This window comes from Klebsiella sp. D-Nf1, from assembly GCF_002810515.1.
Lineage (GTDB): Bacteria > Pseudomonadota > Gammaproteobacteria > Enterobacterales > Enterobacteriaceae > Klebsiella > Klebsiella variicola.
The window spans coordinates 340,769-454,458 of the sequence record NZ_PIOK01000003.1; the positions used below are offsets into that span (position 1 = coordinate 340,769).

99 protein-coding genes and 2 pseudogenes (2 of these 101 running past the window's edge) are annotated in these 113,690 nt (G+C 61.0%); 50 read left to right on the forward strand and 51 right to left on the reverse strand.

Translation table 11 applies throughout. The features are described 5' to 3' along the window. The 3 genes and pseudogenes from CWM54_RS15430 to CWM54_RS15440 form a co-directional block, all read left to right on the forward strand. Positions 1-1,021: the 3' portion of a sugar ABC transporter ATP-binding protein gene (locus CWM54_RS15430; protein ID WP_004202401.1), read on the forward strand. The gene continues 464 nt to the left of window position 1, outside the view; only the last 1,021 of its 1,485 coding nucleotides appear in the window; the start codon falls outside the window, past its left edge; the stop codon is at positions 1,019-1,021. A 19-nt stretch (positions 1,022-1,040) separates the two neighbouring features. Next, complete coding sequence (locus CWM54_RS15435; protein WP_004152946.1) at positions 1,041-2,063, forward strand: ABC transporter permease; 1,023 nt, start codon at positions 1,041-1,043, stop codon at positions 2,061-2,063. A gap of 185 nt (positions 2,064-2,248) precedes the next feature. Continuing rightward, a pseudogene (locus CWM54_RS15440) lies at positions 2,249-2,858 on the forward strand (hypothetical protein). A 47-nt stretch (positions 2,859-2,905) separates the two neighbouring features. Here CWM54_RS15440 and CWM54_RS15445 read toward each other — a convergent pair. From CWM54_RS15445 to CWM54_RS15465, 5 genes are all read right to left on the reverse strand, one after another. Continuing rightward, positions 2,906-3,916, reverse strand: coding sequence for a LacI family DNA-binding transcriptional regulator (locus CWM54_RS15445; protein ID WP_162677900.1), 1,011 nt, complete (start codon positions 3,914-3,916; stop codon positions 2,906-2,908). Positions 3,917-3,939: 23 nt separating this feature from the next. Beyond that, positions 3,940-5,340: a sucrose-6-phosphate hydrolase gene (locus tag CWM54_RS15450; protein WP_100631520.1), complete on the reverse strand. Its 1,401-nt coding sequence runs from the start codon at positions 5,338-5,340 to the stop codon at positions 3,940-3,942. Then, on the reverse strand, positions 5,340-6,710 hold the full coding sequence (locus tag CWM54_RS15455; protein WP_100681966.1) for a sucrose-specific PTS transporter subunit IIBC: 1,371 nt from the start codon (positions 6,708-6,710) through the stop codon (positions 5,340-5,342). The genes CWM54_RS15450 and CWM54_RS15455 overlap by 1 nt, the downstream gene beginning before the upstream one ends. A gap of 104 nt (positions 6,711-6,814) precedes the next feature. Next, a complete protein-coding gene (locus CWM54_RS15460) occupies positions 6,815-8,332 on the reverse strand; it encodes a carbohydrate porin (RefSeq protein ID WP_100697700.1) in 1,518 nt (505 codons plus the stop codon). Positions 8,333-8,499: 167 nt separating this feature from the next. Continuing rightward, positions 8,500-9,423, reverse strand: coding sequence for an aminoimidazole riboside kinase (locus CWM54_RS15465; RefSeq protein WP_100697702.1), 924 nt, complete (start codon positions 9,421-9,423; stop codon positions 8,500-8,502). A gap of 238 nt (positions 9,424-9,661) precedes the next feature. Between CWM54_RS15465 and CWM54_RS15470 the strand changes: the two genes are divergently transcribed. The 3 genes from CWM54_RS15470 (at position 9,662) to CWM54_RS15480 (ending at position 11,924) form a co-directional block, all read left to right on the forward strand. Continuing rightward, positions 9,662-10,303, forward strand: a complete 642-nt coding sequence (locus tag CWM54_RS15470; protein ID WP_165785933.1) for a helix-turn-helix domain-containing protein — start codon at positions 9,662-9,664, stop codon at positions 10,301-10,303. Positions 10,304-10,437: 134 nt separating this feature from the next. Next, positions 10,438-10,782 (forward strand): DUF3302 domain-containing protein, encoded by a 345-nt coding sequence (locus CWM54_RS15475; protein WP_008805501.1) that lies wholly within the window; start codon positions 10,438-10,440, stop codon positions 10,780-10,782. After that, complete coding sequence (locus tag CWM54_RS15480; protein ID WP_100681970.1) at positions 10,782-11,924, forward strand: HlyD family secretion protein; 1,143 nt, start codon at positions 10,782-10,784, stop codon at positions 11,922-11,924. Before CWM54_RS15475 ends, CWM54_RS15480 begins: the two co-directional genes overlap by 1 nt. 40 nt (positions 11,925-11,964) lie before the next feature. Here the strand turns inward: CWM54_RS15480 and CWM54_RS15485 are convergent, their stop codons facing one another. Genes CWM54_RS15485 through CWM54_RS15495 form a run of 3 tightly spaced genes read right to left on the reverse strand, consistent with a single transcriptional unit; the run spans position 11,965 to position 14,966 of the window. After that, positions 11,965-12,762 (reverse strand): ABC transporter ATP-binding protein, encoded by a 798-nt coding sequence (locus tag CWM54_RS15485; RefSeq protein WP_008805503.1) that lies wholly within the window; start codon positions 12,760-12,762, stop codon positions 11,965-11,967. Continuing rightward, positions 12,759-13,787, reverse strand: a complete 1,029-nt coding sequence (locus CWM54_RS15490; protein ID WP_162494475.1) for a FecCD family ABC transporter permease — start codon at positions 13,785-13,787, stop codon at positions 12,759-12,761. The genes CWM54_RS15485 and CWM54_RS15490 overlap by 4 nt, the downstream gene beginning before the upstream one ends. A gap of 60 nt (positions 13,788-13,847) precedes the next feature. Continuing rightward, the gene (locus CWM54_RS15495) at positions 13,848-14,966 is read right to left on the reverse strand and encodes an ABC transporter substrate-binding protein (protein WP_100697706.1); all 1,119 of its coding nucleotides are present in this window, start codon (positions 14,964-14,966) and stop codon (positions 13,848-13,850) included. A 271-nt stretch (positions 14,967-15,237) separates the two neighbouring features. Here CWM54_RS15495 and CWM54_RS15505 point away from each other — a divergent pair, with 271 nt between their 5' ends. Both CWM54_RS15505 and CWM54_RS15510 read left to right on the forward strand, forming a co-directional pair. Beyond that, on the forward strand, positions 15,238-15,627 hold the full coding sequence (locus tag CWM54_RS15505; RefSeq protein WP_100697708.1) for a hypothetical protein: 390 nt from the start codon (positions 15,238-15,240) through the stop codon (positions 15,625-15,627). A 177-nt stretch (positions 15,628-15,804) separates the two neighbouring features. Then, positions 15,805-16,260 carry an RcnB family protein gene (locus tag CWM54_RS15510; RefSeq protein ID WP_061155450.1) on the forward strand — a complete coding sequence of 152 codons (456 nt, stop codon included), beginning with the start codon at positions 15,805-15,807 and terminating at the stop codon, positions 16,258-16,260. Positions 16,261-16,324: 64 nt separating this feature from the next. On the opposite strand, the gene CWM54_RS29450 is transcribed toward CWM54_RS15510, so the two are convergent. After that, positions 16,325-16,912, reverse strand: a complete 588-nt coding sequence (locus tag CWM54_RS29450) for a YSC84-related protein (protein WP_061155447.1) — start codon at positions 16,910-16,912, stop codon at positions 16,325-16,327. 234 nt (positions 16,913-17,146) lie between these two features. Here CWM54_RS29450 and CWM54_RS15520 point away from each other — a divergent pair, with 234 nt between their 5' ends. The 3 genes from CWM54_RS15520 (at position 17,147) to CWM54_RS15530 (ending at position 20,202) form a co-directional block, all read left to right on the forward strand. After that, entirely contained in the window at positions 17,147-18,325 is a 1,179-nt protein-coding gene (locus tag CWM54_RS15520; protein ID WP_100697710.1) for a M20 aminoacylase family protein, read from the forward strand. Between the two features lie 19 nt (positions 18,326-18,344). Beyond that, the gene (locus CWM54_RS15525) at positions 18,345-19,121 is read left to right on the forward strand and encodes an ABC transporter substrate-binding protein (protein ID WP_074386652.1); all 777 of its coding nucleotides are present in this window, start codon (positions 18,345-18,347) and stop codon (positions 19,119-19,121) included. 127 nt (positions 19,122-19,248) lie between these two features. Continuing rightward, a complete protein-coding gene (locus CWM54_RS15530) occupies positions 19,249-20,202 on the forward strand; it encodes an aldo/keto reductase (RefSeq protein ID WP_074386651.1) in 954 nt (317 codons plus the stop codon). Between the two features lie 666 nt (positions 20,203-20,868). Here CWM54_RS15530 and CWM54_RS15540 read toward each other — a convergent pair. Then, positions 20,869-21,660, reverse strand: a complete 792-nt coding sequence (locus CWM54_RS15540; RefSeq protein ID WP_100697712.1) for a MoaF C-terminal domain-containing protein — start codon at positions 21,658-21,660, stop codon at positions 20,869-20,871. A 25-nt stretch (positions 21,661-21,685) separates the two neighbouring features. Continuing rightward, positions 21,686-22,462: an SDR family NAD(P)-dependent oxidoreductase gene (locus CWM54_RS15545; protein WP_100697713.1), complete on the reverse strand. Its 777-nt coding sequence runs from the start codon at positions 22,460-22,462 to the stop codon at positions 21,686-21,688. Positions 22,463-22,971: 509 nt separating this feature from the next. Here CWM54_RS15545 and CWM54_RS15550 point away from each other — a divergent pair. Continuing rightward, a complete protein-coding gene (locus CWM54_RS15550; RefSeq protein WP_100697715.1) occupies positions 22,972-23,655 on the forward strand; it encodes a response regulator transcription factor in 684 nt (227 codons plus the stop codon). A gap of 121 nt (positions 23,656-23,776) precedes the next feature. Continuing rightward, the gene (locus CWM54_RS15555; protein ID WP_100681976.1) at positions 23,777-23,950 is read left to right on the forward strand and encodes a type II toxin-antitoxin system HigB family toxin; all 174 of its coding nucleotides are present in this window, start codon (positions 23,777-23,779) and stop codon (positions 23,948-23,950) included. Positions 23,951-24,035: 85 nt separating this feature from the next. On the opposite strand, the gene CWM54_RS15560 is transcribed toward CWM54_RS15555, so the two are convergent. From CWM54_RS15560 to CWM54_RS15575, 4 genes are all read right to left on the reverse strand, one after another. Next, on the reverse strand, positions 24,036-24,578 hold the full coding sequence (locus CWM54_RS15560) for a DUF3156 family protein (RefSeq protein WP_100681977.1): 543 nt from the start codon (positions 24,576-24,578) through the stop codon (positions 24,036-24,038). Next, positions 24,556-26,055, reverse strand: a complete 1,500-nt coding sequence (locus CWM54_RS15565) for an APC family permease (protein ID WP_100681978.1) — start codon at positions 26,053-26,055, stop codon at positions 24,556-24,558. The genes CWM54_RS15560 and CWM54_RS15565 overlap by 23 nt, the downstream gene beginning before the upstream one ends. A gap of 306 nt (positions 26,056-26,361) precedes the next feature. Beyond that, positions 26,362-26,727: a cupin domain-containing protein gene (locus tag CWM54_RS15570; protein WP_100681979.1), complete on the reverse strand. Its 366-nt coding sequence runs from the start codon at positions 26,725-26,727 to the stop codon at positions 26,362-26,364. A gap of 13 nt (positions 26,728-26,740) precedes the next feature. After that, positions 26,741-28,042 carry an NAD(P)/FAD-dependent oxidoreductase gene (locus tag CWM54_RS15575; RefSeq protein ID WP_100681980.1) on the reverse strand — a complete coding sequence of 434 codons (1,302 nt, stop codon included), beginning with the start codon at positions 28,040-28,042 and terminating at the stop codon, positions 26,741-26,743. A 159-nt stretch (positions 28,043-28,201) separates the two neighbouring features. On the opposite strand from CWM54_RS15575, the gene CWM54_RS15580 reads away from it, so the two are divergent. The 5 genes from CWM54_RS15580 (at position 28,202) to CWM54_RS15600 (ending at position 34,824) form a co-directional block, all read left to right on the forward strand. Further along, positions 28,202-29,686: an aldehyde dehydrogenase family protein gene (locus tag CWM54_RS15580; protein ID WP_061155436.1), complete on the forward strand. Its 1,485-nt coding sequence runs from the start codon at positions 28,202-28,204 to the stop codon at positions 29,684-29,686. Between the two features lie 176 nt (positions 29,687-29,862). Continuing rightward, the gene (gene pheP, locus CWM54_RS15585; RefSeq protein ID WP_016160431.1) at positions 29,863-31,239 is read left to right on the forward strand and encodes a phenylalanine transporter; all 1,377 of its coding nucleotides are present in this window, start codon (positions 29,863-29,865) and stop codon (positions 31,237-31,239) included. A gap of 186 nt (positions 31,240-31,425) precedes the next feature. Further along, complete coding sequence (locus CWM54_RS15590) at positions 31,426-32,631, forward strand: MFS transporter (protein ID WP_162678332.1); 1,206 nt, start codon at positions 31,426-31,428, stop codon at positions 32,629-32,631. A 17-nt stretch (positions 32,632-32,648) separates the two neighbouring features. Continuing rightward, a complete protein-coding gene (locus CWM54_RS15595; protein WP_100697717.1) occupies positions 32,649-33,671 on the forward strand; it encodes a sugar phosphate isomerase/epimerase family protein in 1,023 nt (340 codons plus the stop codon). A 1-nt stretch (position 33,672) separates the two neighbouring features. Next, entirely contained in the window at positions 33,673-34,824 is a 1,152-nt protein-coding gene (locus tag CWM54_RS15600; protein ID WP_100697719.1) for a Gfo/Idh/MocA family protein, read from the forward strand. 19 nt (positions 34,825-34,843) lie between these two features. Here the strand turns inward: CWM54_RS15600 and CWM54_RS15605 are convergent, their stop codons facing one another. Then, positions 34,844-35,260, reverse strand: a complete 417-nt coding sequence (locus tag CWM54_RS15605; RefSeq protein ID WP_004183289.1) for an Exc2 family lipoprotein — start codon at positions 35,258-35,260, stop codon at positions 34,844-34,846. A 232-nt stretch (positions 35,261-35,492) separates the two neighbouring features. Here CWM54_RS15605 and CWM54_RS15610 point away from each other — a divergent pair, with 232 nt between their 5' ends. Then, the gene (locus tag CWM54_RS15610; protein ID WP_061155433.1) at positions 35,493-36,473 is read left to right on the forward strand and encodes a LacI family DNA-binding transcriptional regulator; all 981 of its coding nucleotides are present in this window, start codon (positions 35,493-35,495) and stop codon (positions 36,471-36,473) included. A 2-nt stretch (positions 36,474-36,475) separates the two neighbouring features. Here the strand turns inward: CWM54_RS15610 and CWM54_RS15615 are convergent, their stop codons facing one another. Next, on the reverse strand, positions 36,476-37,720 hold the full coding sequence (locus CWM54_RS15615; RefSeq protein ID WP_004202471.1) for a mechanosensitive ion channel family protein: 1,245 nt from the start codon (positions 37,718-37,720) through the stop codon (positions 36,476-36,478). Between the two features lie 70 nt (positions 37,721-37,790). After that, complete coding sequence (locus CWM54_RS15620) at positions 37,791-39,218, reverse strand: MFS transporter (RefSeq protein ID WP_100697721.1); 1,428 nt, start codon at positions 39,216-39,218, stop codon at positions 37,791-37,793. A 108-nt stretch (positions 39,219-39,326) separates the two neighbouring features. Here CWM54_RS15620 and CWM54_RS15625 point away from each other — a divergent pair, with 108 nt between their 5' ends. The 4 genes and pseudogenes from CWM54_RS15625 to CWM54_RS15645 all read left to right on the forward strand — a co-directional run bounded on the left by CWM54_RS15625 (position 39,327) and on the right by CWM54_RS15645 (position 42,404). Continuing rightward, positions 39,327-40,193, forward strand: coding sequence for a helix-turn-helix transcriptional regulator (locus CWM54_RS15625; protein WP_100681986.1), 867 nt, complete (start codon positions 39,327-39,329; stop codon positions 40,191-40,193). A 385-nt stretch (positions 40,194-40,578) separates the two neighbouring features. Then, the gene (locus tag CWM54_RS15635; RefSeq protein ID WP_100697722.1) at positions 40,579-41,622 is read left to right on the forward strand and encodes a DUF2157 domain-containing protein; all 1,044 of its coding nucleotides are present in this window, start codon (positions 40,579-40,581) and stop codon (positions 41,620-41,622) included. Positions 41,623-41,806: 184 nt separating this feature from the next. Next, positions 41,807-42,124: pseudogene (locus CWM54_RS15640) on the forward strand (type II toxin-antitoxin system RelE/ParE family toxin). After that, positions 42,117-42,404 carry a helix-turn-helix domain-containing protein gene (locus CWM54_RS15645; RefSeq protein WP_023322192.1) on the forward strand — a complete coding sequence of 96 codons (288 nt, stop codon included), beginning with the start codon at positions 42,117-42,119 and terminating at the stop codon, positions 42,402-42,404. Before CWM54_RS15640 ends, CWM54_RS15645 begins: the two are co-directional and overlap by 8 nt. Positions 42,405-42,844: 440 nt before the next feature. Here CWM54_RS15645 and nfsB read toward each other — a convergent pair whose 3' ends face one another. The 3 genes from nfsB to CWM54_RS15665 form a co-directional block, all read right to left on the reverse strand. Beyond that, positions 42,845-43,498 carry an oxygen-insensitive NAD(P)H nitroreductase gene (gene nfsB / locus CWM54_RS15655; RefSeq protein WP_004178896.1) on the reverse strand — a complete coding sequence of 218 codons (654 nt, stop codon included), beginning with the start codon at positions 43,496-43,498 and terminating at the stop codon, positions 42,845-42,847. A gap of 119 nt (positions 43,499-43,617) precedes the next feature. Continuing rightward, entirely contained in the window at positions 43,618-43,986 is a 369-nt protein-coding gene (locus CWM54_RS15660; protein WP_008805536.1) for an MmcQ/YjbR family DNA-binding protein, read from the reverse strand. Continuing rightward, the gene (locus CWM54_RS15665; RefSeq protein ID WP_100681990.1) at positions 43,983-44,567 is read right to left on the reverse strand and encodes a TetR/AcrR family transcriptional regulator; all 585 of its coding nucleotides are present in this window, start codon (positions 44,565-44,567) and stop codon (positions 43,983-43,985) included. The genes CWM54_RS15660 and CWM54_RS15665 overlap by 4 nt, the downstream gene beginning before the upstream one ends. 179 nt (positions 44,568-44,746) lie before the next feature. Here CWM54_RS15665 and CWM54_RS15670 point away from each other — a divergent pair, with 179 nt between their 5' ends. Further along, complete coding sequence (locus tag CWM54_RS15670; protein WP_162493283.1) at positions 44,747-45,862, forward strand: MBL fold metallo-hydrolase; 1,116 nt, start codon at positions 44,747-44,749, stop codon at positions 45,860-45,862. Between the two features lie 30 nt (positions 45,863-45,892). Then, positions 45,893-46,234, forward strand: coding sequence for a RamA family antibiotic efflux transcriptional regulator (locus tag CWM54_RS15675; protein ID WP_002893035.1), 342 nt, complete (start codon positions 45,893-45,895; stop codon positions 46,232-46,234). Between the two features lie 16 nt (positions 46,235-46,250). On the opposite strand, the gene CWM54_RS15680 is transcribed toward CWM54_RS15675, so the two are convergent. Then, positions 46,251-46,499 carry a DUF1158 domain-containing protein gene (locus tag CWM54_RS15680; RefSeq protein ID WP_008805539.1) on the reverse strand — a complete coding sequence of 83 codons (249 nt, stop codon included), beginning with the start codon at positions 46,497-46,499 and terminating at the stop codon, positions 46,251-46,253. 501 nt (positions 46,500-47,000) lie between these two features. Here CWM54_RS15680 and CWM54_RS15690 point away from each other — a divergent pair. The 3 genes from CWM54_RS15690 to CWM54_RS15700 are packed head-to-tail and all read left to right on the forward strand — an operon-like array spanning position 47,001 to position 53,963. Then, positions 47,001-49,724 carry a cation-transporting P-type ATPase gene (locus CWM54_RS15690; protein WP_165785934.1) on the forward strand — a complete coding sequence of 908 codons (2,724 nt, stop codon included), beginning with the start codon at positions 47,001-47,003 and terminating at the stop codon, positions 49,722-49,724. A 53-nt stretch (positions 49,725-49,777) separates the two neighbouring features. Continuing rightward, positions 49,778-50,857: an efflux RND transporter periplasmic adaptor subunit gene (locus CWM54_RS15695; RefSeq protein WP_100681992.1), complete on the forward strand. Its 1,080-nt coding sequence runs from the start codon at positions 49,778-49,780 to the stop codon at positions 50,855-50,857. Positions 50,858-50,870: 13 nt separating this feature from the next. Then, positions 50,871-53,963, forward strand: coding sequence for an efflux RND transporter permease subunit (locus CWM54_RS15700; RefSeq protein ID WP_061155425.1), 3,093 nt, complete (start codon positions 50,871-50,873; stop codon positions 53,961-53,963). Positions 53,964-54,320: 357 nt separating this feature from the next. Here CWM54_RS15700 and CWM54_RS15705 read toward each other — a convergent pair whose 3' ends face one another. Beyond that, positions 54,321-55,040: a phosphodiester glycosidase family protein gene (locus tag CWM54_RS15705; protein WP_100697726.1), complete on the reverse strand. Its 720-nt coding sequence runs from the start codon at positions 55,038-55,040 to the stop codon at positions 54,321-54,323. Between the two features lie 47 nt (positions 55,041-55,087). Next, complete coding sequence (locus tag CWM54_RS15710; RefSeq protein ID WP_061155423.1) at positions 55,088-56,203, reverse strand: YbdK family carboxylate-amine ligase; 1,116 nt, start codon at positions 56,201-56,203, stop codon at positions 55,088-55,090. A 325-nt stretch (positions 56,204-56,528) separates the two neighbouring features. Here CWM54_RS15710 and CWM54_RS15715 point away from each other — a divergent pair, with 325 nt between their 5' ends. From CWM54_RS15715 to CWM54_RS15740, 6 genes are all read left to right on the forward strand, one after another. After that, positions 56,529-58,196 carry an ABC transporter substrate-binding protein gene (locus CWM54_RS15715; protein WP_012542518.1) on the forward strand — a complete coding sequence of 556 codons (1,668 nt, stop codon included), beginning with the start codon at positions 56,529-56,531 and terminating at the stop codon, positions 58,194-58,196. An 18-nt stretch (positions 58,197-58,214) separates the two neighbouring features. Beyond that, positions 58,215-59,168, forward strand: coding sequence for an ABC transporter permease (locus CWM54_RS15720; protein ID WP_004178910.1), 954 nt, complete (start codon positions 58,215-58,217; stop codon positions 59,166-59,168). A gap of 2 nt (positions 59,169-59,170) precedes the next feature. Beyond that, a complete protein-coding gene (locus CWM54_RS15725; RefSeq protein WP_094917804.1) occupies positions 59,171-60,064 on the forward strand; it encodes an ABC transporter permease in 894 nt (297 codons plus the stop codon). 3 nt (positions 60,065-60,067) lie between these two features. Then, a complete protein-coding gene (locus tag CWM54_RS15730) occupies positions 60,068-61,105 on the forward strand; it encodes an ABC transporter ATP-binding protein (RefSeq protein WP_004223507.1) in 1,038 nt (345 codons plus the stop codon). After that, a complete protein-coding gene (locus CWM54_RS15735; RefSeq protein ID WP_008805548.1) occupies positions 61,095-62,105 on the forward strand; it encodes an ABC transporter ATP-binding protein in 1,011 nt (336 codons plus the stop codon). Before CWM54_RS15730 ends, CWM54_RS15735 begins: the two co-directional genes overlap by 11 nt. Positions 62,106-62,202: 97 nt before the next feature. Further along, on the forward strand, positions 62,203-63,471 hold the full coding sequence (locus CWM54_RS15740) for a Zn-dependent hydrolase (RefSeq protein ID WP_100681993.1): 1,269 nt from the start codon (positions 62,203-62,205) through the stop codon (positions 63,469-63,471). A gap of 103 nt (positions 63,472-63,574) precedes the next feature. On the opposite strand, the gene CWM54_RS15745 is transcribed toward CWM54_RS15740, so the two are convergent. After that, the gene (locus CWM54_RS15745) at positions 63,575-64,483 is read right to left on the reverse strand and encodes a DMT family transporter (RefSeq protein ID WP_100681994.1); all 909 of its coding nucleotides are present in this window, start codon (positions 64,481-64,483) and stop codon (positions 63,575-63,577) included. 123 nt (positions 64,484-64,606) lie between these two features. Between CWM54_RS15745 and CWM54_RS15750 the strand changes: the two genes are divergently transcribed. Beyond that, positions 64,607-65,941: a PLP-dependent aminotransferase family protein gene (locus CWM54_RS15750; protein ID WP_100697729.1), complete on the forward strand. Its 1,335-nt coding sequence runs from the start codon at positions 64,607-64,609 to the stop codon at positions 65,939-65,941. Here the strand turns inward: CWM54_RS15750 and CWM54_RS15755 are convergent. Then, positions 65,938-67,401, reverse strand: coding sequence for a PLP-dependent aminotransferase family protein (locus CWM54_RS15755; RefSeq protein ID WP_100697731.1), 1,464 nt, complete (start codon positions 67,399-67,401; stop codon positions 65,938-65,940). The genes CWM54_RS15750 and CWM54_RS15755 overlap by 4 nt on opposite strands. A gap of 242 nt (positions 67,402-67,643) precedes the next feature. Between CWM54_RS15755 and CWM54_RS15760 the strand changes: the two genes are divergently transcribed. From CWM54_RS15760 to CWM54_RS15775, 4 genes are read left to right on the forward strand one after another with little or no spacing between them, the layout of a single operon-like run. Continuing rightward, positions 67,644-68,495 (forward strand): transporter substrate-binding domain-containing protein, encoded by an 852-nt coding sequence (locus CWM54_RS15760; RefSeq protein ID WP_002893184.1) that lies wholly within the window; start codon positions 67,644-67,646, stop codon positions 68,493-68,495. 47 nt (positions 68,496-68,542) lie between these two features. Then, the gene (locus CWM54_RS15765; protein ID WP_004142522.1) at positions 68,543-69,184 is read left to right on the forward strand and encodes an amino acid ABC transporter permease; all 642 of its coding nucleotides are present in this window, start codon (positions 68,543-68,545) and stop codon (positions 69,182-69,184) included. Positions 69,185-69,198: 14 nt separating this feature from the next. Then, positions 69,199-69,864, forward strand: coding sequence for an amino acid ABC transporter permease (locus CWM54_RS15770; RefSeq protein ID WP_002893189.1), 666 nt, complete (start codon positions 69,199-69,201; stop codon positions 69,862-69,864). Then, positions 69,857-70,618, forward strand: coding sequence for an amino acid ABC transporter ATP-binding protein (locus CWM54_RS15775; RefSeq protein ID WP_061155415.1), 762 nt, complete (start codon positions 69,857-69,859; stop codon positions 70,616-70,618). Before CWM54_RS15770 ends, CWM54_RS15775 begins: the two co-directional genes overlap by 8 nt. Before the next feature lie 54 nt (positions 70,619-70,672). On the opposite strand, the gene CWM54_RS15780 is transcribed toward CWM54_RS15775, so the two are convergent. Next, positions 70,673-71,437: an SDR family NAD(P)-dependent oxidoreductase gene (locus CWM54_RS15780; RefSeq protein WP_008805554.1), complete on the reverse strand. Its 765-nt coding sequence runs from the start codon at positions 71,435-71,437 to the stop codon at positions 70,673-70,675. Between the two features lie 180 nt (positions 71,438-71,617). Between CWM54_RS15780 and CWM54_RS15785 the strand changes: the two genes are divergently transcribed. Then, positions 71,618-72,955, forward strand: a complete 1,338-nt coding sequence (locus CWM54_RS15785; protein ID WP_100697732.1) for an aspartate aminotransferase family protein — start codon at positions 71,618-71,620, stop codon at positions 72,953-72,955. Positions 72,956-73,463: 508 nt separating this feature from the next. Here CWM54_RS15785 and CWM54_RS15795 read toward each other — a convergent pair. From CWM54_RS15795 to CWM54_RS15815, 5 genes are all read right to left on the reverse strand, one after another. Continuing rightward, positions 73,464-74,168 (reverse strand): ABC transporter ATP-binding protein, encoded by a 705-nt coding sequence (locus CWM54_RS15795; RefSeq protein WP_008805556.1) that lies wholly within the window; start codon positions 74,166-74,168, stop codon positions 73,464-73,466. Continuing rightward, positions 74,155-74,991: an ABC transporter ATP-binding protein gene (locus CWM54_RS15800; RefSeq protein ID WP_023297191.1), complete on the reverse strand. Its 837-nt coding sequence runs from the start codon at positions 74,989-74,991 to the stop codon at positions 74,155-74,157. Before CWM54_RS15800 ends, CWM54_RS15795 begins: the two co-directional genes overlap by 14 nt. Next, positions 74,984-75,817: an ABC transporter permease gene (locus CWM54_RS15805; protein WP_100697734.1), complete on the reverse strand. Its 834-nt coding sequence runs from the start codon at positions 75,815-75,817 to the stop codon at positions 74,984-74,986. The genes CWM54_RS15800 and CWM54_RS15805 overlap by 8 nt, the downstream gene beginning before the upstream one ends. Further along, complete coding sequence (locus CWM54_RS15810; protein ID WP_100697736.1) at positions 75,817-76,839, reverse strand: ABC transporter permease; 1,023 nt, start codon at positions 76,837-76,839, stop codon at positions 75,817-75,819. The genes CWM54_RS15805 and CWM54_RS15810 overlap by 1 nt, the downstream gene beginning before the upstream one ends. Before the next feature lie 120 nt (positions 76,840-76,959). Further along, positions 76,960-78,528, reverse strand: coding sequence for an ABC transporter substrate-binding protein (locus CWM54_RS15815; protein WP_046882442.1), 1,569 nt, complete (start codon positions 78,526-78,528; stop codon positions 76,960-76,962). A 205-nt stretch (positions 78,529-78,733) separates the two neighbouring features. Between CWM54_RS15815 and CWM54_RS15820 the strand changes: the two genes are divergently transcribed. After that, positions 78,734-79,429 carry a GNAT family N-acetyltransferase gene (locus CWM54_RS15820; RefSeq protein WP_100697738.1) on the forward strand — a complete coding sequence of 232 codons (696 nt, stop codon included), beginning with the start codon at positions 78,734-78,736 and terminating at the stop codon, positions 79,427-79,429. Between the two features lie 120 nt (positions 79,430-79,549). Here CWM54_RS15820 and betA read toward each other — a convergent pair whose 3' ends face one another. From betA to betI, 3 genes are read right to left on the reverse strand one after another with little or no spacing between them, the layout of a single operon-like run. Then, entirely contained in the window at positions 79,550-81,214 is a 1,665-nt protein-coding gene (gene betA / locus CWM54_RS15825) for a choline dehydrogenase (RefSeq protein WP_100697740.1), read from the reverse strand. A gap of 13 nt (positions 81,215-81,227) precedes the next feature. Next, positions 81,228-82,700 carry a betaine-aldehyde dehydrogenase gene (gene betB, locus CWM54_RS15830; RefSeq protein WP_100697742.1) on the reverse strand — a complete coding sequence of 491 codons (1,473 nt, stop codon included), beginning with the start codon at positions 82,698-82,700 and terminating at the stop codon, positions 81,228-81,230. A 13-nt stretch (positions 82,701-82,713) separates the two neighbouring features. Beyond that, the gene (gene betI / locus CWM54_RS15835; protein ID WP_004151671.1) at positions 82,714-83,301 is read right to left on the reverse strand and encodes a transcriptional regulator BetI; all 588 of its coding nucleotides are present in this window, start codon (positions 83,299-83,301) and stop codon (positions 82,714-82,716) included. Positions 83,302-83,429: 128 nt separating this feature from the next. On the opposite strand from betI, the gene betT reads away from it, so the two are divergent. After that, the gene (gene betT / locus CWM54_RS15845; RefSeq protein WP_016160452.1) at positions 83,430-85,463 is read left to right on the forward strand and encodes a choline BCCT transporter BetT; all 2,034 of its coding nucleotides are present in this window, start codon (positions 83,430-83,432) and stop codon (positions 85,461-85,463) included. A gap of 46 nt (positions 85,464-85,509) precedes the next feature. Here betT and ivy read toward each other — a convergent pair whose 3' ends face one another. Next, the gene (gene ivy / locus CWM54_RS15850) at positions 85,510-85,956 is read right to left on the reverse strand and encodes an Ivy family C-type lysozyme inhibitor (protein WP_008805565.1); all 447 of its coding nucleotides are present in this window, start codon (positions 85,954-85,956) and stop codon (positions 85,510-85,512) included. 224 nt (positions 85,957-86,180) lie between these two features. Here ivy and CWM54_RS29510 point away from each other — a divergent pair, with 224 nt between their 5' ends. Beyond that, positions 86,181-87,437: a mechanosensitive ion channel family protein gene (locus CWM54_RS29510; RefSeq protein ID WP_046882446.1), complete on the forward strand. Its 1,257-nt coding sequence runs from the start codon at positions 86,181-86,183 to the stop codon at positions 87,435-87,437. On the opposite strand, the gene CWM54_RS15860 is transcribed toward CWM54_RS29510, so the two are convergent. Continuing rightward, positions 87,434-88,327 carry a LysR substrate-binding domain-containing protein gene (locus tag CWM54_RS15860; RefSeq protein ID WP_100697744.1) on the reverse strand — a complete coding sequence of 298 codons (894 nt, stop codon included), beginning with the start codon at positions 88,325-88,327 and terminating at the stop codon, positions 87,434-87,436. The two genes, CWM54_RS29510 and CWM54_RS15860, sit on opposite strands and share 4 nt — an antisense overlap. 253 nt (positions 88,328-88,580) lie before the next feature. Here CWM54_RS15860 and CWM54_RS15865 point away from each other — a divergent pair, with 253 nt between their 5' ends. Then, positions 88,581-89,186 (forward strand): glutathione S-transferase, encoded by a 606-nt coding sequence (locus CWM54_RS15865; protein ID WP_100681424.1) that lies wholly within the window; start codon positions 88,581-88,583, stop codon positions 89,184-89,186. A 52-nt stretch (positions 89,187-89,238) separates the two neighbouring features. Here CWM54_RS15865 and CWM54_RS15870 read toward each other — a convergent pair whose 3' ends face one another. From CWM54_RS15870 to CWM54_RS15905, 8 genes are all read right to left on the reverse strand, one after another. Then, a complete protein-coding gene (locus tag CWM54_RS15870; protein ID WP_100681425.1) occupies positions 89,239-90,024 on the reverse strand; it encodes an SDR family oxidoreductase in 786 nt (261 codons plus the stop codon). Between the two features lie 198 nt (positions 90,025-90,222). Next, on the reverse strand, positions 90,223-91,020 hold the full coding sequence (locus CWM54_RS15875) for an SDR family oxidoreductase (RefSeq protein WP_100697746.1): 798 nt from the start codon (positions 91,018-91,020) through the stop codon (positions 90,223-90,225). Positions 91,021-91,080: 60 nt separating this feature from the next. Next, a complete protein-coding gene (locus CWM54_RS15880) occupies positions 91,081-92,148 on the reverse strand; it encodes an ABC transporter permease (RefSeq protein ID WP_044649621.1) in 1,068 nt (355 codons plus the stop codon). A 17-nt stretch (positions 92,149-92,165) separates the two neighbouring features. Beyond that, complete coding sequence (locus CWM54_RS15885; RefSeq protein ID WP_100697870.1) at positions 92,166-93,710, reverse strand: sugar ABC transporter ATP-binding protein; 1,545 nt, start codon at positions 93,708-93,710, stop codon at positions 92,166-92,168. A gap of 1 nt (position 93,711) precedes the next feature. Next, positions 93,712-94,332 (reverse strand): DUF2291 family protein, encoded by a 621-nt coding sequence (locus tag CWM54_RS15890; RefSeq protein ID WP_061155399.1) that lies wholly within the window; start codon positions 94,330-94,332, stop codon positions 93,712-93,714. Positions 94,333-94,375: 43 nt separating this feature from the next. Continuing rightward, positions 94,376-95,311 carry a D-ribose ABC transporter substrate-binding protein gene (locus CWM54_RS15895; RefSeq protein ID WP_004176926.1) on the reverse strand — a complete coding sequence of 312 codons (936 nt, stop codon included), beginning with the start codon at positions 95,309-95,311 and terminating at the stop codon, positions 94,376-94,378. A gap of 159 nt (positions 95,312-95,470) precedes the next feature. Beyond that, positions 95,471-96,991 (reverse strand): FGGY family carbohydrate kinase, encoded by a 1,521-nt coding sequence (locus tag CWM54_RS15900; RefSeq protein ID WP_100697748.1) that lies wholly within the window; start codon positions 96,989-96,991, stop codon positions 95,471-95,473. 349 nt (positions 96,992-97,340) lie between these two features. Further along, complete coding sequence (locus CWM54_RS15905; RefSeq protein ID WP_002893602.1) at positions 97,341-98,291, reverse strand: sugar-binding transcriptional regulator; 951 nt, start codon at positions 98,289-98,291, stop codon at positions 97,341-97,343. Positions 98,292-98,665: 374 nt separating this feature from the next. Between CWM54_RS15905 and CWM54_RS15915 the strand changes: the two genes are divergently transcribed. Next, complete coding sequence (locus CWM54_RS15915) at positions 98,666-99,496, forward strand: transketolase (RefSeq protein ID WP_008805574.1); 831 nt, start codon at positions 98,666-98,668, stop codon at positions 99,494-99,496. Beyond that, positions 99,489-100,424 carry a transketolase family protein gene (locus tag CWM54_RS15920; protein WP_046622438.1) on the forward strand — a complete coding sequence of 312 codons (936 nt, stop codon included), beginning with the start codon at positions 99,489-99,491 and terminating at the stop codon, positions 100,422-100,424. Before CWM54_RS15915 ends, CWM54_RS15920 begins: the two co-directional genes overlap by 8 nt. Before the next feature lie 34 nt (positions 100,425-100,458). Here the strand turns inward: CWM54_RS15920 and entD are convergent, their stop codons facing one another. Next, on the reverse strand, positions 100,459-101,088 hold the full coding sequence (entD, locus tag CWM54_RS15925; protein WP_100681429.1) for an enterobactin synthase subunit EntD: 630 nt from the start codon (positions 101,086-101,088) through the stop codon (positions 100,459-100,461). Between the two features lie 66 nt (positions 101,089-101,154). Then, a complete protein-coding gene (fepA, locus tag CWM54_RS15930) occupies positions 101,155-103,383 on the reverse strand; it encodes a siderophore enterobactin receptor FepA (RefSeq protein WP_032729591.1) in 2,229 nt (742 codons plus the stop codon). Between the two features lie 259 nt (positions 103,384-103,642). Between fepA and fes the strand changes: the two genes are divergently transcribed. Genes fes through entF form a run of 3 tightly spaced genes read left to right on the forward strand, consistent with a single transcriptional unit; the run spans position 103,643 to position 108,974 of the window. Further along, positions 103,643-104,851, forward strand: a complete 1,209-nt coding sequence (gene fes / locus CWM54_RS15935) for an enterochelin esterase (protein WP_100681430.1) — start codon at positions 103,643-103,645, stop codon at positions 104,849-104,851. Positions 104,852-104,878: 27 nt separating this feature from the next. Continuing rightward, the gene (locus CWM54_RS15940) at positions 104,879-105,082 is read left to right on the forward strand and encodes an MbtH family protein (RefSeq protein ID WP_004178967.1); all 204 of its coding nucleotides are present in this window, start codon (positions 104,879-104,881) and stop codon (positions 105,080-105,082) included. Between the two features lie 10 nt (positions 105,083-105,092). Continuing rightward, positions 105,093-108,974, forward strand: coding sequence for an enterobactin non-ribosomal peptide synthetase EntF (gene entF, locus CWM54_RS15945; protein WP_100697750.1), 3,882 nt, complete (start codon positions 105,093-105,095; stop codon positions 108,972-108,974). Between the two features lie 64 nt (positions 108,975-109,038). Here the strand turns inward: entF and fepC are convergent, their stop codons facing one another. Genes fepC through fepD form a run of 3 tightly spaced genes read right to left on the reverse strand, consistent with a single transcriptional unit; the run spans position 109,039 to position 111,826 of the window. Next, positions 109,039-109,833 (reverse strand): iron-enterobactin ABC transporter ATP-binding protein, encoded by a 795-nt coding sequence (gene fepC / locus CWM54_RS15950; RefSeq protein ID WP_002893737.1) that lies wholly within the window; start codon positions 109,831-109,833, stop codon positions 109,039-109,041. Next, positions 109,830-110,822: an iron-enterobactin ABC transporter permease gene (gene fepG, locus CWM54_RS15955; protein ID WP_165785817.1), complete on the reverse strand. Its 993-nt coding sequence runs from the start codon at positions 110,820-110,822 to the stop codon at positions 109,830-109,832. The genes fepC and fepG overlap by 4 nt, the downstream gene beginning before the upstream one ends. Further along, positions 110,819-111,826: a Fe(3+)-siderophore ABC transporter permease gene (gene fepD / locus CWM54_RS15960; RefSeq protein ID WP_004176917.1), complete on the reverse strand. Its 1,008-nt coding sequence runs from the start codon at positions 111,824-111,826 to the stop codon at positions 110,819-110,821. The genes fepG and fepD overlap by 4 nt, the downstream gene beginning before the upstream one ends. Before the next feature lie 112 nt (positions 111,827-111,938). Here fepD and entS point away from each other — a divergent pair, with 112 nt between their 5' ends. After that, complete coding sequence (gene entS / locus CWM54_RS15965; protein WP_023282277.1) at positions 111,939-113,180, forward strand: enterobactin transporter EntS; 1,242 nt, start codon at positions 111,939-111,941, stop codon at positions 113,178-113,180. 463 nt (positions 113,181-113,643) lie between these two features. Here the strand turns inward: entS and fepB are convergent, their stop codons facing one another. Further along, positions 113,644-113,690, reverse strand: partial view of a Fe2+-enterobactin ABC transporter substrate-binding protein gene (fepB, locus tag CWM54_RS15970; RefSeq protein WP_165785939.1) — the 3' end only. 871 nt of this gene lie beyond the right edge of the window; the window shows 47 of its 918 coding nt (coding positions 872-918); its start codon lies off the right edge, out of view; its stop codon occupies positions 113,644-113,646.

Genomic DNA, 113,690 nt, shown 5'->3' on the forward strand with positions numbered 1-113,690 from the left:
GGTCTCGTGGAATGCGGATATCGTGATCATGGATGAGCCCACCTCGGCGCTGACCGAAGGCGAGGTGGCTCACCTGTTCACCATCATCCGCGACCTGCGCGCCCAGGGTAAAGCGATCATCTATATCAGCCACAAAATGGATGAGATCTTTGCCATTACCGATGAGATCAGCGTGTTTCGCGACGGCACCTGGGTGGGGAGCAAAAACACCACCGAATTTACCCGGCAGTCGCTGATCACCCAGATGGTGGGCCGCGAATTAACCCAGCTGTTTCCGAAATTTAATAACACCATCGGCGAAGAGGTGCTGACGGTGCGCAACCTGACGCGCCAGGGCGTGTTCCATGACGTCAGCTTTACTGTACGCCGCGGTGAAATCCTTGGCGTGGCCGGGCTGGTGGGCGCCGGGCGCAGCGAGGTGATGGAAAGCCTGTTCGGTATGGAGCGCTTCGACAGCGGCGAAGTGCTGATCGACGGGGCGCCGGTGACCATTGATTCCCCCTCCGTGGCGATTGAAAAGGGGATGGCGTTATTAACCGAAGACCGCAAAAAGTCGGGCCTGTTTCTGGTGCTGTCGGTGCTGGAAAATATGAGTATCGTCAAAATGCCGGAATATATCGGCAAGAGCGGTTTTGTCCAGCACGTGAAAATGGCCGAAGACTGCATGGAGCAAATTCGCCGGCTCAATATTAAAACGCCGACGATGGATCAAATTATTAATAACCTCAGCGGGGGGAATCAGCAAAAAGTCCTGATTGCGCGCTGGCTGTTAGCGCAACCGAAAATCTTAATTCTCGATGAGCCGACCCGCGGTATCGACGTCGGGGCGAAGGCGGAGATTTATCATCTGATCAGTGAACTGGCGAATCGGGGGGTGGCGGTCATTATGGTCTCCTCTGAGCTGCCGGAAATCCTTGGCATGAGTGATCGGGTCATGGTGATGCATGAAGGCCGTATCACCGGCATCCTGGAAAAAGACGAAGCCGACCAGGAAACCATTTTGTCGTTGGCATCCCATTGAGGCACAGAGAATGAGTAATATGAAATTAACGGCGGCTCCGGCCAGCGAGGGTTCCTCCTTCTTCGCTAATTTGCGGCATAAAATGCCGAAAGATACCGGCATCTTTGTGGTGATGCTGGTCATTGCCCTGACTTTTGAAATTGCCGGCTGGTATGTTCGCGACCAGTCGTTCCTGCTCAATACCAACCGCCTGGTGCTGATTGTGCTGCAGGTGGCGATCATCGGCATCATCGCCGTCGGCGTCACCCAGGTGATCATCACCACCGGGATTGACCTCTCCTCCGGCTCGGTTATCGCCCTTGCGGCGGTGGTGGCGGCGAGCCTGGCGCAAACCTCCGACAGCCTGTCGCCGATGTTCCCGGCGCTGGTCAACCTGCCGGCGGTGATCCCCATTTGCGCGGGGATCGGCGTCGGCCTGCTGTGCGGCCTGACCAACGGTTTTCTGGTGACGCGGACCGGTATTCCGCCGTTTATTGCCACCCTCGGGATGATGGTTTCGGCGCGCGGTCTGGCGCAGTATTACACCCAGGGCAACCCGATCAGCTTCCTCTCCGACAGCTTTACGGCGATAGGTCAGGGGGCGATGCCGGTGATTATCTTCTTCGTGATCGCCGCCGTGTTTCACATTGCGCTGAAGCATACCCGTTATGGCAAATATGTGTATGCCATCGGCGGCAACATGACCTCGGCCAAAGTGTCCGGCATCAACGTGAATAAGTACCTGGTGATTGTCTACACCATCGCCGGGGCGCTCTCCGGGCTGGCGGGGGTGGTGCTGGCGGCGCGCGTCAGCAGCGGCCAGTCGAGCATGGGGATGTCCTACGAGCTGGACGCGATTGCCGCCGCGGTGATCGGCGGCAGCAGCTTAATGGGCGGGGTGGGGCGTATTACCGGCACCCTGATTGGCGCGATGATCCTTGGTCTGATCAAAAGCGGTTTTACCTTTGTCGGCGTCGATGCCTACGTGCAGGATATTATTAAGGGCATCATTATTGTCGCCGCGGTGACCATCGACATGCGTCGCAACCGGAAAAAACACTAATCTTATCAACGGGCGGCAGCGGCGAAGGATGTCGTTGCCGCCCGTCCTGTCCAGAAATAAACAAAATACGCCCCGCCAGGCGCGGCCTGTCTGTTTTGCCCACGCGGCTCATCCTGTACAGTTTTGCCACTTCCGTTGTCTATTCGTCAGGGGGCCCATGCGTGGCCTCCGGTTTCTGGAGTCGTATGAATACACCATCCGTCGTCAAATCCTCGCCGCTCTGGCGACCGGCAAGCAGGGGCATTATCGTCACGCTGATCGCCGGACTGGCGATCCTGGCGCTCGGTCGGGGCGTGAATTTGCCGGCCAGAGAGGTTTACCGTGAGATGCAGACCCGCCAGCTGGAGGAGGATGCGCAGTGGGTGGCGCAACGCCTTGAGCGGCGAATGAACACGCCGGCGCCGCAGCGGGAAGCCGCCTGGCCGTTGGCGGCGATGCGCGCCGAACTCCATACCCTCGCCCGGCAGCGGCATTATCAACTGCTGCTGGTGAATGGCGACGGGCATCTGCTGGCGGCATCGCATGCGCTGCCGGCCAGCGTACTGGCCCAGGTGCAGGCGCAGTTCCCCGGGGAGATGCAACCGCCGCTATTCGGCAGCCACTACCAGACTATCCAGCCTTTCGCCCCGCACCAGCGGATGTTAACCCGCGCGCTGAATGGCGAGGCGGGACTGACGGGCTGGAATCTGGTGGTGCTGGCGCCGGACGGCGGATTGCCCTCGTTACTGATGGCTTACCGCTGGCCGGTGACGATCGGCCTGGGCATGCTGTTTGCCGGCGCGCTGCTGGCGGTGAGACAGGCGGCGCGCGCCCGGCGAAAACGCTGATTGCCGATGGTGTCGTCAGGGATGGCGAAACTGCAGGGTGGCGGGCAGGTAGCGCTGGAGCGGCTCCGGCGCCTGGCCGTCGATCAGCTGGCTGAGCAGATCGTAGCAGTGCCAGGCCAGCTGGCGATTATCCTGCTGCACGGTATCAATGCGCAGGGAAAGCGAATCATACAGGTAGTGATCGTCGAAGCTGGCGAGATGAATATTGGAGTCCAGCAGATGATGCTGGCTCATGTAGCGCAGTACCCCTTCGAGCAGTCCGCAGGCCGCGGTAAACAAGGCCTTCGGCGGACGTCCCAGCCGCGCGCAGAGCGCCGCGAACATCTCATAGCCGGAGCTGGGGTGGTAGTTGCCGTTGATCACCCACTCAGGGCGCAGCGTGACCCCCGCCTGGGTCAGGCCTTGCGTGAACCCCGCCAGTCGGTCGCGCGACGGCGACAGCCGCGGCTGTCCGCCCAGAAACCAGAACTCGTCCGCATGCTGAGGCGCAATGCGGGAGATCAGCTCGGCGGTTGGGGTCACCGAGTCGGTCATCACCAGCGGCAGGGCGCTGTCGCTGGGGGAGCGGTCAAACAGCACCACCGGCAGCTGTTCGCTGAGCTTCAGGTAGTCGGCATCGCTGTGCATGCACGAGGCGACGATCAGACCGTCGACCTGGCGGGCAATCATATTATTGACCACCACGCTCTCCTGGCCGGGGTTTTCGTCGGTGCAGGAGATAAGCAGCTGCACGCCGGCTTCCCGGCAGAGCGTCTCAAGCTCATGGGAGAAAACGGCAAACCCGTAGTTGGTGATCTCCGGTACCACCAGGCCAATGGTATGGCTGCGGTTATCGCGCAGCGAGCGCGCATGAATGCTGGGCTGATAGTGCTGCTCGCGGGCGATCGCCAGCACGCGCTCGCGCGTCTCTTGCGCCACGCGCAGCTCTTTGCCACGGCCGTTGAGCACCAGACTGGCGGTCGCTTTGGAGACGCCCGCCAGTTCGGCGATATCTTTGATAGTTACGCGTTTGGTTTTCATCACCACTCAGGAGCCTGAAAGCAAAACGCTTATACTACCATGCATGGCCGCAGCAGCCAGCGGCAGAATGCCACCGGCGTCGCACCGCTGAAGATTAACTGCCCCGGATAGCCCGGGAAGAAGCGGCTGCTCATCACCCCTTCGCCATCGTTGATGAAAATTTCCACGCTGGAGCGGTCGATAAAGATCCGCAGGCGCCGCGCTTCACCGCGCCAGTAGCGGTGATGCATCTCGGCGGTCTGCAGCCCGCGGCGCGACAGACGCAGGCCGTCGCGGTTGACGGTGAGCTGCAGGGCGCCGGCAAAGTCCAGCCCCAGCGTACTGTTCGGGGCGATGTCAAAGGCCAGCTCCATCGGGGCGAGGGGCAGGGTCTGCCCGCGCCAGCCCTGGGCTTCCTCGCGCAGAGCGGCCAGCTCGCGCAGCGGGCGCTGATACAGAGTACCCGCCTGCCACTCCAGCTCGCGCACGCAGGTCATCTGGTGGATCCATCCCTGTGCGCGGGTGGGTTGATGCATCTCTTCCCCGTCCGGGACGCCCATCCAGCCGACCAGCAGGCGGCGGCCATCCTCGGCCAGCATGGTCTGCGGCGCGTAGAACTCAAACCCGCTGTCCAGCTCGTGCAGCGGGCCGTGGTCGAAGGTGCCGCGTTCGGCGTCGAAGCGGCCTGCCATCCACACCGCCGGATAGGTATTGAGAAAGCGCTGCGCTTCGCGGGCCAGCCCCTGCGGGCAGCAGATCAGCAGGTGGGTATCCGCCAGCGGAAAGAGATCCGGGCACTCCCACATATAGCCGCCGTTCGCCAGACCGTTAACGCCATGTCCGGCGATCTCGCCCACCAGGCGCCACTCCCGCAGATCGCTGGCGGTGAACAGCAGCACTTTACCGTGCTGTTGCAAATCCTGCGCCCCGAGGACCATGTACCAGCGCCCGTCCTGCTGCCACACCTTGGGGTCGCGCACGTGGCCGGTGTAACCGTCAGGGAGCGGCAGCACCGGCCCCAGCTTGCGGAAGGTGCCATCGGCATTCTCTGTCGCCAGGCACTGCCAGGCGGTGCGCCCGCCGTCGGGGAATTTCACGTTGCCGGTGTAGCACAGAGTCAGGGTGCCCTCGAACTCGACCGCGCTGCCGGAGTAGCAGCCGTTGCGGTCATACTCTTCGTCCGGCATCAGAGCGATAGGTTCATGCCGCCAGTGCAGCAGATCGGCAGAGCTCCAGTGTCCCCAGCACTTATAGGTATGGTCGCAGGCGAGCGGGTTCCACTGATAAAACAGGTGGTAACGCCCGGCGACCTGGCAAAAGCCGTTGGGATCGTTCAGCAGTCCGCTGACCGGCGCCAGATGCCATTGCGGATAATGGCTGTCGGCCAGCGCCTGCGGCTGGCCCTGCATAACGGCCTGCAGGATCGCAGGCAGGCGTGACGGTAATGACATTATTCAGCGTCCGTTTTGTATTTCAGCGTCAGAGAAAGCATGAAGGCCACGGCGAAGGCGATCGCCATACCGATAATGTAGTTCAGCAGCGAAGTGGCCTGCACGATGGCCATCCCCGGGATCGCCGTCAGGCCCACCGCGGTCATATAGACGTGCATCGACACCACCCAGGCGCCGCCGGCAGCACCGCCCACCAGCGCAGCGATGAATGGCTTCACGAAGCGCAGGTTAATCCCGAAGATTGCCGCTTCCGTGATCCCCAGCATCGCCGAAAACGCCGACGGCAGGGAGATGGCTTTGATTTTGGCATCTTTGGTTTTAAACCACACCGCAAAGCAGGCGCCGCCCTGAGCGACGTTGGCCATCGCCCAGATCGGCAGCAGGAAGTTGACGCCAATCGACGGGTTGCCCAGCAGTCCGGCCTCAATGGCGTGGAAGCTGTGATGGATACCGGTAATGACGATCACCGAGTAGAGGCCGCCGAACAGCAGTCCCGCCAGCCAGCCGGCGTGGCTGATAAGCGTGCTGAGGATAAACGAAATGCCGTCGCCGAGCGCACGACCGGCCGGGCCGATCAGCAGCAGAGCGATAAAGCCGGAAATAATTACCGTCAGGAACGGGGTGAGGATCAGGTCCAGCGCGTCAGGGATAACGCGGCGCAGCTGTTTTTCGACAATGCTCATAAACCACACCGCCAGCAGCACCGGGAAAACGGTGCCCTGGTAGCCGATCATCGCCACTTCGATACCGAAGAAATTCATGGTATGGAAGCCGGCGGCGACGCCCCAGGCGTTGGTCAGCGCCGGGTGGGTCAGGATCCCGCCGAGGGTCGCGCCCAGATAAGGGTTACCGCCAAATTCGCGGGCGGCGGTAAAGCCGATCAGGATCGGCAGAATGATAAACGCCGCCGAGCTGCACATATCCAGCATGATATAGATAGCGTTGCTCGGGTCGACCCAGCCGTAGGTTTTCACCATCCCCAGCAGGCCCATCAGCAGGCCGGAGGCGACGATGGCGGGAATGATCGGTACGAAAATGTTGGACAGCAGGCGGGCGATGCGCTGGAACGGGTTCAGCTTTTTCGCGGCCAGGTCGGCGGCTTCGGATTTGCTTGATTCGCTGATGCCTGCGGCCTGGATAAAGGCGGCATAGACTTTATTGACCACCCCGGTACCGAAGATGATCTGCATCTGTCCGGCATTGCGAAAGCAGCCTTTCACCCCGTCGATTTTGCCAATGGCCTGTTGGTCGGCGAGCGCGTCGTCGACCAACACCAGCCGCAGGCGGGTGGCGCAGTGCGCGGCGCTGGCGATATTTTCCTTGCCGCCCAGCAGGGGAAGCAGTGAGCGGGAAATCTGATCAAAATCCATAGTACCCTCTAAATGCATGATGATATGGCGTGGGCGGCGCCAGCCGTGGCAGGCGCCGCGAACCTAATATTTATGTGTTATTTACCCTGTCGTCCGGGTTACCGTCAGAACCAGGTCTCCATTTGCATACCGAACGACCATTCGCCGCCCGATTTGAACCCGTTGCTGCCTAATGCATCATCGTTGGCGTAGTTATCCAGTTTTTTGCTCCAGTCCATCCACGATGTATAGAAGCGGATCTCCGGACGCGAGAAGAAGTCGCCGATGCTGCCCACCTTGAAGGTTGGGGCGAAGGTCAGCTTGTAGAAGCTGCCGTTCACCGCGTGGCGATCGTTGTAGCCTTCAGGCTGCAGATCCATGTACTGATAACTGCCCTCCCAGGCCAGGGCGAAGTTCTGCGTCACTTCCTGAATCAGACGCAGGTTGAGAGTGGCCCACTGATAGCTGTCGCCATCGACATAACGATCTTTACTGCTCTGCGCCAGCACGGCCGGGGCAATAAACCAGCGATCGCTCAGCGGCGTCGTGCCGTAGCTGGCGAAGCGCCAGGTATTGGCCCCCGGGCGCAGCGCACCGTCGGAGCCGATGCCTTTAACCTCGGCGCCCAGCCCGTGGCCGTACAGCAGGGCCGTTTTGCTGGTCCCGTCGCGCAGGCCATAGAAGCTCTCATTGTGCAGGCCCAGCAGAGCATGGACCCCGGTGTTAGCGGCATCGCCTTTCACCAGATTGCCGTTCGTGTCCTGGCGTTCGTCATTATCTTTCGCCCGCATCCCGCTGACCATCATCTGCACCGGGCCGGCAAAGTTATTCATGCTGACGATATAGTTCTGCACGCTGTTACTGCTGTCAGCGATATCGCCAAAGTTGCGGCCGTATAACGAGAAGTTGCTGCGCAGGCTGTCGTTCCATTTCACGTCGTAGATCCCGCCGCCGGTCCCGGCGAGGAACACCACATCCGAGTCAATCCAGTGGATGTCGAAGTTGTCACGGTCAAAGCGTTTCCCGGCCCACAGGGTCGAGCCTTTGAACGGGCCTTCGAAGGTGGGCAGGTTGCCCAGCTCGACAAACGCCTGGCGCACGTTCAGGTCGCTGCTGCTTGCCGTCCAGTCGTTATAGGTGGTTTGCCCGTCGGCCACCATCACTTTGAAACGGGTGGTTGCCCCGTTGTCCAGGGTCTGCTTATGTTCGAGGTTCATTTCCACATAGGTGTCGGCCTGGTTACCCAGACGACCAATGGCGCCGCCGGTCTCCCCGGCGGGGGTCATATAAGCGCCGGATTTGGTGCTGGCGGCGGAGTCGTTCATGATCACGCCGGAACGAGCATAGCCGTGGAACTCAAAGCCGCCGGGCCGTTCGGCTTTTTCTTCTAACTGAGTGGTGCGCTTGGCCACCTGCTGAGTGGTGACCTGGGTTTGCTGCTGCTGCTGGGTTAACTGTTGAACTTTCTGCTCCGCCGAAGCGGCACGGGTTTCGGCAGTGCTGGCGCGGGTTTCGGCGTCCTGCAGGCGTTTTTCCAGAGCGGCAAGACGCGCTTCAATGCTGTTCAGGTCTGTCTGCCCATGGGCGGCGGCGGTGCCGGTTAGCAAAGCAATAAGAATGGCTAACTTCCGTTTTTTATACATGCTGTTGACATCCAAAGGTGAAAATCAGTGAGTGTGCTAACTTTTGCTAAACCGGTTTAGTTAATATGGTAAACATGTCAGTAACGCGGTGAAAATAAAAATTGCTAAACCGGTTTAAGAATTGTGATGTCGCCAGCAAAGTGGGCCGTTACGCCGGCCCAACGGGATCAAAACGGCTGCTGAAGATCGTCCCTGTAGGGCAGGGCGGTCATGGCGCCTTTGGCGGTGGTGGCCAGCGCGCCGCAGGTTTGCGCCAGCGTAAGGTCGGAAGCCAGCGCGGCGAGGTTGTCAGGGATACCGTGAGCGGCGAGGCCGGCGAGCAGCCCGGCGACAAAGGCATCGCCGGCGCCAGTGGTATCAACGGCCACCACCGGGCGAGCGGGGAAGTGGCTAACCTGCCCGCGCAGGGCGGCCTGGACCCCCGCTTTGCCCTGGGTCACCAGCAGCAGCGTCGGCTGGAAGCGGGCGTTCAGCCGGGCGATGCCGCTGACGATGTCGTCGCTGCCGCTGATAAAGGTCAGCTCCTCTTCCGAGAGTTTTATGGCGTCGGCGAGGGCCAGCGCCCGGTCGAGACAGTCACGCAGGTCCAGCGGATCCTGCCACAGGTCGCTGCGGATATTGGGGTCGAAGCTGACATAGCCCCCGGCGCGTTTTATCGCCTCCATTGCCGCGAATGCCGTGCTGCGGCTCGGCTCGGCGCTGAGAGCGATGGAGCAGACGTGCAGCCACTGGCCGGCGGCAAACGGCGGGAGATCCTCGGGCCGAAGGAACAGGTCGGCGCTCGGACGGACCATAAAGGTAAAGGTGCGCTCCCCGTGCTGATCGAGATCGACCACCACCGTGGAGGTGCGCTGCGCGGCGTCGAGGTGCATATAATTCACATCGACCTTCTCCTGCGCCAGGGTGTGACGCATAAAGCGGCCGAAGGGATCGTCGCCGACGCGGCCAATAAAGCCGCTGTCGCCGCCGAGCCGCGCCACGCCGACCGCGACGTTGGCTGGCGCACCGCCAGGGCATTGCAGCAGGCGGCCCTCTCCATCGGGCAGGAGATCGACGACCGCATCGCCGAGTACCCAGATTTTTCCATTCATTCGACAAATTCCTCTTAGCTAAACTATGTTAAACCGGTTTAGCTAATTAAAGCATAGCCCACCGGTAAGCGGAACGATCGGGTCACGAAACAGGGAGGTGAGGGTAAAAAATGTGACCCAGGCGAAATATTTCGCCACTCCAGATCTGGACTTTTCCTTCCCCACCCGCTTAGGTATAGTTCAACAGGTCGCGGTTAGCCCCACCGCGGTGGCCAAAGGTAAAGGAGTGCGCAGCGCGATGAACCCCAGTTTTGGCGATATTTACGATCGGTACCAGAAGCTGACGCTGACCACGCATCTGCCCGCGGTGATCGCCTGCAGTGAACCCCTGAGCCTGAGCAAAGATCAGGGCTTTATTCCGCAGTCGGGCTATCTCTATTTTTTGCTGCAGGGGCAAATGACGCTGGCCTTTGGCGATGAGCAGAACCTGATCGGCATTGTTATCGCGCATATGCCGTTAGGATTACTGGAACATTATTGTCCGTCGGTCGCGCTCTATTATCAGTGTCTGGGCGAGTGCCAGCTGGCGAAAATAACCACCAGCGATTTTGAGCGAATATTTTTTCATTCGTCACCGGGCTATATGCAAGAGCTGACCACGATCCTGGCCTATATGGGCATATTTGCCCTTGATGCGCACTATGAACGCGGTAGCCAGACGAGTTTTCAGACCATTAAATCGATGCTGTCGCGCTATTTATATCGCGGCGAAATTGATGGTGGTCAGCATGAGAGCCTGTCGGCATTTATTATTAAACGAACCAATCTCTCGCGCAGCTATGTGTACCAGGTGCTGGCCGCGCTGCGCGAGGGGGGATATATCACGGTGAAAAAAGGCAAGCTGATCTCTATCGACCGTCATATTCCTGAGAAATTCTGAACCCGATTCGGCAGATTGACGCCATCACGTTGCTATCACCACTTGGGAAAGCGCTAAGCGCGCTTTTTCCCCGGCCCCGTTACGTCTGAATCTGGCTGTTTTATTTAGTTAACCTTTCACTCTGGAGTTATTTTATGACCCTGGATTATGTTGCGCTGGCCATTCTGATCGCCGTGGCCTTAATACTTTTTTATGGCGTCATTGTTATTCACGATATTCCTTATGAAATTGCCAAAGAGCGGCGCCATCCTCATCAGGATGCGATTCATTATGCCGGCTGGGTCAGCTTATTTACCTTGCACGCCCTGTGGCCTTTGTTATGGATCTGGGCAACGCTGTGGCGCGAAGATCGCGGGTGGGGAATGCGCCACATTGCCGACGATCAGCAGGCGCTGCATCAGCGTCTGGAAACGGTGGTCCAGCAACTGGAACAGGTCCAGCGCGAGGTGGCCGCGCTCAAAGCGGAGGAGGCAAACTAATGGAAACATTAATGTTACTGACCTACGCCGCGTTGTGCATTGTGGTGTTTAAGGTTTTCCGCATCCCGCTCAATAAGTGGACCGTACCGACGGCGGTGCTCGGCGGTATCGCCCTGATTGGCGCGGTGATCTTCGGGATGAACTACAACTTCCCCTATACCGACGTTGGTAACCAGGTGTTTCGCACCGTGCCGATTGTGTCGCAGGTGCGCGGCCGGGTGCAGAGCGTACCGGTGAAGCCTAACCAGATGCTGCATAAGGGCGATGTGCTGTTTACCCTCGACCCGACGCCGTTCCAGGCGAAAGTAGACGATCTGCAGGCGCAGATAAAAGCGGCCAGTCAGGATGCGCTCTCCTTAAACGCGGCGTTAAGCCAGGCGCAGGCCGAGCTGAGCAGAGCGGTGGCCCAGCGCGACCAGTCGCGGCGAGAGTATGCCCGCTTTCGGGAGGGTCATGCCCAGGGCGCCTTCTCCGATCAAATGGTTGATACCCGTCTGCAGACGTGGAAAGCCGATGAAGCCAGCGTCAGCGCGGCTCAGGCGAAGGTGGTGCAGGCGCGCAACGCGCTGGACTCGGTGGTGAAGGGCAAAAATACCACCGTGGCCTCCCTGCTGGCGCAGCTGCAGAAGGCGCAGTTTCAGCTGGAGAACACCGTCGTCCGCGCCCCGGAGGATGGCTATGTCAGTACCGTCGGCTTACGGCCGGGCACCATGTCCACTGCGCTGGGGATGATCCCGCTGATGACCTTTGTGCCGGTGGAGGGCGCCGCCTCGCGGGAGTACGTCGCGGCATTTCGCCAGAACGCCCTGCAGCGTCTGCGCAAAGGCGAGCCCGCGGAGCTGATGTTTCCGGCTATCCCGGGCACCGTCTTTCGCGGAGAAGTGGCCGACGTACTGCCGGCGATTGGCGAGAGTCAGTTTCAGGGGCAGGGCAAACTGCTGACCACGGATGCGCTCAATACCCACGGCCGGGCGCTGGTGGTGCTGAAGGTCACCGATCCGCGATTTGCCGAATACGCGCTGCCGCAGGGGGCCACTCTTGAGGCGGCGGTCTACTCGGATCACCTGAAAGAGCTGTCGCTGATCAGGAAGATCCTGATCCGCATGAAGAGCTGGGAAAACTATATCTATCTCGATCACTAAGCCGGCGGGCGCGGGGCGGAGGTGCCGTCCCGCGCCGCAGTCAGGCCTCGCTGTCCACCAGGCCGTCAATAATCACCTGCCGCACCCCCTGCGAACAGGGTTCAATACGCCCGCGGACCCCATAGACCGCCGCCAGGGTCTCGGGGGTGATGACCGCGGCCGGGGTGCCGTCGCCGAGCAACTGGCCCGCCTTGAGCATCAGCACGTGGTCGGCGTGACGCAGGGCAATATTGATATCGTGCACCACCACCAGGGTTACGATGTTGCGCCGCCGGGTCTCCCGGCGCACCAGATCCATCACGTGAAACTGGTAGTTGAGGTCAAGGGCGCTGAGCGGTTCGTCGAGCAGCAGCAGGCGCGGCTGGCGGATCAGCGACTGAGCGAGACCCACCAGCTGCTTTTGCCCGCCGGAAAGCTGATCGAGGTAGCTCATCGCCAGATGGGCAATCCCCAGCTGCCGCAGCAGCGCCATCACCTCCTCCTGGTGCTGCGGACTGTGGCGTCCTCCGGCGGCGCGCTGGGCAACGATAATCGACTCCAGCACATGCAGATGCACGCCGGCGGGCAGCGTCTGCGGAAGATAGACCACCTGCTCTGCGCGACGTGAGAACGGCTGCGTCAGCAGATTTTCCCCCTCCAGCAGCAGCTCGCCGCGGCAGGGTCCCAGACCCGCCATCGCCCGCATTAACGTTGATTTACCGCTGCCGTTTGGCCCCAGCAGCGCGGTGATTTTCCCTCGCGGCAGATGGGGAACCGTCAGGTTCTCGATCACCTTGCGTCTGGGGTAGCCGGCGCTGAAGTAAGACAGCGACAGCCCGGATAACGTCTGGTCGCTCATGCCTGCCCCCGATGACGTAAAATAATGCTCAAAAAGAACGGGACCCCGACCAGGGAAGTGACGATCCCCACCGGAATAATGGCCCCCGGGATCAGGTTCTTCGAGGCGATGGAGGCCAGGGAGAGCACCAGAGCGCCGATCAGCGCGCTGGCGGGCAGATAAAAGCGATGGTCTTCGCCGAAGAGCATCCGCGCAATATGCGGCGCCACCAGGCCGATAAAGCCGATTGGCCCGACAAAGGCCACCGAAAGCGCCGACAGAATGCTGATCCGCAGCAGCGTGGTCAGGCGCAGGCGGCGAACGTTAATACCAAAACTGATGGCCCGGTCCTCGCCCAGCCGCAGGGCGGTCAGCTTCCACGCGCTGCGCAGCGACAGGGGCATCACCAGCGCCAGGGCGACCAGCAGGATGGCGACTTTGCTCCAGGAGGCGCGGTCGATGCTGCCCATGGTCCAGAACACCAGCCCCTGCAGCGTGTCTTCGTTGGCGATGAACTGCAGCATCGAGACCAGGGCGTTAAAGGTAAAGACCAGCGCGATGCCGAACAGGATGACCCCGGAGGTGGCCACCTGGGTCCAGCGGGTGATGCCGTCCAGCAGCAGGGCCGCCAGCAGGGCGAAGATAAAGGCGTTGGCCGAGATAAACCACTGGCCGGGAATACCGGGCAGGCCAATACCCAGCACAATCGCCAGCGCGGCGCCAAACGCCGCAGCCGAGGAGACGCCCAGGGTAAACGGGCTGGCCAGCGGGTTATTGAGGATGGTCTGCATTTCGGCGCCGGCCAGTCCCAGCGCCAGACCGACGATAATCGCCATCACCGCATAGGGCAGACGGATATCCCAGACGATGGCGCGCGTGCCCGGATCGGCGCTGGCCGGATCGGTTAACGTCTGCCACAGGCTCTGCAGCGGCAGACCGGAGGGGCCGAGCATAAAATCGAGCAGCAGCGACGCGACAATCAACAGCGCCAGCAGGAGCATCAGCAGCAGGCGGCGACGCACGATACGGCGATAATCATCTATCACGCCAGAGGTCCCGGCGGGCAGCCCGTCGAGCACGGAGTCGGAGGTTAAACGCATGCCGGATTACTCGCTCTGCTGCCAGGAGAAGACGAACGGCTGATCCGGCAGGTCAGTGAAATGGCGCACGATATAATGGTAAGTCTCATCCGGGTTGAGATCGCCGAAGGCCTGCGGGTAGATATCTTTCGCCAGGTATTCCATGCCGACAATATTCCACGGGTGGTTATAGAAGTGGTGATAGACGCCATAGGCCCGCTTTTCCTGTACCGCCGGGATCTGGCTGACCCCAGGTCGCGCCAGCAGGATCTGCGCCTGGGCCTTCACTGCCTCCGGCTTAACCTCATAACCCAGGGGCAGCACCTGGCTGTTGCCGCGCTTCGAGCCGGTCATGATCCAGGCGTCGGGCTTCATGCTGATGATTTTCTCCAGCGAGACGAACCCGGAGGCGCCCGGCAGCAGCTGCGAACCGATATTGTTCGCCCCGACCGCCTCCACCAGCCCGCCCCAGCCGCTGTGGCCGTGGGTAAAGCAGCAGGCGTCGCTGTTGCCGGCCAGCGCTTCCACGAAGACATTGGCCTTCGGCGTGATGGCCGCGGTTTTCTGGCGAATCGTCTGCAGCTGCTGACGATAGTAATCGGTAAAGGCTTTGGCCTGACTCTCGCGGTTAAGGACTTTGCCCAGCAGGTCGATGCTGGGGGCGGTATCTTTCGCCGGGTCGATCTCATAGTCGACAAACAGCACCGGAACGTGCAGGGCGCTGAGCTTGTCGATGACGCCGCTCTCCATCAGCGCTGGCCTGGCGCGTAGCTGGGCGATCATCAGATCCGGCTGACGGGCGATGACGCTTTCAAGATCGACATTCCCTTTGTCGCTGAAGCCCATGTCAAGGAGCGTGGCCGACTGCGGCCACGTCGTTTTCAGCATCTGCCAGGTGGCAACGTCCTGCTTTTTCGCCAGATTATTCCATGCCACCAGCCGTTTAAACGGATTGTCCCGGTCCAGCAGGGCGAGGGTCATAATGTCGCGGCCATCCTGCAAAATAATACGCTGCGGCTCTTTGGACAGGGTGACCTGCCGGCCGTCAAGGTCGGTGACCGTCAGGGGATATTGGGTCGCATAGCTGAAAAGGGGAGTCGCGATCAGCGCAGTAAGCAACAGCGATCTTACTGATTTTCTTGCCATAAAAGGAGTTCCATTTGCCAATTTATAAATATAATGATTCTGAGAAGTATTCTCGAATGAACATCAACGGCAAGTATATCAAGGGCAAATTTCATAAAATGTAACAAACATGTTGGAAATTATGCCAACGCCGACAGGGCGCGCGCGGCGGCAGCATTTTCTGCCATGGCTGGAGGTCGAAGACGTTTTTCAGGCTAATTCCTAGTGTCATCCCCGGTTCGTTGTGCCATCCTGAATGCGACTCATAACACGACACGTGAGAGAGGATATTATGAAAAAAGCAATGATTGCGTTATCGGCTATTCTGGTTGCAGCTCCGGTTATTGCTGCGACAACACATGCAACAGATGATACCGTCGCGGCGGCGAATGCCAACGCCAACACCGCCAAAGAGAAGCTGCACCAGGCCCAGCATGAGGGCGAAGAGCAGCAGTTGAAGGCGAAACACGCCGCCGAAGGCAAGCAGGACAGCGTCGGCAGCCAGGTGAGCGAAGGCGCGCAGAAAACCTGGAACAAGACCAAAGAAGGCACCGAGAAGGGGTGGGATAAGACCAAAGAGGCCAGTGAAAAAGGCTGGAACGCCACCAAATCCGGTGCAGAAAAGGGCTGGGATAAAACCAAAACCGGCGCCGAAGAGTTAAAAAATAAAGTGACTGAATAAGTCCTTTTACCCGTCTGAATAAAGGTCGCGAGAGCGGCCTTTTTTATTGTCCCGCCATCAGCACCACCTCTTCCCGATAGCCGACGCCGCCGATGCCAGGAATCATCCTGGTTAACCAGATACTCACTCTTTCTTCACATTTTCCCGGTACAAAAGACCTCAATCAGGAGGTGTACCATGAAAAAGATGATTTCTCTGGCAGTAATTTTATCTTGTGTGCTGAGCGTCCCGGCCTTTGCCGATGGCCCGAACGACGGCCATCGCCCGGGGCAGCCAACGGTCTGGCAGAACGGCCAGGACCATGATGGGCATGCGCCGCAGGGCGGACCTGACGCGCATCACCAGGGCGACCATGACCAGCGTGGTCCGGATCGCGACGGTCATGACAATCGCGATCAGGGGCGTCATGAGCAGGATCATTTCGCCTGGCGCGGTAACGATTTCCGTAAAGGCCACCCGGCTCCGGCGTCGTTCCGTGGCGATGAATATCGCGTCCGCGACTGGAGCGACCGCGGCCTGCCGCGCCCGCCGGAAGGCCATCACTGGTCCTATATCGACGGTAACTATGTGCTGATCGCCGCGGCGACCGGGATTATCACCTCGATTCTGGTGAGCGGCGCCCTCGGCCACTAAACGCATCTCTCCGCGACGCCGGGTCAGGCAAAGCCTGATCCGGCGATGGCGCACTCGCGGAAATCTACGGGTTCAGCGCATCATCCGGCCAGTATTTATAACCATTGATCATTGCCTGGGCGGCCAGCCCTTTTTCGGTCAGGTCGTAGACGTTGACCTTCGAGGGCAGCGAGGCGGTATCTGACGCTACGCCGCTGGTGGAGGCGGCGATCGGCGCGATGCCTTTGTCATCATATTTTGCAGCGGCGTTCGCATCGGCGCCAACCATGTATCCCTGGCGGATAAAGGTCTCCAGGGCCGCTTTATCATGGAAAACCAGCACTGTGCGCTGCTGCTTAATCCCCATCCCCAGGCCGGCGCCGCCCTGGGCCATTTTCATATAGGTGTCCTTCCCGGTGGCCTTATTCCGCACCACGCCGTAGCCGCTGCCAAACCCGAATAGCAGGATCTTGCTGCTGTTATTAGCAAACACCGCATACCCCTTCGCATGCTGAATATCACTGCGGGCCTCAGGCTGCAGGGCGTAAAGCTTGTTGAGGGTTTCGCTGCGCATCTTCTGGATGCTGGCCCGCTGCTGACTGGCGGTATCGCCCTGCGCGCTGCAGCCCGCCAGCGTGACGATAGCGGCGAGGAAAAGCGTCTGTAATTTCATATACGTTTATTTTATTTAAATCTGAATATGGTCGGGAATGATAGGTTAAATAACGGTAAATCCTCCATAAAATAAACGTTTATTTTTAAATTTCACCATTTTGATTATTTATTACTCTGTAATGTGCGGATTATTAAATAAGATGAGTTCATTCCAGCTATTAGAAATGCTGCTTGCATAAAGTTTCCACCACGATAACGTGTTAAGTTCTTAATTTATTTCCCGGAGAACGGCATGAGTGATTATGTAATTCCAGAAATTAAAGCGACGGAAGCGGAAATGATTTCTATCCGTCATTATTTACATGCCAATCCGGAATTAAGTCTTGAAGAGTTTAATACCAGCGAACTGGTCGCCAGCAGGCTGGCGGAGTGGGGCTATCAGGTCACCCGCGGCCTCGGTAAAACCGGCGTCGTCGGTAGCCTGAGCAAAGGCGACTCGCCGCGTACTATTGGCCTGCGCGCCGATATGGACGCGCTGCCGATCCATGAAACTACTGATTTGCCCTGGGCCAGTACGGTACCCGGAAAAATGCACGCCTGCGGCCATGACGGCCACACCACCATTCTGCTGGCGGCGGCGAAATATATCGCCTCGCCGGCCTGCCAGTTTAACGGCACGGTGCATCTGATTTTCCAGCCGGCGGAAGAGGCTATCGGCGGCGCCGATTTAATGATTAAAGACGGCCTGTTCGAGCAGTTCCCCTGCGAACGCATCTTTGGTCTGCACAACATGCCAGGGCTGCCGGTGGGCAAGCTGGGCTTCTATGCCGGCAACTTTATGGCCTCGGCGGACACCGTCAAAATTACGATTACCGGCTACGGCGGTCACGGCGCCCATCCGGAGCGTACCGTCGACCCGATCGTCGCCGGCGCGGCGCTGGTGATGGCCCTGCAGAGCATCGTGGCGCGCAATGTGCCGCCGGGGGAAACGGCAGTGGTCAGCGTCGGTACTTTCCAGGCCGGTATCGCCTCCAACGTCATTCCGGAGAGCGTGGTGATGGAGCTGAGCGTGCGGGCGATGAAGCCGGACATTCGCGACCTGCTGATCAAGCGTATTCACGAGCTCGCTGAATTTACCGCCAAAAGCTATGGCGCCAGCAGCGCCGTGGAGGTTTACGACTCCTACCCGGTATTAACCAACAGTCCCGAAGAGACCGATTTCGCCCGGGCGCTGGCGCTGGAGGTGTTTGGCCGCGAGGGGGTCCTGGAGTCGGTCTCGCCGATGAACGCCAGCGAGGATTTCGCCTTTATGCTGCGCGAACGCCCGGGCAGCTACTTCCTGCTCGGCAACGGTGAGAAAGGGGAGAAGGGCGGTTGCATGGTGCACAACCCCGGCTACGACTTTAACGATGACATTATCACCACCGGCGCGACGCTGTTCGCCCGCCTGGTGGAAAAGCACTGTCGCTAATCTCTGGAGAAGAACGCGAATGAAAAAATCACTGTTGCTATGGCTGGCATTAATGGCGTCGACGTCGGCGCTGGCCGAAGGAGGAAAAGAAATCCGCTTCGGCGTCGACCCGACCTTCGCGCCGTTTGAATGGAAAGATCCGCAGGGCAAGCTGGCGGGGTTTGATATCGATTTAGGCAACGCCATTTGCCAGCAGTTGCAGGCGAAATGCGTGTGGGTGGAAAGCAATTTCGACGGCATAATCCCGGCGCTGAAAGCGCGCAAATTCGACGCGATCCTTTCCGGGATGTACATGACCGAGAAGCGCAAAGAGCAGATTGCCTTTAGCGACAAGCTATATAACGGGCCGGTGTTCCTCGTGGCGCGCAAAAATACCCTGCAGGGCAATACGCCGGAACAGCTGAAGGGCAAAACTATCGGCGTGGAGCAGGGCTCGGCGCAGGAGACTTATGTTAACCAGCACTGGCGGCCGCAGGGGATTAACATTGTGGCCTACCAGGGGGCCGATAGCGTGGTGCGAGACCTGGAGTCCGGGCGCATCGACGGCGCAGTGCTCTCCGGGATGATGGCCGACTACAGCTTCCTGCAGCAGCCGCAGGGTAAGGAATTCGCCTTTGTCGGCGGCCATCTGCAGGACGATACGCTGTTTGGCGCCGGGGCGGCGATCGGCTTGCGTAAAGACGATGAGGCACTGCGTCAGGAAATTAACGGCGCGATTGCGAAGATTCTTGCCGACGGCACCTATAAAAAATTAGCCGGCAAATATTTTAGCTTTGATGTTTATTCCGGGACATAATGTCTGAGTGTACCTGCGGGCGTGGAGCGCCCGCCGTAAGATTCCTTTTCTGATTATCCAATCACCTCCTCTCCTGACCCCTGCGGTTACCTGAGGGAAGCAGAATATAAGCTAAGGAGTACTCGGCATGATGACACGTCCCTTGGGCAAAACCGGATTTTCCATCGCCCCATTAGTCTTTGGCGGCAACGTCTTTGGCTGGACCATCGATGAAAAAACCAGTTTTGCTCTTCTTGATGCTTTTGTTGACCACGGATTTGACGCTATCGATACGGCGGATGTTTATTCCCGCTGGGCGGACGGTAACCAGGGCGGCGAATCCGAAACCATCATCGGCCGCTGGCTGCAGGCGCGCCCCGGCATGCGCGATAAGGTCAAAATTTTCACCAAAGTCGGCTCCGATTTAGGCCTCCCCGGCCATAAAGGGCTCAGCAAAGCCTGGATCCAACAGGCGGTCGACGACTCTCTGCGCCGCCTTAATACCGACTATATCGACCTCTATTTCTCCCACTGGCCGGATCCGCAAACCCCGGTGGCGGAAACGCTGGAGGCTTTCCACAGCCTGCAGCAGGCCGGGAAAATCCGCGCGATGGGGGCCTCTAACCTGGATGCGATGCAGCTGGCGGGGGCGCTGGAGGTCGCGCGTAAAGGCGGCTTGCCTGCCTGGCAGGTGCTGCAGCCGGAATATAACCTCTACCACCGCTCCGCGTTTGAAGGCGCGCTGTGCGATCTCTGCGTCAGCCGCGATATCGGGGTGGTGACCTACTACAGTCTGGCCTCCGGGTTCTTAACCGGTAAGTACCGCCAGCCGTCGGATCTGGCGCAGAGCCAGCGCGGAAGCGGGATTGGTAAGTACCTGAATCCACGCGGGATGCGGATTATCGATACCCTGGTGGCGGTCGCGGACGAGCAGGGCGTGAAACCGGCTGAGGTGGCGCTGGCGTGGTTGATCGGCCGCGAAGGCGTGACCGCGCCGATCGCCAGCGCCACCAGCGTGGCTCAGGTGGAGAGTTTTGCCCGCGCGGCGGCGCTGAGCCTGAGCGCGGAGCAAGTGGCGCGACTGGACAGCGCCAGCGCCTGAGTCAACCCCTCTCGCCGGCGGGGAGAGGGGGAAGGGCTATACATGACGCGGACCGTAGGCCGGGTAAGGCGCCAGCCGCCACCCGGCAATAAAGCGGCTCCGAGCCTGATGCCATCGCCCGGTGGCGCTGCGCTTACCGGGCCTACGATGTGTCAGTCTGTGAGAGGGACCCGTAGGCCGGGTAAGGCGCAGCCGCCACCCGGCGAAATGACGGCGCAATCGAAATGTCCCTGCTCGCGCTGCGCTTAGCAGGGCTACCACTCCTGTGCTATTTCCGAGCTGATTGCGCTCCTGATATTTCTTCTGCGTTATGTCACTCATGGCGCAGGGAGCGCACAGGGGGCGGCCAGTCGCCGCCGCCCCCTGTACCCCCGGGCTCCGGCCAGCAAAATCGCCACTGCGTGGTACCTTCGACTTATCCCTGCAGGCTTCGGGTCGGGCCGAGGCAGCGTCCGTGCAAAACACGGCCCTCAGCCCGCATTCATGCGGGCTGCCCCGGCCTTCCGGGAACGTCTCAGAGATTTTGAGGCCGCAACACCGGCAGTTTCAGTCGCACAAGTGGGTAAATTAATGACTGGCTGCTCGGACCGTAGGCCGGGTAAGGCGTAGCCGCCACCCGGCGAAATGACGGATGTGGTGCCTGAAAGCGTGCCCGGCGACGCCCCTTTATTCCTGATGGCGGGTGACGTTGAGGATCTTCGCGCTGGCGCCGACCGCGAAATTACTCAAGGCGCCAAAATCGCTGCCCTGATAGCCCATGATCTTGCCGTCGGTGCGCATCTGCTGCAGATCGATCAGGATCACCCCCAGCGTGGGAATGATTTTCTCCCGCCAGACGAACAGATAGAGATCATCCGCCACCTGCACATAGTGGCAGCGATCGACATCCGCCAGCCCCTTTTCCACGCCATCCAGACATTGCCAGGCGTAAAAATTATCGTTGAGATAAATATGCTCATAACGCTCGGTCGGACTGTAGGTGTACTGATTACGCATCCCGACCAACGCAGTGGTAAAGCCTGGCAGCGGCCCCGGCTGCTCATCCAGGCGGGCAAAAACAAACCGTGCCTCTACCGCGGTTAGCGGCAGGCCTTGCTCCACCCGGCTGAAGGCGTCCAGCCGCGCGGCGGCTTCGTCCGGCAACTGGCCGTAGACCAGGGTGGCATTGCGCTGCGTCAGGTTGCATACCGCGCTGATGCTGGCGTTATCGTGCTCCGGGTCAAGGAAGTCGATAAACAGAATATCGGGGCGCAGGGCGGTTGCTCGCCAGGGGGCGCGCTTGCCGTTCCAGCTGAGCGTCTGGTCATCTTCGATAACCAACTGCTGCGGCTTACTGCCAGCGACATAAAAGGTAAAGGTTTCGCCTGCGGGCAGGCTGGCGGTAGCCAGCAGGTTGCCGTGCGGGGCAAAACCATCGGCCAGCGCGCCGACCTGGATAAATACAGCTTCTGAAGTCATGTGGGCTCCTGAGGAGAGTAGGGCGTTAAGCAAACGCCAGAGTGGGAACATCGACGATACTGGCGCCGCCATCGGCGACCAGCGTGGCGCCGCTGATGATGGCGGCCTGCGGCGAACAGAGAAACTGACAGGCCTCGGCTATCTCCTCGGAGCTGGCGGGGCGGCGCAGCGGAACGTCGCGACAGACCCGCTGATAAGCCTCCGTCAGCGATAGCCCTTCCGCCTGTATCAGCGGGAGCATCTCTTCATCCGCCATCGGCGTCGTAACCCAGCCGGGACAGATGGCGTTGGCGCGTACCCCCTGTGGGCCGTAATCGCGAGCCACGGAGCGCATCAGACCGATTAAGGCGTGTTTAGCGGTGACGTAGCCGCAGGCCTGCGGCCCGGCAGCCAGCGAGGCGATGGAGGCGACAAACAGCACATTGCCGCGGCAGGCAATCAGCGAAGGCAGACAGGCGCGAACGCTGGCGAACGCGCTGGTGAGATTGCCGTCCAGCGCCTTGCGCCACTGGCTGTCGCTGGTCTCGGCGGCGGGGCTGTTGCCCATCCCGCCGGCGCTGCAGATCAGCACGTCGATCCCGCCAGCCTGGTCGAGGATCGCCGGCAGCAACCGCTGACCCCAGACCTCGCCGTTGGCGGCATCGCCCACCAAAGCCGTGGCGCCGGTCTCATCGGCGACAGCCTGCAATGGCGCTTCGCGCCGCCCGGTAATAAACACCCGGTCGCCCGCGGCGCACATCAGCCGCGCGCAGGCGGCGCCAACCCCGGTTCCACCGCCGGTAATTACCACGACTCTCGCCATCGGCACTCTCCTGTAATGGGGTTTCTGATTACCTTAAAAAGCGCGCCAGGTCCCGGCTATCGCCCGGAAGAACGATAGTCGGGCGGTTAATGGCGCCCGCTCAAAGGGGGCTGTTCACCTTATTTTGGCAACAGCAGGTCAGGCGTAATCACAGGATTACGCCACGGCGAAAGTTAATGGGCATCCTGTTAAGGGTATAAGTGAAAAAAAACAGAAATCCATCGTTCTTAAGGATGAGAGAGAGGTGTATGGGATAGCTTTTTTTTATCGCCAATGGAATGTAGTTAGGGTGTTAATATTTTTTGTTTATGTTTTAACGCGTCCACGGTAAAGCATGGCAAGCGCATTTTTTAAATGCTATATATAACAATGCATTGATTAAAAATTTGTAACGGCTATCACATTGTTAATATGTTAATGATTGTGTTACTTAAATGTGAAATGTATGCTTCATTTATCGGTAGTTATTCATGTGTCACGTACCATCATCTCGACGGGGAGGCCCTATCATGTCTGCTTTGTTAAAAGCCAGCCGTAATGATGCGATAATAGCCCGTTGTTTACAGACTATATCCCAGTTAATTCCACTGACTTCCGCGGTTTTTTATCGAGTAAATAATCGCTTAAAACCCGAAAACTATATATTGCATAATATTTCTGATAATACGCATCAACAATATCTGGAAAACTTCCAGCCGCTGGATCCGCTTCTGCCGTCGTACTTTAGCCACCAGAACACCACCGTGGCGGCGATGACGCCGCGGCTCTGCGACCGCAACCGCCATTACTATCATGAATTTATGTTGCCGAATAACGTGCGCGACATGACCGAGATCTTTATTCGCCGCGAGCGGCGGATCATCGCCGGTATCTCGCTGATGCGCGACGTGCCTTTCTCCAGCGAAGAGCGCCAGCGGGCTCAGGCGGTGCTGCCGCTGGTGGAGCTGGCCATTCGCGACTGTCTGCAGGAAGAAGATGACCTGCCCGTCATCCTGACGGCGAAAGAGCGGGAAATCGTCGGCATGGTGCGCGAAGGCGCCAGCAATAAGCTGATTGCCCGCCAGCTGGATATCTCGCTCTCGACGGTAAAAACGCACCTGCGCAACATTTTCGCCAAGACCGAAGTCGTCAATCGTACCGAACTGGTTTCCCGAACCTGGATGCCGGCCGCTCAGCGTACGCTGCATCTGTGATCTGACTTTCGCATCCCGCGCGCGCCGTGGCAGCACGGCGTTTTCCTGATACGTTGATCCCTAAAGTCCCGGTACGGGACTTTTTCTTTACTTAGTCCCGAAATGGGACTGGTCTCTGCACATGAAGATAATCTCAGTGAAAACCTTAAATAAGCGGGTGGTATTCAACATTAAGGGAAATGATGACCGGTTAATCGTAGCGTTGCTTATCTGCGGGGGATGGATGTTCGTTAAGTTTATCGAGACGCATAAGGAATATGACGTGATAAACGCTGAGACGATTGAGAGGACGTAAATGATGAATGTTAAGCCTATCCTCATACGCAGTTCGGCATCCCCCTTGAGAGCCTGATCGGCGCGTGATCGCGCGGGCATTCGGTTCACTCATGCATCCACTGGCTTATCGCCTGATTAACCATCGCCAGCACGCTGAGCAGCAGCATCCGCTGCTGCGCTTCCAGCTTCAGATAACGGCGCAGCGGCGGCATCTTGCAGACCACCTCGCTGGCGGCCCAGGGTTCAATGCTGCAGCGCCAGCCGCTACTATCAAAGGTCAGCGAAAAGCGGCGGTAATCCAGCTCGCTTAAGGTCTGCTGGAGATTAGGAAAACCGTTGAGATAGCCGGCGAGTTCCTCGCTGTCTTTGCCGCCGATAAAGCGGATCGGCTGGCGTTTCCACCAGCCGGATTGATGGGCGCGAATGTTACCGCGCACGGGCCGGGTCACCGGCCCCTCGACGACAAACTCGCAGCTGTGAATGCTGGCCATAAACAGCCGCTTCTGACGCACGCTGAAGGTAATGGCGGTGGCGTCGTTCAACCGCAGCAATGCGCTGCGTTCGCTCAGCTTTTCGCACGGCCAGCCCGCCAGATCGCGCTGCACCGCGTTCATTAACGGCGTCTCAAACCAGGGGACGGAGGACATCTGGCGTCATCTCCCCGCGGGTCTGTTTTTCGTAGTTGCTGATGGCGCGCTCAACCACCTCTTCCACTACCAGCGGCTTGAACGGATTGACGCGCTGCACACACACCGTCCAGAACAGGGCGTAGGCGGCGGTCAGGCCGAGCATAATGCCGAACGGCACCAGCACCTGGCGGCTGTCCATCCCCGGCGGCGTGATATTGACGATAGCGATGATGATCCCGACGCTGGAGATAATCTGCGGCAGCGGGAACCACGGCGAGCGGTAGGCGCGCGGCAGGTCCGGGCGGCGGATACGCAGCATCACCACCGACAGGGTAACCAGCAGATAGGCGACGCCCCAGGCGCAGACCGCGGCGAGGATCAGCGGCACGATGCGGTCCAGATCGCCGTTCAGATACCAGGCGTGCAGGCAGGGGATCGCCACCCCGATGGCAATGGCGATCACCGGCGTTTTAAAGCGCGGATGCAGCCAGGTCAGGAAGCGGGGCAGCGCGCCGTCCAGCGCCATGCCGTAGATAATGCGCGGCACGGCGGCCATCAGCGTATTGATGGTAGCGCAGCCGGCCAGCAGCAGCCCGACCCCCAGCCAGTACTGGCCGGCGTGGCCCATCACTCGCTCGGCGAAGGCCGGGATCGCCATCGGCGTATCCAGCAGATGGACGTTGTTGGCCGCGTCGAGCACGGTGTTCTCCACCTGGCGGTTGATCGCCGCGCCGTAGATAAACATGCAGCTGGCGACCCCCAGCAGGCCCAGCGCCATCGCCCGCGGAATAGTGCGGTGGGCCTGTTTGATCTCCGGCGCCATCGGCGTCACCAGTTCGCAACCGACGAACATAAACATCGCCATGCCGATATAGCCGAACAGACCGTTGATATCGCTGATGTTCAGCGGCGTGCCGAACCAGCCGGAAAGATGAGTCACCGGCGCCATAAAAATGCCGCACAGGCCGAAAATGGTCAGCGTGGTCCACATGCCGAAGGTCAGCACCACTTCGACTTTGCCGAAGATTTCCACGCCGATGGCGTTGAGCAAGCCGAAAATCACCACCATGCCGACACCCACCATCCAGGTGTTCTGGTGGGCGGCCATCTGGGCGTTGATCGATTCGAAGTTCACCAGCGCCATAATGCCCGCCAGGATCGTCTCCGCCGTCCCGGCGAAAATATGCACGATCAGATAGGCGCACAGCGCGCCGGTGATGGCGAAGAAGCGGCCCATGCCGCAGGAGATATAGTCGTACACCGAACCGGTGGTAGGAATGAGCGTCGCCGCCTCGGCAAAGGTGGTGACCTGCGCCTGCATCATAATAAAGGCCAGCAGCACCGCCAGCGCGAAGGTATCGCCACCCATGCCGAAGCCGCTGGTGACCGTCAGGATCACCGGGCTGGCCATAATCAGCCCGACGGAGCTGGCGAGAGTGGTCGGGAAGCCGACGACGCCGCGCTCAAGATGGCTGGCGAGTCTGTTACTAAACATAGTCAACCTCTGCACAATAGTGGGGGAGGGCAGGGAATAGCCAGCGCCACTCCCGGATAGTCATAATTTAGGCGGGCATCCTGCTCAATGAATATCGTCCGGAAGATGGAGGGCGGCGCATGATTCTGTGACGCAGTCCATGAATGTGGCGGCGAGTAAATAAGATGGCCCCGGAAAGCGGGGCCATCTGTCTTGCCACGTTGCGCGTATTTCTGCCGGGTGGCGGCTAGCGCCTTACCCGGCCTACCGACGGCATTCGTCCTCCAGGCCCGTGCAAGCGCAGCGCCGCCGGGCATTATCAGTTTGTTAGCGCGTCTCGACGTTCGCCAGGTAGTGCTTCACAAAGCGCGGCGTCAGGATTTTCCACTCCACTTCGGTACCCTGTTTGACAAACCAGCTGTCGCCCGGCGTAAAGCGCTGCGGCTCGCCGCCGGCGACGGTCAGCTCCACTTCGCCTTCCAGCACGGTAGCGTGCTCGGTAAACGGATAGGTCATGGTAAAGCTCCCCTCAGTGGACGAAAACAGTCCGCAGGTAAAGGCGTCCTGCGGCTCGCCGTAGATCATCGTCCCGGCCACCTGCGGGTCTCCCGCGGTCGGCGTCGCGCCGAGCAGGCTGACGCTGCCGATCGGCTGCAGGTCAGGTACCGGGTGTTTAAGTTTAAAAGCGTGCATAGCGTTCTCCTGGTTAACTCCGGCCTTTCCAGAAACCGGCGGTTTGATGCATCATTTTTCCGGCAGTGACTAATAGCAAGCGCAGGCTGTCACGGCCGTGGATGGTCGCGTGGGGGATGCTGCTCAGCAGGCGATAGCGGTCGGAACCGCCGTTGATCCCTTCGGCGAGGATTTTGCACACGATGTGTGACGGGGTGACGCCGAAGCCGGAGTACCCCTGGACGTAAAAGACGTTGTTGTGATCGCGTAGGGTGCCGATCTGCGGGAACAGGTTGGCGCTACAGGCCATCGGCCCGCCCCAGGCGAAATCGATCTTCACATCCTTCAGATAGGGGAAGACCTCCGCCAGCAGCGTGCGATTCCAGGCGGCGAAATCGTTCGGTGTATATTCCACGAAGCGAGTCGCGCTGCCGAACAGCAGGCGATTTTCCCGGGTGACACGGTAGTAGTTAATCACCGGGCGAATATCGCTGAAGGCGCCGCGCAGTGGGCTGATGCGCTCGATCAGTTCATCGGAAAGGGGCTCCGTTGACACCTGATAGGAGTAGGTCACCAGCGTCTTGTTGTAGATCTCCGGCTCCATATTGTTGAGGAAGCTGTCGCAGGCCCACAGTAGTTTGGCGGCTTTGACGCTGCCCATCGCGGTGCGTACCCGCACCTGTTTGCCGTAATTCACCTCCACCACTGGCGAGGATTCAAAAATCTTCACCCCCAGCGAATGGGCAGCCTGCGCCGAACCGAGCAGCATATTCAACGAGTGGATCTGTCCGCCGCCCATATGTTTCAGCGCGCCGCAGTAAACCTCGGAGCCAACCACCTGCTGCACCTCTTTGCCGGTATACAGCTCGATATCTTCATCCGGGGTGGCGGCCTTAAACTCTTTCTCCCACTGGCGCAGCGTTTTTAGCTGCCGCTGGTTATAGGCAAGATAGCCGTAGCCGGGGACGAAATCGGCGTCGATCTGGTATTTGCGGATGCGTTCGCGAATGATGCCCGCGCCGAGATTGGAAATTTTAAACAGCGTCTCCAGCCCCTCTTTGCCAACGTGCTTTTTTACCGCTTCGATATCGTGACCGATACCGGCCATCACCTGGCCGCCGTTGCGCCCGGTGCCGCCGTAGCCGAGATGGCGTGCTTCCAGTACCACCACGTTGGTGATGCCCTGTTCCGCCAGCTCCAGTGCGGTATTAATGCCGGAGAAGCCGCCGCCGATAATCACCACATCGGCTTCAATATCTTCCCGTAGCGCCGGAAAATGGAGGTGGTATTTCTTCGTCGCGCCGTAGTAGTTCAGCGCATCGATTTTAATGTTCATCGCGTTACCCTGTGGTCTTGCCTGGCTCAAGGTCCTCATCACAGCACGCCATGTGGGCGTTGAATATCGTCCGGAAGAATGACGTTCTTTAGAACGATGGGCGGCGCAGAGCAACCGTGCTGTGATAAGCCAACTTTGCTGAAAAAACGGGTGCTGACGATGAGCGAGATAACCTTACTGGCGGAAGTGACCGCCTTTTTACGCCAGCCGCACGGGCAGTTTATCGCCGGTGAACGGGCGGCAGGCCACGGCGCGCCGTTCGCGGTGATTAACCCGGCCACCGGTCAGGCAATTGCTGAGGTGACGGCAGCGGATGTGGATCAGGCGGATCGCGCCATGGAGAGTGCCCGCCAGGCGTTCAGTCAGTGGCGCGAGATGCCGACGCTGGCGCGCGGTACGCTGCTGCTGAAGCTGGCGGATGCCCTGGCTGAGCATCGCGAAGCGCTGGCGCAGCTGGAAAGTCTCTGCTCCGGCAAGACCATCATGCTGGCGCGGATGTTGGAGCTGGATCAATCGGTGGCGTTTTTGCGCTACTTCGCCGGCTGGGCGGGGAAGGTGACCGGCGAAACGCTGGATGTGTCGCTCCCCTCCATGAACGGTGAGAAATATACCGCCTTCACCCGCCGCCAGCCGCTGGGGGTGGTGGTCGGCATCGTGCCGTGGAACTTCTCCATCATGATTGCCATCTGGAAGCTGGCGGCGGCCCTGGTCTGCGGCTGCACCATCGTCCTCAAACCGAGCGAATATACCCCGCTGACGCTGCTGCGCGTGGCGGAGCTGGCAAAAGCGGTGGGTATCCCGGATGGGGTGATTAACGTGGTCAACGGCGCCGGCGGCGAGATTGCCCAGCGGCTGATTACCCATCCGGCCTGCGCCAAGGTGAGCTTCACCGGCTCGGTGGCCACCGGTGAAAAAGTCCAGCAGTCGGCCAGCGCTTCCGGTAAACGGGTGACCCTTGAGCTGGGGGGCAAAAACGCCGCGCTGTTCCTCGATGACCTGACGCCGGAGGCGATGGTCAACGGCATTATTGAAGCCGGCTACCTGAATCAGGGGCAGATTTGCGCCGCCGCGGAGCGCTTTTATCTGCCGCAGGGCAAACTGGATGCAGTGCTGGCGCTGCTGAAAGAAAGACTCAGCGCCTTCGCGCCCGGCTCGCCGCTGGATGAACAGACGCTGATGGGGCCGCTGGCCAACCGTCAGCAATACGAGAAAGTGCTCAAACTGATCCAGATCGCGCGCGACGAGGGGGATACCATTGTTTGCGGCGGTGAAGCGCTGCCCGGCGAGGGCTATTTCCTGCAGCCGACCGCGGTCAAAGTCCGCAGCGAAGAGAGCACCCTGATGCGCGAAGAGACCTTCGGTCCGGTGTGCAGCTTCATCGGCTATCGCAGTGAAGAAGAGGCGCTGGCGCGGATCAATGCGTCGCCATATGGCCTGGCGGCCAGCGTCTGGTCCGATAATATTCGCCAGGCGCTGCGCTACTCGGAGGCGATTGACGCCGGCATCGTGTGGGTCAATATGCATACCTTCCTCGACCCGGCGGTACCGTTCGGCGGCATGAAGGGCTCGGGCATCGGGCGCGAATTCGGCAGCGCGTTTATCGATGATTATACGGAGCTGAAGTCGGTGATGGTGCGCTATTAAGTTTTGTCGGTGGAGGCAGCCCTGGCCGGGCGACGGTGACGCCTTGCCTGGCCTGGGTCCATGCGAGCGGTGGTTAATCTGGCCGCCCCTGTCCGCGCCATAGCCCCATGCAACTTGCGACAATTCCCCCTAAGTGATAAAAGGTGCCCCTTCGCAAAAACACACAGGGGAACGACGTGAAAGACGCGTCAACGTCGTCGGATGCCGTAGAAGAGAGCGGCCCGACGCTTCATCGCGGTTTACAGAACCGACATATTCAACTTATCGCCCTTGGCGGCGCGATTGGTACCGGCCTGTTTCTCGGCATTGGTCCCGCTATCCAGATGGCCGGCCCGGCGGTCTTACTGGGCTACGCCGTGGCCGGGATTGTCGCTTTTCTGATCATGCGCCAGCTGGGCGAAATGGTGGTGGAAGAGCCTGTATCCGGCTCCTTTGCCCACTTTGCCTACAAATACTGGGGCCCGTTCGCCGGTTTCCTGTCCGGCTGGAACTACTGGGTGATGTTCGTGCTGGTGGGAATGGCAGAGCTGACCGCCGCCGGGATCTACATGCAGTACTGGCTGCCCGACGTCCCGACCTGGATCTGGGCGGCGGCCTTCTTCCTCATTATTAACGCCGTCAACCTGGTCAACGTCCGTCTGTATGGCGAAGCGGAGTTCTGGTTCGCACTGATTAAGGTGCTGGCGATTATCGGCATGATTGCCTTTGGCCTGTGGATGTTGTTTGGCGGCCACGGCGGCAGCAAAGCCGGGTTCGACAACCTGTGGAAACACGGCGGCTTCCTCGCCACCGGCTGGCACGGTCTTATTCTGTCGCTGGCGGTGATTATGTTCTCCTTCGGCGGGCTGGAGCTTATCGGCATCACCGCCGCCGAAGCGCAAAACCCGGAAAAGAGCATCCCGAAAGCGGTGAACCAGGTGGTTTATCGTATCCTGCTGTTCTATATCGGTTCGCTGGTGGTGCTGCTGGCGCTCTACCCGTGGGTGGAGATCAAATCCGACAGCAGCCCGTTTGTGATGATTTTCCATCATCTCGACAGCAACATGGTGGCGTCCGCGCTGAACTTCGTCATTCTGGTGGCCTCGCTGTCGGTCTATAACAGCGGCGTGTACTCCAACAGCCGGATGCTGTTCGGCCTGTCGGTGCAGGGCAATGCGCCGACGTTCCTCGCCCGTGTCAGCAAGCGCGGCGTGCCGGTGAATTCGCTGCTGCTGTCAGGCGTCATTACCTCGCTGGTGGTGGTGCTGAACTACCTGCTGCCGCATGAAGCGCTGGGGCTGCTGATGGCCCTGGTGGTGGCGACGCTGCTCCTGAACTGGATCATGATCTGTATGGCGCACCTGAAGTTCCGCGCCGCCCAGCGCCGCAAAGGGCGTGAATCGAAGTTCAAAGCGCTGCTGGCGCCCGCCAGCAACTACTTCTGCATTGCTTTCCTTGGGTTGATTCTGGTGCTGATGTGCACTATCGACGGCATGCGCCTGTCGGCGATCCTGCTGCCGGTGTGGATCCTGTTCCTGTTTATCGCCTTCAAACTGCTGCGCCGCCCGGCGTAAGCGAGACGCCCCGCCGTCCGGCGGGGCTGCCTGCCTTTTTATTGTGATCCTCTTCGCAGGTGGGGAATTTGCCTGGCGATCTTCTTTTTGTAATCGATTACTTTTTGTGTTGAGCGATTTTGTAATCGATTACTTTTAAGGGCGAGCAACATGGTCACAACAACAGAAGGTCAGGAAAGTGCCCGCGTGAGCCACCGTTTTCTGGTGCCGCGGCTGTCGTTAATGATGTTTATGCAGTTCTTTATCTGGGGCAGCTGGTCGGTGACCCTGGGACTGGTGATGACCCGCTATGAGATGTCATTGCTGATCGGCGATGCGTTCTCCGCCGGGCCAATCGCCTCCATCCTGTCCCCCTTTGTGCTGGGAATGCTGGTGGATCGCTTTTTCGCCTCGCAGAAGGTGATGGCGGTGATGCACCTCGCCGGGGCGGCGATCCTGTGGTTTGTCCCCCAGGCACTGGTGGCGCAGAACGGCGCCCTGCTGATTGGCCTGCTGTTCGGCTATACGCTGTGCTATATGCCGACCCTGGCGCTGACCAACAATATTGCGTTCCACAGCCTGGCCAATGTCGATAAAACCTTCCCGGTGGTCCGCGTGTTCGGCACCATCGGCTGGATTATCGCCGGGATCTGCATCGGGGTGACCGGTATCTCTGATACCACCGGCATCTTCACGCTGGCGGCACTCTGTTCGGTCGCGCTGGCGATTTACAGCCTGACGCTGCCCCATACCCCGGCGCCGGCCAAAGGCATGCCGGTTCAGTTTCGCGATCTGCTGTGTGCGGACGCCTTCGCGCTGCTGAAAACCCGTCACTTCCTGATTTTTTCTCTCTGCGCCACCTTAATTTCCGTGCCGTTAGGCACCTATTACGCCTATACCGCGTCGTATCTGGCGGATGCCGGCGTCAAGGATGTCAGCACCGCGATGTCGTTTGGCCAGATGTCAGAGATCGTCTTTATGCTGATCATTCCGTTGCTGTTCCGCCGCCTCGGGGTGAAATACATGCTGCTCATCGGCATGGTGGCGTGGTTTGTCCGCTACGCCTTTTTTGCCCTCGGGGTCAGCGAAGAGGGGCGTTTCCTGCTTTATCTGGGCATTTTGCTGCACGGCGTGTGCTATGACTTTTTCTTTGTCGTCGGCTTTATCTACACCGACCGCGTGGCGGGCGAGAAGGTCAAAGGCCAGGCGCAGAGCATGATTGTGATGTTCACCTACGGGATCGGCATGCTGCTGGGCTCGCAGATCTCCGGCACGCTGTATAACCATCTGGTGGCTGGCCAGAGCGTGCCGCAGGCCTGGGTGACCTTCTGGTGGATCCCGGCGGTGGCCGCCGCGGTTATCGCCCTGATTTTCCTTTTCTCTTTCCAGTACAACGAGAAAGAGCCGCACTAATTTTACAGGAGGGGGGTATGAAAACGATTAAGGGACCGGGCATTTTTCTGGCGCAGTTTATCGGCCCGCAGGCGCCGTTTAACACCCTGGCGGGGGTGGCGCAGTGGGCCGCCGGCCTGGGATACCGGGCATTGCAGATCCCCTGCAACCACCCGGCGATTTTTGATGTCGAGCGAGCGGCGGCGAGCCAGACCTACTGCGACGAGGTCCGCGGCACCCTGGCGGAGCATGGGCTGGTCATCAGCGAGCTGTCCACTCATCTTGAAGGGCAACTGGTGGCGGTGCATCCGGCGTATGACGCGGCGTTTGACGCCTTCGCCCCAGCGGCGCTGCATGGCGATCCGCAGGCGCGCCAGCGCTGGGCGGTGGAGAAAGTGCGCCAGGCGGCAGTGGCCTCCAGCCGCCTGGGGCTGAAGGCGCATGCGACCTTTTCCGGGGCGCTGGCATGGCCCTTTTTTTATCCGTGGCCGCCGCACAATCAGCCGCTTCTGGATGAGGCCTTTGCCGAGCTGGCCCGGCGCTGGCGCCCGCTGCTGGACCACTTCGACGAACAGGGCGTCGATGTCTGCTATGAGATCCACCCCGGCGAAGATCTGCACGATGGCGTGACCTTTGAGCGTTTTCTCGCGCTGGTGGATAACCATCCGCGCTGCAATATGCTCTATGACCCGAGCCACCTGCATCTGCAGCAAATGGACTATCTGACCTATATCGATATCTATCACTCGCGTATTAAAGCCTTTCACGTCAAGGACGCCGAATTTCGCCGCAACGGGCGCAATGGCGTCTATGGCGGATACCAGCCCTGGCAGCAGCGGGCCGGGCGTTTCCGCTCTCCCGGCGACGGGCAGATCGACTTCAAAGGGGTGTTCAGTAAGCTGACCGAATATGATTTTGACGGCTGGGCGGTGCTGGAGTGGGAGTGCTGCCTGAAGGACGCCGAGACCGGCGCGCGCGAGGGCAGCGAGTTTATCCGCCGCCATATCATTCCCGTTGCCGAACGGGCCTTCGACGACTTTGCCGCCGGCGGGAGGGAATAACATGATTCAGGTCGCGATTATCGGGGCAGGGTTTATTGGCCCGGCGCATCTGGAGGCGCTGCGGCGTCTGGGAGATGTCGAGGTCGTAGCGCTGTGCGACAGCAGCCTTGAGGCGGCGCAGCGCAAGGCGCGAGCGCTGAACATTGCCCATGCCTACGACAGCGTGGAGGCGCTGCTGGCCCATCCGGGGCTGCAGGTGGTGCATAACTGTACCCCGAACCATCTGCATGCCCAGATTAACCGGCAGATCCTCGCCGCCGGGCTACACGTCTTCTCCGAAAAGCCGCTGTGTATGACGGCGGAGGAGGCGCGGGAGCTGGTGGCGCTTGCCGCCCGGGCCGGCGTGGTACATGGCGTCAGCTTTGTCTATCGCCAGTTCGCCATGGTCCAGCAGGCGGCGGCGATGATCTGCCATGGCGATATTGGCAGAATCTTCGCGGCGCACGGCAGCTATTTACAGGACTGGATGCTGCTGGAGACCGACTACAACTGGCGGGTCGATTCGGCGCAGGGCGGCGCGTCGCGGACGGTGGCCGACATCGGCTCCCACTGGTGCGATACCGTGCAGTTTATGTCCGGTCGGCGGATTGTCGAGGTGATGGCGGATCTGTCTATCGTCTGGCCGACGCGTAAAGCGCCAGTCAATGGCAAAGCGACCTTCAGCGCCGTTCACGAGGCGCAGGCATATGAAACCCGGCCTGTCGATACTGAGGACTTTGGCTCGGTGCTGTTGCGTTTTGACGATGGCAGCAAGGGCAGCTTTATGGTCTCCCAGGTGAGCGCCGGGCGGAAAAACCGTCTGGCGGTGGAGATTAACGGCAGCCTCTGTTCTCTGGCCTGGGATCAGGAAGTGCCCCAGCGGCTGTGGATCGGCCACCGCGAGCAGCCGGATCGCCTGCTCAGCGACGACCCGAGCCTGCTGCGGCCGGAGGCCGCCGCCAGCGCCCATTACCCCGGCGGCCATATTGAGGGCTGGCCCGATGCCTTCAAGAATATGATGGGGCAATTTTATCAGGCGGTACGTGCCGGAAGGATGCCGGAGGCCGGGGCCCGGCGCTTCGCCGCTTTCGACGACGGCGCCGATGTGATGTACATCATTGAGGCGATCGTCAAAAGCCATCAGCAGCAGTGCTGGGTCAGCGTCGAACGCTGAGCGCAGGCGGGGCGCAGGATTATTTCACCCCAAGATAGCCGTCGAGATAGGCACCGGAGAGCTCGTTGCCGAACAGGACGGCATCTTTATTTTCCATCGCATTATCCCATTTGTCGCTGGCGTTGCCGGTAAAGGCGTGTTCGGTGCGGGTGCCCTGCGCCGCCTGTTGTTTGATGGCCTCGGCGGTGCGGCGGGCGTCGCTTTCGCTCATGCCAGCGGCTTTATCCTGCTGGCCGCGGGCGTACATTGCCGTGAAGGTCGGCAGGTTTAAACGGTAATTTTCCTGGCGGTTGACGGTGAAATTACCGCCGACAAAATCGGAGCGGTGGGCGACAAACGCGTAAGCGTGGCGTTCCGGTGACGATTTTGACGAGGTGCAGCCGGTGATTGTTGCCAGCGCACAGCTGAGGGCGAGAACCGCGGTGGAGAGCCTCATGGAGATATCATCCTTAATCATAAACGAAGAAATAGGGCGCCAGGGGGCTGTCGCCAGAGCGCGAACCGGGTGGAACGGCAAAAGGATGCGCGTTAACGGCGTGGGAGAGAAGCCCTGATTTTTAATAGTTTTCTCGCGCGTTCCCGCGCTTTCGCGCCAGGCTGGCAGGCTGACCAGAGGTCATTTATGATAGCCTGCAGGATCCACCTCTATCGCAGGAAGTGCAGGGTTTATGTCTATTCAGAAAATTGCTCGTCTGGCCGGCGTCTCGGTGGCCACGGTGTCGCGGGTGCTGAACAACAGCGATACGGTAAAAGCCAAAAACCGTGAGCGCGTGCTGCAGGCGATCAAAGAGAGCAACTATCAGCCGAACCTGCTGGCGCGTCAGCTGCGAACCGCCCGCAGCAATATGATCCTGGTGATGGTCTCCAATATCGCTAATCCCTTTTGCGCCGAGGTGGTGAAGGGGATAGAAGAAGAGGCGGAGAAGAACGGCTACCGCATTCTGCTGTGTAACTCCGGGTCGGATCTGGCCCGCTCGACCTCGGGCCTGCAGCTGCTCTCCGGCAAAATGGTCGACGGCATTATTACCATGAACGCGCTCTCCAGCCTGCCGGAGCTGACCACCATGATTGGCGATGCGCCCTGGGTGCAGTGCGCGGAGTATGCCGACACCGGCAGCATCTCCTGCGTCGGGATTAACGACGTCGAGGCGGCTCAGGGGGCGGTGTCCAGGCTGGCCGATAGCGGCCGCCGCCGCATTGCGCTCATTAATCACGACCTGAGCTATCGCTATGCTCGCCTGCGCGAGCGCGGCTATAAAAGCGTGCTGCACGTGCATGGTCTGGCGTATCAGCAGGTGACCTACGCGCAGGATCTTAGCGCGGCGGCTGGTAAACGGGCGATGGAGCAGCTGCTGTCGCAAGACGAGCAGCCCGATGCGGTGTTTGCCGTTTCGGACTCCCTCGCCGCCGGGGCGTTGCGGGCGATCGCCCAGGCCGGACTGCGGGTGCCGGAGGATATCGCGGTGATCGGCTTCGACGGCACCGAGCTGGCGGAAGTGGTCTCCCCGCAGCTGACCACCGTCGAACAGCCCTCCCGGGCGATCGGCCGCACGGCGGTGGCCTTGCTGATGAAACGCATCGACGATCCCGACGCCGCCGTCGAGCGTGTGATGATGGACTGGCGCGTGATTGACCGCGCCAGCGCCTGAGGTCAGCGGGAGAAGGCGCCCGCCAGCGCGCGAATGTCGTTGCCGGTGGGCGTTTGATGAATGCGTAAGCCAAACTCCTCCACCACGGCGAAGACATGGTCGAAAATATCCGCCTGGATCCCCTCATATTCCGCCCACACCACGGTGTTGGTGAAGCAGTAGATCTCGATGGGCAACCCGTTGGCATCCGGCGCCAGCTGGCGCACCATCAGGGTCATATCCTGGCGGATACGTGGATGATGGCGTAAATACTCCTGCAGATAGGCGCGGAAGGTGCCGACATTGGTCATTCGCCGCTCATTGAGAACCGACTGTTCCCCGGCGTACTGCTGGTTCCAGGCGCTAATCTCCTCGTGGCGCGAATCCATATAGGGCTTAAGCAACTTCGCCCGGATCAAGCGCTGCTGCTCCTGTTCATCAAGAAAATGAATGCTGGTGGTGTCGATGTTAAGGCTGCGCTTAATGCGGCGGCCGCCGGAGGCTGACATGCCGCTCCAGTTTTTAAACGAGTCGGAGACCAGCGACCAGGTCGGAATGGTGGTGATGGTGTTGTCCCAGTTGCGCACCTTGACCGTGGTCAGGCCGATATCGATCACCGCGCCGTCGGCGCCGTACTTCGGCATCTCCAGCCAGTCGCCAAGCTTGAGCATATCGTTGGCAGAGAGCTGAATACCGGCCACCAGGCCGAGGATCGGATCTTTAAACACCAGCATCAGCACCGCGGCCATCGCGCCGAGCCCGCTAATCAGGATCGCCGGTGACTGGCCTATCAGCAGGGAAATAATCAGGATGCCGATAATAATCGCCGTCACCAGCTTAATTCCCTGGAATATACCCTTCAGCGGCAGCTGTGAGGCGGCGGGAAATTTCTGCGCCAGCTTTAAAATCACATCCAGCAGCGAGAAGAAGGACAGCATGGCATATATCATTACCCATAGCTGAGCCACGGTGGTTAATATTTCCGCCGCCTCGCTGCCTTTTTGCAGCCACAGCACCGCCTGCACGTTGACGATGATCCCCTGCAGGGTAAAAGCCAGTCGGTGAAAGAGTTTATTCTGCGTGATGATTTGCAGCCACAGGTGGCTGCTGGCCAATGCCCGTTTTTCGAACGCGCGCAGGACCACTTTGTGCAATATCAGATGCACGACCACGGCGGTGAATAAGATAATGCCGAAGATAATCATCAGCGAGCGGGTGGGGGTTATTTCGATACCTAAGGCGGCAATTTGCGATATTAATTCCTGCATAACGTCTCCTGAATATCCAGCGGGTATGATGACCGCTGGATAGCTATTATGCAAATCACCGCCGCCGGTATTACGAGGCCATCGTCGCCGGCTGTCGGTTGAGATGATGGCGCAGCCACAGCGCGATGGCCCCCAGCAACAGCATCATGACCACCTCGACCAGCAGAAAATCAATCAGCGCCTGCGGATAGTTTCCGCCGCCGCGACGGGCCAGCGCGAGGAACAGCGAACCGAGGATAGCCGGTCCCAGACCGAGGGTCGCCTGCTGCAGGGTGCTGAGGATGGCGCTCCCGGCCCCGGCATCGCTGGCGCTGATATCGCGCATGCCAATCCGGTAAAAGCTGTTGACGATCAGCGCCTGGCCGTAGCCGATCAGCGCCGTGGCGGGGACCAACGTCAGGGCGGTGGTGGCGATGCCGAAGCGGGAGAAGGTGGCGCACAGCAGCAGGAGTCCGGCGATCTGCACCGCCAGACCGGTCAACAGGATCCGCCCCATGCTGTGGCGGGCGATAAGCCGCGGGGCATACAGCGCCGAAATAAAATAAGCCACGCCGAGGGCGATAAAGCTATTGCCGGACTGCCACGGCGCCATCCCCAGCCCCTCCTGCATGGTCAGCGCCATGCAGAACATAAAGCCGGACCAGGCGCTGAAAAACAGCAGGGCGATGGCCATGCCGAAGCGGATGCTGGTCAACTGCAGCAGACGCGGCGGTAGCAGGGGATGGTCGCCGCGCTGCTGCTGGCGCAGGGCGCTCTGACGCATGGCGAACATGAGCGGCAGGACCGCCACCAGCATCAGCTGCAGCCACAGCGGCCAGTGCAGCTCCGGACCGAGGGCCATCGGGAACAGCAGGCAGCAGAGGATCAGCGCGAGGTACAGCGTGCCCAGCCAGTCAATACGCGACGGCGTCTCGCGACGGGTTTCCGGCACATAGCGGCGGCTCAGGGCCAACACCAGCAGGCAGATCGGCACATTGATAAAAAAGGCGTTGCGCCAGCCCAGTCCGGCGATATCCGCCGACACCAGCCAGCCGCCGCCCATCTGACCGACGATAAAGGCGATGCCGCCGATGCCGCCATACAGGCTGATGGCCCGGGCGTGGGCGGGGCCTTTGAGGGTCACGTGCAGGGTCGCGAGGATCTGCGGCACAATCAGCGCCGCCCCGGCGCCCTGCAGGGTGCGGGCCGCCAGCAGGGCGCCGATGCTGTTCGCCATCCCGCACAGCAGGGAAGCGATGCCAAAGAGGGCGACGCCCCACATAAACAGGCGCCGGCGGCCGTAGTTATCGCCAAGCTTACTGCCCATCGCCAGGCAGACGGCAAAGGCGACGCCGTAAAGCGCGACGATAAGCTCCAGCTGCGTGGCGCTGGCCGCCAGGGTGTGGGTGATGGCATCCAGCGCCACATTGGTGATCGAGGTATCAATAAGCGGCAGCATCTGGCCGCCCAGCAGCAGCAACAGACCGGCGCGGCCGGGTGAAACAGCAGACGTATTCATGGGATTCTCCATTGCGTCATTCAGCAGACCGACGTAGCATTACCGATAAATTAAACGGGTACCAGTTCCTGTCTATACTGGTACTGGCACTACTATGCTGGAGGGGTGATGACCACGATGCCGCAACGGGAGTTGACGATCGCCGTGCCGGACGATCGACGCAAACAGCTGGGGGCATTTTTGCGCGCCCGCCGTGAAAGCCTCGATCCGCAGCGCCTGGGGTTGCCCCGCGTGGGCCGTCGGCGCACGCCGGGCCTGCGTCGGGAAGAGGTGGCGATGCTCGCCGACGTCGGCGTCACCTGGTACACCTGGCTGGAGCAGGGGCGGGAGGTGAATCCGTCGGAGGCGGTGCTGGTGGGGGTCGCGAATGCTTTACAGTGCAGTCCGCTGGAGACCCGGCACCTGTTCGTACTGGCCGGGCTGACCCCGCCGGAAGCGACCCAGGTGACGGTGTGCGAAGGCATCAGCCCCGGTACCCGCCGGATGCTGGACAGCCTGATGCCGCAGCCAGCCAGTATTCAGAAACCGAACTTTGATATTGTGGCCTGGAACGACAGCTTCTGCCGCCTGATGGGCATCGATTTCGCCACCCTCCCGGAAGAAGATCGCAACTGCATTTATCTCTATCTGACCCATGAGACCTGGCGCAGCCGGATCGAAAATCGCGATGTGCTGCCGACCTTCGTCTCTTATTTTCGCGCCGCGATGGCCGAGCACCGTGGCGAGCCGGCGTGGGAAAACAAGCTGGCGCGCTTTTTCGCCGCCTCGTCGGAGTTTGAAACGCTGTGGCATCAGCGCTACGAGGTGCGCGGTGTGGAAAACCAGATTAAACATTTTAACCACCCGCAGCTCGGGCGATTCAGTCTGCAGCAGATGTACTGGTATTCGGCGCCGCGCAACGGTTCGCGCCTGCTGGTCTATCTGCCGATGGACGAGGCGGGCGAGCAGGCGCTGGCGTGGCTGGATCAACATTAATCACAAGGACTCAGATGGTTGAGAATGTGCCATCTTCGGGTATTGCCCGGCCGGGCTGCTGGACGGTTCCCTCTCCCTCCGGGAGAGGGCCAGGGTGAGGGAAAGCACTGCAGGGAAGTCTTTTATGTTATCTGCGACTTCAGCGCACATTGCGCTCCCGGTTAGTCTTCTGCGTTATATCTCTCATGGCGCAGGGAGCGCACAGGGGGCGGCCAGTCGCCGCCGCCCCCTGTACCCCCGGGCTCCGGCCAGCATCGGCAGTTTCAGCAGCCCCAGGACCCGCGGTGATTTGGGTTTGTAGGCCGGGTAAGGCGTACGCCGCCACCCGGCAAAAAGGCGAGCACATTAGCGAAAACAGGTTTGTCATCAGTCTCAAGGAATGCCTATGAACGTAACCCGAAAAGAACAGCGCATTATTCAGCGCGCGCTGAACGCCTGGCAGGCCAGCGGGGAGTTAACCCCGGCGGACAGCCAGCGGCTGGCGCAAACGCTGCGCGTCTCCCCCTTCGACTGGCGGCGCCTGAGCCGCTACGCCTTCTGGACCGCGCTGGCCTGCGTGCTGATTGCTCTGGGCAGCCTGTTCGCCGACAGCGAGCTGGTGGCGTGGCTGCTGAGCCTGTTCAGCCACTCGGCGCTGACGCGGATCCTGCTGCCTGCGCTGCTGGCAGTCGCCTGTTACGGCTGGGGTTTTCGCCGCCAGCGGCGGGAGACGCAGTGGCACTACAGCACCGAGGCGATTTTGTTTCTGGGCGTCGTCTTTACCTCCGTGGCGCTATGGCAGCTTGGCGAACGGCTGGATAACGGCAGCGGCCATATCGCACCGCTGTTTCTGGCCGGATGCGTGATTTACGGCGCCATCGGCTATATTGCCCGCTCCGGGCTGGTGTGGCTCTTTTTTCTGCTGGCGCTGGGCAACTGGTTTGGCGCGGAAACCGGCTATGTCTCGGGGTGGGGCGCCTACTGGCTGGGCATGAACTACCCGATTCGCTTCGTCCTGTTCGGCGGCGCGCTGCTGGCGCTCTGCTACGGCGCGCAATCCCTGCTTCGCCAGCGGCAGCTGTTTACCGTCAGCAAGGCGATGGGCCTCACGTACCTGTTTATTGCGCTGTGGATCCTGTCGATTTTCGGCAATTACGACGCTGACAGCTGGTACAAAGTGAGTCAGGCGCGACTCTTGCCGTGGGGGCTGCTGTTTGCCGCGGCGGCCGGCGTCTGCATTTTTATCAGCCTGAAAACCGATGACGGAATGCTGCGCGGCTTCGGGCTAACCTTCCTGGCGATCAATCTCTATACCCGCTTCTTTGAGTTTTTCTGGAACGGGATGCACAAGGTGCTGTTTTTCCTGATCCTTGCCGTCTCGCTGGCGGTGATTGGCCGCTATGCCGAGCGCATCTGGCACGCGGGCGAAGGGCAGGTGGAGAAAAAATAAGTTCGCGTTGAGAACGCTAACCACTCAGGCCGCGCTCAGTCGCGGCCTTTTTTCGTCCCTGATTCCAGTTTCAGCGCATTTTTCTGCGATTGGCTGCAAATGAGCATAGGCTTGCCGGGTATCTCAAAAATTAGCCTTTAAGGCAATTTTTCTTATATGCTAACATCCAGAGGAAGGGAGTCTGATGTTCAGATTGGTTGTGCATGTGGACGTTAAAAAGGAACTGCAGGCGCTTCCGCCCATTGTCCAGGCGAAGATGATCCGGCAAATAGACAAGTTACGCTAAAATCCCACCGCGCTGAGAGAACCTGACAGTAAACCGCTGGGGCAGGGGTTATTTGAAATTCGTGCGTTAGGTTCGGTACAGGGGCGAGGGATCTACGTTTTTCAGCAAGGCAAGACGCTCTTTCTGCTACGGGTTTTTGTCAAGAAAACGCAAAAAACCCCGTCATCGGAAATTCGCCTGGCGCTGAAGCGATTAGAGGAGATGCGCAATGAGTAAAAAGATCATTGACTGGGATACGTTAAAAACAGAACTGCTTAGCCAGCCTGAGGTTCAGGCTGCGTTCGATGCGCAAGAACGTCAACAGCGATTACGTACTATGCTGGCGCAATGGCGCGAGCAGGCGGGGCTGACCCGAGCCCAGGTGGCGCAGAGGATGGGGGTGAGTGCGCCGACGGTCTCCAGAATGGAAGCCAATGTCACCCGCGCCAGTCTGGATACCTTAACGCGATACGCGTTAGCCTGCGGTATAAAGCACCCACAAATTTTACTTTACTAACGCCCTCGGTGGCGATTCACTTACCGGCTCAAATTAACGACAGGTCGCACGGGCCGTAGGTCGGGTAAGCGAAGCGCCACCCGACAAAACAACGGCGCATCGGGCTACGGTTCCGGGGAACAGTGAATGGGTGCGCTCTGCTGCCCTCACCCCGGCCCTCTCCCACAGGGAGATGGAGGAACCGGCAGTTTCAGTCGCGCAAGTGGGTAAATCACCAACAGGTCGCACGAACCCCAGAACGGACAAGGCGTGAGCCGCCGCCCGGCATAAAAGCCGCTCCGCGCCCGCAGCCCCTGCCCGGCGGCGCTGCGCTTGCGCGGGCCTACGGTGAGAGGTAACTATATGATATACATTGTTATGTAGGCCGGGTCAGGCGTAGCCGCCACCCGGCACTGACAAGTGGCACCAGAGGCGCCCGGTGAAAGGCGCCTGGTGAGAGATTAAATCTCGGTGATGGTCGTCGACTGCGGCAGACGCGACTTCGGCAGGGTGGCGTTGAAATCTTCCACGCTATGGTGGCCGACCGGGACCACCACCAGGCTGGTGTAGCCCTGGGCTTTCAGGTCAAATTCCTCATCGAGGATCGCAAAATCGACCCCTTCGATCGGCACGGCATCGAGGCCCATCGCCGCCACGCCCAGCAGGAAATTGCCGACGTTGAGATACACCTGCTTCGCCATCCACTGATCGTCATCTTTCAGCTCTTTGCGGTGCATATCGGCAAAGAACGTACGACCCTTGTGGTTAGCGGCTTTTGCGTCCGGGGTGGCGAAACGGCCATCGGCCTCTTCCTGATCCACCACGCGCTGCAGCCAGGCGTCGTCCATCGCGGTTTTCGCGCAGAACACCACCACGTGCGAGGCGTCGAGAATTTTACGTTCGTTGAACACGTAGGTGCCGCTGGCGGCTTTGGCTACGCGAGCTTTCCCTTCATCGGTGCTGGCGACGATAAAGTGCCACGGCTGGGAGTTGGTGCTAGACGGGCTGTACTGCAGCAGCGTTTTCAGCTGTTCCGCTTCCCCGGCAGTCAGCTTTTTCGTGGCGTCAAAGGCCTTGGTGGAATAGCGCTTCAAAGCGACCGATACGATATCCATAACTCTTCCTCACAGTTTACAGCACCTTACCGGTGCGTTAAGGAGAGGAAGAGTACAGCGAAGATCGCAAAATGATAAGGGTGAAAAATGCGATAACACTTATCGCGTTTGGCTGAAAATCAGCGCGGACGCAGCCGCTGCTGGGCCTTTTTGCTCAGCTTATTCACCACCTGATGCCACGAATCGTCAATCAGCTCGGCCAGCAGATCCTCGCTGATATCCTCTCCCGGCACCACCGTGATCCAGTGTTTCTTGTTCATATGGTAGCCCGGTTCGATACTGCGATAAATTTCCTGATTCAGCAGCGACTTCTGCGGCTCAGCCTTCAGGTTGACCAGCGCCCGGCCGCGAATGGTCATGGTGATCATAAAGATACGGCCATCGACCTTAAACACATCATACTCTGGCCCAAAAGGCCAGCAGTGCTCGGTAAACGGGTAGGTCAGGGCGATACGATGAGCGCAGGGATGCAGCATCTCGGGGGTCATTTGGCGTCAACCTCATGCAGGGCGTTCCACATGGCTTCAAAGCCGAGGGCGATAATCTCCCGGGCGCGCTGCGGATCGTGGCTGGCGAATTCGATGGTGGTCTCCGCCAGCGACAGAAACAGGGCATCGCCAAAGGCGCGGTACGCCTCGCTGAGAAAAATCTCTTTCACCGACAGCTGGCACATTTCGTTGAGCTCCGGGAAGCTCTCTTTTACCTGGCGACGGGTTTCGTCGGTGATGCGCTCGCTGAGCGCCATCCGGCGGATCGCCTTGTGCTCCATCGGGTTGCGCACCCCCCAGTCGATATAGCTGTTCCAGATATTGCGCGCATTCTCTTTCGGGCGCTTTTCGTCCGGATCCAGCCCGGCGATCATCATCCGTACCAGACGCAGCTTAATGGCGAGGTACAGCTCGTTGAGCAACTCATCCTTGGTGGCGAAATAGCGAAACAGCGTCCCCTCGGCCACACCGGCGCTGCGGGCAATGGCCGACGTTGAGGCGGCGATGCCGGACTGGGCGAAAGCCGTGGTGGCAGCTTCCAGTAACGCTTGCTTTTTATCTTCACTCTTTGGACGAGCCACTACTTTTTTCCTCACGCAGGTTTAAACAAACCGCCGATCTTTGCACGTCTGACCAGGTCGCTGCAACGGCGGAACGCAAAAATTGAAAATCGTCTTGACGACTTTCATCACTTTCCTAATAATGAGTGCGTACTCACTCATAATCAAGTTATATCACAAAGCCTCCGGGATGGGGGCTTTTGTCTGGTCAGGATATGAACCGTGTCACTTTTAGCGTGGTCGCCATCATGTTACTCGCAGCAGCAACGACATTGCCGTTTGTCCTCAATGCCGGTTTTGGTAAGGCGCCGCAGGGAGCACAGCTTAGCCAGGTGGAAGCGTCCCCCCACTACCGGGACGGCCAGTTCCATAACCAATTGCCCACGCCAGGGTTCACCGGGCAGAAAAATATGCTGGCGGCGTGGTGGGATTTCCTGATGACCAAACGGGAAAACGCCCGTCCCGCTCAGCCGCTGCCGCTGGTGAAGACCGACCTGGCGACGCTGCCCCTGGGGCAGGATGTGATGGTCTGGCTCGGCCACTCCTCCTGGTACCTGCAGCTGGCGGGAAAACGCATCCTGATCGACCCGGTGTTCAGCGATTACGCGGCGCCGTTCTCCTTTATCAATAAAGCCTTTCCCGGCGACTATCCGTGGCGGGCAGAAGGGATGCCGGATATCGATCTACTGATCATCTCCCACGATCACTACGACCATCTGGATTACGCCACCATCCGCGCCTTGCTGCCGAAAATTAAGCGGGTCATTACGCCGCTGGGTGTCGGATCGCATCTGCGCTACTGGGGGATGGACGGGGCGCTGATTACCGAAGCGGACTGGCAGCAGGCGATACCGGTCAGCGATGAATTCACCGTTCACGTTCTGCCGGCGCGGCACTTTTCCGGCCGTGGGCTGAAGCGTAACCAGACGCTGTGGGCCAGTTTTCTGTTCGTCACCCCGCAGCAAAAAATTTATTACAGCGGCGACAGCGGCTACGGGCCGCACTTCAAAGCGATTGGTGATGAATTTGGTCCGGTTGATCTGGCGATCATGGAGAACGGGCAGTATGACCAGGACTGGAAATATATCCACATGATGCCGGATGAAACGGCTCAGGCTGCCGACGACCTGCGCGCCCGCGCGGTGCTGCCTGGTCATGCAGGACGGTTTGTTCTGGCGAAACACAGCTGGGATGAACCGTATCAACGGCTGGCGGCTGCCAGCGAAGGAAGGGCCTGGCGTCTGCTGACGCCTATGCAGGGCGAGCCGCTGTGGGTCGCCGATAAGACGCAATCATTTAACGCCTGGTGGCGCTAAGCGCCAGTGCAGTTTCAGAGGAGAGAGCATATGACGATTTCCGCTCAGGTGATTGACACTATCGTCGAGTGGATTGATGACAACCTGCATCAACCGCTGCGTATTGATGATATCGCTCGCCATGCCGGGTATTCGAAATGGCATCTGCAACGGCTGTTTTTACAGTACAAGGGAGAGAGCCTCGGGCGCTATATTCGTGAAAGGAAGCTGCTGCTGGCCGCCCGCGATCTGCGCGACACCGATCAGCGGGTCTACGATATCTGCCTGAAGTATGGCTTTGATTCGCAACAGACCTTTACCCGCGTCTTCACCCGGACCTTCAATCAGCCGCCGGGCGCCTACCGTAAAGAAAACCACAGCCGCGCCCACTGAGGCGCGCTCTCCTGGTTTACCGTTCGAGGGAGAACCAGCGACGCCACACCCAGCGCAGCACCAGAAATTCAAGGGTGCCCAGCGCTAAGAACCACAGACAAAACAACACCGTATAGAGCTGGTTGAGATCCATCATATGGAATGTCTCAACCAGCTTTTGCGCCAGCGTCAGGCCCAGCGAAGGCGCGGGCAACAGCAGACAGGAGAGCAGGGCCAGCAGTAAGATCCCGGCGGCGGAGAGAAGCGTTTCCAGCGGATGTTTCATGTCATGTTAATCATCAGTTAAAAAACATATTGTCCGGTAAAATAATGCTTAACGCAATATGCTTTGTTTTTTTACTCTCTATAACACGGCTGTTTTAAATATTATTGCCTGCCTTTCGCTCTCATGTTAATTAATTTGAAATAATTTGTAATTAAGTTAATTGCAGCTGGGTGTAAATTAACGTCATTATTATGCCAGCGCTTTTACAAAACTATAAGTGCTATATCCCACCAGCGTGGCAACAATGATGGCCAGCAGGATGTACAGCGCCAGACGGCGTCCGCGGTAGATTCCAAACATATTTAACCTCGTTTAGTTTTGGTTTATTAATATTCTGTAATATTTAACTTGTGAATTAACTTATCACACATTTTGTATTTTGCGAAAAATTTAGGCGGATATTTGATCACATTTTTACCGGCTTTTTAGCCACGTTTTACTTCATTGGCCAGGAATGATTTCAGGCTTTCCGACTCACGGAATTTATAAGGAAAATGTAATTTGACCAAGATGAATAACCCAAAGTTTACGACGCCCTCGGGCGACACCGCGCCACGGCAGGTCTGGCAGCAGACCGTTGACGCAGTGCTGGCGCAGACAAAAAGCCAGGCCGCTGGGTTAAATTCCGCAGACGCCGCCGAGCGCCTGAATACCTTTGGTCCGAATGCCCTGCCGGAAAAGAAGGGTAAACCGGGCTGGCTGCGCTTTCTCGCCCACTTTAACGACGTACTGATTTACGTGCTGCTGGCTGCCGCAGCGCTGACCGCCATCATGGGTCACTGGGTCGATACTCTGGTGATCCTCGGCGTGACGGTGATTAACGCCCTGATCGGCCATATCCAGGAGAGCAACGCCGAAAAATCCCTGCAGGGGATCCGCAACATGCTCTCCAGCGATGCCCGCGTCCAGCGTAACGGCAAACATGAGACTATCCCGACGCGCGACCTGGTTCCGGGGGACATCGTTATCCTGCGCGCCGGCGACCGCGTACCGGCGGACATGCGCCTGATTGAAACGCACAACCTGCGGGTGGAAGAGGCGATCCTCACCGGCGAGTCGACGGTGGTGGATAAAATCACCGACGCGCTGGAGGGCGAACTGCCGCTGGGCGACCGGGTGAACATGGTTTTCTCCGGGACGACCATCAGCGCTGGCGGCGGCGCCGGCGTGGTGACCGCCACCGGCGCACAGACCGAACTCGGCCATATCAACCAGATGATGGCGGGTATTGAGAAGCACCGTACCCCGCTGCTGGTGCAGATGGATAAGCTCGGCAAAGCGATTTTTGTCATTATCCTCGCCATGATGGTGGCGCTGTTTATCTTTAGCCTCGCGCTGCGGGATATTCCGATGGGCGAGCTGCTGCTGTCGCTGATTAGCCTGGCGGTGGCCGCGGTACCGGAGGGGCTGCCGGCGATCATCTCGATTATTCTGTCGCTGGGCGTGCAGACGATGGCGCGCAAGCGGGCGATTATTCGTAAGCTGCCGACCGTGGAAACTCTCGGCGCCATGACCGTGGTCTGCTCGGATAAAACCGGCACCCTGACGATGAACGAAATGACCGTCAAAGCGATCATCACTGCAGACTGCTGCTACCGGGTGGAAGGCGACAGCTATGAGCCGCAGGGACGGATCTTCCTTGAGGGGAGCGACGAGCCCGTGCAGGTTCAGCCCGGCACCGTGCTGGAGACCTGGCTGCGCGCCATCGACCTGTGTAACGACAGCCAGCTTACCCAGGATGAGCGCGGTCTGTGGGGGATCACCGGCGGGCCGACCGAAGGGGCGCTGAAGGTGCTGGCGGCGAAAGCGCAGCTCCCGGCGGTGGAGGCCCGTCTGGTGGCCAAGATCCCCTTTGACTCACAGTACAAATATATGTCGACCCTGCAGCACATCGATGGCGAGGCCCGGGTGCTGATCACCGGTGCGCCGGACGTTATCTTCGCCATGTGCCGCGAGCAGATGAGCCGCCACGGCGCGGTGCCGTTCGAGGCGCACTACTGGGAAGAGGAGATGGCGCGCTTCGCCCGTCAGGGACTGCGCATGGTGGCGGCGGCCTGTAAGCCTGCCAGCCTTGATGCCACCACCCTTAACCATGAGGACCTGCAGGAGGGGCTGATTTTCCTCGGCATCGCCGGGATGATGGATCCCCCGCGTCCGGAAGCCATTGACGCCATCCACGCCTGCCAGACCGCCGGGATCCGCGTGAAGATGATCACTGGCGACCACCCGCAGACGGCGATGAGCATCGGCCAGATGCTGGGGATCACCAACAGCAGCCAGGCCATGACCGGCTACCAGCTGGAGCACATGGACGATGCGGCGCTGGCGAAGGCGGCGGTGGAGTACGACATCTTTGCCCGTACCAGCCCGGAGCATAAGCTGCGCCTGGTGAAAGCCCTGCAGGATAACGGCGAAGTGGTCGGCATGACCGGAGACGGCGTCAACGACGCGCCGGCGCTGCGCCAGGCCGACGTGGGTATCGCCATGGGTATCAAAGGTACCGAAGTCACCAAAGAGGCGGCTGACATGGTGTTGACCGATGATAACTTCGCGACCATCGCCAGCTCGGTAAAAGAGGGCCGTCGGGTCTATGACAACCTGAAGAAGACCATCCTCTTCATCATGCCGACCAACCTGGCGCAGGGGCTGCTGATCATCATCGCCCTGCTGGCGGGGAACATTATTCCGCTGACCCCGGTGCTGATCCTGTGGATGAACATGGCGACGTCGGCGACGCTCTCCTTCGGCCTTGCCTTTGAAGCCGCAGAGCGCAACGTGATGAACCGCCCGCCGCGTAAAACCGGCCAGCACGTGATGGATGGCTTCGCCGTGTGGCGAGTGGCTTTTGTCGGGTCTATGATTGCTATTGCCGCCTTTATCCTTGAGGCCTGGCTGGCGCCGCGCGGCCACAGTCCGGAGTTTATCCGCACCGTGCTGCTGCAGATGCTGGTGACGGCGCAGTGGGTCTACATGATCAACTGCCGCAGCAGCGACAGCTTCTCCTTGAGCATGGGTCTGCTACGCAACAAAGGCATCTGGCTGGTGACCGGTGTCCTGCTGCTGATGCAGCTGGTCATTATCTATGTCCCGCTGATGCAGAGCATGTTTGGTACGGAAGCGCTGCCGCTGCGCTACTGGTTTATCACCCTGGTCATCGGCGTCGCCATGTTCCTGGTGGTGGAAGTTGAGAAGCGCCTGACGCGCCGGTTCCGCAAAACGGCTTGATTGATCTCGCGCGCCTCGCTGCAGGCGCGCGTTACTTTCGCAAGGATCCCCCTATGATTAAAACCTTCCGCTTTGCTCTGCTGGCCTGCGGTCTGGCCGGCGGCGCCCTGACGGCGACCGCTGCGCCGGCGGTGCCGGTCCGCGTCGCCACGGTTGAACTGGCGCCTCATGCTGAAGAACGCGCTATCCCCGGGCGGGTCGAGGCGATCCGCGCCGTCGACATTCGCGCGCGCACCGAAGGGGTGATTGTTCAGCGCCACTTCCAGGATGGCCAGTATGTTACCGAGGGCGACCTGCTGTTTACCCTCGACGACGCGCAGCCCCGCGCGGCACTGGCTCTGGCGCAGGCCGAGCTGAAAAGCGCCGAAGCCTCATTACGTCAGTCGCAGCAACTGCTCACTCGCTACGAGCGGCTCATTAACAACCACTCCATCAGCCGCAACGACGTCGACACGGCCCGGATGCAGCGCGACGTCGCCGCCGCCGCTGTGCAGCAGGCGAAAGCCCGCGTCGAGGCCCAGCAGATTGTGCTCAGCTACACCCGGATTGCAGCGCCGGTGACTGGTCGCGTGGGCCACAGCGCCTTTCACGTCGGGACGCTGATCAATCCATCCAGCGGCGTGCTGGTGGACATCGTGCAGCTGGATCCGGTGCGGGTGTCGTTCGCTCTCGACGAAGCCGCATTTTTCAGCAAAACCGGCCAGCATGCCGACATCCACGCCCTGAAGCAGGCGTGGCTGGCGCAGATTGACGTGGATGGCAAACGGCGCGATGGGGTGTTGACCTCCATCGATAACCGGATTGACGCCCGCACCGGCAGCGTGGCAGTGCGGGCGGAGTTCGCCAATCCGCAGCACCGTCTGCTGCCGGGCGGCAGCGTAACGATCCTGTTCCGTCCGCAGGAACTGCAGTCGCGGGTGATGATCCCGGCCGCCGCCGTGCAGCAGGATCCGCAGGGCTTTTTCAGCTGGGTGCTGAAGCCGGACCAGACCGCCGGGCAGCGTCGTCTGACCCTCGCGGGGCAGCAGGGGCAGCAGTTTGCGGTTGAGAAAGGGCTGCAGGCGGGCGAGCAGGTGATCACCGACGGCGCACAGCGTTTACGCGAAGGCGCCACGGTACAGGTGCTGAACTAAGTAAGGAGAAGGGATGCTGACCTTTTTTATCCGTCGTCCGCGATTTGCCATGGTGATCGCGCTGCTGCTGACCTTTGTCGGCGCGGTGTCGCTGAAGCTGATCCCGGTGGAGCAGTACCCGGCGATCACCCCGCCGGTGGTGAACGTCAGCGCCAGCTGGCCGGGCGCCAGCGCGTCAGATGTGGCGGAAGCCATCGCCGCCCCGCTGGAGACCCAGCTCAACGGCGTCGATCATATGCTGTATATGGAGTCCACCAGCTCGGATGAGGGAACGTACCGCCTGAGCATTACCTTCGCGGCGGGCACCGATGCCGACCTGGCGGCGATCGACGTGCAAAACCGGGTGGCGCAGGCGCTGGCGCAGCTCCCGGCGGAGGTACAGCAGAATGGCGTCCAGGTCCGCAAGCGCGCCAGCAACCTGCTGATGGGGGTGAGCCTCTACTCGCCGCTGGGCACGCTGTCGCCGCTGTTTGTCAGTAACTACGCCAGCACCCAGGTGCGCGAGGCGCTGGCCCGCCTGCCCGGCGTCGGTGAGGTGCAGATGTTTGGCGCCCGGGATTACAGTATGCGCATTTGGCTGCGCCCGGACCGCATGAACGCGCTCAACATCACCACGGATGACGTTGCCCAGGCGCTGCGCGAGCAGAATGTGCAGGGCGCGGCGGGGCAGGTGGGCACCCCGCCGGTATTCAACGGCCAGCAGCAGACGCTGACCATCAACGGGCTGGGGCGTCTGAACGAGGCGGCCAGCTTTGGCGAGATTATCCTCCGCCGCGGCGCGCAGGGGCAGCTGGTTCGCCTTGCCGACGTGGCAACCATTGAGCTGGGCGCCCGCAGCTACAGCTCCGGCGCGCAGCTGAACGGTAAAGCGTCGGCCTATCTGGGGATCTACCCGACGCCCACCGCCAATGCCCTGCAGGTCGCCAGCGCAGTGCGTGCGGAGCTTAACCGCCTGCACACTCGCTTTCCGGCGGATCTCACCTGGGAGGTGAAGTTCGATACCACCCGCTTTGTGGCGGCGACGATCAAAGAGATCGGCGTCTCGCTGGCGCTGACCCTGCTGGCGGTGGTCGTGGTGGTGTCGCTGTTTCTGCAGAGCTGGAGAGCGACGCTGATCGTGGTGCTGGCGATCCCGGTGTCACTGATCGGCACCTTTGCGGTGCTCTATCTGCTGGGCTACAGCGCCAACACCCTCAGCCTGTTCGCGATCATTCTCGCCCTGACGATGGTGGTGGATGACGCCATTGTGGTGGTAGAGAATGTGGAAACCAAAATGGCGGAAGGGCTGGATCGCCTGCAGGCCACCGCCCAGGCGCTGCAGCAGATCGCCGGGCCGGTGATCGCCACGACCCTGGTGCTGCTGGCGGTATTTGTGCCGGTGGCGCTGCTCCCGGGGATCGTCGGCGAGCTGTACCGGCAGTTTGCCGTGACGCTCTCCACCGCGGTGGCCCTGTCGAGCCTGGTGGCGCTAACCCTGACGCCGGCCCTCTGCGCACTGCTGCTGCGCCCGCGTCCCGCCCAGCCAGCGGCGGTGTGGCGGGCATTTAACCGTCTTCTCGACGGTACCCGCGACGGCTATGGCCGGCTGGTGGGCTGGATGAACCGCCGCCCCTGGCTGGCGCTGGCGGCGACGGTGGCGGCAGGCGCGCTGGTGGCGTTCAGCTTCACCTCGATGCCGAAAGGCTTCCTGCCGCAGGAAGATCAGGGTTACCTGTTTGCCAGCGTGCAGCTGCCGGAGGCGGCGTCGCTGGAGCGTACCGAAGCGGTGATGGCCCAGGCGCGCAAGCTGCTGATGGCTAACCCGGCGGTGGAGGATGTGATTCAGGTGTCCGGGTTCAACATTCTCAACGGCACCAGCGCCTCTAACGGCGGGTTTATCTCGGTGATGCTCAAGGACTGGCATCAGCGGCCGCCGCTGGATGCGGTGATGGCGGATATCCAGCGCCAGCTGCTGTCGCTGCCGGAGGCGACGATCATGACCTTCGCGCCGCCGACCCTGCCGGGCCTGGGCAATGCCTCGGGATTTGACCTGCGCATCCTGGCGCAGGCCGGTCAGTCGTCGGCGGAGCTGGAGCAGGTGACGCGGGAGATCCTCCAGCTGGCGAACCAGCATCCTCAGCTGAGCCGGGTGTTTACCACCTGGAGCAGCAACGTGCCGCAGCTGTCTCTGACGGTCGACCGCGACCGGGCGGCGCTGCTGGATGTGCCGGTGGCGCAGATTTTCAGCAGCCTGCAGACGGCGTTCGGCGGCACGCGCGCCGGCGATTTCAGCCGTAACAATCGTGTCTATCATGTGGTGATGCAAAATGAGATGCAGTGGCGCGAGCGGGCAGAGCAGATTAGCGAGCTGTACGTCCGCAGCCGCGACGGCGAGCGGGTGCGGCTGAGCAATCTGGTCACCATTACGCCGACGGTGGGGGCGCCGTTTATTCAGCAGTACAATCAGTTCCCGTCCGTTTCAGTGAGCGGTTCAGCGGCCGAGGGGGTCAGCAGCCGCACGGCGATGGCGGCCATGGAGCAGATTTTGCAGGCCCATCTGCCGCCGGGATATGACTATGCCTGGAGCGGGATTTCCTGGCAGGAGCAGCAGACCGGCAATCAGGCGGTGTGGATCGTGCTGGCGGCGGTAGCGATGGCGTGGCTGTTCCTGGTGGCGCAGTATGAGAGCTGGACGCTGCCGGCGAGCGTCATGCTCTCGGTGCTGTTCGCCATCGGCGGAGCGCTGCTCTGGCTGTGGACCGCGGGCTATGCCAACGATGTGTATGTTCAGATAGGGCTGGTGCTGCTGATTGCTCTGGCAGCGAAGAACGCGATTCTGATTGTTGAATTCGCCCGCAGCCGGCGCGAGGAGGGGCTGTCGATAGTTGACGCTGCGCGCGAGGGGGCCACCCGCCGCTTCCGCGCGGTGATGATGACCGCGGTGTCGTTTATTATCGGCATTATGCCGATGATGCTCGCCACCGGCGCCGGGGCGCAGAGCCGGCGGATCATCGGCACCACGGTATTCAGCGGTATGCTGGTGGCGACGATGATTGGCATCCTGTTTATCCCGTCGCTGTATGTGCTGTTTCAGCGTATGCGTGAGTGGGCGCATCGGCGGGGGTAAGCGTTGCGCCACAGCGTCTGCCTGTCGATCCCCTCTCCCTGTGGGAGAGGGTTAGGGTGAGGGGGATTTTCCGTTCACGTCGCGTTTGGCCTTATCTGCCGGAGCAACAGCGTCTGCCGGGCGGTCCCCTCTCCCTGTGGGAGAGGGTTAGGGTGAGGGGGAATTTTCCGTTCACGTTGCGTTTGGCCTTATCTGCCGGAGCAACAGCGTCTGCCGGGCGGTCCCCTCTCCCTGTGGGAGAGGGTTAGGGTGAGGGGGAATTTTCCGTTCACGTTGCGTTTGGCAGAAAAGGGTAGTCCTTCGCTGGTGAACGGGTAAGGACGGCGGGCACGGCGCCGCTTTTGTGCCGGGCGCCCGCTACTTCCTCTCCACCGTTATCATGGTCACGAACGGATGATACTGCCACGGCACGCTGGCGCCTTTGCGGTACATCTTCGACAGCGTGCCGTCGAGATAGAGCATCTGCCGTATCCCGAGCTTTGACTGCGCATAGCAGGCAAAATCATAGAAGTTGGTCTCGCGCTCGCTGAGCATAAACACCACCCGGCCCTGCTTATCGATACCCACCCCGTTACGCAGCTTGCGCGAACTGGCGGAGGGCTTCAGCCACCAGTTGATAGCGCCATTTTCAATCAGCATTGGGCCGGACTGCACCGCATAGCGGATGGCGGGAGAGGGTTTGTACGCCGGCAGCGGCACGATTTTCGCCCGGTTGTTCGCCACCAGGAACACGCCGCCGGGGCGGATAAAGAAGTTCCCGCCGCCGGCGGAACGGTTTACCGGCGTCAGCCGTTTGCCGTCTTCGATATACAGCCCCAGCGGCGCGTAGGCTTTATCGTAAATGCCGCCGTTCATCGCCATCTGTACCCGGCCATCGCCATCAATACCCGCCAGCAGCGAACGCAGGGAACCCCAGGCTTTGCCGTGCCGATCCTGCCAGTACATCGCAATGCGCTCTTTCTGCGCATCCACCCGATAGCTCTGCAGGGTCAGCGTCGGGTCGGTGAGGGTACAGGCGGCGCTGGCGACGGCGGCCAGGGGCAGCAGCGCCAGGGGGAGCAGGCAACGTAATAACATGGGCAGTCCTTTCTATGGTCTGCGCCGAGTATACCCGCCTCGCTGCCTTATGCCGCCCAAATCTCACAGTGTTTTTGCACCAGGCCGGAAAGCGAACCGCCGTTGGCGATAAAGTCGCGCATCTGTTGCGCTTCGCTGTGCGGCGATTTCGCCTGGCGGACCACCGCTTCCAGCGCCGCCGTCGCCTTCAGCTGATGGGCGAAGGGGGCCAGCCGGTCGGCGAGCTGCAGGATCTCCTGGCGGATGCTGCGCTGCTCTCCGCTGTGCACGTCGGTGAGGGTCCCGTCCAGCCCATAGCGGCACGCCTGATAGCGGTTAAAGGGGTACAGCAGATAATCGTCAGGCTGGTGCTTAAAAGGGCGCTCCGTCAACAACCAGCAGGCCAGGGTCTGAATAAAGCCGGCGATATGGATCGCCTGGGCGAGGGTCAGGGGGGTATCCATCACCCGCACCTCAACGGTACCAAACTGCGGGCTGGGGCGAATATCCCAGTGCAGATCCTTCATGCTGTCGATCATGCTGGTGTAGCTCAGCTGGCGGAACAGGCGACGAAACCCCTGCCAGTCTGCCACCCACGGCATCGGACCGTTGTCGGGATAGGAGGAGAAGCGGTTCAGGCGTGAACAGGCGAAGCGGCTGTCGGTACTGTCAAACCACGGCGAGGCGGCGTTAAGGGCGATGAAGTGCGGCACAAAGCGCGACAGGCCGTGCAGCAGATAGAGGGCGTCGTCGCCGCTCTGGCAGCCGACGTGCACATGCTGGCCAAAGACCGTGGCCTGCTGCGCCAGATAGCCAAAATGCTCGACGGTTTTGACATAGCGCGGATTGTCGCTGATTTGCTGGCGCTGCCAGGCATGAAAGGGGTGCGAACCGCCGCCGCAGATCTGCAGATGATGGCGCAGCGCCGCGCGCTGAACCGCCTGCTGGATGGCGCTGAGCTGGGTTTGGGCATGGCTGATGTCGCGGCACACCCCGGTGGCGATCTCCAGCATGCTCTCGGTGATGTCATGTTTGGCTTCTCCCACGGTCAACTGATGCTGAACGTCGGCAATCAGCGTCGAGGCATCCTGGCTGAGGTCGTAACCCGGCGGGTTCACCACCTGCAGCTCCAGTTCGATACCGAGGGTAAAAGGATCGGAGCGGTGAAAATCGGCTAAAGGCATAGTCTCTCCCGGTCGATGTGTTCCCTGAAGTATAGAAGGGATTGATCCCGACGGATAATACGCGGCGGCGGAGGACGGGGATGAATAAAAAGTGACGCAGCGTGATTATTTGAAATTTGCCATATAGCGGCTGGTGCAATTCTGCAACATATTTCCCGCTGGCGGTGCGGCGGAATAAGGCGCAATTATTTTCCCATAATTATCATGGTGATAATATAAGTCCTTCTTATTTTACCGGTCGGTTTTGGCCTATTTTCGTCCGCGTAAGAGCTGGTACGCATTTTGCCTGTTAATCCGTGACACTTTATTTAACAGGGATCATGTGATGCACAAAAAGACGTTATTTTCGCGTGCCGGTCGTCTCGCCGTGGCGGTGAGCGGCGCACTGGCCCTGGCGGGCGCCGCCTTACCTGCCAACGCCTCCACGCTGCGGATCGCCATGACCGCCGCGGATATTCCGTTAACCCTTGGCCAGCCGGATCAAGGCTATGAGGGCAACCGCTTTACCGGCATCCCGCTGTACGACGCGCTGGTGGAGTGGGATCTGTCGCAAGGTGAAAAGCCCAGCGGTCTGGTGCCGGGGCTGGCGACCGAGTGGCACATCGATCCGCAGAACACCAGCCGCTGGATTTTCACCCTGCGTCCGGGCGTCAGGTTCCATGATGGGACGGAGGTGAACGCCGACGCCATCGTCTGGAACGTGGATAAGGTGCTGAATAAAGCGGCGCCGCAGTACGCCCCGGGCCAGATCGGCAACACCCTGTCGCGCATGCCGACTCTCACCGGCGCAGAGAAAATTGACGACCACACTGTGGCGCTGACCACCTCGGAACCAGACGCGCTGCTGCCGTACAACATCACCAACCTGTTTATCGTCTCGCCGACGGCGTGGCAGAAGCAATATGATGCGGTGCCGGCCAGCGCGGGAGATAGCGCCGCGCGCAGCAAACAGGCGTGGACCGCCTTCGCCGCCCACGCGGTGGGCAGCGGCCCGTTCAAACTGGAGAAACTGGTGCCGCGTCAGCAGCTGATCCTCGATAAAAACCCCGACTACTGGAACAAAGATCGCATTCCCCGGGTGGATAAAGTGGTGCTGATCCCCTTGCCGGAGGCCAACGCCCGTACCGCGGCGCTGCTGTCGAAGCAGGTGGACTGGATTGAAGCCCCGGCGCCGGACGCCATCGATCAGATCAAGTCTCAGGGTTTTCACCTCTACGCCAATACCCAGCCGCACCTGTGGCCCTGGCAGTTCTCCTTTGAAAAAGGATCGCCGTGGCAGGACATCCGCGTGCGCAAAGCGGCCAACCTGTGTCTGAACCGCGCCGAGCTGAAGAGCTACCTCGGCGGCTACATGACCGAGGCCACCGGGGTCTACGAGGCTGACAGCCCGTGGCATGGCAAACCCACCTTCCAGATCAAATATGACCCGGACACCGCCCGCCAGCTAATGACCGAGGCCGGATACAGCGCCAGCAAGCCGCTGCACGTCACGGTGGCCACCTCGGCCTCCGGCTCCGGGCAGATGCAGCCCTTGCCGATGAACGAGTATATCCAGCAGAGCCTGAAGAGCTGCTTCTTCAATGTGGATATCAAAGTGGTGGAATGGAACACCCTGTTTACCAACTGGCGCCTGGGTGCCCGGGATCCCTCGGCGAAAGGGATCGATGCGATCAACGTCAGCGCCGCGGTTAACGATCCTTACTTTGGCCTGATCCGCTTCTCGACCGCCAAAGCGTTTCCGCCGGTGGCGACCAACTGGGGTTACTTCTCCACTCCGGAGACAGAGAAGCTGGCTGCCGCCGTCAAGCACGCCTTTACCCCGGCGGAGATGAACAAAGCGGCCGGTGAGCTGCACGCCGCGTTGGTGGATCAGGTGCCGTTCCTGTTTGTCGCCCACGACGTCGGGCCGCGCGCGATTTCCCCTGCGGTGACCGGGGTGGTGCAACCGCAGAGCTGGTTTATCGACCTCAGCCTGGTGAGCAAAAAAGAGTAATCGTGAAAGGGGCGACCGATGATCAATACGCTGCTATACCGCATTCTGCTGGCTATCCCCACCATGCTTGGGGTGGCGGTGATCTGTTTCATGCTGGTGCAGATCGCTCCGGGCGACCCGTTGGTGTCGGTGATGCCGCCGGACGCCTCGGAGGCGCTGCGTCAGACATTAATGCAGGCTTACGGCTTTGATAAGCCGCTGCCCCTGCAGTTTATCCACTGGCTGTGGCGGGCGCTGCATGGCGACCTTGGTATGTCGGTCGCCACCGGCCGCCCGGTGATAGACGAAGTGATGACCGCGGTGGCGTACTCCCTGCGCCTGGCGCTGCTGGCGACGGCGATCGGCTTCGTCCTCGGCAGCCTGTTCGGCTTTGTCGCCGGCTATTTTCGCAACAGCGTCATTGACCGTCTGGCCTCGGTGTTGTCGGTATTTGGCGTCAGCGTGCCGCACTACTGGCTGGGGATGCTGCTGGTGATCCTCTGCAGCGTTAAGTTCGCGCTGCTGCCGGCCACCGGCGGCGGGCCGATAGGCGAGGTGGGCTGGCAATGGGACTGGGCGCACCTGCAGTTCATGCTGCTGCCAGCCCTCACCTTGTCGGTGATCCCCACCGGGATTATCGCCCGCACCGTGCGCTCGCAGGTGGCCGATATCCTCAGCCAGGAGTTTATCGTTGGCCTGCGCGCTCGCGGGCTCAACGAGTCGCGCATCTTTGTCCACGTCATGAAAAATGCCGCGCCCACCGCGCTGGCGGTGATGGGGCTGCAGGTGGGCTATCTGATGGGCGGATCGATCCTTGTGGAGACCGTTTTCTCCTGGCCGGGAACCGGATTGCTGCTCAATACCGCCATTTTTCAGCGCGACCTGCCCCTGCTGCAGGGCACCATCTGGGTGCTGGCGCTGTTTTTCGTGCTGCTCAACCTGCTGGTGGATATTCTGCAGACCACCCTCGACCCGCGTATTAAGAGGAGCTGACCATGGTGGATACGGCAACGACGAAAGCGGTCCCGGTCGCAGCGGCCCACGCTTCCCGGCAAGGTTACTGGCGCGGCGTGCTGCGCCGCTTACTGCGCGACCCCGGCGGGGTGGTGGTGGGCGTGGTGATCCTCCTGCTGCTGGCCCTGGCGCTGTTCGGTCCGTGGCTTATCGTCAAAGATCCTTATCAAACGTCGATGTTCCTGCGCCTGAAACCCATCGGCAGCGACGGCTTCCCGCTGGGCTCGGATGAGCTGGGACGCGACATGCTGTCGCGGCTGATCCTTGGCACCCGACTGTCGCTGTTTATGGGAATTGTCCCGGTGGTGTTCGCCTTTTTTATCGGCGGGGCCATCGGGATTATCGCCGGCTATACGGGCGGCAAAACCAATACCGTGATTATGCGCACCGTGGATGTGTTCTATGCCTTTCCCTCCGTCCTGCTGGCGATTGCGCTGTCGGGAGCGCTGGGGGCGGGCATCGGCAATGCGCTGTTGTCGCTGACCCTCGTGTTTGTCCCGCAGGTGGCGCGGATTGCCGAGAGCGTGACCGCCCAGGTGCGACATATGGACTATATCGACGCCGCCCGGGCCACTGGCGCCAGCGCGTTGACCATTATCCGCGTCCAGGTGTTGGGCAACGTGCTCGGGCCGATCTTCGTCTTCTCCACCGGGCTGATTTCGGTGTGCATGATCCTCGCCTCCGGCCTGTCGTTTCTCGGCCTCGGCGTGCGGCCGCCGGAGCCCGAGTGGGGGCTGATGCTCAATACGCTGCGCACGGCAATCTATACCCAGCCGTGGGTGGCCGCCCTGCCGGGCCTGATGATTTTTATCACCTCCATTTCGTTCAATATCCTCGCGGACCGCTTGCGTGCGGCAATGGCGATCAAGGAGTAAGCGATGCAACCCTTTATCAATATCGACCTTGGCGGGCCGGCGCAGCCGCTGCTGAAGGTTAATCACCTGCTGAAGTACTTTCGCGGCGGCAAAGGCCGGGAGGTGGTGCAGGCGGTGGACGATATCAGCTTCACGGTGATGAAAGGCGAAACCCTGGGGGTGGTCGGCGAGTCGGGCTGCGGCAAATCGACCACCGCCCGGCTGCTGATGCAGTTGCTCACCCAGGACAGCGGCGAACTGATCTTCGACGGACAGGGGGTCGGCTCGTCGCGTCTGCCGCTGAAAGCCTACCGTCGCCAGGTGCAGATGGTCTTTCAGGATAGCTATGCTTCGCTCAATCCGCGCCTGACCATGGAGGAGAGCATCGCCTTCGGCCAGCGCGTCCACGGCGTCAGCGCCAGAGAGGCCAGCGAATATGCCCGCTATCTGCTGGCGCACGTTGGCCTTGAACCGGCGCGCTTTGCCGACCGCTACCCGCATGCGCTCTCCGGCGGCCAGCGGCAGCGGGTGAATATCGCCCGCGCGCTGGCGATGAAGCCGCGACTGGTGATCCTCGATGAGGCGGTGTCAGCGCTGGATAAATCGGTGGAGGCCCAGGTGCTGCAGCTGCTGCAGGAGCTGAAACGCACCCTCGAGCTGACCTACGTGTTCATCAGCCACGATCTGCACGTGGTGCGCTGGCTGTCGGATCGGATCCTCGTCATGTACCTTGGCGAAGTGGTGGAGATTGGCCCGGCGGAGCAGCTGTTTACCGCCTCCGCCCACCCCTATACCCGGGCGCTGTTAAGCTCGATGCCCTCCATGGACCCGGAAAACCGCACCCTGACCTCACCGCTGAGCGGCGATCCCCCCAGCCCCATCGCGCCGCCGAGCGGCTGCCGCTTTCACACCCGCTGCCCGCATGCGAAGGCGGTCTGCGCCGAGGTAAAACCGCGGCTGGAGGCGGTCGGGGAGGGGCACCAGAGCGCCTGCCTGATGGCGCAGCCGGCCTCGCCATGGCATCAAAGCATTCCCCTTAAGGAGGTCAGCCATGTCGGATAACGCCTTTGTCCATGTGCGCGACCTGCGGGTCGTCTTTCGCCGCGACGGACAGACCATCAACGCGGTCAACGGGGTCTCCTTTGACGTACAAAAGGGGGAGGTGATGGCGCTGATTGGCGAGTCGGGTTCCGGCAAGAGCGTGACCCTGCGGGCGCTGATGCGCCTGCACCCGCCGGGGAGCAGTGAGCTCTCCGGCACCCTGCAGGTGGGGGACGACGAGGTGCTGACGATGAGCGCCAGCCAGCTGCGGCGTTACCGCGGCGGACGCTGCGCGATGATTTTTCAGGAGCCGCTGCTGGCCTTCGATCCGGTCTACACCGTCGGGCAACAGATTATTGAAGGGCTGCGCCGCCATGAAGGGCTGTCGCGCCAGGCGGCCCGGGATAGGGCGCTGGAGGCCCTGCGCCAGGTGCGCATTCCCAGCCCCGAGCGGCGGCTGGATGCTTACCCGCACGAGATGTCCGGCGGGATGCGCCAGCGGGCGATGATCGCCCTTGCGCTCTCCTGTAACCCGCAGCTGCTGCTGGCGGATGAGCCGACCACCGCCCTCGACGCCACGGTGCAAATCCAGATCCTGATCCTGCTGCGCGAGCAGCAAAAGCAGCGTGGGCTGTCGATCGTGTTTGTGACCCACGATATCGGCGCCGCGGTGGAGATCGCCGACCGGGTGGCGGTGATGTACGCCGGGCGGATCGTCGAGGAAGCGTCGATGAGCGAGATCCTGCGCCACCCGCGTCATCCTTATACTCAGGTGCTGCTGGGCAGTCGGCCGAAAGAGGGGCTTAAGAAAGGTGATGCCCTGCACTGCATTCCCGGCGCGCCGCCGGATCTGGCGCGCTTGCCGCCCGGCTGCGCTTTTGCCGAGCGCTGCCCGCACCGTCGCCCGGTCTGTGAGCAGAGTCTGCCGCCGACGGAATCCGTCGCGGAACGCCACGCGGTGAGTTGCCACCGCTGGCGCGAGCTGGCGATTGACGCTAACGCCCAGGCCCTGGCCGTCTGATCGGCGGCAAAAAACCATACAGGATGAAGACCAGGCGTTGATAGCGCATTCCCACCGCCGGTTACGCTGGCGGCGACCTTGATGTCAGGAGACCACCATGAGCAGTGATGTACTTTTTACCCCCGCGACCGACACCACCGGCTGGCGCATCAATGGCGACCGCCTGTGGGCGTCGTTAATGGATCTCGCGCAGATCGGCGCCACGCCGAAGGGCGGCTGCCGCCGTCTGACCCTCACCGACCTCGACCGTCAGGGTCGGGACAAGGTAATAGGCTGGGCGCGGGAGGCCGGGATGAGCGTCACCATCGATAAAATCGGCAATGTGTTTATGCGCCGGGAAGGCCGCAACCCCAGCCTGCCGCCCATCGTCTCCGGCAGCCATATTGACACCCAGCCCACCGGCGGCAAATTTGACGGCAACTACGGCGTGCTGGCGGCACTGGAGGTGGTGCGCACGCTCAACGATCTGCAGATTGACACCGACGCGCCGATTGAGGTGGTGTTCTGGACCAACGAAGAGGGGTCGCGCTTTGTGCCGGTGATGATGGGCTCCGGGGTCTTTGCCGGCGTCTTCCCGCTGGAAGAGACGTGGGCCGTCACGGATAAAGAGGGCGTCAGCGTCGGCGAGGCGCTGGCGCAGATCGGCTATATCGGTGAGCAGATCCCAGGGGAGCATCCCATCGGCGCCTATTTTGAGGCGCACATTGAGCAGGGGCCGATTCTCGAAGATGAAGCGAAAACCATCGGTATCGTGCAGGGCGTGCTGGGGATCCGCTGGTACGACTGCGTGGTGACCGGCCAGGCCTCGCACGCCGGGCCTACGCCGATGCGCCTGCGTCAGGATGCCCTGCAGGTGGCGACGCGCATTATGCAGGAAGTGGTGGCCATTTCCGGGCGCAGCGAAGAGGGACGCGGCACCGTCGGTAGCGTGCAGGTGTGGCCCAACAGCCGCAACGTGGTGCCCGGGGAGGTCACCTTCTCCATTGATATGCGCAATCTCAGCGATGCGCTGGTGGACGAGATGGATCGCCAGCTGCGGGCCTTTATCGCGGAGGTTGAGCGGGAAAGCGGTCTGCAGGTGGCCCTGAAGCAGGTAAGCCACTATCCGGCGGCGCCGTTCGATGCCGAATGCCGGCAGGCCATTGCCGATGCCGCGCAGCGGCTGGGCTATCCGGCGCGGCCGATCGTCTCCGGCGCCGGGCATGACGCAGTGTATATGAGCTATCTGGCGCCCACCGGGATGATTTTTATCCCCTGCAAGGACGGGATCAGCCATAACGAAATTGAGTATGCCTCGCCGGAGCACGTCGCCGCCGGCGCCAACGTGCTGTTGCAGGTGATGCTTCAGTACGCGCGGCCGGTGTAGACGGTCGTCCTCCCCGGCGACGTGTCCTCCAGCCGTTTATCATGCTGTCGCCCGGGTAAGGCGGTTACGCCGCCGCGACCCGGGACGGCGGATGACGGGGCGGTCAATCACGGCTCCCGCTCCCTGTGACAACCCGCTGGCGGCCAAATTTGCGCGAGCCCACCACGCACAGCACCACGCCCAGCGTAACCGCCAGCATCAAGGGGCTGACGGTTTCGTGCAACAGCGCCGCCGACAGGCCAAGCCCGAAGAATGGCTGCAATAGCTGGAGCTGGCCGACGGCGGCGATCCCGCCCGCGGCCAGCCCTTTGTACCAGAAGATGAAACCGATCAGCATGCTGAACAGCGACACATAGCCGAGCGCCGCCCAGGAGGAGGCCGATATGGCATGCCAGGACGCGGGCTGAACCATCAGCGAGGCGGGGAGCATCAACGGCAGGGCTATCACCAGCGCCCAGCAGATCACCTGCCAGCCGCCGAGCTCCCGCGTCAGCTTTGCCCCTTCCGCATAGCCGAGGCCGCAGGCGATAACCGCCGCCAGCATCAGCAGATCGCCGCTGAGTGAGGCCGCCGCACTTTGCGTCAGGGCGAATCCCACCACCAGCAGGCTGCCCAGCAGCGAAAAGATCCAGAAAGCCCGCCGCGGGCGTTCGCCGCCGCGCAGTACGCCGAAGAGGGCGGTCATCAGCGGCAGCAGGCCAATGAACACAATTGAATGCGCCGAGGTAATGTGCTGCAGGGCCAGCGCCGTGAGCAGGGGAAAGCCGATCACCACCCCTGATGAGACGATGATCAAGGGCACAAGCTGCGCCAGGCGCGGGCGTTTCTGGCGAAAGCCGACCAGCAGCGCGACGGCAAGCAGCCCGGCGATGGAGGCGCGCAGAAAGGTCAATAAGAACGGATCCATATCCTGCACCGCCAGCCGCGTCGCGGGCAGCGAACCGCTAAAAATAATCACCCCCAGTAAACCATGAAGCCATCCGGACCAGGGACCGGGCACCGATTTATCCATTGTTGAATCTACCACGTTAACCTCGCGTTATCAGATGTGCTGTGCCCGCTTGAGCATCGTCTGTGGCGATGGTAATGTGCTCAATCTAATACAATCAAATTATTGTCATAGATACATTTCACGATGAAAGCCCGATATAAAGCCGTTGTCGACCAATATGCCCAGGCGATCCGCAGCGGGCAGCTGCCCGCAGGCACCCGTCTGCCGACGCACCGTACCCTTGCCGCCGGGGAGCGCATCTCGCTGGCCACCGCCACGCGCGTCTACCGTGAACTGGAAGAGATGGGGTTGGTCAGCGGCGAAACCGGCCGCGGCACCTTCGTGCGCGACCTCTCGCTGCCGCCGGGGCATGGGGTCGATCAGCAGGTGGTGGCCGCCGATGTCGTGGATCTCAATTTCAACTACCCTTCGCTGCCGGAGCAGGGCGATGCGCTGCGCGAGGCGCTCAGGCAGCTGGCGATGGCGGGCGATATTGACTCGCATCTGCGCTATCAGCCTCATGCCGGACGGCTCGCCGAGCGCGAAATTATCGCCCGCCATTTGAGCTGCCAGCACTTTGCGCCGGACGCGGAAAATGTCCTGATCGTCAACGGCGCACAGCACGGGCTGGCAGTGACCGTCATGGGGCTGTTACGTCCGGGCGATGTGGTGGCGGTGGATGCGCTGACCTATTCGGGCTTCAAGGTTCTGGCGGCGCTGTATCATCTGGAGCTGGCGGCGATCCCCTGTCGGCCGGAGGGACCGGACCTGCAGGCGCTTCATACGCTGTGCCAGCAGCGGCGGGTGCGGGCGGTGTATACCATGCCGACGCTGCACAATCCGCTGGGCTGGGTGCTCAACACCGGGCAGCGGCAGGCGCTGGCCGATCTCGCGCGCCAGCACGATCTGCTGATTATTGAAGATGCCGCCTACGCCCGGCTGGTGAGCCATCCGCCGCCGCCGGTGGTCAGCTATGCGCCGGAAAGAACGGTGTATGTCACCGGATTTTCAAAAAATATCGCCACCGGGCTGCGCGTGGGCGTGGTGATTTCTCCGCCGCGCTATCGCCCGGAGATCGAGCGCGCCATCCGGGCCACGACGTGGAATACGCCGACGCTGATAAGTTCGCTGATCTGCGCCTGGATTGAAGATGGCACGGTGGCACGCTTTGAAACGCAGAAACGACAGGATGCGCGACAGCGGCAGCAGGTGGCCCGCGAGGTGCTTTGTGGGCTTCCCGTCGTGACTCATCCCGATTCGTACTTCGTCTGGCTGCCTCTGGGTGAAGAGAGCCGGGCCGATCGGCTGGCGAACACGCTGATGGAACGCCGTATTTCGGTGTCGACCGCCGAGCCGTTCTGCGTCTCCGCCACGATCCCGCAGGCGCTGCGCATCGCGCTCGGATCGGTGCCTTTCGACAGCCTGCGCCCGGCGCTGCTCAGCGTGCGCGACGCCGTTGAGTATGAACAATACCGCTAACCCATCTGCTCCAGCTGGCCGCGCAGGACTTCCACCCCCTGGGCGATGGCGTCAGGGTTAATGGCGTGGAATCCCATGCGAAAGTAGTTATCCGGCGGCGTGGCGCTGAGAAAATGGCGCGCCCCGGGCTCAATCAGCACGCCGGCGTGGGCGGCGCGCCAGGTGAGCTGCTGGGTGTTGATCTGCGCCGGGGTCTGCAGCCAGAAGGCGTTAGCATGTTCGCTCCCCGCCAGCGCGCGACACGACGGCAGATAGCGCTGCAGGGCGGCATGTAGGCGCTCCCAGCGCTGGGCGGAGTCGTAGTGGTAGCGCCGCAGATGGGTTTCATAATGGCCCTGGGCAAGGAAGTGGGCCATCTGGTACTGAATGTTGGTCGGCGGATGGCGATAGACCAGCCGGCGCAGGGCGCGCGCCTCGTCGATCAGGTCCGGGTCGGCGACCATAAACCCCAGCCGCAGCCCCGGCGACAGCGCTTTTGACAGGCTGCTGACATACACCACCCGGCCGCTGCGATCGCTGGCCTTCAGCGCCGGCAGCGGGTTGAGGGTAAAGTTACTCTCCGAGTCATAATCATCTTCAATAATGATCGCGTCATGGCGGGCGGCATGCTCCAGCAGCTGGCGACGCCGCGCACTGCTCATGGTCACTCCGGTGGGCACCTGATGACCTGGAGTGACATAGTAGTAATCGCAGGAACGCTCATTAAGCACGATCCCCTCTTCATCCACCGGGTGCGGCACCACCTCGGCGTCGGCGAGCAGAAAGGTGTTGATGGCTTCGCGAAAGCAGGGGTTTTCGACGCCAATGCGGGTGGTGGAAGAGAGCAGCAGTCGGGTCAGCAGGTAGAGCGCATTTTGCGAGCCAAGGGTGATGAGAATTTCATCCGGCGCGGCGACAATGCCGCGCTTGGGCAGCACCCGGGTACGGATCTGCTCGATCAGCATCGGCACATCCTGGTCAATATGGTCGATGACCCATGCCGGGTCGCGCACTCCGCCGTGCAGCCAGTTCGCCGCCGAGCGCCAGGTGGCCAGCGGGAACTGCCGGGTATCGGGCTGGCCGTAGATAAACGGGTAGCGGTAGTGCATCCAGCCCGCCGGTTTGAGGATCGACTCCTGCTGGCTGGGGGTCATCTGCAGCCGGTCGCCCCAGCGTGGTGCAGCGGCTTCGCGCTGCGGTGCACTCTCGACGGCGGCAGGTGAAGCTTCATGATAGTCGGGATGCAGGTAGTAACCGCTTCGTGGGCGGCTAATCAGGTAGCCCTCGTTGACCAGACTTTCAAACACCAGCGCGGTGGTGTTGCGCGAGACGCGAAGCTGGCTGGCCAGCTGGCGACAGGAGGGCAGCGGGGTGTCGGCGGCGAAGATCCCGCTGAGAATGGCATTCACCAGCGTCTCTCGCACCTGCTCCTGCAAACCGCGGCCAGGCTGAAAATCAACGTGTAACAGGTGACGGATCATACGGAGCTCCTCTGGCAATAACGCATAGCGACCACCCGTTACACTCAGCAAATTCCATACCACCCTGCCGCCATCTGACACAGCGATGTAGCCCATCTGGCTCTATACGGAATTGAAAAACGCTCCCACATTAAAAACGTATTCAGCCGCCGTGGACCGGAACGTCTCCGGCCACTATTTTGCAGAAACCTTTTCGCGTTCTGGAATGAACCCGTCTGGCCAATCCATCAGGGGTGAAAATAATGAAAAAATCATTGGCATCAATGTGTCTGAGCGCTGTATTAACGGTCGCTTTTTCTTATCACGCCGTCGCGGCCGATCTTCCGGAAATAGAAAAATCCGGCACCCTGAAAGTGGCGACGGAAGATGATTATGCGCCGTTTAACTTTATGAATAATGGCCAGGCCGATGGCTTTAACAAAGATATGCTTGAGGAATTACGTAAGTACGCCAAATTCCATGTCGACCAGAGCATATTACCGTGGACCGGATTATTAGCGGCCGTCTCCACCGGGCAATACGATATGGCCTTAACCGGGGCGGTGATTACCGATGAGCGGCTGAAGGTTTTTGATTTCACCCCACCGTGGGCCTCCGCGCAGCACTATTTCGTCAAACGCGCTGGCGATACTTCGTTAAATACCATTGCCGATCTCAGCGGCAAAAAAGTGGGGTTACAGGCCGGGAGCGCGCTGCTGGCGCGTTTGCCGGAGCTGAAGGCGATGCTGGAGAAGACCGGCGGCAAGCTGGGACCGGTGGTGGAGTATCCCTCCTATCCGGAAGCCTACGCCGACCTGGCGAATAAGCGACTGGATTACGTGATTAACGTGGTGATCTCGGTAAACGACCTGGCGAAAGCCAAACCGAAGGTCTTCGCCAAAGGGCTGGCCGTCTCCGGACCGGGGTATATGGCGTGGCCGATCCCGAAAAATTCGCCGCAGCTGCTGGCCTATATGACCAAGTTTATGAACCACATGAAGGAGACCGGCAAGCTCGCCGAGCTGCAGAAAAAATGGTTTGGCGAAACCTATGACAACCTGCCGACCGAGGCGATCACCAGCCCGGAACAGTTTCACAAACTCGCCGGACTGTAATATTCCGCGGCGGGCGACCGCCGCCTGTTGCTGAGAAGGAGGGCCTCATGGATGCAATTTCCTGGCAGTTATTAATCGAAGGCGCATGGACGACCCTCTGGATTTCGGCCATCGCTATCGCCTTCGGGGTGGTGGCGGGCCTGCTGATCGCCCTGGTACGGATGCTGCGCCTGCCGGTGATCGACCAGCTGCTGGTGGTCTATATCAGTCTGGCCCGCGCGACGCCGCTGGTGACGCTGGTGCTATTTCTGTTTCTTTCGCTGCCCACGATGGGCATTAACCTCGACAAGAACGTGGCCGCCATTGTGGCGCTGACGCTTAACACCTCGGCGTTTAACGCTGAGATCTGGCGCAACGCTTTCCGCACCTTTCCGCGCGAACAGCGGGAGGCGGCGGAGTCGGTGGGAATGCGCCGCTGGACCTACTTCCGCTACATCATGCTGCCGCAGATGTGGATCGAGAGCCTGCCGGCGCTGGTCAATGAGATGTCCTTTTTGATCAAAGGTAGCCCGGCCATCGCCGTGATTGGCGTGGTGGATCTCACCCGGGTCACCAACCGTATCTCCTCGGTCACCTACGAGCCGCTGTCGCCGATCCTCGCCGCCGGCCTGCTGTATGTGGTGATCATCGGCTGTTTGTTGAAGCTGCAGGGTATCGCGGAACGTAAAGCCAGGCGTCTGGCGCGCTAGGAACGGGAGGCATTATGAATCAGTGGGGCGTTATCTGGTCGGTTCGCGATAGCTTTATTGCCGGGTTATTCGCGACCCTCGAACTGTTTATTACCGCCGCCCTGGCGGCGCTGATTATCGGTATTGCGCTGTGTTATTTTAGCGAATATCAAAAGAAAGTGATTAACCGGATTATTATTGGTTTCGTCAGCCTGATGCGTGCAATCCCTTTTTTGATCCTCGCTTATCTTCTGTATTACGGGCTGCCGCAGCTCGGTATTAGCATGGAGCCGTGGACCGCCGGTTTACTGGCCCTGATTATTTATCATGGCGCCTATTTCTTTGAAATATTGCGCAGCCAGCGGCGGGTATTTTCCGGCGGATATATTGAAGCGGCGATTGCTCAGGGCTTTTCGCGCTATGCCATTTTCCGGCGGATTATTTTACCCAATATCGTCTCTTCCGCCTTACCGCTGATCGGCAATCAGCTGATTATTTGCCTGAAGGACACCGCTTTCCTGAGCATTATTACCGTTCAGGAGATCACCGCCGCCGCCAACAGCGTCCAGGCGACCTATTTTATTCCGTTTAACGCCTTTATCGTCGCTATTGGGCTTTACTGGGCGATCAGCATTCTGCTGGAGTTGCTGATTAAGCGCCTGACCGCCTGGGGAGCCAAAAGAGGAATGAGCCATGCCTGAGTCTATTGCCGTAAGCGTTAAAAACGTCTCCAAACAGTTCGATAATGTGGAAGTCCTGCGGGATATTAATCTGACGGTGGAGAAGGGGACCGTGGTGAGTATTCTCGGCTCGTCCGGGTCGGGAAAATCCACACTGCTGCGCTGTATGAACTGGCTGGAACAGCCGGACCGCGGCGAAATTCATATCAGTGGTCAGCGACTGGGGATTGATGAGCAGCGCGGCCGGGCGATGTCGCACCGCCAGCTGGCCAAAATCCGCGAGCGGGTGGGGATGGTCTTTCAGAGTTTTAACCTGTGGCCGCATTTGACTGTTCAGCAAAACGTCAGCGAGGCGCTGCTGCACGTTAAGGGCATGAAACGAGACGAGGCGAAGGCCATTGCCATGCAGCAGCTGGAGAAGGTTGGCATGGCGCACAAAGCCGATGTTTACCCGATCACCCTCTCCGGCGGGCAGAAGCAGCGGGTGGCGATCGCTCGTTCACTGGCGATGTCGCCCGAAGTTATTCTCTTCGATGAACCGACGTCGGCGCTGGATCCGGAGCTGGTTAATGAGGTGTTGGGGGTCATGAAAGCCCTCGCCGCCGAGGGTTACACCATGGTGGTGGTGACGCACGAGATGGATTTTGCCCGCCAGGTGTCCAACGAGGTGGTGTTTCTGGAGAAGGGGCTACTGATTGAGAAGGCGCCGCCGGAGAAGTTCTTCACTCAGCCTGACTCCGAACGCGTCAGGCAGTTTCTGCAAAGCAGCCGTTAGTCTGGCTTGCATCCCCTGCCGGCAGCGCCGGCAGGGGAAAAACCACGCGCCCGCCTAGTCCCGGTCAATAGCGAACGGCTGCCACGCCTGACGCACCGGCATCACCTCCACCCGGTTAATGTTCATATGCGCCGGCAACGTGGCGATATAAAACATCTGCTCGGCGATATCGCGCGCGCTCAGCGGCGTGGTGCCGCGATAGAGCTTATCCGATGCCGCCTGGTCGCCTTTGGTACGCACCAGGGTAAATTCGGTCTCGGCAATCCCCGGCGCCAGATCGGTGACCCGCACGCCGGTGCCAAGCAGATCGCAGCGCAGGTTATAGCTGAACTGCTTCACAAACGCCTTGCTGGCGCCATACACATGGCTGCCGGGATAGGGCCACTGTCCGGCGATCGAGCCGATATTGATAATGCTCGCCCCGGCGCCATGGCGGATCAGCGTCGGCAGCAGGGCGTGGGTCATCGTCACCAGACCGGTGACGTTGGTGTCGATCATCGTTTTCCAGTCCTCCAGCGCCACCTCCTGCGCCGGCAGCGGCGACAGCGCCAGCCCGGCGTTGTTGATCAGGGTGGTGACATCGGCGAAGGGGGCGGGGAGCGACGCCACGGCGGCAGCCACCGCCTCGCTGTCACGAACGTCAAGCTCAATAATATGCACCGGCACCTGGGCGGCGAGTCTGTCCTGCAAGGCCTTCAGTCGCGGATAGCGGCGCCCGCTCAGCACCAGCGACCAGCCCGCGTCGGCAAACACCTGCGCTGCCGCTTCGCCAAAACCCGAGGTCGCCCCGGTGATAAACACTACGTTGCTCGTTGCCATGTCATTCTCCTGTGCGGTTGTCCCTCCACTATAAAAACGCCGGACGGCAAGGCACAGGGCCAGACGGCGGACGCGGATGTGACACCGTGTCACATCGTTTTTCACGCACTGGCTCTATCCGTTTTGCGCTGCCGCGGCCAATGATGAAGCCAACCACAACGACATGAGAGAGGGCAGGGTATGAAGCTGGCACTACAGAACGAGGTCGCGATAAGCAATGATGAAGTTCGGCAGCTGGATCGCGCTTATGTGTTTCATTCATGGTCGATGCAGGGCAATCTCCATCCGCTGGTGATTGCCGGGGCGCAAGGCTGCGAGCTATGGGATTACGAGGGGAATACCTGGCTCGATTTCAGCAGCCAGCTGGTGAACGTCAACATTGGCTATCAGCACCCCCGGGTACTGGCGGCCATGAAGGCGCAGCTGGAGACCCTGGTCACCATCGCGCCCGCCACTGCCAACCTTGCCCGTGGCGAAGCGGCGAAGCGTATCGTCGACCTGGCGCCGGCGGGCTTCAGCAAGGTGTTCTTCACCAACGCCGGGGCGGATGCCAATGAGAACGCGATTCGCATGGCGCGGCTCTATACCGGGCGCGACAAGGTGCTGTCGGCCTATCGTTCCTATCATGGCAACACCGGCAGCGCGATTGCCGCCACCGGCGACTGGCGCCGGGTGCCGAATGAGTTCTCCCGCGGCCATGTTCATTTCTTCAACCCCTACCTTTACCGCAGCGAGTTCAACGCCGCGACTGAGGAAGAGGAGTGCCAGCGCGCGCTGGCGCATCTGCGGCGGATCATCGAATGCGAGGGGCCGACGGCCATCGCGGCGATCCTGCTGGAGTCCATCCCCGGCACCGCCGGGATCCTCGTGCCGCCGGCAGGCTATATGCAGGGTGTGCGCGCCCTGGCCGACGAGTTTGGCATCGTGCTGATCCTCGATGAGGTGATGGCCGGCTTTGGCCGTACCGGCAGCTGGTTCGCCTTCGAACAGGATGGCGTGGTGCCGGATCTGGTGACCTTTGCCAAAGGGGTTAACGCGGGCTACGTGCCGGCGGGCGGGGTACTGATTAGCGAACCGATTGCCCGCTATTTTGACGACCACTTTTTTGCCGGGGGGCTGACCTACTCCGGCCATCCGCTGGCGATGGCGGCGATTGTCGCCACCATCGACGCGATGAAAGAGGAGAAGGTGGTTGAGAACGCGGCCTATATCGGCAACGAGGTGCTGCGCCCCGGTCTCGAGGCACTGGCGGAGAAGCACGCCATTATCGGCGAGGTGCGTGGTCGCGGCCTGTTCCAGGCGCTGGAGCTGGTGAGCAGCCGTGAACAAAAAACGCCGCTGACTGCCGCCGACATGGCCGCGATCAAAGGGGCCTTAACCGAGGCCGGGCTGTTGGCCTTTGTGGTGGAGAACCGCATTCACGTGGTGCCGCCGTGCACCATTACTGCTGAGCAGGTGGCGCAAGGGCTGGCGATTTTTGATGCGGTCTTTGCTCGCTTTGCCAGCCTGGCGAAGTAGGGGAGTGGCAACGGATAACGTTACCTGGCAGTACGCTTGCCGGGCCTAAACGCCAGCTGGACAGTTCCCTCTCCCTCCGGGAGAGGGCCAGGGTGAGGGAAAGCACTGCAGGGAAGTCTTTTATGTTATCTGCGACTTCAGCGCACATTGCGCTCCCGGTTAATCGTCTGCATTATGTCTCTCATGGCGCAGGGAGCGCACAGGGGGCGGCCAGTCGCCGCCGCCCCCTGTACCCCCGGGCTCCGGCCAGCAACATCGCCACTGCGTGGTGCCTTCGACTTATCCCTGCAGGCTTCGGGTCGGGCCGAGGCAGCGTCCCTGCAAAACACGGCCCTCAGCCCGCATCCATGCGGGCTGCCCCGGCCTTCCGGGAACGTCTCAGCGATGTTGAGGCCGCCAGCATCGGCAGTTTCAGCAACAATGGTGAATAAATTAACGACAGGTCGCACGAATCGTAGGTCGGGTAAGCGAAGCGCCACCCGACAAAACAACGGCGCATCCGCTGACCTCACCTCATCCGGTGCTCTCCGTTGACCAGCGCTTCGCGATCGAAAAAGCGCTGGATCACGCCCTCCGCCATAAACGCCGCCCGATCGGACATATGGGCGATGACGTCGGCATCGTGGCTGACCAGCAGATAGGTCATGCCGTGCTCCTGTTTCAGGCGGTTAAGCAGATTGAGTATTTCCGCCTGCACCGACATATCCAGCGCTGAGGTCGGCTCATCCAGCAGCAGGATCTGCGGGCGCAGCAGCAGGGCACGGGCAATGGCCACGCGCTGCCGTTGCCCGCCGGAGAGCTGATGTGGATAGCGGCGCACGGCGTCGGCGGCCAGACCCACCTGCTCAAGGGCGGTGGTCACCCGCGGGGCAACGTCGCGGATGCCGTGGATCTGCAGCGGCTCCGCCAGGGTGCGCCACAGAGTATGGTTGGGATGCAGCGAGGCGTACGGATCCTGAAACACCATCTGCACGTTGCGCCGCAGCGCGCCCTGAAAGCGGGCACCCGGCGCGATGCCCTGGCCCAGCAGTTCCACGCTGCCGCGCCATTCGCGCTGTAATCCGGCCAGCACGCGCAAAATCGTCGATTTACCGCAGCCGGAGGCGCCGATCAGGCTGAAGGTTTCCCCGGCATCGACACAGAAACTGGCGGCGGAGACCGCCGTCTTCGCGCCGAAAGTTACCTGCAAATCCTGAAGATTAACGATCGCCATGGGCCGTCTCCGTAAAGTCCTGGGTTCTGTCGAGGGTCGGCAGCATTTGGCCGTAGGTGTGCGCATTCGGCCGGCAGGTCCACAGGGTGCGGGTATAAGGGTGCGTCGCGCTCGGTAGCGCCCGCGCCGGCATCTCATCGACCTGTCTCCCCCGGTACATCACCAGCACGCGATCGCAATGCGCGGCCACCAGCGGCAGATCGTGGCTGATCAGTAGCATGGCCATCTGCCGCTGCGCGCACTGCTCCACCAGCAGCTCGAGGATCTGGTTGCGCAGGCGGGCGTCGAGGGCCGAAGTTGGCTCGTCGGCTATCAGCACCTTCGGGTTATTAAGCAGCGCGAGGGCGATCATCACCCGCTGCCCCATCCCGCCGGAGAGCTCGCCGGGATAGCGGCTGAGGACCGGCAGATCCAGACCGACGGCGGCGATGGCGTCTTTAACCGCCTCGGCGCGCCCACGGCGGCTGAGACGCTGATGCAGGGTTAACGCCTCTTCCAACTGCGTCTGAATGGACTGCACAGGATTTAGCGCATAGCGGGGATCCTGCAGCACCATAGCGATATCGTTGCCGCGCAGCGCGCGCCAGCCGCGGGCGCTGAGGGTTAGCACATCGCGCCCCAGCACCTCCAGCCGTTCGGCGCTCACCACCCCGGGCTTACGCACCAGGCCCATCAGCGCCCGGGCGGTCATCGATTTGCCGGAGCCGGATTCGCCCACCAGCGCCAGCCGCTCGTTGCCGAGGGTGAAGCTGACGTTGTCCACCACCCGGGCGGTGGGGTAGTCGACGGCGAGTCCCTGGACGGTCAGTCGGATGTCAGTCATGTTGCGGCTCCATAATATCGCGCAGGCCATCGCCCAGCAGGTTAAACGCCAGGCTGGCGAGCAGGATCGCCGCGCCGGGGATGGCAGCGATCCACCACTGGTCGAAAATCACCTGCATCCCGTCGGCAATCATCGCTCCCCACTCCGCCATCGGCGGGCGGGCGCCAAGGCCGAGAAAGCCGAGCCCGGCGGCGGCGAGGATAATGCCCGCCAGATCGAGCGCCAGCCGGACAATCGCCGACGGCAGACACAGCGGCAGAATATGGCCGACCAGCAGCCGCCAGCCGCGAATACCCAGCATCTCCGCCGCGGCGAGGTAGTCGCTATGGCGCAGGCGCTGAATTTCGCTGCGCGCCTGACGGGCGTAGGCCGGCCAGGTGGTCAGGGCTAACGCTAGCGCGCCGTTGACCAGCCCCGGGCCGAGCATCGCCACGAACGCGAAAGCGAGGATCAGGCGCGGCATCGACATCACCACGTCGGTAAACCGCATCAGTATCCGCTCCAGCCACCCGCCATAGTAACCGGAGAGGATACCCACCAGCAGACCGACGGGCAGGGTAATGGCGGTCACCAGCGCCACCAGACCCAGCGCCGGGCGGGCACCGTACAGCAGACGCGACAGCAGGTCGCGGCCGTAGCTGTCGGTGCCGAGCCAGTGCTCCGCCCCCGGCCCCTGCAGACGAGCGGCGGCATCCTGCCAGTTGGGATCGTGTGGCGCCAGCCACGGGGCGAACAGCGCGGTCAGCACCAGCAGGATCACCAGGGTCAGGCCACTGAAGGCGGCGGGTGAGCGGCGCAGACGGCGTAAAAACAGATAAGTCGGCATCAGCGCACCCTCGGATCGGTTAACCGCACCAGCAGGTCGGTCAGGTTATTGATCAGCACAAAACTCACGCCAATCAGCAGCGTGCCGCCCATGATCGCCGTGGTATCTCCGGCGAACAGCGCGGTGGTGAGATAGCGGCCGATCCCCGGCCACGAGAAGACGGTTTCGGTGAGCACCGCCCCTTCGAGCATGGAGGTCCAGGCGAGAGCGGTCACCGTCAGCAGGGTGCCGCGGATATTGGGCAGGACGTGGCGCAGCAAAATCGTCATCTCTCCGCCCCCTTTGGCCCGCGCCAGCAGAATGTACTCTTTGTTCATCTCGCTCAGGCAGGCGGAGCGGGTCAGGCGGGTGATGCTCGCCAGCGAGTAATAGGCCAGCACCAGCACCGGCAGCGCCAGATGGCCGATCGCATTTTTAAACGCCGCGGTATCGCCGGAGAGCCAGGTGTCGATCAGCGCAAAACCGCTGCGCGGCTCGACGGTGTACTGATAAATATCGTCGAGGCGACCCGGGCCCGGCGCCCACTGCAGCCGGGCGTAGAACAGGGCCAGCATCAGCAGGCCGAGCCAGAATATCGGCACCGAGTTGCCCAACAGGGTAAAGGTGCGCACCGTCAGATCCCACGGCGAACCGGCGTAACGCGCGCACAGCACCCCGGCGACAATGCCCAGTACCGCGCCGACGATCAGCGCCAGGGTCGCCAGCTCAAGGGTCGCCGGGAAGACCGCCAGCAGATCGTGGAGCACCGGCTGGCCGGTGGCGCTGGCGATACCGAGATCGCCATGGGCCAGGTTGACCAGATAGTGCCAGAACTGCACCGGCAGCGGCTGGTCGAGACCGAGCTGATGGCGAACCTGGTCATAGGTCGACTGGCTGGCATGGTCGCCGACGATCTGCAGTACGCGATCGACGGGCGACAGTGCGGAGAGCGAGAAGGTGACCAGCAGCAGCCCGAACAGCGTGAGCAGCAGCGTCAACAGCCCCTGCAGCAGGCGGGTAAGGTGAGTGGAAAACGATGGCATGGAAAATGGAAATTCCTGGTATATCAGCATGGTGCCCGGCGGCGCGACGCCGACCGGGCCTGGGTGAGGAGTCGGTCATCCGGGCAGGCGAGGCCGCCAGACCCGGTGACCAAAACCCGCTTACTTGGTCACGTTATCGTACCAGACCATATCGGCGTTCAGCCCCTGCTGATAGCCCTTCACGTTGTCACGCACCACGATCTGGGTTTTCCCCTGGTCAATAAAGACGTACGGCGAATGCTGCAGCAGGGATTCCTGCATCGTTTTGTACAGGTCTAGGCGCTTCGCCGGGTCCGGCTCCGCCACCGCGGCGAGGGTGGCTTTATTCAGCTCAGGGATCTGCCAGCCGTTGAGCCCGGCCACGGTGCTGGATTTACCATCGTTCCAGGCAAAAGCGCTGGCGTTAGAGTGGGCATCAAAGTAGTCCGGGATCCACAGGCGGATCGCCGCCTGATGCTGTTTCGCGCGTACCCGGGCATAGACCTGGCTGCCGGCGGCCGGCAGTAGATCCACTTTCACCCCGCCCTGGGCAAAGCTGGCCTGCAGCGACTGGGCGATGGTGATAAACGGCGGTTTGTTCTCCACGTCGAGGGTGAAGTGGGCATCCTTAATACCCGCTTTATCGAGGATAGCCTTAGCTTTTTGCGGGTCGAAGGTGAACGGATTGGTCTCCAGCGCCCCCGGCAGGCCGGCCGGCAGGAAGCTTTGGTGAATAAAGTACTGGCCTTTCAGCAGATTTTTGGTGATGCCCTCATAATCGACCAGCCAGCGCGCCGCCTCCCAGAAAGCCGGGTTATTGAGCAGCGGGTTGGCGCTGTTGGCGGTATTAAACACCAGATAGTTCTGCTCGGCGGATGGGATGCTCAGCACCTTCACGCCGGGTTTATCCTGCAGGGCGGCAATCTGGTCAGCGCCGAGATCGCGCGCCACGTCGGCATCCCCCTGCTGGATCAGCAGGCGGCGGGAAGCCGGGTCGGGGACGTTTTTAATAATGATGCTCTTGATCTTCGGCGCGCCGGTGGGGGAGCTGGCGTTGGCTTCCAGCACGATGGCCTGATGCGGCTGGTAGACGCGCATTTTATAGGCCCCACTGCCCGCCGAGTGCATCTTCAGCCAGTCGTTGCCGAAGTCATTATTTTTCGCGTTCGGCGCCACCTGTTTTTCATCGACGATGGAGGCGATAGGGGTGGAGAGAATATTCAGCGCCACCGCCGGGCTGACGTCGGCGGTCCAGTGCAGCGTCAGGGTATGGTCATCAATCTTTTTCAGCTGGCTGGCGATGTTGTCCGGCTGCCAGCCGAGCACGTTGAGAATAAACGCCGGCGATTTATTCAGCGTCACCGCACGGGTGTATGAGAAAATCACATCTTCCGGGCGCAGCGGATTACCGGAGGCGAATGTGGCATCCGGCTTCAGTTTGATGGTCAGGGTTTTCGCCGCCGGATCGGCCTGCCAGCTTTCGGCGAGGATCGGTACGATTTTTTCAGGGTTGTTGCGGTCCGGCTGCACCAGACGCTGATAGAGGCTGGGGACCGTCTGAATGCTGGAGAGTTCGTTCGCTTCCGCCGGGTCGAGGCTGACGATATCGTCGAGACCCTGGGCGACCACCAGCGTGTTGGGCGGCGTAGCGGCATGCGCGGCGGCGGTGAGCGCCGTCAGTACCAGTAAAGGCAACAGTTTTTTGGTCATGTGCAATCCCTGAAAAATGGTTGTTTTAATTTTTTATGCCTCGCTACGTTAGGCCGCTTGCCAAAAGGCGTAAAGTCAAAATAAGGATATCCTTATGCTAAAAACGCATATTCAAGAACGACAGGTTATTGCCGGTCGCGCAGAAGCGCCTTTCTCCGCTTCTGGCTTCTTGCTATAACAAATTGTCTATTGCAAGGAGGTGGGTGTGCCGGAAATCAATGAGTTTGGCCAGCAGGTGAACGACCTTGTTCCTGGCTGGCAGGGGGCGCAAGTCCTGCGGCGGACGGCGTTAAATGGCCGTTTTTGCCGACTGGAGCCGCTGGACGTTGACCGTCATGCGGCGGATCTGTTTGCCGCCTATGCGCTCGGCGATAACAGCGACTGGACGTGGCTGGCGTCTACGCGGCCGGAGAGCGTGGCGGCGACCGCGCGCTGGATCGCGGGCAAGGTGAATGAAGATGCTCTGGTGCCGTATGCGGTGGTTGACCTGCGTAGCGAGCAGGCGGTGGGCATCGTCAGCTATCTGGCGATCGAGCGGGAAATGGGCACGGTTGAGATCGGCCATGTCACCTGGTCGCGACGGATGAAAAACACCCCGCTGGGTACCGAAGCGGTCTGGTTGTTGCTGAAGAACGGCTTTGACCATGGCTACCGTCGGCTGGAGTGGAAATGCGATTCGATGAATGTCGCCTCGCGCCGGGCCGCCGAGCGGCTGGGCTTTAGCTGGGAAGGACGTCTGCGGCAGAGGCTGGTGCGTAAAGGGCGGACGCGCGACAGCGATATGCTGTCCATCATCGACGGCGAGTGGCCTGCGCGCGATGCGGCGCTGCGGGCATGGCTGGCGGCGGAGAACTTTACTGCCGACGGGCAGCAGATCAAACGCCTGGAGGCATTTCGCTAACATCAACCTATGTGGTCAAACCCCGGAACGGCACCCCGGTCGCGCTGCGCTTACCGGGGCTACGTTACATTGCCTCAGGGTAGGCCGGGCAAGGCGTAGCCGCCGCCCGGCATTGACCCGTTAACGGCGAACCGGCGCGTCGCCAGCGACATAATACGTCGCGGTGCTGCGCGGTAGCGGCTGGCGGCCACGGATAGCGTCAGCCATCTTCTCGCCGATCATAATGGTGGTGGCGTTGAGGTTGCCGGTGATGATCTGCGGCATAATCGAGGCATCGACCACCCGCACGCCTTCCAGACCGTGGACGCGGCCCTCGCCATCGACCACCGCCATCTCGTCGTAACCCATCTTACAGGTCCCGCACGGGTGGAACGCGGTCTCGGCGTGGTTGCGCACAAACTCATCCAGCTCGGCATCGCTCTGGCATTCTGTTCCCGGACTGATTTCGCGGCCGCGATACTTATCCAGCGCCGGCTGGTTCATGATTTCGCGGGTAATGCGGATGGCGTCGCGGAACTCCTGCCAGTCCTGCTCATGGGACATATAGTTAAACAGGATCGCCGGATGGGCGTGCGGGTCGCGCGACTTCAGGCGCACGTGGCCGCGGCTGGGCGAACGCATTGAACCGACGTGGCACTGGAAGCCGTGCTCTTTCACCGCGTTGGAGCCATTGTAGTTAATCGCCACCGGCAGGAAGTGGTACTGAATGTTCGGCCAGGCGAACTCTGCGCGGCTGCGGATAAAACCGCCTGCTTCGAACTGGTTGCTGGCGCCGATGCCGGTGCCGCCGAACAGCCACTCGGCGCCGATCTTCGGCTGGTTCCACCACTGCAGCGCCGGGTAGAGCGACACCGGCTCTTTGCATTCATATTGCAAATACATCTCCAGATGGTCCTGCAGGTTCTCACCCACGCCGGGGAGATCGTGCACCACCGGGATATCGAACTGCCTGAGCAGCTCCGGGTTACCCACGCCGGAGCGCTGCAGGATCTGCGGCGAGGCAATCGCCCCGGCGCACAGCAGCACCTCTTTGTTGGCCGTCGCTTTGGACGGGATCGTGCTTTCTCCCTCCAGCCACTCGACGCCCACTGCGCGCTTGCCGGCAAAAATAATGTGATCGGTCAGCGCATGGGTGCGGATGGTCAGGTTCGGGCGCCCTCGCGCCTGGTCGAGATAGCCGCGGGCGGTGCTGGCGCGACGGCCCTGCGGCGTCACGGTGCGGTCCATCGGGCCAAAGCCTTCCTGCTGGTAGCCGTTGAGATCGTCGGTACGCGGATAACCCGCCTGCACCCCGGCGGTGACCATCGCCTCGAAGAGGGGATTATTACCCGGCTTCGGCGTCGTCACACTCACCGGGCCATTGCCGCCGTGGTAGTCGTTAGGCCCGATATCGCGGGTTTCCGCTTTCCGGTAGTAGGGCAGGCAGTTGAGATAGCTCCAGTGCTCCAGACCCGGCTCTTTGGCCCAGTTGTCCAGATCCATCGCGTTACCGCGGATGTAGCACATGCCGTTGATCAGCGACGAGCCGCCGAGCCCTTTGCCGCGTCCGCACTCCATGCGGCGGTGATTCATGTACGGCTCAGGTTCGGTCTCGTAGGCCCAGTTGTAGCGCTTGCCCTGCAGCGGGTAAGCCAGCGCGGCGGGCATCTGGGTGCGGAAATCGAACCGGTAGTCCGGGCCGCCGGCTTCCAGCAGCAGGACGGTGGTGTGTGGATCTTCAGTCAGTCGTGTTGCCAGAACATTGCCGGCGGAGCCGGCACCAATAATGATGTAGTCAAATTGCAAAAAAACCTCCCGGTTAAAATATGGACTGGAATTTACCCATCTCAACCTGGATGGACTTCACCTGGGTGTAACTCTGCAGGGTCATGACGCCGTTCTCGCGGCCAATGCCGGAGTGCTTATAGCCGCCGACCGGCATCTCCGCCGGGGATTCACCCCAGCTGTTGATCCAGCAGATGCCGGCTTCCAGCTGGTGGATAAGACGGTGGGCGCGGTTGAGGTTGGGCGTCACCACCCCGGCGGCGAGGCCGTATTCGGTGGCGTTGGCGCGGCGAATGACCTCCGCTTCGTCGGCATAGCTGAGGATCGACATCACCGGGCCGAAGATCTCTTCGCGCACGATGGTCATCTCGTCGCTACAGTCGGTAAACACCGTCGGGGCGACCCACGCGCCGTTATCGAAACCGTCGCCTTTCAGCGCCTCGCCACCGCACAGCAGGCGTGCGCCTTCGCGTTTGCCGCTCTCGATATAGCGCAGAACGTTGTCGCGATGGGGGAAGCTGACCAGCGGGCCGAAGTTGGTGTCATCGGCAAACAGATCGCCGGGGCGGATGCGGCCCACGCGTTCGAGGATCTTGTGCTCGAATTCCTCCTTCTGTTTCGCCGGGACAAACACCCGGGTGCCGTTGGTGCACACCTGACCGGAGCTGTAGAAGTTGGCCATCATGGCGATATCGGCGGCGAGGTCGAGGTCGGCATCGTCCGCGATAATCAGCGGCGATTTACCGCCCAGCTCCATGGTGACCTCTTTCAGCGACGATGCCGCGGAGTTGGCCATCACTTTTTTGCCGCTGGCGACGCCGCCGGTGAAGGAGATTTTGGCGATACCCGGATGTTCAGTCAGGTACTGGCCGGTCTCCGCACCGATCCCTGGCAGGACGTTAAACACCCCGTCCGGCAGGCCCGCTTCGCTGTAAATTTCCGCCAGCTTGAGGGCGGTCAGCGGGGTGACTTCGCTCGGTTTGAAAATCATCGCATTGCCAGCGGCCAGCGCTGGCGCCGATTTCCACAGGGCGATCTGGATCGGGTAGTTCCACGCGCCGATCCCGGCTACCACCCCCAGCGGTTCGCGACGGGTATAGACGAAGGAACTATCGCGCAGCGGGATCTGGCTGCCTTCCAGCGCCGGGATCAAGCCAGCGTAATACTCCAGCACGTCGGCGCCGGTGACGATATCGACGGCGGCGGTTTCGCTGAGGGGTTTACCGGTATCCAGCGTCTCCAGTCGCGCCAGCTCGTCGTTGCGCTGGCGCAAAAGGTCGACGGCGCGACGCAGGATGCGCGAGCGTTCCATGGCGGTCATCGCCGCCCAGATTTTTTGCCCACGCTGCGCGCTTTCAACGGCGCGGTCGACATCCTCGCGTCCGGCAGCCTGAACGGTCGCCAGCACCTCGCCAGTGGCAGGGTTGATGGTCTCGAAGGTGCGACCGCTGGTGGCCGATGTATAACCACCATTAATATAAAGCTGCTGTTCTGCCATTCGGGACATAACGCCTCCTCGGTTATGGGTTCGGTAAATGCTGACGAATAAAGTGGCTGGTCAGCGACTGCGCCAGCGTCTTATCCAGCGGTTTGCCGCTGAGCGCCGCCCGCAGCCACAGGCCGTCTATCAGCGCCGCCAGCCCGTAGCCGGCCTCCTGCGCTTGCTCGCGCGGCAGCTCGCGGCGGAATTCGTACACCAGGTTCGACAGCAGCCGACGGCTGCTGACCTGCTGTAACCGATAAAGCATCGGCTGGTGCATGCTGCTGGCCCAGAAGGCCAGCCAGGCCTTCATCGCCGCGCTGCTGATCTGCGTCTCATCAAAGTTGCCGCCGACAATCGCCTGCAGGCGCTGGCTGGCGCTGCCGTCCGGCAGGGCGTGCAGACGGTTGAGCACCGCGTCGCGCAGCTGGCTGGTGATGTCGCGCATGGTCGCTTCCAGCAGACCATTTTTGTCTTTGAAATAGTGACTGATGATCCCCGTCGATACGCCCGCCCGTCGGGCGATCTGCGCGATGGTCGCGTCGTGCATTCCGACTTCATTTATTGCGTCCAGCGTGGCGTCGATCAGTTGCCTGCGCCGGATTGGCTGCATCCCCAGTTTGGGCATTTTTGCCACTCCATTCATCAGCGTTGGTTAACTATTAAAGCGGTTTTTGATTGGACGTTCAATATAAAATGTGTCTTAATTGTTACGTTATTGAATTTTAATAGTTACAAAAACAGTGGGGATACTGGATGACAGATCTTTCGCAAAACAGAGAAAAGGACAAAATCAATCCGGTGGTTTTTTATACCTCGGCCGGACTGATTTTGTTGTTTTCCCTGATGACGATCTTTTTTCGCGATTTTTCTGCCGAGTGGATTGGGCGCACCCTCGACTGGGTGTCGAAAACCTTCGGCTGGTACTATCTGCTGGCGGCGACGCTGTATATCGTCTTCGTCGTCTGCATTGCCTGCTCGCGCTTCGGCTCGGTGAAGCTCGGCCCGGAGCAGTCAAAGCCCGAGTTCAGCCTGCTGAGCTGGGCGGCGATGCTGTTTGCCGCCGGGATCGGTATCGACCTGATGTTCTTCTCGGTCGCCGAGCCGGTGACGCAATATATGCAGCCGCCGGAAGGGGCGGGGCAGACCATCGAGGCGGCGCGCCAGGCGATGGTATGGACGCTGTTTCACTATGGCTTAACCGGTTGGTCGATGTACGCCCTGATGGGTATGGCGCTGGGATACTTTAGCTATCGTTATAATTTGCCGCTCACCATCCGCTCGGCGCTGTACCCGATTTTTGGCAAACGGATCAATGGGCCCATCGGCCACAGCGTCGATATTGCGGCGGTGATCGGCACCATCTTCGGCATCGCCACCACCCTCGGTATCGGCGTCGTGCAGCTCAACTACGGTCTGAGCGTGCTGTTCGATATTCCGGACTCGTTGGCGGCGAAAGCGGCCCTGATTGCGCTGTCGGTGATCATCGCCACCATCTCGGTCACCTCCGGGGTGGACAAGGGCATCCGCGTGCTCTCCGAGCTGAACGTCGCCCTCGCGCTGGGGTTGATCCTGTTTGTATTGTTCATGGGCGATACCTCCTTCCTGCTCAATGCGTTAGTACTGAACGTCGGCGACTACGTCAACCGCTTTATGGGCATGACGCTGAACAGCTTCGCCTTCGACCGCCCGGTGGAATGGATGAATAACTGGACGCTCTTTTTCTGGGCGTGGTGGGTGGCCTGGTCGCCGTTTGTGGGCCTGTTCCTGGCGCGCATTTCGCGCGGGCGCACCATCCGCCAGTTTGTGATGGGCACCCTGATTATTCCCTTCACCTTTACCCTGCTGTGGCTGTCGGTGTTCGGCAACAGCGCGCTGTATGAGATTATTCACGGCGACGCGGCCTTTGCCGAGGAGGCGATGGTCCACCCGGAGCGCGGATTCTACAGCCTGCTGGCGCAGTACCCGGCGTTTACCTTTAGCGCGTCGGTGGCGACCATTACCGGTCTGCTGTTCTACGTCACCTCCGCCGACTCCGGCGCGCTGGTGCTGGGGAACTTCACCTCGAAGCTGAAGGACATCAACAGCGATGCCCCGAACTGGCTGCGCATCTTCTGGTCGGTGGCCATCGGTCTGTTGACCCTCGGGATGCTGATGACCAACGGCATCTCGGCGCTGCAGAACACCACGGTGATCATGGGGCTGCCGTTCAGCTTTGTGATTTTCTTTGTGATGGCCGGACTGTATAAATCCCTGAAAGTGGAAGATTACCGCCGGGTCAGCGCCAGTCGCGACACCGCCCCGCGTCCGATGGGCCTCCAGGATCGTCTGAGCTGGAAGAAGCGCCTGTCGCGGCTGATGAATTACCCGGGCACGCGCTATACCAAACAGATGATGGAGACGGTGTGCTACCCGGCGATGGAAGAGGTAGCCCAGGAGCTGCGGCTGCGCGGCGCCGCAGTGGAACTGAAGAGCCTGCCGCCGGAAGAGGGCGAGAACCTGGGCCACCTCGATCTGCTGGTGCACATGGGCGACGAGCAGAACTTTATCTACAAGATCTGGCCGCAGCAGTACTCGGTCCCGGGCTTTACCTATCGGGCGCGCAGCGGGAAATCCACCTATTACCGGCTGGAGACCTTCCTGCTGGAGGGCAGTCAGGGTAACGACCTGATGGACTACAGCAAAGAGCAGGTGATCACCGATATTCTCGACCAGTACGAACGGCACCTGAACTTTATCCATCTGCATCGGGAAGCGCCGGGGAACAGCGTGATGTTCCCGGATGGCTAATCAGGGGAGCCCCCGTCGGGGAAAGGCTGACGGGGGCGACGGGCGGTTACGGGTAGTTAAAGGCGTCCGGATGGTTGTCGAGGCTGCCGCTGAGGGCGGCAAACAGCACGGTTTTGCCATCGATGGACAGGGCATCGCTGACGTTAAGCCAGGTCAGCTTCTCCTGGTCGGTTTTTTCATCGACCACCGAGTAAACGCCGGACATCTGTTGGCTTTTCTCGGACCAGATCACCGCGATACGCTCGTGGCCGCAGTCGTGGGGTTTGCAGGCGCTTAACACCTGCCAGGATTCGCTACCCAGTTTCACCGTCTGCGCCGGTGAACCGGTGCCGCCGGTGGTTACCCAGGCGGGCAGCTGATGGCCTTTGACCATCTGGTTAAACGACGCCCGGGTGGCGGCATCGTGGGCCAGACTGTTCAACGTGACATCGCCTTGCGCCATGACGCTGGCGGAGGCGGCTAAGGTGATGATAGCGGTAAGCGCTTTAAACATGTTTCCTCCTGGACTTATTCCGTCCTCATAACAAGCCTCTTTATAGTGAGCGTAGGGAATGATTAATGCAAACTCTGACATATTTTCTGTGAATGATTAGGAGCGGTGCGCGCATGGACGTTACGCTAAGCGATATGCCATGATGCGGATTGATTTATTTTCCAAATATATGCCCTTGTGATAAAGCAGTCAGCGAAATGGCATAGTTATTCAGGCGATATAGCATGGCGTATGTGAATCATCTACTGACGTTTATTGAGAGTAATCCGGCGCTGGCGGTGGGGTTTAATCTTATTCTGCTGCTGGTCTCCGGCATATTTGCCCATCTTTTATGCAAGTTCTTGCTGATTAAAGTGGTGCGTAAGGTCTTCTTTAGTAGCCACAAACAGGATGTGCCGCTGGAGAAGGATCGACGCATCGCCGAAAAACTGTCCAATTTCATTCCGGTTATTATCGTCTATTACGTCCTGCAGTTTATGCCAGCGATGCCGGCATCGCTGGTGACGGCGATTAATACCATCTGCGGGATCTTGTTTTTTATTTTTATGTCGGTGTTTTTCAACGAGATGCTGGATATTGTCAACAGCTCTTATCTGCGAAAGACCAAACGTAAAAATCATTCCATTAAGGGCTATATCCAGATAGGCAAAATCTTAGTTCACATCCTGGCGGCGATTATGATCCTCGCCGTGATGTCGAACAAATCGCCGATCATTATTATCTCCAGTCTGGGGGCGGTGGCGGCGGTGCTGATGATCGTGTTCCAGCATACCCTGCTGTCGCTGGTGGCGAACGTTCAGCTGTCGTCTAACGACGTGCTCCAGTTGGGGGACTGGATTGAAATGCCTGACAAGAACCTCAGCGGTGAGGTGACGGATATTGCGTTGCACACCATTACCATCCGCAACTGGGACAATACCATCTCCCGCATCCCGACGAAGAATTTCCTCACCGAGACCTATACCAACTGGCAGGCGATGTTCTCCTCCGGGGCGCGGCGGATCATGCGCAGTATCGCCATCGATCAGCACTCGGTGCGTTTTCTCGACCAGGAGATGCTCTCCTCGATGCTGACCATCCGTGGGGTGAGTGAGCCTTTGAGCACGCTGCTTGATGGCCGGGATCCCGGCGGCGTGGCCGACCGCTGGTTTGTCGATAACGGGCTGACCAACCTGACCCTGTTTCGCCACTATCTGATGCACTATCTCGCCGAGCGACCAGATATTATTAAGGAGATGTACATTGTGGCGAGAACGCTGAAACCGTCGCCGTCGGGCATCCCGCTGGAGATTTACTGCTTTACCTCCTCAACGCTGTGGAAAGACTACGAAAACACCCAGTCGGCGATATTTGAGTACATTACCGCCGTGGCCGGGCAGTTCTCCCTGCGCCTCTATCAGTATCCCGCCGGGCACGATTTCTGGCGTCTCTCCCAGGAGCATGCCGCCCGGACAGGGCTGCCGCCGTCGGCTGAAGGCTAAGCGCTGATCTGCTGGCGCCAGAGGGCGATCTCCTCCTCCAGCCAGGCGATGAACCGGGCAACTTCCGGCCGGTTCTCCGCCTGCGGGGAGAGGGTCAGCCAGTAGTGCCAGGGGTAGGGGACGGTGACGGCGGTGAGCTGCACCAGCTCGCCGCGGGCTATCGCCCCCGCCACCAGGGAGCGCCGCTCCAGTGCCACGCCGGCCCCCAGGCGAACCGCCTCCAGCACCAGATTGGAGTCGTTCAGGCGCAGGCCCGAGGGGACGATCGGCTTTTCCAGTCCCGCCTGGCTGCACCAGGCGTTCCAGGACTCCATGGAAAAAATAATATCGCTGGCGGCGATCGCCTGCGGGGTGGTCGGCAGGTCGCCGCTGCGATAGTGCGGCGCGGCCACCACCAGTTGTTCATCGGCAAACAGATGCCGGCTTTCCATCCCCTCCCAGTCGCCTTGCCCCATGCGAATGGCCAGATCGATACCCTCCTGTTGCAGGTTAACCACCGCCAGGCTGGTCAGCAGGCGCACCGCGATCTGCGGATGCCGCGCCTGAAAGCGCGCCAGTCGCGGCAGCAGCCAGTGGCAACCAAAGGAGGGGAGCGTCGCCAGGGTCACTTCCAGGGTGCGGGGTTTGATCTGCACCATGCGCGTGGCGTCGGCGATGTGCTGTAACGCCTCGCGGATTTGCAGGGCATAGAGCCGTCCTTCTTCCGTGATGCGCACCCCGCGGCCGTGGCGGATAAACAGTGTGACGCCGACCAGCGCTTCCAGCTGTTTGATATGCTGGCTGACCGCCGAATGGGTCACGCTCATCTCGTGGGCGGCCTGCGTCACGCTGCCGAGGCGCGCCACCGCCTCAAAGCTGCGCAGGCTGGCGACAGGGGGGAAATCTGCCATGGTGATCTCTCTGTCAGTGAGTCGATACGTTAACGTTACTACCGGGTTAGCGGGTTTTAACGCCGCTGCGAACAGGCTGAAAAGGGGATGTATGCTGTCTCAGTCGGTATAGCACAGGGGGGACAGGAGGGCTACCGCGAATCGCCAATCTGTTAGTTTGACTAACCATTGCGGTAAGTATCCCGTGATATTCGCGGCCTCGGTTTTCCAGTAAGGTAAAGCCGCAACCCCTTTATCGCAGGCAGGAGTGACGATGAAACTCATTGGTATGATGGATTCACCTTATGTAAGACGCGTGGCGGTTTCTCTGGCGCTCTATGGCGTGGAATTCGAGAGCCTGCCGCTCTCGGTCTTTAGCGGCTTTGACGAATTTTCCCGTATTAATCCGGTGGTCAAGGCGCCGACGGTGGTGCTCGATAACGGGACGCAGCTGATGGACTCCTCCCTGATCCTCCACTATTTCGAAACGACCAATCCCACCGGGCGCCGGCTGCTTCCCGCGCACCCTGACGCGCTGGCCCGCGATCTGCACCTGCTGGGGGTGATCCTCGCCGCCAGTGAAAAAGCGGTCCAGCATGTTTATGAGCACCGTCTGCGGCCGGAGGAAAAGCAGCATCAGCCGTGGATAGCCCGGGTGACCGGCCAGTTGCTCGCCGCCTGTCGGGAATGGGACGCCCGGCTGGCAGACCGCGCCGCCGCCGCGCAGCCGGACCAGGTGATGGTCACCAGCACGGTGGTCTGGTCCTTTATCCAGTTGATGATCCCGGCGGTGGTGTCGGCAGCGGCGTTTGCGCATATCCGTGCGCTGGCGGAGCAGGGGGAGGCGCTGCCGGCGTTTCAACAGTATCCGCTGGGTTAACGGCAGGGATGGAGAGGGGCGCCGCAGCGTGGCGCCCTGAAGCCGGAGAGGATCACCAGCAGACAAACCCGCCGTCGACCACCAGGTCTACGCCGGTGCAGAACGAGGCGGCGTCGCTGGCGAGGAACAGCGCCGGGCCAGCCATCTCTTCCACCTTCGCCATCCGCTGCATTGGCGTCTGGCTTTCAAACTCGCGGGTCTGGTGCACCATCTCCGGACGGGTATTCATCGGCGTGGCGGTATAGCCCGGGCTGATGGAATTGACGCGGATCCCTTTGCCCACCCACTCCATCGCCAGGCTTTTCGACAGATGGATCACGCCGGCTTTGGAGCAGTTGTAATGCGCCTGGTCGAGGCCGCGGTTAACGATAATCCCCGACATAGAGGCGATATTGATAATCGACCCGCCGCCGGACTCCAGCATCAGTTCCGCTTCCGCTTTGCAGGAGTTCCATACGCCGGTGAGATTGATATCGATCACCCGCTGCCATTGCTCGCTCTCCATCTCCAGCGCCGGATTGGCGTTGGCGATCCCGGCGGCGTTGACGGCGATGTCGAGGCGGCCAAAGCGGCTTTTGGCCAGCGCGACGGCGGCGCGCAGGTCGGCAATCTGGCGGACATCGCCGGTATAAGAACAAGCCTGACCGCCGATGGATTCAATCTGGCTGACCGTTTCCGCCAGCCCGCCGTCGTCGCGAAGATCAAAACAGACTACCCGCGCACCCGCGCTGGCGAGGCTGCAGGCGATGGTCTGGCCGATGCCGCTGCCGGCGCCGGTGACGAAGGCGACGCGCCCCTGCAGGTTAAACAGCTGCTGTGCAAAGTCTTTACCGATCATAGTGTTTACTCTCTTCAATATAGTGTCGAACGTCGGGAGCCCTGTTTCCCGGATGGCGGCGCGTAGCGCCTTATCCGGGCTACCCTCCGGCGGTGTTACGTAGCCCCGGTAAGCGAAGCGCCACCGGGGGCCGTCCCGCAGTGGTGGCGCCAATGGGGACGCCTTATTCGGGCGATGGGGCCCGCTAACCTGCGGGGATTACGACATAATCAAACCGCCATCGATATTGATGGTCTGCCCGGTGAGATAGCGCGCGTCGTCGGAGGCGAGGAAGGCCACCAGCCCGGCCACGTCTTCCGGTTTACCGGCGCGCTTCATCGGAATGCCCTCGACCCACTCGGCCATCAGTTCGCCCTTGCCGTAGCGTTTCTGCTCGGTGCTGAGAATTTCGCCCCACACGCGATCGTTGTAATCCCACATTTCGCTTTCAATAATGCCCGGGCAGAAGGCGTTGACGGTGATGTTCCACGGCGCCAGCTCGTGAGCCAGGCTTTGGGTAATGCCGATCACGCCCATTTTGCTGGCGGCATAATGCGGCGTATAGATAAAGCCCTGTCGCCCCTGGCCGGAAGAGGTGTTGATCAGGCTGCCGTGATTCTGTTTCACCATATATTTGGCCGCCTCGCGGCAGCACAGCCACACGCCGGTGGTGTTGACCGCCAGCACTTTTTCGAAATCGGCTTTTGGCATCCGGTCGTAGTAATCGATGGTGATCACCCCGGCGTTCTGAATGGAGACGTCGATGGTGCCGAAGCGCGCGGCGGCCTGCTCATACAGCGACTGCACCTGCGCTTCGTCGGTGACATCGACCTGCAGCGATAAAATATCCGCCTGATAGCGCTGACGCAGGGTTTCGGCGGTCTCGTGAACGCGCTCGGCGTTGGAGACCATCACCAGATTCGCGCCTTCGCGGGCAAAGCGCTCCGCAATACCTGCGCCGATGCCGCGGCAGGCGCCGGTGATCACCACCGTTTTGTTCTGGAAATCTCGTTGCATATTTTTTCCCTTTCGCTGAGCCGGGCACCAGGCCCGGCGGAAGATGTGAATCGTTGCCGGTTAGCTGGAGGTGGCGCCGTTGGGGGGAATGGCGGCCAGTTTTTCCTCGTGGCGGCGCATCAGGATGACCTTGCTCTGCAGCTTCTGCTGGAACTGGTCGACGACCACAGCGGTGACGATCACCACGCCTTTAATCACCATCTGCCAGAAGTCGCTAACGCCCATCATCACCATGCCGTCGGCAAGGAAGACGATGACGAAGGCGCCGATAATGGACCCGGTCACCCGACCGCGGCCGCCGGCCAGCGCGGTGCCGCCGAGTACGGTGGCGCCGATGGCGTCCATCTCGAACATGTTGCCGGTCATCGGGTGCGCGGTTTGCAGCTGTGATGCGACGATCAGGCCAACAAACGCCGCGCACAGGCCGGAGAAGGCATAGACGAATATTTTCGCTTTCACGATCGGCACGCCGGCGAGGCGGGCGGCGGATTCGTTTCCGCCGATAGCGTAGATGTAGCGGCCAAGCGGCGTTTTGGTGGTCAGCCAGTAGCCCAGCACGAGGAAGCCGATCATCAGCCAGATCGGCAGATAGACGCCGAGCAGGGTGCCGGAGCCGAGGGTGGCGAAACCGGTGTTACCCAGCGCTTCCATGCCGTTGAGATTCGGGTAGGTACTCCCGTCGTTAAACAGCAGCGCGGAGCCGCGGGCGACGTACATCATGCCTAAGGTGCAGATAAACGGCGCCACGCCGAAGCGGGTGATCACCGCGCCGTTCACCAGGCCGACCAGCACGCCGAAGATCGCCACGCAGAGGATCACCTCCGGGACGTTAAAGAAAATAACATCGCCGTTCCACAGCGGCAGGCCGTTGGTCAGCAGCGCGCCCGCCACCATGCCGCAGATCCCCGCCACCGCGCCGACGGACAAATCAATGCCGCCGGTGAGAATGACCAGCGTCATGCCGATGGCCAGCAGGCCGGTGATCGCCACGTGCTGAGTCATAATCAGCAGGTTAGAGGCGGTCAGGAAGTTGGGTACCATCACGCTGAAGAACGCGATCACCAGCAGCAGGGCGATAAAGGTGCGGGCCTTCAGCAGGTACATATAAATCATATATTTCTGGTTCATGATGGATTCCAGCCTGATTAATCTTGAGGTGTTGAAGCCGCGATTAACTGTTCGCGGGTCACCGCATGACGCGGTAGATCGGCGGTAATGCGGCCATCGGCCATCACCAGGATGCGGTCGGCCAGGGCCATCACCTCATCCAGCTCCGAAGATGAAAACATCACCGCCAGCCCCTGCTGGGCCATTTTGCCGATCAGGTGATAGACGTCGGTTTTCGCGCCGACGTCGATGCCGCGCGTCGGTTCGTCGAGGAACACCACCTGTGGCTGAGTCATCAGCGCTTTACCCAGCACCACTTTTTGTTGATTGCCGCCGCTCAGCGAGGTGATGGGCAGATTAGCGTCGCTGACCTTGATCGCCAGCTGCTGGATCATCTCTTTCACGCAGGTCTCTTCTTTTTGCGGGTTCAACCAGCGCCAGGCGCGGCGGAACCCCTGCAGGCTGAAATCAGAGAGCGTCATGTTGGCCTGAATCGACATCATCTGCACTACGCCTTCGCCCTGACGGTCCTCTGGCACCAGTGCCAGCCCCTTTTTCAGACGTTGCTGAAAGCGCGTTTTGCCGATGCTTTCGCCGTTGAGATGTACCTCGCCGCGCTGACAGGGCATCAGGCCGACCAGCCCTTTAAACAGCTCGGTGCGTCCGGCGCCCAGCAGGCCGTAAATACCGATCACTTCGCCTTTGCTGAGGGTGAAGGTGACGTCATTGAGCTTGTAGCCGCCGCTCGGATGCAGCGCGGTCAGCCCCTTGACGTCAAGCACTGCGTCGCCTTTTGGCGCCGGTTGATAATCAAAGTGTTTTTTCTTATCACCGACCATCTGCTCAATGATCCACGGTACGCTGGCATCGCTGACGTGCCGTTCGCTGATAAAGCGGCCGTCGCGGAAAATGGTGATGTTGTCGCCGATCTCCATCAGCTCTTCGAGGCGATGCGAGATATAGATGATGGTCACACCGCGGCGCTTAAGCTGCGCGATCACCTTGAACAGCACTTTGACCTCAGACTGGCTCAGCGCCGAGGTGGGCTCGTCCATGATCAGCACCCGGGTGTCTTTCGACAGCGCGCGGGCAATCTCGACTAACTGCTGGTGGCCGATACCGAGTTCACCGAGCGGGGTGTAGGGATCAACATCCAGCTCCAGCCGTTCCAGCAGCGATTTGGCCAGCGCGTACTGGTATTTTTCGTTAATGCGTCCTTTCTGAAAGAATTCATTCGCCATGAAGATGTTGTCCATCACATTCATATTGGGGAATAAATTCAGTTCCTGAAAAATAATACTGATGCCCAGTTTTTCTGCCTGATGCGTCGACTGTAATGAAACCGCTTCGCCATCAAGAATAATTTGCCCGGAAGAGGGCGTTTCCACACCGGCAAGCATTTTCATCATGGTGGATTTACCCGCACCATTTTCTCCGATCAGCACGTTGACCTTATTTCGATAGACCCGGTAATTGACATTATCCAGGGCGGTCACGCCGGGATAGACGCGCGACAGGCCGCGGGTTTCGATAATCACTTCGGACTCAACGGGCTGGGGAGCGACGAGATCGTGCGGCGCCATATTATTGTCCCCCCGCATGAATGATTTTCGCCGGGGTAATTTCCGGGAGAGTTTGCGGAATATCCCAGGCCGAGAAGACGCCGTACACCTCCACGCTGTCGCCGGTTTTAACGTTGGCTGTCTGAATCATTTTGACCGCCTGACTGTTGATATTCTTGCTGTACTCGCCGAACAGCACCTGGTCATTAAAGTCCTGATAGCTGGCGCCGCTGTAGCCGTCGCGCAGCTGGGTGCCGCGCAGGGTAGGGCCAATTTGCACCGTCACATTGCCGACGCTGGCGTCGGACAGGGTCATTTTGCCGCTGCGCGAGGCGGTATCGAGTTTGCTGACGGTGCCTGAAACCTTGACGTAGAAGATGCAGGGGTTTTCGTCCTGCGCACGGTAGCCGAGGGTTTTGCAGGCGCTATCAATGTCTTTTGCTGCCTTGAGCGCGCTCATCAGTTCCGCCGCCGGGCGCGCTTTCGACACCACCTGCGGTACGATGCTCTGCTGCCAGGTTTTATCCATATTCGCCATATGCGGGTTGGGCGGGGATTTCAGGTCTGCCAGCTCCTGCTGCGAGACGATGCGACAGCCCCCTAGCGCCAGTACGGCCAGCGTCAGACAGGTTTTCTTAAACATAATGCTCTCCTCTGCGCCCCCGCAGGGGCGCAACCACCCGAACTCAGGACTTAATGTTGAAATCCTGGACTTTATCGGCGTTATCCTGGGTAATCAGAATGCCGCGGAACATCACGCGCTGTTTGGCCGGCTTCTCGCCTTTTTGCAGGTAATTATCCAGATCGGTGACGCCCTGGGCGGCGATAGCCTGCGCCTGCAGCATCACGGTTGCCTGCAGGGTACCGGCTTTTACGGCGTCGCGCTCATCGTTGCTGCCGTCGATGCCGACGACGATCACATCGCTACGGTTGGCCGCTTTCAGCGCCGCAATCGCGCCAAGGGCTACCGGCCCGTTGCCACAGATGACGCCTTTCACGTCGGGGTGAGCCTGCAGGATGCTGTCCATGATGCGTTTGCCGTCGATCAGGGTGCCTTTAGCATCCTGTTTCGCCACGCTGACCATATCCGGATACTGGTCAATGACCTGATGGAAAGATTTAGAACGGGTGACGCAGTTATTATCGGCGAGGTTGCAGGTCAGCTCGGCGTATTTGCCTTTCTCCGCCATTTTCTCCACGAAGACGTTGGCGACCTCAGAGCCGGCCTGGAAGTTATTGTGGGTAATTTGTTCCAGCGCCACATCATCAACCGGAATTTCACGGTTAATTAAGACCACCGGAATGCCGGCTTTTTTGGCTTTTTCGATGGCGGCGACGCTGGCGGTGGAGTCAGCGTTATCGAGAATAATGCCCTGCACTTTTTTACCAATTGCGGTGTCGATAAGCTCATTCTGCTTTTTGACATCTTCGCCATGGGACAGCACGGTGGTTTTATAGCCGAGCGCCTGGGCTTTTTCGCTGGCGCCTTTGGCTTCCGAGGCGTAATACGGGTTATCCAGCGAGTTGACCATGATCATAATGGTGCCTTTCTCCGCGGCGTGCGCGGCAAAGGAGAAGGCGGTCAGGGTAGCAGCGGTTAAAAGGGTTATACGTAATTTCATGACTCTGTTCCTGTATTTTTATATTCGAACAAATGAGCCCCTGAGCGGGCAGGCTTTTACGGTCTGAAATTTCCCCTGATGTATTCGGGGATAGCGATATCGTTATGGGCCGGGTTTCTCCTGTGATAAGTGAATGCGTGTCGTCGCGCAGTCTGGCGGTCAGGCTGGCGAGTCCGGTTTCCATAATGTTCGGTTGACCGCATGGCGCCACTCCTGCCAGCGCGTTTGTAAGCGCTGGTGGCGGGCCATGTCGGGTTGAAAGGTGCTGTGTTCGGTTAAGAAGGCCTGCAGATCGGCGGTCGACCCCGGATGGAGCGCTTTGCGCGCCAGCAACGCCGCGCCGATGGCGGACAGCTCCGGCACGTCGCTGCGCATCACCGGGCAGCCGAGCAGATCGGCCTGGTATTGCATCAGCCAGTCATTGTTGGTCGGCCCGCCGTCCACCATCAACGCCGTCAGGGTGAACTCCTCATGCTGACGCATCGCCACCACCACGTCGGCTATCTGATAGGTGATGGACTCCAGCGCCGCACGGATCAGATGCGCGCGTTTCACCCCGCGACTCAGGCCGCAAATCACGCCGCGGGCGCTGTCGTCCCACCAGGGCGCGCCGAGACCGGTCAGCGCCGGCACGAAGTAGACGCCGAGGGTTGAGTCGACGGAGGCGGGGAGGGTATTCAGCTCATGGGCCAGCTCGGCGGCAGAGAGTTCGCTCAGTCCGGTGCTGTCCGCCATCCAGGCGACGGCATCGCCGGTGTGAGGAATATTCCCTTCCAGGCCCCACACCAGCTGGTCGCCATCGTGCCAGGCGACAGTGGTCGCCAGCGCGTCGATATCGCACTGGGCCGATTTGACCGGGGCCATGACCGAAGAGCCGGTGCCGTAGGTGGCTTTGACGCAGCCGGCCTCGCCGAGCGCGTGGCCGAACAGTGCGGCGTGGGAGTCGCCGATCATCGCCATGATCGGAATACCGTCCGGAATGGCGGCCAGTCCTTTGGTGTGGCCGAAGAGGCCGCTCGACGGTTTAATGTCCGGCAACGCCGCGCGCGGAATGCCGAACAACGCCAGCATCTCGTCGTCCCACTCGCCGCGGTGCAGGTTCAGCAGCTGGGTGCGGGCGGCATTGGAGTAGTCGCAGCAGAAGGCTTCTCCGGCGGTCAGATTCCACAGCAGCCAGCTGTCGATGGTGCCGAGGCAAATCTCACCGCGTTCAGCACGCAGATGGCCATCGACTGTCGCATCCAGCAGCCAGCGCATTTTGGAGGCCGAGAACAGCGGGGCGATTGGCAGGCCGGTGGCACGCTTAATGTGCTGTTCCTGGCGATCGTGACGCAGTGTGTCGCAGAACGCGGCGCTGCGGGTGCATTGCCAGGTGATCGCCGCGTTAATCGGTTCGCCGCTGTCGCGATACCAGCCGATGGCGGTTTCCCGCTGGTTGCTGATGGCCAGCGCGGCGACGTTTTCCGCGCCAACGTGGGCCACCGCGCTGGCGATCACCGCCAGTGAGGCGGTAACCAGCGCTTCGCCCGATTGCTCCACCCAGCCGTCGCGCGGCGTTTGGATCGCCAGCGGCTGCGAGAATTTGACGATAACCTTGCCCCGGCTATCCAGCACCACCGCTTTGGCGTTGGTGGTGCCTTCATCCAGGGCAATGATGAACTCTTTTGCTGTCGCCTGCATCGTGCTCTCCTCGGTCACTCGGTGTCCTGGAACCGCGGAGACGAGGAATATCTCCCACCGTCTCCTGCGTCTGTGCAGGCCATGTTGTGACATTTCGTTATCATCTTTTTAATCACTGAATATATATTCGATAGTGATTATTTATTTGATACCTTAAGCCACAAACCCGGTGACGGGCTACCGGAAAAATCATCAATTGTGCTGGCAATCACATTTCGCCGATCGGCGAAAACCGCGGCAGGCGACTGGAGTTGTTGATTAACTAATTGAATTTAAATACATTAACAGAGCCAGCCCTGAAGCTAAAAAAGCACGTCAGGGCGGCAGAGAGGAAAAGCAGCGCAGCAGGTTAGTCGCTAACCAGCATGCGAGCGGTAGGGTAATCGGTGATTAAAACGTCGATATAGCCGCCGGTGAGGGCGCCTTTGATGGCCGCGACTTTGTCGGTACCGCCGGCCAGCGCGACCACGTTCGGGCATTTTTTGACCTTCTCCAGCGCCATACCGATCACCGGATCTTCATCATCGCGTAACACCGGATGGCCGTTTTTATCGTAGTAGTGCAGGCAGATATCACCCACCGCGCCGCGCGCCGCCAGCACCTGCAGCATATCTTCGTGATAGTAGTTACCGGAGGTTTTCAGCAGTTGAGAGGGTTCGAGAATGCCGATGCCGACGATGGCGATATCCACTTCATCAAAGCGCGACACCACGTCAGCGACGTCTTTGCTGGCCAGCAGCCGGTTGCGCTCCTCCATGGATCCCTCGATGCTCTGTGACGGCAGCAGCCAGGCGTCGCAATTCAGGCGCTGGGCGAGGGTCTGGGTAAGAATCGTCGCCTGCACGTTACCGTTTGGCCCGACGCCGCCCAGCAGCTGGATCACGCCGCTGGCTTTCAGGTTTTGCGCATGAACTTCATCGACCATCGCGCGAATGGTTGAGCTCCACGAGGAGACGCCAATCAGATCTTTTGGCCGCAGCCGGGTTTCCAGATAGTGGGCGGCAGCGGAGCCAATCGCCCGCTTGATGGTATGATCGCTGGCCTCTTCCTCGGTATCCACCACCACCGCCTGCTTAAGGCCGTAGCGATCCTCAAGCCCTTTTTCGAGCTTCAGAAAGATGTTGGACGGCTGAACGACGCTGATCTTGACGACGCCTTCTTTCTGGCAGCGGGTAATGGCGCGGGAGACAAATGACTGAGACAGCGAGAGAAGTTGGGCGATATCAGACTGCTTTCGTCCTTCCAGATAGTAAAGCGTGGCAATCTTAACCAATAGCCGTTGTTCATCCTGCTTAGCCATATTAATCCTCGAAAATCATTTATCGCCTTTCTTCAGGCGGTTAGCTGCAGCCATTATCGTAGTGACTTTTATCATACGCGAAAAAAAATCAGACTTAAGTGTGACAGGCGTCTAACTTTTGCCAATCCTCAAAATCGACTATGGACAAAAACAAAACAGCCAGGCCATAATCGAATAAAGAATCATTATTGAATATATATTCAAGGCGGTTTCGAGTCAATGTGTTTATCCGGGCTTCGCCTGGAGCGGGAGGCAGAATGTTCCTGAGTAGGGCGCTGTGGCAGAAGGCTTACCACCCGGCATGGGGATATCTGGTTTTTTTAGTCCTTGCTGGAATAAATATTCCATGCTGAAAATAAATTCAGAGGTGTGAAATGAATCCCTACAGATATGATATTCAGACGCTGGAGCGTAAAGCCCGCGCGGTGCGGCGCCATATTGTGCGCTTAAACGCCAATAGTCCGGCCGGCGGCCACACCGGGGCAGACCTTTCGCAGGTCGAACTGTTAACCGCGCTCTATTTCCGCGTCCTTAACGTCGCGCCGGACCGGCTCGACGACCCGCAGCGCGATATCTACATCCAGTCGAAAGGCCACGCGGTGGGCTGCTACTACTGCGTCCTGGCGGAAGCGGGATTCTTCCCGGTTGAGTGGCTGGAGACCTACCAGCATGCCAACTCCCATCTCCCTGGCCACCCGGTGCGGCAGAAAACGCCGGGCATCGAGCTGAACACCGGCGCGCTGGGTCACGGTTTGCCTGTTGCGGTGGGGCTGGCGCTGGCCGCGAAGAAAAGCAACAGCACCCGCCGCATTTTTTTGATCACTGGCGACGGCGAGCTGGCGGAGGGGAGCAACTGGGAAGCCGCCCTGGCGGCGGCGCACTACGGTCTGGATAACCTGGTCATTATTAATGATAAGAACAACCTCCAGCTGGCCGGGCCGACGCGCGAAATCATGAATACCGATCCGCTGGCCGATAAATGGCGCGCCTTCGGTATGGAAGTCAGCGAATGCCAGGGTAACGACATGGCCTCGGTGGTCGCGGCCATCGAGGGGCTACAGCAGAACGGTAAACCGAACGTTATTATTGCCAACACCACGAAAGGCGCGGGGATCTCCTTTATCCAGGGGCGCCCGGAGTGGCACCACCGGGTGCCGAAAGGCGAAGAGATCGCTCTGGCGCTGGAGGAACTGAAAGATGAGTAATACAGAACACCTGGCTAACGTCATGGTCGAGGCCTTTATTGCTGCCGTAGAAAACGGCGTCGATCTGGTGCCGGTGGTGGCCGATTCCACGTCGACGGCTAAAATCGCCCCCTTTATTAAGCAGTTTCCTGGTCGGCTGGTGAACGTCGGCATCGCTGAGCAGAGCATGGTCGGCACCGCCGCGGGGCTGGCGCTGGGCGGCAAAGTGGCAGTGACCTGTAACGCCGCGCCGTTTCTTATCTCGCGGGCCAATGAGCAAATCAAAGTGGATGTCTGCTACAACAACACCAACGTTAAGCTGTTCGGCCTTAACGCCGGGGCCAGCTACGGCCCGCTGGCCAGCACCCACCATGCCATTGACGATCTGGCGGTGATGCGCGGCTTTGGCAATATCCAGATCTTCGCCCCCTCCACGCCGCGCGAATGTCGGCAGATCATCGACTATGCCCTTGCTTATCAGGGCCCGGTCTATATTCGTCTCGATGGCAAGGCGCTGCCGGAGTTGCTTGACGAGTCGTATCGCTTTGTTCCGGGCGCCGTGCTGACCCTGCGCGAAGGTGAGGACGTCGCGCTGGTGGCCACCGGATCGACGGTGCATGAGGTGGTGGAGGCGGCGCAGCAGCTTGCCGACCTCGGTATCCAGGCGAAAGTGGTCAGCGTGCCGTCGATCCGCCCCTGCGATACCGCTGCGCTGCTGGCGGCGCTCCGGCCGTGTGGTTCGGTGATCACCGTCGAAGAGCATAACGTCAACGGCGGGTTGGGTAGCCTGGTGGCGGAGGTGCTGGCGGAAGCGGGGGTGGGCATTGCTCTGCAGCGGTTGGGGATCCCGGACGGGGAGTACGCCGCCGCCGCCGATCGCGGCTGGATGCGCCAGTACCACGGGTTTGATGCCGCCGCCATCGTTGCCCTGGTGCAAAAAAGAGACTGATGGCCTGAACGCCCGTTGCGTGAAGCGCGGGCGTTTACTGCTGCAATGCACAAAGCGTGATGACCTGATCCTCCGACGCTATCCAGTGCAAGGGATAGCGTTGCTCCGCAAACTCAAGCGCTAAGGTGCTTGCCGTTATGTCCACGATCTGAAAATCGGCGAATCCCAGCGCGCACTGATTTGCCACAGGCGTTGCCTTAAACCCACTCTCTTTTGCCGAAAACGCCAGGGTCAGCGCCAGCGGGAAGGGCAGGCCGCTGTGCAGCAGCACCGTTTTTTCCGCCGGACTGATAATGCTGCTCTCCAGCTCCGCCGCCAGATGTGGGGGAAACTGGCGCTCAATATCGACACCCACCGGCCGATCGGCGATCACCGCCAGCGCGCGCTGGCCGCAGTGGCTGATGCTGCCGAACCAGGGCGTGGGCCACAGTGGCTGGCGCTGGTCGCCGATGGCGGGAGGCTGTTTCTCCCCCACCTCGCGCAGGGCGTACACCGCGGCGATGCGCCCGGCCAGGTGCTCCGCCTGCCGCTTGCGGCCCCAGCCGCTCAGACTGGCGTGATAGGGCAGCCAGAACAGATCTTCAGGCTGGAAAGTCGCCGGGTCGAAGTCGATCTGCTGCAGCGTATAGCCGGCCAGCGGCAGCGTGGCGTGATGGATGCGCATAGGACAAGGTTACCGCGGTTATCCCCGCCCTTTATCCTGCAAGGGCGGGGGAGGGAGAACCCGCTATCAGAAGTGGGTGTTGACGCTCATATACCAGGTGCGGCCCGATTCGTTATAGGTCTCGGCACCGGCGCCATACATATAGCCGGTGGTGCCCCCGGTGGTCTGGGCGTTGCCCGCGCGCCAGTGACGCTTGTCGAAGACGTTATCCACGCCGCCGGTCAGACTGACGTATTTGGTGACGTCCCAGGTCGCGCTCAGGCCGAGGATGCTGTAGGGGCTGACCTCGTTCTTCTCGCTGCCGGTAACCGGTTGACCCTTATAGTTGTACTTCTTCGGCTCCTGCTTGCCGTACCAGGTAAAGGTTGACTGCAGCGAAACGTCATCGCGTACCTGCCAGCTCAGCGTAGAGTTCAGCGTATATTCCGGGATAATCGACAGACGATCGCCGGTCTCTTTGTTCTTACTCTGCAGCATGTAGGTGATGTTGTTGGTCCAGTTGACGGTCTCGCTCACCGGCACGTTCAACGTCCCTTCCAGGCCTTCCACCACCGCTTTTGGTACGTTTTCCCATTGGTAGAGGTCGGTGCCGCTGCCGTTGGTATAGACCGGGGCATAGCCCGCTTCAATCTTGTTGCGGTAGTCGTTGCGGAACCAGGTGACGCCCGCCAGCCAGCCGTCGCGTTTAAACTCGAGGCCAATCTCTTTGTTGATGCTGGTTTCGGCTTTTAAGTCGTCGTTACCCTGCAGATAGCAGCCGGATTTACTGGCATAGCAACCCTGGCCTTTGCTGTAGAGAATGTAGTTCGGGTTGGTCTGATACAGGCTCGGCGCTTTATAGGCGCGGGCGATACCCATCTTCAGTGTGAAGTCGTCCCACAGGCCCTGCGACAGGTTGAGGGACGGGCTCCAGTTATTGCCGACGATGCTGTGATGATCGAAACGCAGCGCCGGGGTCAGCATGGTGGTGTCGGTCAGCTCCATGTTGTTCTCAGCGAACAGCGAGAAGATTTCCGCCTGCGAGTACGGGCTGCGGCCGGTGCTGTCGTAGCCCGGGATGCTGCCGCCCGACAGCGCCTGGGTGTTGGAGGCGTTATCCTTCATCCGCTGCTGGTTCCACTCGCTGCCCAGCGTCAGGTTCTGATTAACCAGATAGTCGAAGGGAATGCTGACTTCACTGTGCAGCATCACATCCGACAGATCGATATCCGAGAACTGATTACTGTTAAAGATCCCCTCGGTGCCCCCGGCCAGGCCTTCGCCTTTGCGCGAGTTGCGGGTGCGCTCGTACTGCGCCCAGTTGCTGGTGGTCACCCCGTTGTCCCAGGCGCCGTTCCAGGTGACCGAGTAGGTGTTGCGATACAGACGGTTGGTCTCTTTACCGTAGTTTTCTTTCACCAGGTCGTTGGTGTTGGTGTTCTGGGTGTCGCCGGCGTAGAGGTTGCCCTGGCGGCTGTAGCCGGCTTCAAACTCCAGCGACTGCATCGGGGCGAATTCCCAGCGCACCAGACCATCGATGTTTTTATTTTGTACCCCTTCGCGCCCGGCAGGCAGGGTGTCGGCATAGATCCCGGTACGTTCGGACTGATGGCCCTGGTTGATATCCCAGGCGTCGGCCTGCGTTTTGTCGAGGTTACCGAACAGGCGGAAGCTGAAATCGCCGCCCAGCGGGCCGCTGAGGCTGAAGTTAGTGCGTTTGGTGGAGCCTTCATCCTTGTGCTCCGGGGCGTTCATATAGGTGTTCCATGAGCCGTGCCACTCATCGCCGGTTTTTTTGGTGATGATATTCACCACCCCGCCGGCGGCGCCGTTGCCGTAGCGGGCGGCGGCCGGGCCGCGAATCACTTCGATGCGTTCGATCATCTCCGGCGGCACCCAGCTGGTGTCGCCGCGGGTATCGCGCTCGCCACGCCAGCCGAGGCGCACGGAGTTGCGGCTGGTGACCGGCTTGCCATCGATCAGGATCAGGGTGTTTTCCGGACCCATGCCGCGGATATCAATCTGGCGGTTATTGCCGCGCTGGCCGCTGGTGGAGTTGCCGGTCAGGTTGACCCCCGGCATGGTGCGAATGATCTCCGAGACGTCGCGCGCTGGCGGGCGTTTGCGGATCTCATCGGCGGTGATGGTGGAGACGCCTGGCGCCTGCAGATTCTGCTCGGCGGCGGTGACCACCATGGTCTCTTCAGCCGCGCTGTTTTTATCGTCGGTGGCGGTTTCCGCTGCGCTTAACGGAAAAGCAACCCCGTAAATTCCCAGATTGACCAGCAAGGCCAGGGATTTGATCCTGTTATTCATTGTTATTCCTGCTCTTTAGTCGCCACGTTCCCCAAACGCCCCTTCCCACCGGGAGGGGAGGCGGCATAAATGTTGCCGGAAGAGGGCAAAGGCACTCCGTCGCTAGCTGAATAAGCTCTCTTCGACATGTTTTGTGAAAGACGCGCTTCCCACGGCGCGCTAATACGCTATTGCAAATGCAAATAGTTATCAATAATATTATCAATAAAGAATTACAATTAATTAAAAAAGTCACGCTATACATAGGGTTAATGACAGAATGTTAAGGACAGGAAGCGAGGAGTGGTGGCAAACCCTGCAGGGGCCGCAGTGCCGCGCAGTGGATGACGCCATCGAGGTGACGTTCTGGTGGCGGGATCCGGCGGGGGACGAAACGCACTCTCCGCGCCGTCGGGTATGGCTCTATATCACCGGGGTGACCGACCACCATCAGAATGCGCGGCCGCAATCGCTGACGCGTCTGCCCGGGACCGACGCCTGGTCCTGGCGAACCACGCTGTCGCCGACCTGGCGCGGCAGCTACTGTTTTATTCCCTCCGACCGTGACGATGATTTTTCCCCTGAGGTGTTCAGCGCTGACGCGCCCGACCGCGCGCTGCTGCGCGAAGGCTGGCGCAAACTGCTGCCGCGGGCGATAGCCGATCCGCTGAACCCGCACAGCTGGCAGGGCGGACGCGGCCATGGCGTGTCCGCCCTGGAGATGCCGCAGGCGCCCGCGCAGCCCGGCTGGGACCAGTTTAATGAGGCGCATCCTCCCGCCCGTTGCCTTGAGTGGCGCAGCGCGCGTCTGGGCAACCATCGCCGGGTCTGGATCTACACCCCCGGCGAGGCCGTCGACCCGCAAACGCGGCCCCTGGCGATCCTGCTCGACGGCCAGTTCTGGGCCGAGAGCATGCCGGTGTGGTCGCCGCTGGCCGCACTGACCCGCGAGGGGAGACTGCCGCCGGCGGTCTACCTGCTGATCGACGCGATCGACAACCAGCGCCGCGGGGTTGAGCTGCCCTGTCACCGCGATTTCTGGCTGGCGGTGCAGGAGGAGCTCCTGCCGCTGGTCCGCAGCCATGCCCCGTTCAGCGACCGCCCGGAGCGAACCGTGGTGGCTGGGCAAAGCTTCGGCGGCCTGGCGGCGATGTTCGCCGCCCTCAACTGGCCGCAGCGCTTTGGCTGCGTACTCAGCCAGTCAGGCTCCTACTGGTGGCCGCATCGCGACGGCCGCGGGACGGGCTTTATCGGCGAATGTCTCCGCCTGGGCGAGGTGTCCCCCGCCGGGCTGCGCATCTGGCTGGAAGCGGGCCAACGCGAACCCATTATTTTTCGCGCTAACCAGGCGCTGTTGGCGCAACTCACTACGACACAGCAGACGATTTTCTGGCGTCAGGTTGACGGCGGGCATGATGCGCTTTGCTGGCGCGGCGGGCTGACGGCAGGGCTTATCCAGCTCTGGCAGCCTCTGCTGTCGCACCCTTAGCACCGCGCTTTACGACAGGAGTTTGATATGCAATTCAGTAACCCCTTCGACAATCCGCAAGGGCAGTTTTACATTCTGCGCAATGACCAGCAGCAGTACAGCCTGTGGCCGGCGCACTGCGACCTGCCTGCCGGCTGGGCGGTGGTGTGCCCCCCGCAGTCGGCCGAGGCCTGCAACGCCTGGCTGGCGGCCAACTGGTCAACCCTGACCCCCGCCCATCATGCGTCATAAGGAGCTGACAATGACCACTCGTTTACCGCTGGTTGCCGCGCAGCCGGGGATCTGGATGGCCGAGCGCCTCTCCACTCTGCCAGGCGCCTGGAGCGTGGCCCACTATGTTGAACTGCGCGGCGCGCTCGACCCGACGCTGCTGGGAAAAGCGATTGTCGCCGGTCTGCAGCAGGCGGACACCCTCAGCCTGCGCTTTCAGGAAGAGGAGGGGGAAGTCTGGCAGTGTGTGGCGGCCGACCGCACCTTTGGCGAACCGTCGCTCATTGACCTGCGTACGGCGCCGGATCCGCATCGCGCCGCCACGGAGCGGATGCAGGCGGACCTGGCGCAGGATCTGCGTGTCGACGGCGGCAACCCGCTGGTGTGCCATCAGCTGCTGCGCGTCGGCGACGACCGCTGGTACTGGTATCAGCGCTATCACCACTTGCTGGTGGATGGCTTCAGCTTCCCGGCGATAACCCGGCAGATCGCCGCCATTTACCGCGCCTGGCAGCGTGGGGAAGCCACTCCTGAGTCGCCTTTCACCCCCTTCGCCGAGGTGGTGGACGAGTACCAGCGCTACGCCGGCAGCGAGGCCTGGCAGCGGGATAAAGCCTTCTGGCAGGCTCAGCGCCAGGCGTTACCGGCGCCAGCCTCACTCTCTGCCGCGCCGCTGGGCGGACGCGCCGCCGGGAGCGATATCTGGCGGATGAAGCTGGAGATGAACGCCGACGCCTTCCGCCGTCTGGCTGGCCATGCGCCGCAGTGTCAGCCCGCTGACCTGGCGCTGGCGCTCACCACGCTGTGGCTGGGCCGCCTGTGCAACCGGATGGACTACGCGGCGGGCTTTATCTTTATGCGCCGGATGGGTTCAGCCGCGCTGACCTCGACGGGGCCGGTGCTCAATGTCCTGCCTCTGGCGGTGCATATTGACGCCCAGGAGACGCTGGCAGACCTGGCGATGCGCCTCGCCGCTCAGTTGAAAAAGATGCGCCGCCATCAGCGCTATGACGCCGAACAGATCGTTCGCGACAGCGGTAAAGCGGCAGGGGACGAACCGCTGTTCGGCCCGGTGCTGAACGTCAAAGTCTTTGATTACCAGCTGGATATCGATGGTGTGCAGGCACTGACCCACACCCTCGCCACCGGCCCGGTCAACGATCTCGAGCTGGCGCTGTTCCCGGATGAAACCGGCGGGCTGTCGCTGGAGATCCTCGCCAACAAGGCCCGGTACGACGAAGCCGAGCTCCGTCGCCATGTGGCGAGACTGACCGCGCTGCTGGCGCAGTTCGCCGCCGATCCGGCGCTGCGCTGCGGCGAAGCAGAGATGCTCTCCGCCGACGAGCTGGCCCGGCTGGCGGCGGTCAACGATACCGCTGTGCCGCTGCCCGCCACCACCCTCAGCGCGCTGGTGGCCGACCAGGCGCGGAAGACGCCGGATGCCCCGGCGCTGGCGGACGCCCACTGGCAGTTCAGCTATCGCGAGATGCGTCAGCAGGTGGTGGCGCTCGCGCAGCTGCTGCGTCAGCGCGGCGTGAAGCCGGGCGACAGCGTGGCGGTGGCCCTGCCGCGCTCGGTGTTCCTGACCCTGGCGCTGCACGGTATTGTCGAAGCGGGGGCCGCCTGGCTGCCGCTGGACACCGGCTACCCGGACGATCGCCTGCGGATGATGCTGGAAGACGCCCGGCCGTCGCTGCTGATCACCTCGGAGGATCAGCTGGCCCGGTTCAGCGATATCCCGGGGCTGGAAAGCCTCTGTTATCAGCAGCCGCTGACCGTTGGGGATGACGCGCCGCTGGCGCTGTCAACACCGGAGCATACCGCCTACATCATCTTTACCTCTGGCTCCACCGGGCGGCCGAAAGGGGTGATGGTCGGCCAGGCCGCCATCGTCAACCGCCTGCTGTGGATGCAGGATCGCTATCCGTTATCTGCCGACGACGTGGTGGCGCAGAAAACGCCGTGCAGTTTCGACGTGTCGGTGTGGGAGTTCTGGTGGCCGTTTATCGCCGGCGCGCAGCTGGTGATGGCCGAGCCGGAGGCGCACCGCGACCCGCAGGCGATGCAGCAGTTCTTCGCCCACTACGGCGTGACCACCACCCACTTTGTGCCCTCGATGCTGGCGGCGTTTGTCGCCTCGCTGGATGCCGACAGCGTCGCCGCCTGCCGCACGCTGCGGCGGGTATTCTGCAGCGGAGAAGCGCTGCCGACGGAATTGTGCCGCGAGTGGGAGCGCTTAACCGGCGCGCCGCTGCATAACCTGTACGGCCCGACGGAGGCGGCGGTGGATGTCAGCTGGTATCCGGCCTGCGGCCCTGAGCTGGCGGCGGTGACCGGCAGCAGCGTGCCGATTGGCTGGCCGGTGTGGAACACCGGGCTGCGCATTCTCGATACCGCGATGCGCCCGGTGCCGCCGGGCGTGGCGGGGGATCTTTATCTCACCGGCATTCAGCTGGCGCAGGGCTATCTGGGGCGTCCGGATCTCACCGCCAGCCGCTTTATCGCCGACCCGTTTGCCCCCGGCGAGCGGATGTATCGCACCGGTGACGTGGCGCGCTGGCTGACGAACGGCGCGGTGGAGTACCTTGGCCGCAGCGACGATCAGCTGAAGATCCGCGGGCAGCGCATCGAGCTTGGCGAGATTGACCGGGTGATGTCGGCCCTGCCGGATGTGGCGCAGGCGGTGAGTCACGCCTGCGTCTTCAATCAGGCGGCGGCGACCGGCGGCGATGCCCGGCAGCTGGTGGGCTATCTGGTCTCTGACTCCGGCCTGCCGCTGGATACCGCGGCACTGAAAGCGCGGCTGGCGGAACAGCTGCCGCCGCATATGGTGCCGGTGGTGCTGATGCAGCTCGCCGATCTGCCGCTGAGCGCCAATGGCAAACTGGACCGCAAAGCGCTGCCGCTGCCGACCCTCGGCGGTGAACGCAGCGGCCGACCGCCGGAGCCCGGCATGGAAACCCTTGTCGCCGCCGCCTTCAGCCAGCTGCTGGGCTGCGAGGTGAACGATATCGACGCCGATTTCTTCGCCCTCGGCGGTCATTCGCTGCTGGCGATGCGCCTGGCGGCACAGCTCAGCCGCCAGCTGGCGCGGCAGGTGACCCCGGGGCAGGTGATGGTGGCCTCGACGGTGGGCAAACTGAGCGCGCTGCTGGCCGCCGATCTCAGCGATGAGCAGGCCCGGCGCCTGGGGCTGGATACGCTTCTGCCGCTGCGCGAGAGCGACGGCCCGACGCTGTTCTGCTTCCATCCCGCCTCCGGCTTTGCCTGGCAGTTCAGCGTGCTGGCGCGCTATCTCAGCCCGCGCTGGTCAATAACCGGTATTCAGTCGCCGCGCCCGCAGGGGCCGATGGTCACCGCCGCCAGCCTCGACGAGGTGTGCGAGCACCATCTGCGCACGCTGCTGGCGCAGCAGCCGCACGGCCCTTATTACCTGTTTGGGTATTCGCTGGGCGGCACCTTAGCCCAGGGCATTGCCGCCCGGTTGCGCCAGCGCGGCGAAGCGGTGGCCTTCCTCGGCCTGCTGGATACCTGGCCGCCGGAGACGCAAAACTGGGCAGAGAAAGAGGCCAACGGGCTGGATCCCGAGGTACTGGCGGAGATCGACCGCGAGCGCGAGGCGTTCCTCGCCGCCCAGCAGGGGCAAGCCTCCGGCGAGCTGTTCAGCGCTATCGAAGGTAACTATGCCGATGCGGTGCGGCTGTTAACCACCGCCCACAGCGCGAAGTTTGACGGCAAGGCGACGCTGTTCGTGGCGGAGAAGACGCGGCAGGCGGGGATGGATCCGCAGGTCGTATGGGGCCCGTGGGTGGGGGAACTGGAGGTGTTCAGCCAGAACTGCGCCCACGTCGACATTATCTCCCCGCAGGCCTTTGAGGCCATCGGCCCGGTGGTCAGGGAGATTCTGGGGTAACGGTTGAGTTCGGGCTACAGCAGGTAGCCCGGCTCAGCGTAGCGCAAGCCGGGGAAAGAGGAGATTACCGGCGGCCCAGCGGCACCACCAGCGGCGTATGCGCCACCGGATCCTCAATGATCGTGCAGCGCAGGCCGTAAATCCGTTCAATCAGATCGGCGGTGACGATCTCCTTCGGCGCCCCCTCGGCGACGATCCTGCCGTCGCGCAGGGCGATCAGGTGGGTGGCGTAGCGGCAGGCCTGGTTAAGATCGTGCAGCACCGCCGCCAGGGTATAGCCCTTCTCGCGATTCAGCTCACTCAATAGCTCCAGCAGGTCGATCTGATGGCTGATGTCCAGCCAGGTGGTTGGCTCATCCAGCAGCATAATCGCCGTCTCCTGGGCCAGCACCATCGCAATCCACGCCCGCTGCCGCTGGCCGCCGGAAAGCGTATCGACGCTCTGCAGCGCCAGATCGCTGATCCCGGTCGCCCGCATCGCCTTGTTCACCGCTTCTTCATCTTCTTTGCGCCAGCGGGTAAACAGCGGCTGGTGCGGATAGCGCCCGCGGGCCACCAGCTCCTGCACCGTGATATCGCCAGGGGTGGTGGCATTCTGCGCCAGCAGCCCGATACGGCGGGCAACCTCTTTACTGGCGTACTGCTGGATCTGCGCGCCGTCGAGCCAGACGTGGCCGCTGGCCGGCGTCATCAGGCGACTGAGGGTGCGCAATAGCGTCGACTTGCCGCAGCCGTTGGGGCCGATAATGGCGGTGAAGTGACCGTCAGGGATGGTCACGTTCAGCGACTCGGCGATGGTCTTGTTACCGTAGGCCAGGGTTAACTGCTCGCCGCGCAAACGGGAGGGGACAGCACTCATTTTTTGCGGGACTCCTGAATCAACAATGCAATAAGGTAAATACCGCCGAGGCTGACGGTTAACACGCCAACCGGCAGCTGCCACGGCATAAACAGCCGCTGGGCGCCGTAATCGGCCAGCGCCAGCAGCAGCGCGCCGCACAGGGCCGATTGGGTCAGTCCCCAGCGGGCCGTGCCGCTCAGGCGGCGGGCGATATGCGGCGCCACCAGCGCAATAAATGAGATCGGCCCGGCCAGCGCCGTCGAGGCGGCGGTGAGCACCACCGCCACCAGCATCAGCAGCAGGCGCGAACGCTCGACCTGCACACCCAGCGCGCAGGCGGTATCGTCGCCCATCTCCAGCAGTCGCATCCGGCGAACCAGCAGGGCGCTGCCCACCAGCATCAACAGGATCAGCGGCGCCGACGGCCAGGTTTTACCCCAGGTCAGGCCGTTAAGCGATCCGGCGTTCCACAGGCCCGCAGAAAGGGCGGTCTCCAGCGAGGCGCGCAGCAGCAGCCAGGTGTTGAATGCCACCAGCATGGCGCGCACGCCGATGCCGATAATGATCAGGCGGAAGGTCTCGATCCCGTTGCGCCAGGCCAGCAGCCAGACCACCAGCGAGGTCAACACCCCGCCGGCCATCGCCGCCAGAGCAATCGCCGTCAGGTTCTGGCCGAAGAGGACCATCGCCACCAGCACGCCGCTCCAGGCGCCGGTGTTAAAGCCCATCACGTCCGGGCTGCCGAGCGGGTTGCGGGTCAGCGACTGGAAAATGGCGCCGCTGACGCCGAGTGCGGCGCCAATCAACAGCGCCATTAACACCCGCGGCAGCCGCCATTCGTTCACCACCATCGCGACGTTGCGCGGCGCATCGCTGAACAGCGCCGAGAACACCTGGTCAATCGTCAGGGGCACCGGGCCTTGCGCCAGTCCGAGCAGGGAAATCAGCAGGCTGGCGGCCATCAACAGCAAGCAACTGGCTATCAGGCGGCGGGACGGGGCAATCACAGGCCACCTCCCCGCGGCTGGCGGCGCACCAGCCAGATCAGCACCGGCGCGCCGAGAAAGGCGCTCACCACCGATACCCGCAGTTCGCCGGGCACCAGCAGGCGGCCAATCACGTCGGCAAACAGCAGCAGGGCCGGGGTGGCGAGCAGGGTGACCGGTAGCGACCAGCGATGATCGGCCCCCACCAGCCAGCGCGCCATATGCGGCATCATCAGGCCGATAAAGGCGATCGGGCCGACGACGGCGGTGGCGCTGCCGCACAGGACGGTGATGACGATCAGGCCGATCAGTTGGGTGCGGGCGACGCGGCTGCCGAGGGCGGTGGCGGTATCGTTGCCCAGGCTCAGGCTGTTAAGCGCCCGGCTCAGCAGCAGGGCGGCGATCCCCGCCACCACCACCGGCAGCAGGACAATTTTCAGGGTTTGCAGGGTGCGGATATCCAGCGAACCGGCCTGCCAGAAGCGCAGCTGATCGTAGACGTCCGGGTTGAGCAGGGCGATGCCGTTGGACAGCCCCTCCAGCACCGCCGCGAGGGCGACCCCAGCGAGGGTGAGGCGCACCGGGCTCAGCTGGCCGCCGCCCTGGCTGCCGGTGAAGGCCACCAGCAGCGAGGCGCAGAGCGCGCCGCAAAACGCCAGCAGCAGTTGCTCCTGCGGGGAGGTGATCCCGAACAGCGCCGCGCCGAGGACGATGGCGAAGCTGGCGCCGGAGTTGACCCCCAGCAGGCCGGGGTCGGCCAGTGGGTTACGGGTGAGCGTTTGCATCAGCGCGCCGGCGAGACCGAGAGCGACGCCAGCCAGCAGACCGGCCAGGGTACGCGGCAGGCGCGCGTCCAGCACGATGGTGCAGTCGGCGCTTTGACAGGTTCCGCTGAAGGCGGTGAATACCGTGCCGATCGGCAACGATTTGGCGCCGATGGTCAGGCTAAGCGCGGCGGCTAAGGCGAGTAATAGCAACAATCCGGGCACGGCGACAGAGCGTACCGCGGTCGTAGAAAACGACATAACTGACATCCCTGATATGATAATGATAGTAATTATCGTTATCGATTTTATTCAGCTATGGTAGCATGACCCACAGTAAAAAGGGTATTAAAAATAACGACAAGGCGCTGTAATGAACCGACAATCCTGGCTGCTCAATCTCAGCCTGCTGAAAACTCACCCGGCGTTTCGCGCCGTTTTTATCGCTCGCTTTATCTCTATTCTGTCGCTTGGCCTGCTGGGCGTGGCCATTCCGGTGCAGATCCAGATGATGACCCATTCGACCTGGCAGGTCGGGTTGTCGGTGACGCTGACCGGTGCGTCGATGTTTGTTGGTCTGATGGTGGGGGGCGTGCTGGCTGACCGCTATGAACGTAAACGCCTGATCCTGCTGGCGCGCGGCACCTGCGGCGTGGGCTTTGTCGGCCTGTGTCTGAACGCCCTGCTGCCGGAGCCGTCGCTGGCGGCGATCTACCTGCTGGGGATCTGGGACGGGTTCTTCGCGTCGTTGGGGGTGACCGCGCTGTTGGCGGCGACCCCGGCGCTGGTGGGGCGGGAAAACCTGATGCAAGCCGGGGCCATCACTATGCTGACGGTGCGCCTTGGCTCGGTGATTTCGCCGATGATCGGCGGCCTGCTGCTAGCCACCGGCGGCGTGGCCTGGAACTTTGGCCTGGCGGCGGCGGGGACCTTTATCACTACCTTAACCCTGCTGCGTCTGCCGCAGCTGCCGCCACCTCCGCAGCCGCGTGAGCATCCGCTGCGATCCCTGCTGGCGGGGCTGACCTTCCTCTGCCAGAGCCCGCTTATCGGCGGGATTGCGCTGCTCGGCGGTCTGCTGACCATGGCCAGCGCGGTGCGGGTGCTCTATCCGGCGCTGGCCGGTAGCTGGCAGATGTCGGCCGGACAGATTGGCCTGCTGTACGCCGCTATTCCGCTCGGTGCGGCGCTGGGGGCGTTGACCAGCGGCCAGCTGGCCCAGACGGTGCGGCCCGGCGCGCTGATGCTGGCGACCACGGTGGGATCGTTTGTCGCCATTGCGCTGTTCAGCCTGATGCCGCACTGGGCGTTGGGCGCGCTGTGCCTGGCGCTGTTTGGCTGGCTGAGCGCCATCAGTTCGCTGCTGCAGTACACCCTGATCCAGACTCAGACGCCGGAACATATGCTCGGGCGGATTAATGGTCTGTGGACCGCGCAAAACGTCACCGGCGACGCCATCGGCGCGGCCCTGCTCGGCGGATTAGGGGCGGTGATGACCCCGGCGGCATCCGCCAGCGCCAGCGGCTGGGCGCTGGCGCTCGTCGGCGTGCTGTTGGTGGGGCTGCTACGCGAGCTGCGCCGTTTCCAGCGACCGGAAATCGTCAACGAAAGTTAAGTAGGGTGCGATTGCCCGGTGGCGGCTGCGCCTTACCGGGCCTACGGTCTGGCCTGGGGGGCGCTGGCATTGTAGGCCGGTGCAAGCGCAGCGCCGCCCGGCAAGGTGTTCAGGCCGCGTACCCGTCCTGATACCCGGTGGCGGCTACGCCTTACCGGGCCTACAGTCTCGGGCATTGTAGGCCGGTGCAAGCGCCGCGCCGCCCGGCAAAGAGTTCAGGTTGCGTACCCGTCATGATGCCCGGTGGCGGCTGCGCCTTACCGGGCCTACGGTCTCGGGCATTGTAGGCCGGTGCAAGCGCAGCGCCGCCCGGCAAAGAGTTCAGGCTACGTTCCCGTCCTGATGCCCGGTGGCGGCTGCGCCTTACCGGGCCTACGGTCTCGGGCATTGTAGGCCGGTGCAAGCGCCGCGCCGCCCGGCAAGGTGTTCAGGCCGCATTCCCGTCCTGATGGCACAGCCCGCGTTAGCCGAACAGGCTGGAGAGACGCTGGAGCACCAGCAGGGCGCTGT

What these genes read in the sequence shown, in the direction of transcription:
- CWM54_RS15435 (WP_004152946.1), top strand. Translation starts at nt 1,041, where the DNA reads ATGAAATTAACGGCGGCTCCGGCCAGCGAGGGTTCCTCCTTCTTCGCT.
- CWM54_RS15450 (WP_100631520.1), bottom strand. Translation starts at nt 5,340, where the DNA reads ATGTCATTACCGTCACGCCTGCCTGCGATCCTGCAGGCCGTTATGCAG.
- CWM54_RS15455 (WP_100681966.1), bottom strand. Translation starts at nt 6,710, where the DNA reads ATGGATTTTGATCAGATTTCCCGCTCACTGCTTCCCCTGCTGGGCGGC.
- CWM54_RS15460 (WP_100697700.1), bottom strand. Translation starts at nt 8,332, where the DNA reads ATGTATAAAAAACGGAAGTTAGCCATTCTTATTGCTTTGCTAACCGGC.
- CWM54_RS15465 (WP_100697702.1), bottom strand. Translation starts at nt 9,423, where the DNA reads ATGAATGGAAAAATCTGGGTACTCGGCGATGCGGTCGTCGATCTCCTG.
- CWM54_RS15470 (WP_165785933.1), top strand. Translation starts at nt 9,662, where the DNA reads ATGAACCCCAGTTTTGGCGATATTTACGATCGGTACCAGAAGCTGACG.
- CWM54_RS15475 (WP_008805501.1), top strand. Translation starts at nt 10,438, where the DNA reads ATGACCCTGGATTATGTTGCGCTGGCCATTCTGATCGCCGTGGCCTTA.
- CWM54_RS15480 (WP_100681970.1), top strand. Translation starts at nt 10,782, where the DNA reads ATGGAAACATTAATGTTACTGACCTACGCCGCGTTGTGCATTGTGGTG.
- CWM54_RS15485 (WP_008805503.1), bottom strand. Translation starts at nt 12,762, where the DNA reads ATGAGCGACCAGACGTTATCCGGGCTGTCGCTGTCTTACTTCAGCGCC.
- CWM54_RS15495 (WP_100697706.1), bottom strand. Translation starts at nt 14,966, where the DNA reads ATGGCAAGAAAATCAGTAAGATCGCTGTTGCTTACTGCGCTGATCGCG.
- CWM54_RS15505 (WP_100697708.1), top strand. Translation starts at nt 15,238, where the DNA reads ATGAAAAAAGCAATGATTGCGTTATCGGCTATTCTGGTTGCAGCTCCG.
- CWM54_RS15510 (WP_061155450.1), top strand. Translation starts at nt 15,805, where the DNA reads ATGAAAAAGATGATTTCTCTGGCAGTAATTTTATCTTGTGTGCTGAGC.
- CWM54_RS29450 (WP_061155447.1), bottom strand. Translation starts at nt 16,912, where the DNA reads ATGAAATTACAGACGCTTTTCCTCGCCGCTATCGTCACGCTGGCGGGC.
- CWM54_RS15520 (WP_100697710.1), top strand. Translation starts at nt 17,147, where the DNA reads ATGAGTGATTATGTAATTCCAGAAATTAAAGCGACGGAAGCGGAAATG.
- CWM54_RS15525 (WP_074386652.1), top strand. Translation starts at nt 18,345, where the DNA reads ATGAAAAAATCACTGTTGCTATGGCTGGCATTAATGGCGTCGACGTCG.
- CWM54_RS15530 (WP_074386651.1), top strand. Translation starts at nt 19,249, where the DNA reads ATGATGACACGTCCCTTGGGCAAAACCGGATTTTCCATCGCCCCATTA.
- CWM54_RS15540 (WP_100697712.1), bottom strand. Translation starts at nt 21,660, where the DNA reads ATGACTTCAGAAGCTGTATTTATCCAGGTCGGCGCGCTGGCCGATGGT.
- CWM54_RS15545 (WP_100697713.1), bottom strand. Translation starts at nt 22,462, where the DNA reads ATGGCGAGAGTCGTGGTAATTACCGGCGGTGGAACCGGGGTTGGCGCC.
- CWM54_RS15550 (WP_100697715.1), top strand. Translation starts at nt 22,972, where the DNA reads ATGTCTGCTTTGTTAAAAGCCAGCCGTAATGATGCGATAATAGCCCGT.
- CWM54_RS15555 (WP_100681976.1), top strand. Translation starts at nt 23,777, where the DNA reads ATGAAGATAATCTCAGTGAAAACCTTAAATAAGCGGGTGGTATTCAAC.
- CWM54_RS15560 (WP_100681977.1), bottom strand. Translation starts at nt 24,578, where the DNA reads ATGTCCTCCGTCCCCTGGTTTGAGACGCCGTTAATGAACGCGGTGCAG.
- CWM54_RS15565 (WP_100681978.1), bottom strand. Translation starts at nt 26,055, where the DNA reads ATGTTTAGTAACAGACTCGCCAGCCATCTTGAGCGCGGCGTCGTCGGC.
- CWM54_RS15570 (WP_100681979.1), bottom strand. Translation starts at nt 26,727, where the DNA reads ATGCACGCTTTTAAACTTAAACACCCGGTACCTGACCTGCAGCCGATC.
- CWM54_RS15575 (WP_100681980.1), bottom strand. Translation starts at nt 28,042, where the DNA reads ATGAACATTAAAATCGATGCGCTGAACTACTACGGCGCGACGAAGAAA.
- CWM54_RS15580 (WP_061155436.1), top strand. Translation starts at nt 28,202, where the DNA reads ATGAGCGAGATAACCTTACTGGCGGAAGTGACCGCCTTTTTACGCCAG.
- CWM54_RS15595 (WP_100697717.1), top strand. Translation starts at nt 32,649, where the DNA reads ATGAAAACGATTAAGGGACCGGGCATTTTTCTGGCGCAGTTTATCGGC.
- CWM54_RS15600 (WP_100697719.1), top strand. Translation starts at nt 33,673, where the DNA reads ATGATTCAGGTCGCGATTATCGGGGCAGGGTTTATTGGCCCGGCGCAT.
- CWM54_RS15605 (WP_004183289.1), bottom strand. Translation starts at nt 35,260, where the DNA reads ATGAGGCTCTCCACCGCGGTTCTCGCCCTCAGCTGTGCGCTGGCAACA.
- CWM54_RS15610 (WP_061155433.1), top strand. Translation starts at nt 35,493, where the DNA reads ATGTCTATTCAGAAAATTGCTCGTCTGGCCGGCGTCTCGGTGGCCACG.
- CWM54_RS15615 (WP_004202471.1), bottom strand. Translation starts at nt 37,720, where the DNA reads ATGCAGGAATTAATATCGCAAATTGCCGCCTTAGGTATCGAAATAACC.
- CWM54_RS15620 (WP_100697721.1), bottom strand. Translation starts at nt 39,218, where the DNA reads ATGAATACGTCTGCTGTTTCACCCGGCCGCGCCGGTCTGTTGCTGCTG.
- CWM54_RS15625 (WP_100681986.1), top strand. Translation starts at nt 39,327, where the DNA reads ATGACCACGATGCCGCAACGGGAGTTGACGATCGCCGTGCCGGACGAT.
- CWM54_RS15635 (WP_100697722.1), top strand. Translation starts at nt 40,579, where the DNA reads ATGAACGTAACCCGAAAAGAACAGCGCATTATTCAGCGCGCGCTGAAC.
- CWM54_RS15645 (WP_023322192.1), top strand. Translation starts at nt 42,117, where the DNA reads ATGAGTAAAAAGATCATTGACTGGGATACGTTAAAAACAGAACTGCTT.
- nfsB (WP_004178896.1), bottom strand. Translation starts at nt 43,498, where the DNA reads ATGGATATCGTATCGGTCGCTTTGAAGCGCTATTCCACCAAGGCCTTT.
- CWM54_RS15660 (WP_008805536.1), bottom strand. Translation starts at nt 43,986, where the DNA reads ATGACCCCCGAGATGCTGCATCCCTGCGCTCATCGTATCGCCCTGACC.
- CWM54_RS15675 (WP_002893035.1), top strand. Translation starts at nt 45,893, where the DNA reads ATGACGATTTCCGCTCAGGTGATTGACACTATCGTCGAGTGGATTGAT.
- CWM54_RS15680 (WP_008805539.1), bottom strand. Translation starts at nt 46,499, where the DNA reads ATGAAACATCCGCTGGAAACGCTTCTCTCCGCCGCCGGGATCTTACTG.
- CWM54_RS15695 (WP_100681992.1), top strand. Translation starts at nt 49,778, where the DNA reads ATGATTAAAACCTTCCGCTTTGCTCTGCTGGCCTGCGGTCTGGCCGGC.
- CWM54_RS15700 (WP_061155425.1), top strand. Translation starts at nt 50,871, where the DNA reads ATGCTGACCTTTTTTATCCGTCGTCCGCGATTTGCCATGGTGATCGCG.
- CWM54_RS15705 (WP_100697726.1), bottom strand. Translation starts at nt 55,040, where the DNA reads ATGTTATTACGTTGCCTGCTCCCCCTGGCGCTGCTGCCCCTGGCCGCC.
- CWM54_RS15710 (WP_061155423.1), bottom strand. Translation starts at nt 56,203, where the DNA reads ATGCCTTTAGCCGATTTTCACCGCTCCGATCCTTTTACCCTCGGTATC.
- CWM54_RS15715 (WP_012542518.1), top strand. Translation starts at nt 56,529, where the DNA reads ATGCACAAAAAGACGTTATTTTCGCGTGCCGGTCGTCTCGCCGTGGCG.
- CWM54_RS15720 (WP_004178910.1), top strand. Translation starts at nt 58,215, where the DNA reads ATGATCAATACGCTGCTATACCGCATTCTGCTGGCTATCCCCACCATG.
- CWM54_RS15725 (WP_094917804.1), top strand. Translation starts at nt 59,171, where the DNA reads ATGGTGGATACGGCAACGACGAAAGCGGTCCCGGTCGCAGCGGCCCAC.
- CWM54_RS15730 (WP_004223507.1), top strand. Translation starts at nt 60,068, where the DNA reads ATGCAACCCTTTATCAATATCGACCTTGGCGGGCCGGCGCAGCCGCTG.
- CWM54_RS15735 (WP_008805548.1), top strand. Translation starts at nt 61,095, where the DNA reads ATGTCGGATAACGCCTTTGTCCATGTGCGCGACCTGCGGGTCGTCTTT.
- CWM54_RS15740 (WP_100681993.1), top strand. Translation starts at nt 62,203, where the DNA reads ATGAGCAGTGATGTACTTTTTACCCCCGCGACCGACACCACCGGCTGG.
- CWM54_RS15745 (WP_100681994.1), bottom strand. Translation starts at nt 64,483, where the DNA reads ATGGATAAATCGGTGCCCGGTCCCTGGTCCGGATGGCTTCATGGTTTA.
- CWM54_RS15750 (WP_100697729.1), top strand. Translation starts at nt 64,607, where the DNA reads ATGAAAGCCCGATATAAAGCCGTTGTCGACCAATATGCCCAGGCGATC.
- CWM54_RS15755 (WP_100697731.1), bottom strand. Translation starts at nt 67,401, where the DNA reads ATGATCCGTCACCTGTTACACGTTGATTTTCAGCCTGGCCGCGGTTTG.
- CWM54_RS15760 (WP_002893184.1), top strand. Translation starts at nt 67,644, where the DNA reads ATGAAAAAATCATTGGCATCAATGTGTCTGAGCGCTGTATTAACGGTC.
- CWM54_RS15765 (WP_004142522.1), top strand. Translation starts at nt 68,543, where the DNA reads ATGGATGCAATTTCCTGGCAGTTATTAATCGAAGGCGCATGGACGACC.
- CWM54_RS15770 (WP_002893189.1), top strand. Translation starts at nt 69,199, where the DNA reads ATGAATCAGTGGGGCGTTATCTGGTCGGTTCGCGATAGCTTTATTGCC.
- CWM54_RS15775 (WP_061155415.1), top strand. Translation starts at nt 69,857, where the DNA reads ATGCCTGAGTCTATTGCCGTAAGCGTTAAAAACGTCTCCAAACAGTTC.
- CWM54_RS15780 (WP_008805554.1), bottom strand. Translation starts at nt 71,437, where the DNA reads ATGGCAACGAGCAACGTAGTGTTTATCACCGGGGCGACCTCGGGTTTT.
- CWM54_RS15785 (WP_100697732.1), top strand. Translation starts at nt 71,618, where the DNA reads ATGAAGCTGGCACTACAGAACGAGGTCGCGATAAGCAATGATGAAGTT.
- CWM54_RS15795 (WP_008805556.1), bottom strand. Translation starts at nt 74,168, where the DNA reads ATGGCGATCGTTAATCTTCAGGATTTGCAGGTAACTTTCGGCGCGAAG.
- CWM54_RS15800 (WP_023297191.1), bottom strand. Translation starts at nt 74,991, where the DNA reads ATGACTGACATCCGACTGACCGTCCAGGGACTCGCCGTCGACTACCCC.
- CWM54_RS15805 (WP_100697734.1), bottom strand. Translation starts at nt 75,817, where the DNA reads ATGCCGACTTATCTGTTTTTACGCCGTCTGCGCCGCTCACCCGCCGCC.
- CWM54_RS15810 (WP_100697736.1), bottom strand. Translation starts at nt 76,839, where the DNA reads ATGCCATCGTTTTCCACTCACCTTACCCGCCTGCTGCAGGGGCTGTTG.
- CWM54_RS15815 (WP_046882442.1), bottom strand. Translation starts at nt 78,528, where the DNA reads ATGACCAAAAAACTGTTGCCTTTACTGGTACTGACGGCGCTCACCGCC.
- betB (WP_100697742.1), bottom strand. Translation starts at nt 82,700, where the DNA reads ATGTCCCGAATGGCAGAACAGCAGCTTTATATTAATGGTGGTTATACA.
- betI (WP_004151671.1), bottom strand. Translation starts at nt 83,301, where the DNA reads ATGCCCAAACTGGGGATGCAGCCAATCCGGCGCAGGCAACTGATCGAC.
- betT (WP_016160452.1), top strand. Translation starts at nt 83,430, where the DNA reads ATGACAGATCTTTCGCAAAACAGAGAAAAGGACAAAATCAATCCGGTG.
- ivy (WP_008805565.1), bottom strand. Translation starts at nt 85,956, where the DNA reads ATGTTTAAAGCGCTTACCGCTATCATCACCTTAGCCGCCTCCGCCAGC.
- CWM54_RS29510 (WP_046882446.1), top strand. Translation starts at nt 86,181, where the DNA reads ATGGCGTATGTGAATCATCTACTGACGTTTATTGAGAGTAATCCGGCG.
- CWM54_RS15860 (WP_100697744.1), bottom strand. Translation starts at nt 88,327, where the DNA reads ATGGCAGATTTCCCCCCTGTCGCCAGCCTGCGCAGCTTTGAGGCGGTG.
- CWM54_RS15865 (WP_100681424.1), top strand. Translation starts at nt 88,581, where the DNA reads ATGAAACTCATTGGTATGATGGATTCACCTTATGTAAGACGCGTGGCG.
- CWM54_RS15870 (WP_100681425.1), bottom strand. Translation starts at nt 90,024, where the DNA reads ATGATCGGTAAAGACTTTGCACAGCAGCTGTTTAACCTGCAGGGGCGC.
- CWM54_RS15875 (WP_100697746.1), bottom strand. Translation starts at nt 91,020, where the DNA reads ATGCAACGAGATTTCCAGAACAAAACGGTGGTGATCACCGGCGCCTGC.
- CWM54_RS15880 (WP_044649621.1), bottom strand. Translation starts at nt 92,148, where the DNA reads ATGAACCAGAAATATATGATTTATATGTACCTGCTGAAGGCCCGCACC.
- CWM54_RS15885 (WP_100697870.1), bottom strand. Translation starts at nt 93,710, where the DNA reads ATGGCGCCGCACGATCTCGTCGCTCCCCAGCCCGTTGAGTCCGAAGTG.
- CWM54_RS15890 (WP_061155399.1), bottom strand. Translation starts at nt 94,332, where the DNA reads ATGTTTAAGAAAACCTGTCTGACGCTGGCCGTACTGGCGCTAGGGGGC.
- CWM54_RS15895 (WP_004176926.1), bottom strand. Translation starts at nt 95,311, where the DNA reads ATGAAATTACGTATAACCCTTTTAACCGCTGCTACCCTGACCGCCTTC.
- CWM54_RS15900 (WP_100697748.1), bottom strand. Translation starts at nt 96,991, where the DNA reads ATGCAGGCGACAGCAAAAGAGTTCATCATTGCCCTGGATGAAGGCACC.
- CWM54_RS15905 (WP_002893602.1), bottom strand. Translation starts at nt 98,291, where the DNA reads ATGGCTAAGCAGGATGAACAACGGCTATTGGTTAAGATTGCCACGCTT.
- CWM54_RS15915 (WP_008805574.1), top strand. Translation starts at nt 98,666, where the DNA reads ATGAATCCCTACAGATATGATATTCAGACGCTGGAGCGTAAAGCCCGC.
- CWM54_RS15920 (WP_046622438.1), top strand. Translation starts at nt 99,489, where the DNA reads ATGAGTAATACAGAACACCTGGCTAACGTCATGGTCGAGGCCTTTATT.
- entD (WP_100681429.1), bottom strand. Translation starts at nt 101,088, where the DNA reads ATGCGCATCCATCACGCCACGCTGCCGCTGGCCGGCTATACGCTGCAG.
- fepA (WP_032729591.1), bottom strand. Translation starts at nt 103,383, where the DNA reads ATGAATAACAGGATCAAATCCCTGGCCTTGCTGGTCAATCTGGGAATT.
- fes (WP_100681430.1), top strand. Translation starts at nt 103,643, where the DNA reads ATGTTAAGGACAGGAAGCGAGGAGTGGTGGCAAACCCTGCAGGGGCCG.
- CWM54_RS15940 (WP_004178967.1), top strand. Translation starts at nt 104,879, where the DNA reads ATGCAATTCAGTAACCCCTTCGACAATCCGCAAGGGCAGTTTTACATT.
- entF (WP_100697750.1), top strand. Translation starts at nt 105,093, where the DNA reads ATGACCACTCGTTTACCGCTGGTTGCCGCGCAGCCGGGGATCTGGATG.
- fepC (WP_002893737.1), bottom strand. Translation starts at nt 109,833, where the DNA reads ATGAGTGCTGTCCCCTCCCGTTTGCGCGGCGAGCAGTTAACCCTGGCC.
- fepD (WP_004176917.1), bottom strand. Translation starts at nt 111,826, where the DNA reads ATGTCGTTTTCTACGACCGCGGTACGCTCTGTCGCCGTGCCCGGATTG.
- entS (WP_023282277.1), top strand. Translation starts at nt 111,939, where the DNA reads ATGAACCGACAATCCTGGCTGCTCAATCTCAGCCTGCTGAAAACTCAC.